This is a genomic window from Bacillus sp. SJS, assembly GCF_000732485.2.
Taxonomy (GTDB): Bacteria; Bacillota; Bacilli; order Bacillales; family Bacillaceae; genus Metabacillus_B; species Metabacillus_B sediminis.
Genome location: NZ_JAQV02000012.1, coordinates 1 through 115,343 on the forward strand (window position 1 = coordinate 1; position 115,343 = coordinate 115,343).

General features: G+C 44.3%; 102 protein-coding genes, 2 tRNA genes, 4 pseudogenes and 1 other annotated feature (1 of these 109 running past the window's edge). Of the genes and pseudogenes, 66 read left to right on the forward strand and 42 right to left on the reverse strand.

Annotated elements, in window-relative coordinates:
* Position 1 precedes the first annotated feature (1 nt).
* Positions 2-78: transfer RNA gene (locus AS29_RS05870), tRNA-Asp, on the forward strand.
* 116 nt (positions 79-194) lie between these two features.
* A tRNA-Phe gene (locus AS29_RS05875) sits at positions 195-267 on the forward strand.
* 62 nt (positions 268-329) lie between these two features.
* Here AS29_RS05875 and AS29_RS05880 read toward each other — a convergent pair.
* Positions 330-647 carry a hypothetical protein gene (locus tag AS29_RS05880; protein WP_035410574.1) on the reverse strand — a complete coding sequence of 106 codons (318 nt, stop codon included), beginning with the start codon at positions 645-647 and terminating at the stop codon, positions 330-332.
* A 262-nt stretch (positions 648-909) separates the two neighbouring features.
* On the opposite strand from AS29_RS05880, the gene AS29_RS05885 reads away from it, so the two are divergent.
* The 9 genes from AS29_RS05885 (at position 910) to rlmH (ending at position 10,371) form a co-directional block, all read left to right on the forward strand.
* Positions 910-2,331: a M23 family metallopeptidase gene (locus AS29_RS05885; RefSeq protein ID WP_035410571.1), complete on the forward strand. Its 1,422-nt coding sequence runs from the start codon at positions 910-912 to the stop codon at positions 2,329-2,331.
* Positions 2,332-2,504: 173 nt separating this feature from the next.
* Positions 2,505-3,218: a response regulator YycF gene (gene yycF, locus AS29_RS05890; protein ID WP_035410568.1), complete on the forward strand. Its 714-nt coding sequence runs from the start codon at positions 2,505-2,507 to the stop codon at positions 3,216-3,218.
* Between the two features lie 5 nt (positions 3,219-3,223).
* On the forward strand, positions 3,224-5,053 hold the full coding sequence (walK, locus tag AS29_RS05895) for a cell wall metabolism sensor histidine kinase WalK (protein ID WP_035410565.1): 1,830 nt from the start codon (positions 3,224-3,226) through the stop codon (positions 5,051-5,053).
* Positions 5,050-6,402 carry a YycH family regulatory protein gene (locus tag AS29_RS05900; RefSeq protein ID WP_035410563.1) on the forward strand — a complete coding sequence of 451 codons (1,353 nt, stop codon included), beginning with the start codon at positions 5,050-5,052 and terminating at the stop codon, positions 6,400-6,402. Before walK ends, AS29_RS05900 begins: the two co-directional genes overlap by 4 nt.
* Positions 6,389-7,204 carry a two-component system regulatory protein YycI gene (locus AS29_RS05905; protein WP_035410560.1) on the forward strand — a complete coding sequence of 272 codons (816 nt, stop codon included), beginning with the start codon at positions 6,389-6,391 and terminating at the stop codon, positions 7,202-7,204. Before AS29_RS05900 ends, AS29_RS05905 begins: the two co-directional genes overlap by 14 nt.
* Positions 7,205-7,225: 21 nt before the next feature.
* The gene (locus AS29_RS05910; RefSeq protein ID WP_035410557.1) at positions 7,226-8,020 is read left to right on the forward strand and encodes an MBL fold metallo-hydrolase; all 795 of its coding nucleotides are present in this window, start codon (positions 7,226-7,228) and stop codon (positions 8,018-8,020) included.
* 69 nt (positions 8,021-8,089) lie between these two features.
* Positions 8,090-9,304, forward strand: coding sequence for a S1C family serine protease (locus tag AS29_RS05915; RefSeq protein ID WP_035410554.1), 1,215 nt, complete (start codon positions 8,090-8,092; stop codon positions 9,302-9,304).
* Positions 9,305-9,653: 349 nt separating this feature from the next.
* Entirely contained in the window at positions 9,654-9,809 is a 156-nt protein-coding gene (locus AS29_RS05920) for a CxxH/CxxC protein (protein WP_066098973.1), read from the forward strand.
* A gap of 82 nt (positions 9,810-9,891) precedes the next feature.
* Entirely contained in the window at positions 9,892-10,371 is a 480-nt protein-coding gene (rlmH, locus tag AS29_RS05925; RefSeq protein ID WP_035410552.1) for a 23S rRNA (pseudouridine(1915)-N(3))-methyltransferase RlmH, read from the forward strand.
* 102 nt (positions 10,372-10,473) lie between these two features.
* Here rlmH and AS29_RS05930 read toward each other — a convergent pair whose 3' ends face one another.
* Positions 10,474-11,823 (reverse strand): aminotransferase-like domain-containing protein, encoded by a 1,350-nt coding sequence (locus AS29_RS05930; RefSeq protein WP_035410548.1) that lies wholly within the window; start codon positions 11,821-11,823, stop codon positions 10,474-10,476.
* Positions 11,824-11,967: 144 nt separating this feature from the next.
* Here AS29_RS05930 and AS29_RS05935 point away from each other — a divergent pair, with 144 nt between their 5' ends.
* The 4 genes and pseudogenes from AS29_RS05935 (at position 11,968) to AS29_RS05950 (ending at position 16,095) form a co-directional block, all read left to right on the forward strand.
* The gene (locus AS29_RS05935; protein ID WP_035410545.1) at positions 11,968-12,858 is read left to right on the forward strand and encodes a DMT family transporter; all 891 of its coding nucleotides are present in this window, start codon (positions 11,968-11,970) and stop codon (positions 12,856-12,858) included.
* A gap of 158 nt (positions 12,859-13,016) precedes the next feature.
* Positions 13,017-13,200, forward strand: a pseudogene (locus AS29_RS22020) (IS4 family transposase); the annotation flags it as partial.
* A 266-nt stretch (positions 13,201-13,466) separates the two neighbouring features.
* Entirely contained in the window at positions 13,467-14,213 is a 747-nt protein-coding gene (locus AS29_RS05940) for a TcaA NTF2-like domain-containing protein (protein ID WP_035410541.1), read from the forward strand.
* A gap of 826 nt (positions 14,214-15,039) precedes the next feature.
* A complete protein-coding gene (locus AS29_RS05950; protein ID WP_051860787.1) occupies positions 15,040-16,095 on the forward strand; it encodes a DUF5105 domain-containing protein in 1,056 nt (351 codons plus the stop codon).
* A 183-nt stretch (positions 16,096-16,278) separates the two neighbouring features.
* Here AS29_RS05950 and AS29_RS05955 read toward each other — a convergent pair whose 3' ends face one another.
* On the reverse strand, positions 16,279-17,493 hold the full coding sequence (locus AS29_RS05955; RefSeq protein ID WP_035410539.1) for an MFS transporter: 1,215 nt from the start codon (positions 17,491-17,493) through the stop codon (positions 16,279-16,281).
* Positions 17,494-17,722: 229 nt separating this feature from the next.
* On the opposite strand from AS29_RS05955, the gene AS29_RS05960 reads away from it, so the two are divergent.
* The 6 genes from AS29_RS05960 (at position 17,723) to AS29_RS05990 (ending at position 24,980) form a co-directional block, all read left to right on the forward strand.
* A complete protein-coding gene (locus tag AS29_RS05960; protein WP_035410536.1) occupies positions 17,723-18,079 on the forward strand; it encodes a YciI family protein in 357 nt (118 codons plus the stop codon).
* Positions 18,080-18,221: 142 nt separating this feature from the next.
* Positions 18,222-18,692, forward strand: coding sequence for an inner membrane protein YiaA (gene yiaA, locus AS29_RS05965; RefSeq protein WP_035410533.1), 471 nt, complete (start codon positions 18,222-18,224; stop codon positions 18,690-18,692).
* A 79-nt stretch (positions 18,693-18,771) separates the two neighbouring features.
* Positions 18,772-19,965 (forward strand): TerD family protein, encoded by a 1,194-nt coding sequence (locus tag AS29_RS05970; RefSeq protein ID WP_035410531.1) that lies wholly within the window; start codon positions 18,772-18,774, stop codon positions 19,963-19,965.
* Positions 19,966-20,353: 388 nt separating this feature from the next.
* Entirely contained in the window at positions 20,354-22,210 is a 1,857-nt protein-coding gene (locus tag AS29_RS05980) for an alpha/beta hydrolase family protein (RefSeq protein WP_051860786.1), read from the forward strand.
* Positions 22,211-22,774: 564 nt separating this feature from the next.
* Positions 22,775-23,896, forward strand: coding sequence for a hypothetical protein (locus AS29_RS05985; protein ID WP_035410525.1), 1,122 nt, complete (start codon positions 22,775-22,777; stop codon positions 23,894-23,896).
* Positions 23,897-24,107: 211 nt separating this feature from the next.
* The gene (locus AS29_RS05990; protein WP_035410521.1) at positions 24,108-24,980 is read left to right on the forward strand and encodes a Cof-type HAD-IIB family hydrolase; all 873 of its coding nucleotides are present in this window, start codon (positions 24,108-24,110) and stop codon (positions 24,978-24,980) included.
* 59 nt (positions 24,981-25,039) lie between these two features.
* Here the strand turns inward: AS29_RS05990 and AS29_RS05995 are convergent, their stop codons facing one another.
* The 3 genes from AS29_RS05995 to katG form a co-directional block, all read right to left on the reverse strand.
* Entirely contained in the window at positions 25,040-26,080 is a 1,041-nt protein-coding gene (locus tag AS29_RS05995; protein WP_035410519.1) for a zinc-binding dehydrogenase, read from the reverse strand.
* Positions 26,081-26,237: 157 nt separating this feature from the next.
* Positions 26,238-26,867, reverse strand: coding sequence for a spore coat protein (locus tag AS29_RS06000; protein ID WP_035410516.1), 630 nt, complete (start codon positions 26,865-26,867; stop codon positions 26,238-26,240).
* Between the two features lie 152 nt (positions 26,868-27,019).
* On the reverse strand, positions 27,020-29,233 hold the full coding sequence (gene katG / locus AS29_RS06005; RefSeq protein WP_035410514.1) for a catalase/peroxidase HPI: 2,214 nt from the start codon (positions 29,231-29,233) through the stop codon (positions 27,020-27,022).
* Between the two features lie 221 nt (positions 29,234-29,454).
* Between katG and AS29_RS20955 the strand changes: the two genes are divergently transcribed.
* Together AS29_RS20955 and AS29_RS06015 are read left to right on the forward strand one after the other, a co-directional pair.
* On the forward strand, positions 29,455-29,622 hold the full coding sequence (locus AS29_RS20955) for a PAS domain-containing protein (protein ID WP_197491580.1): 168 nt from the start codon (positions 29,455-29,457) through the stop codon (positions 29,620-29,622).
* Between the two features lie 220 nt (positions 29,623-29,842).
* Positions 29,843-30,835 carry an ATP-binding protein gene (locus AS29_RS06015; RefSeq protein WP_082883747.1) on the forward strand — a complete coding sequence of 331 codons (993 nt, stop codon included), beginning with the start codon at positions 29,843-29,845 and terminating at the stop codon, positions 30,833-30,835.
* Positions 30,836-31,161: 326 nt separating this feature from the next.
* Here the strand turns inward: AS29_RS06015 and AS29_RS20960 are convergent.
* A pseudogene (locus AS29_RS20960) lies at positions 31,162-31,456 on the reverse strand (iron chelate uptake ABC transporter family permease subunit); the annotation flags it as partial.
* Positions 31,457-31,871: 415 nt separating this feature from the next.
* On the opposite strand from AS29_RS20960, the gene AS29_RS06020 reads away from it, so the two are divergent.
* Positions 31,872-33,371 (forward strand): malate:quinone oxidoreductase, encoded by a 1,500-nt coding sequence (locus AS29_RS06020; protein WP_035410507.1) that lies wholly within the window; start codon positions 31,872-31,874, stop codon positions 33,369-33,371.
* 89 nt (positions 33,372-33,460) lie between these two features.
* Here the strand turns inward: AS29_RS06020 and AS29_RS06025 are convergent, their stop codons facing one another.
* From AS29_RS06025 to AS29_RS06035, 3 genes are all read right to left on the reverse strand, one after another.
* A complete protein-coding gene (locus AS29_RS06025; protein WP_035410618.1) occupies positions 33,461-34,093 on the reverse strand; it encodes a 2OG-Fe(II) oxygenase in 633 nt (210 codons plus the stop codon).
* 223 nt (positions 34,094-34,316) lie between these two features.
* Positions 34,317-34,508: a hypothetical protein gene (locus tag AS29_RS06030; RefSeq protein WP_035410503.1), complete on the reverse strand. Its 192-nt coding sequence runs from the start codon at positions 34,506-34,508 to the stop codon at positions 34,317-34,319.
* A gap of 17 nt (positions 34,509-34,525) precedes the next feature.
* Positions 34,526-36,379 (reverse strand): arginine--tRNA ligase, encoded by a 1,854-nt coding sequence (locus tag AS29_RS06035; protein ID WP_035410500.1) that lies wholly within the window; start codon positions 36,377-36,379, stop codon positions 34,526-34,528.
* A 39-nt stretch (positions 36,380-36,418) separates the two neighbouring features.
* Positions 36,419-36,637 (reverse strand) — a binding site (T-box leader).
* A gap of 164 nt (positions 36,638-36,801) precedes the next feature.
* Between AS29_RS06035 and AS29_RS06040 the strand changes: the two genes are divergently transcribed.
* A complete protein-coding gene (locus tag AS29_RS06040) occupies positions 36,802-37,287 on the forward strand; it encodes a DUF1456 family protein (protein ID WP_035410497.1) in 486 nt (161 codons plus the stop codon).
* A 15-nt stretch (positions 37,288-37,302) separates the two neighbouring features.
* Entirely contained in the window at positions 37,303-38,010 is a 708-nt protein-coding gene (locus AS29_RS06045; protein WP_035410494.1) for a M48 family metallopeptidase, read from the forward strand.
* A gap of 49 nt (positions 38,011-38,059) precedes the next feature.
* Here the strand turns inward: AS29_RS06045 and rluF are convergent, their stop codons facing one another.
* Positions 38,060-38,767, reverse strand: coding sequence for a 23S rRNA pseudouridine(2604) synthase RluF (rluF, locus tag AS29_RS06050; RefSeq protein ID WP_035410490.1), 708 nt, complete (start codon positions 38,765-38,767; stop codon positions 38,060-38,062).
* Between the two features lie 143 nt (positions 38,768-38,910).
* On the opposite strand from rluF, the gene AS29_RS06055 reads away from it, so the two are divergent.
* Positions 38,911-39,834, forward strand: coding sequence for an NAD(P)-dependent oxidoreductase (locus tag AS29_RS06055; protein ID WP_269449387.1), 924 nt, complete (start codon positions 38,911-38,913; stop codon positions 39,832-39,834).
* A 317-nt stretch (positions 39,835-40,151) separates the two neighbouring features.
* Here AS29_RS06055 and AS29_RS06060 read toward each other — a convergent pair whose 3' ends face one another.
* The 4 genes from AS29_RS06060 to AS29_RS06075 form a co-directional block, all read right to left on the reverse strand.
* A complete protein-coding gene (locus AS29_RS06060; protein WP_035410484.1) occupies positions 40,152-40,541 on the reverse strand; it encodes an RDD family protein in 390 nt (129 codons plus the stop codon).
* A gap of 234 nt (positions 40,542-40,775) precedes the next feature.
* Positions 40,776-42,122, reverse strand: coding sequence for a GntP family permease (locus tag AS29_RS06065; protein ID WP_035410481.1), 1,347 nt, complete (start codon positions 42,120-42,122; stop codon positions 40,776-40,778).
* Between the two features lie 12 nt (positions 42,123-42,134).
* The gene (gene gntK, locus AS29_RS06070; RefSeq protein ID WP_035410479.1) at positions 42,135-43,673 is read right to left on the reverse strand and encodes a gluconokinase; all 1,539 of its coding nucleotides are present in this window, start codon (positions 43,671-43,673) and stop codon (positions 42,135-42,137) included.
* Positions 43,666-44,397 (reverse strand): GntR family transcriptional regulator, encoded by a 732-nt coding sequence (locus AS29_RS06075; protein ID WP_035410477.1) that lies wholly within the window; start codon positions 44,395-44,397, stop codon positions 43,666-43,668. The genes gntK and AS29_RS06075 overlap by 8 nt, the downstream gene beginning before the upstream one ends.
* Before the next feature lie 224 nt (positions 44,398-44,621).
* On the opposite strand from AS29_RS06075, the gene AS29_RS06080 reads away from it, so the two are divergent.
* Positions 44,622-45,089 (forward strand): DinB family protein, encoded by a 468-nt coding sequence (locus AS29_RS06080; RefSeq protein ID WP_082883748.1) that lies wholly within the window; start codon positions 44,622-44,624, stop codon positions 45,087-45,089.
* A gap of 52 nt (positions 45,090-45,141) precedes the next feature.
* Here the strand turns inward: AS29_RS06080 and AS29_RS06085 are convergent, their stop codons facing one another.
* Positions 45,142-46,050 (reverse strand): Gfo/Idh/MocA family protein, encoded by a 909-nt coding sequence (locus AS29_RS06085; RefSeq protein WP_035410472.1) that lies wholly within the window; start codon positions 46,048-46,050, stop codon positions 45,142-45,144.
* A gap of 78 nt (positions 46,051-46,128) precedes the next feature.
* Between AS29_RS06085 and AS29_RS06090 the strand changes: the two genes are divergently transcribed.
* Both AS29_RS06090 and AS29_RS06095 read left to right on the forward strand, forming a co-directional pair.
* Positions 46,129-49,314, forward strand: a complete 3,186-nt coding sequence (locus tag AS29_RS06090) for a DEAD/DEAH box helicase (protein ID WP_035410469.1) — start codon at positions 46,129-46,131, stop codon at positions 49,312-49,314.
* A gap of 77 nt (positions 49,315-49,391) precedes the next feature.
* Positions 49,392-49,952: a cysteine dioxygenase gene (locus tag AS29_RS06095; RefSeq protein WP_035410466.1), complete on the forward strand. Its 561-nt coding sequence runs from the start codon at positions 49,392-49,394 to the stop codon at positions 49,950-49,952.
* Positions 49,953-50,087: 135 nt separating this feature from the next.
* Here AS29_RS06095 and AS29_RS20965 read toward each other — a convergent pair.
* Positions 50,088-50,615, reverse strand: a pseudogene (locus tag AS29_RS20965) (DUF421 domain-containing protein); the annotation flags it as partial.
* Positions 50,616-50,766: 151 nt separating this feature from the next.
* Between AS29_RS20965 and AS29_RS06100 the strand changes: the two are divergent.
* Positions 50,767-52,002, forward strand: a complete 1,236-nt coding sequence (locus AS29_RS06100) for an RNA-guided endonuclease TnpB family protein (RefSeq protein WP_051860784.1) — start codon at positions 50,767-50,769, stop codon at positions 52,000-52,002.
* 371 nt (positions 52,003-52,373) lie between these two features.
* Positions 52,374-53,252, forward strand: a complete 879-nt coding sequence (locus AS29_RS06105; RefSeq protein WP_035410463.1) for a hypothetical protein — start codon at positions 52,374-52,376, stop codon at positions 53,250-53,252.
* On the opposite strand, the gene AS29_RS06110 is transcribed toward AS29_RS06105, so the two are convergent.
* The 4 genes from AS29_RS06110 to AS29_RS06125 all read right to left on the reverse strand — a co-directional run bounded on the left by AS29_RS06110 (position 53,239) and on the right by AS29_RS06125 (position 56,136).
* Positions 53,239-53,646 carry a DUF4275 family protein gene (locus AS29_RS06110; RefSeq protein ID WP_035410460.1) on the reverse strand — a complete coding sequence of 136 codons (408 nt, stop codon included), beginning with the start codon at positions 53,644-53,646 and terminating at the stop codon, positions 53,239-53,241. The genes AS29_RS06105 and AS29_RS06110 overlap by 14 nt on opposite strands.
* Positions 53,647-53,716: 70 nt before the next feature.
* Positions 53,717-53,902, reverse strand: a complete 186-nt coding sequence (locus AS29_RS06115; RefSeq protein ID WP_035410457.1) for a FeoB-associated Cys-rich membrane protein — start codon at positions 53,900-53,902, stop codon at positions 53,717-53,719.
* Between the two features lie 15 nt (positions 53,903-53,917).
* Entirely contained in the window at positions 53,918-55,909 is a 1,992-nt protein-coding gene (gene feoB / locus AS29_RS06120; protein WP_035410454.1) for a ferrous iron transport protein B, read from the reverse strand.
* Entirely contained in the window at positions 55,906-56,136 is a 231-nt protein-coding gene (locus tag AS29_RS06125) for a FeoA family protein (RefSeq protein ID WP_035410451.1), read from the reverse strand. The genes feoB and AS29_RS06125 overlap by 4 nt, the downstream gene beginning before the upstream one ends.
* A 165-nt stretch (positions 56,137-56,301) precedes the next feature.
* Here AS29_RS06125 and AS29_RS21875 point away from each other — a divergent pair, with 165 nt between their 5' ends.
* Positions 56,302-56,433 (forward strand): hypothetical protein, encoded by a 132-nt coding sequence (locus AS29_RS21875; protein ID WP_269449386.1) that lies wholly within the window; start codon positions 56,302-56,304, stop codon positions 56,431-56,433.
* Positions 56,434-56,445: 12 nt separating this feature from the next.
* Positions 56,446-56,628 (forward strand): annotated as a pseudogene (locus tag AS29_RS21290) (helix-turn-helix domain-containing protein); the annotation flags it as partial.
* 137 nt (positions 56,629-56,765) lie between these two features.
* Here the strand turns inward: AS29_RS21290 and AS29_RS06130 are convergent.
* Complete coding sequence (locus AS29_RS06130; protein WP_035410448.1) at positions 56,766-57,602, reverse strand: alpha/beta fold hydrolase; 837 nt, start codon at positions 57,600-57,602, stop codon at positions 56,766-56,768.
* Positions 57,603-57,837: 235 nt separating this feature from the next.
* Between AS29_RS06130 and AS29_RS06135 the strand changes: the two genes are divergently transcribed.
* From AS29_RS06135 to AS29_RS06150, 4 genes are all read left to right on the forward strand, one after another.
* The gene (locus tag AS29_RS06135; protein WP_082883749.1) at positions 57,838-58,200 is read left to right on the forward strand and encodes an aldo/keto reductase; all 363 of its coding nucleotides are present in this window, start codon (positions 57,838-57,840) and stop codon (positions 58,198-58,200) included.
* A gap of 83 nt (positions 58,201-58,283) precedes the next feature.
* Positions 58,284-58,625, forward strand: a complete 342-nt coding sequence (locus AS29_RS06140) for a TetR family transcriptional regulator (protein WP_051860783.1) — start codon at positions 58,284-58,286, stop codon at positions 58,623-58,625.
* Between the two features lie 226 nt (positions 58,626-58,851).
* Positions 58,852-59,196, forward strand: coding sequence for a MerR family transcriptional regulator (locus AS29_RS06145; protein WP_035410443.1), 345 nt, complete (start codon positions 58,852-58,854; stop codon positions 59,194-59,196).
* The gene (locus AS29_RS06150) at positions 59,193-59,648 is read left to right on the forward strand and encodes an SRPBCC family protein (protein WP_035410440.1); all 456 of its coding nucleotides are present in this window, start codon (positions 59,193-59,195) and stop codon (positions 59,646-59,648) included. Before AS29_RS06145 ends, AS29_RS06150 begins: the two co-directional genes overlap by 4 nt.
* Positions 59,649-59,815: 167 nt before the next feature.
* On the opposite strand, the gene AS29_RS06155 is transcribed toward AS29_RS06150, so the two are convergent.
* Positions 59,816-60,706 carry a LysR family transcriptional regulator gene (locus tag AS29_RS06155; protein WP_035410439.1) on the reverse strand — a complete coding sequence of 297 codons (891 nt, stop codon included), beginning with the start codon at positions 60,704-60,706 and terminating at the stop codon, positions 59,816-59,818.
* Between the two features lie 138 nt (positions 60,707-60,844).
* Positions 60,845-62,608, reverse strand: coding sequence for a metallophosphoesterase family protein (locus AS29_RS06160; RefSeq protein WP_035410436.1), 1,764 nt, complete (start codon positions 62,606-62,608; stop codon positions 60,845-60,847).
* A gap of 196 nt (positions 62,609-62,804) precedes the next feature.
* Here AS29_RS06160 and AS29_RS06165 point away from each other — a divergent pair, with 196 nt between their 5' ends.
* Positions 62,805-63,827, forward strand: coding sequence for a YeiH family protein (locus tag AS29_RS06165; RefSeq protein WP_035410433.1), 1,023 nt, complete (start codon positions 62,805-62,807; stop codon positions 63,825-63,827).
* 137 nt (positions 63,828-63,964) lie between these two features.
* A complete protein-coding gene (htpG, locus tag AS29_RS06170; protein ID WP_035410430.1) occupies positions 63,965-65,845 on the forward strand; it encodes a molecular chaperone HtpG in 1,881 nt (626 codons plus the stop codon).
* A 65-nt stretch (positions 65,846-65,910) separates the two neighbouring features.
* Here the strand turns inward: htpG and AS29_RS06175 are convergent, their stop codons facing one another.
* The gene (locus tag AS29_RS06175; RefSeq protein WP_035410427.1) at positions 65,911-67,029 is read right to left on the reverse strand and encodes a GGDEF domain-containing protein; all 1,119 of its coding nucleotides are present in this window, start codon (positions 67,027-67,029) and stop codon (positions 65,911-65,913) included.
* Between the two features lie 184 nt (positions 67,030-67,213).
* Between AS29_RS06175 and AS29_RS06180 the strand changes: the two genes are divergently transcribed.
* The 3 genes from AS29_RS06180 (at position 67,214) to AS29_RS06190 (ending at position 72,556) form a co-directional block, all read left to right on the forward strand.
* A complete protein-coding gene (locus tag AS29_RS06180; protein WP_035410424.1) occupies positions 67,214-69,745 on the forward strand; it encodes a DUF2339 domain-containing protein in 2,532 nt (843 codons plus the stop codon).
* Positions 69,729-70,991: a DUF3999 family protein gene (locus AS29_RS06185; protein WP_035410422.1), complete on the forward strand. Its 1,263-nt coding sequence runs from the start codon at positions 69,729-69,731 to the stop codon at positions 70,989-70,991. The genes AS29_RS06180 and AS29_RS06185 overlap by 17 nt, the downstream gene beginning before the upstream one ends.
* A 110-nt stretch (positions 70,992-71,101) precedes the next feature.
* Entirely contained in the window at positions 71,102-72,556 is a 1,455-nt protein-coding gene (locus tag AS29_RS06190) for an RQC-minor-2 family DNA-binding protein (protein WP_035410419.1), read from the forward strand.
* A 97-nt stretch (positions 72,557-72,653) separates the two neighbouring features.
* On the opposite strand, the gene AS29_RS06195 is transcribed toward AS29_RS06190, so the two are convergent.
* Positions 72,654-73,706 carry a DUF3900 domain-containing protein gene (locus tag AS29_RS06195; RefSeq protein ID WP_035410415.1) on the reverse strand — a complete coding sequence of 351 codons (1,053 nt, stop codon included), beginning with the start codon at positions 73,704-73,706 and terminating at the stop codon, positions 72,654-72,656.
* Between the two features lie 133 nt (positions 73,707-73,839).
* Here AS29_RS06195 and AS29_RS06200 point away from each other — a divergent pair, with 133 nt between their 5' ends.
* From AS29_RS06200 to AS29_RS06215, 4 genes are all read left to right on the forward strand, one after another.
* The gene (locus AS29_RS06200) at positions 73,840-75,285 is read left to right on the forward strand and encodes a DEAD/DEAH box helicase (RefSeq protein ID WP_035410607.1); all 1,446 of its coding nucleotides are present in this window, start codon (positions 73,840-73,842) and stop codon (positions 75,283-75,285) included.
* Between the two features lie 352 nt (positions 75,286-75,637).
* Positions 75,638-76,120: a hypothetical protein gene (locus AS29_RS06205; RefSeq protein ID WP_035410413.1), complete on the forward strand. Its 483-nt coding sequence runs from the start codon at positions 75,638-75,640 to the stop codon at positions 76,118-76,120.
* A 69-nt stretch (positions 76,121-76,189) separates the two neighbouring features.
* Positions 76,190-76,933: an alpha/beta fold hydrolase gene (locus AS29_RS06210; RefSeq protein ID WP_035410410.1), complete on the forward strand. Its 744-nt coding sequence runs from the start codon at positions 76,190-76,192 to the stop codon at positions 76,931-76,933.
* Between the two features lie 49 nt (positions 76,934-76,982).
* A complete protein-coding gene (locus AS29_RS06215) occupies positions 76,983-77,696 on the forward strand; it encodes a DNA alkylation repair protein (RefSeq protein ID WP_035410603.1) in 714 nt (237 codons plus the stop codon).
* 74 nt (positions 77,697-77,770) lie between these two features.
* Here AS29_RS06215 and pepT read toward each other — a convergent pair whose 3' ends face one another.
* Positions 77,771-79,003 (reverse strand): peptidase T, encoded by a 1,233-nt coding sequence (gene pepT / locus AS29_RS06220; protein ID WP_035410406.1) that lies wholly within the window; start codon positions 79,001-79,003, stop codon positions 77,771-77,773.
* Positions 79,004-79,160: 157 nt separating this feature from the next.
* Between pepT and AS29_RS06225 the strand changes: the two genes are divergently transcribed.
* The gene (locus AS29_RS06225) at positions 79,161-80,150 is read left to right on the forward strand and encodes a bile acid:sodium symporter family protein (protein WP_035410405.1); all 990 of its coding nucleotides are present in this window, start codon (positions 79,161-79,163) and stop codon (positions 80,148-80,150) included.
* A gap of 130 nt (positions 80,151-80,280) precedes the next feature.
* On the opposite strand, the gene AS29_RS06230 is transcribed toward AS29_RS06225, so the two are convergent.
* The 3 genes from AS29_RS06230 to AS29_RS06240 form a co-directional block, all read right to left on the reverse strand.
* Positions 80,281-81,693 carry an alkaline phosphatase gene (locus AS29_RS06230; protein ID WP_442854519.1) on the reverse strand — a complete coding sequence of 471 codons (1,413 nt, stop codon included), beginning with the start codon at positions 81,691-81,693 and terminating at the stop codon, positions 80,281-80,283.
* A 180-nt stretch (positions 81,694-81,873) separates the two neighbouring features.
* The gene (locus AS29_RS06235) at positions 81,874-82,809 is read right to left on the reverse strand and encodes an aldo/keto reductase (protein WP_035410398.1); all 936 of its coding nucleotides are present in this window, start codon (positions 82,807-82,809) and stop codon (positions 81,874-81,876) included.
* Positions 82,810-82,991: 182 nt separating this feature from the next.
* Positions 82,992-83,672 (reverse strand): helix-turn-helix transcriptional regulator, encoded by a 681-nt coding sequence (locus AS29_RS06240; protein WP_035410600.1) that lies wholly within the window; start codon positions 83,670-83,672, stop codon positions 82,992-82,994.
* A gap of 96 nt (positions 83,673-83,768) precedes the next feature.
* Between AS29_RS06240 and AS29_RS06245 the strand changes: the two genes are divergently transcribed.
* On the forward strand, positions 83,769-85,490 hold the full coding sequence (locus AS29_RS06245; protein WP_035410395.1) for an alpha-glycosidase: 1,722 nt from the start codon (positions 83,769-83,771) through the stop codon (positions 85,488-85,490).
* 131 nt (positions 85,491-85,621) lie between these two features.
* Here the strand turns inward: AS29_RS06245 and AS29_RS06250 are convergent, their stop codons facing one another.
* Entirely contained in the window at positions 85,622-87,085 is a 1,464-nt protein-coding gene (locus AS29_RS06250; RefSeq protein WP_035410393.1) for an alpha-amylase, read from the reverse strand.
* A gap of 393 nt (positions 87,086-87,478) precedes the next feature.
* Here AS29_RS06250 and AS29_RS06255 point away from each other — a divergent pair, with 393 nt between their 5' ends.
* A complete protein-coding gene (locus AS29_RS06255) occupies positions 87,479-88,876 on the forward strand; it encodes an amino acid permease (protein WP_035410390.1) in 1,398 nt (465 codons plus the stop codon).
* A 32-nt stretch (positions 88,877-88,908) separates the two neighbouring features.
* Here the strand turns inward: AS29_RS06255 and AS29_RS06260 are convergent, their stop codons facing one another.
* The 5 genes from AS29_RS06260 to cidR form a co-directional block, all read right to left on the reverse strand.
* Positions 88,909-89,364: a DinB family protein gene (locus AS29_RS06260; RefSeq protein ID WP_082883751.1), complete on the reverse strand. Its 456-nt coding sequence runs from the start codon at positions 89,362-89,364 to the stop codon at positions 88,909-88,911.
* A gap of 22 nt (positions 89,365-89,386) precedes the next feature.
* Complete coding sequence (locus AS29_RS21555; RefSeq protein ID WP_197491582.1) at positions 89,387-89,530, reverse strand: hypothetical protein; 144 nt, start codon at positions 89,528-89,530, stop codon at positions 89,387-89,389.
* Positions 89,531-89,647: 117 nt separating this feature from the next.
* A complete protein-coding gene (locus tag AS29_RS06265; RefSeq protein ID WP_035410387.1) occupies positions 89,648-90,016 on the reverse strand; it encodes a hypothetical protein in 369 nt (122 codons plus the stop codon).
* Positions 90,017-90,038: 22 nt separating this feature from the next.
* Positions 90,039-90,557: an acyl-CoA thioesterase gene (locus AS29_RS06270; RefSeq protein ID WP_035410383.1), complete on the reverse strand. Its 519-nt coding sequence runs from the start codon at positions 90,555-90,557 to the stop codon at positions 90,039-90,041.
* A 174-nt stretch (positions 90,558-90,731) separates the two neighbouring features.
* Positions 90,732-91,616 carry a cidABC operon transcriptional activator CidR gene (gene cidR / locus AS29_RS06275; protein WP_035410381.1) on the reverse strand — a complete coding sequence of 295 codons (885 nt, stop codon included), beginning with the start codon at positions 91,614-91,616 and terminating at the stop codon, positions 90,732-90,734.
* Positions 91,617-91,821: 205 nt separating this feature from the next.
* Here cidR and AS29_RS06280 point away from each other — a divergent pair, with 205 nt between their 5' ends.
* The 9 genes from AS29_RS06280 (at position 91,822) to AS29_RS06320 (ending at position 102,991) form a co-directional block, all read left to right on the forward strand.
* Positions 91,822-93,156 carry a DUF2252 domain-containing protein gene (locus tag AS29_RS06280; RefSeq protein WP_035410378.1) on the forward strand — a complete coding sequence of 445 codons (1,335 nt, stop codon included), beginning with the start codon at positions 91,822-91,824 and terminating at the stop codon, positions 93,154-93,156.
* 706 nt (positions 93,157-93,862) lie between these two features.
* A complete protein-coding gene (locus tag AS29_RS06285; RefSeq protein ID WP_035410375.1) occupies positions 93,863-95,047 on the forward strand; it encodes a ParM/StbA family protein in 1,185 nt (394 codons plus the stop codon).
* A gap of 12 nt (positions 95,048-95,059) precedes the next feature.
* Complete coding sequence (locus AS29_RS06290; protein ID WP_035410372.1) at positions 95,060-95,650, forward strand: hypothetical protein; 591 nt, start codon at positions 95,060-95,062, stop codon at positions 95,648-95,650.
* Between the two features lie 201 nt (positions 95,651-95,851).
* Positions 95,852-97,051, forward strand: coding sequence for a class I SAM-dependent rRNA methyltransferase (locus tag AS29_RS06295; protein WP_231889911.1), 1,200 nt, complete (start codon positions 95,852-95,854; stop codon positions 97,049-97,051).
* A 361-nt stretch (positions 97,052-97,412) separates the two neighbouring features.
* On the forward strand, positions 97,413-99,101 hold the full coding sequence (locus tag AS29_RS06300) for a DUF6583 family protein (RefSeq protein ID WP_035410367.1): 1,689 nt from the start codon (positions 97,413-97,415) through the stop codon (positions 99,099-99,101).
* Positions 99,102-99,109: 8 nt separating this feature from the next.
* Positions 99,110-100,324, forward strand: a complete 1,215-nt coding sequence (locus tag AS29_RS06305; protein WP_082883752.1) for an ABC transporter permease — start codon at positions 99,110-99,112, stop codon at positions 100,322-100,324.
* Complete coding sequence (locus AS29_RS06310) at positions 100,321-101,487, forward strand: ABC transporter permease (RefSeq protein ID WP_035410365.1); 1,167 nt, start codon at positions 100,321-100,323, stop codon at positions 101,485-101,487. The genes AS29_RS06305 and AS29_RS06310 overlap by 4 nt, the downstream gene beginning before the upstream one ends.
* Complete coding sequence (locus AS29_RS06315; protein ID WP_035410362.1) at positions 101,484-102,197, forward strand: ABC transporter ATP-binding protein; 714 nt, start codon at positions 101,484-101,486, stop codon at positions 102,195-102,197. Before AS29_RS06310 ends, AS29_RS06315 begins: the two co-directional genes overlap by 4 nt.
* Before the next feature lie 74 nt (positions 102,198-102,271).
* A complete protein-coding gene (locus AS29_RS06320) occupies positions 102,272-102,991 on the forward strand; it encodes a pseudouridine synthase (protein WP_051860780.1) in 720 nt (239 codons plus the stop codon).
* Positions 102,992-103,245: 254 nt separating this feature from the next.
* Here AS29_RS06320 and AS29_RS06325 read toward each other — a convergent pair whose 3' ends face one another.
* Positions 103,246-103,596, reverse strand: coding sequence for a PqqD family peptide modification chaperone (locus AS29_RS06325; protein ID WP_051860779.1), 351 nt, complete (start codon positions 103,594-103,596; stop codon positions 103,246-103,248).
* Entirely contained in the window at positions 103,589-105,481 is a 1,893-nt protein-coding gene (locus AS29_RS06330) for an OPT family oligopeptide transporter (RefSeq protein ID WP_035410359.1), read from the reverse strand. Before AS29_RS06330 ends, AS29_RS06325 begins: the two co-directional genes overlap by 8 nt.
* 196 nt (positions 105,482-105,677) lie before the next feature.
* On the opposite strand from AS29_RS06330, the gene AS29_RS06335 reads away from it, so the two are divergent.
* The 3 genes from AS29_RS06335 to AS29_RS06345 are packed head-to-tail and all read left to right on the forward strand — an operon-like array spanning position 105,678 to position 107,984.
* Positions 105,678-106,718 (forward strand): class I SAM-dependent methyltransferase, encoded by a 1,041-nt coding sequence (locus tag AS29_RS06335; protein ID WP_051860778.1) that lies wholly within the window; start codon positions 105,678-105,680, stop codon positions 106,716-106,718.
* Between the two features lie 51 nt (positions 106,719-106,769).
* Positions 106,770-107,318 (forward strand): DUF4825 domain-containing protein, encoded by a 549-nt coding sequence (locus tag AS29_RS06340; protein WP_051860777.1) that lies wholly within the window; start codon positions 106,770-106,772, stop codon positions 107,316-107,318.
* Positions 107,319-107,369: 51 nt separating this feature from the next.
* Positions 107,370-107,984: a PH domain-containing protein gene (locus AS29_RS06345; RefSeq protein WP_035410355.1), complete on the forward strand. Its 615-nt coding sequence runs from the start codon at positions 107,370-107,372 to the stop codon at positions 107,982-107,984.
* A 418-nt stretch (positions 107,985-108,402) separates the two neighbouring features.
* Here AS29_RS06345 and AS29_RS06350 read toward each other — a convergent pair whose 3' ends face one another.
* The 3 genes from AS29_RS06350 to AS29_RS06360 form a co-directional block, all read right to left on the reverse strand.
* Entirely contained in the window at positions 108,403-108,780 is a 378-nt protein-coding gene (locus tag AS29_RS06350; protein WP_035410352.1) for a DUF779 domain-containing protein, read from the reverse strand.
* Between the two features lie 20 nt (positions 108,781-108,800).
* Complete coding sequence (exaC, locus tag AS29_RS06355; protein WP_035410347.1) at positions 108,801-110,318, reverse strand: acetaldehyde dehydrogenase ExaC; 1,518 nt, start codon at positions 110,316-110,318, stop codon at positions 108,801-108,803.
* Between the two features lie 149 nt (positions 110,319-110,467).
* Positions 110,468-111,931: an aldehyde dehydrogenase family protein gene (locus tag AS29_RS06360; protein WP_035410344.1), complete on the reverse strand. Its 1,464-nt coding sequence runs from the start codon at positions 111,929-111,931 to the stop codon at positions 110,468-110,470.
* A 163-nt stretch (positions 111,932-112,094) separates the two neighbouring features.
* Here AS29_RS06360 and AS29_RS06365 point away from each other — a divergent pair, with 163 nt between their 5' ends.
* Together AS29_RS06365 and AS29_RS06370 are read left to right on the forward strand one after the other, a co-directional pair.
* Positions 112,095-112,754: a TetR/AcrR family transcriptional regulator gene (locus tag AS29_RS06365; RefSeq protein WP_035410342.1), complete on the forward strand. Its 660-nt coding sequence runs from the start codon at positions 112,095-112,097 to the stop codon at positions 112,752-112,754.
* A gap of 462 nt (positions 112,755-113,216) precedes the next feature.
* Positions 113,217-113,468, forward strand: coding sequence for a hypothetical protein (locus tag AS29_RS06370; RefSeq protein WP_035410340.1), 252 nt, complete (start codon positions 113,217-113,219; stop codon positions 113,466-113,468).
* A 188-nt stretch (positions 113,469-113,656) separates the two neighbouring features.
* Here the strand turns inward: AS29_RS06370 and AS29_RS21560 are convergent, their stop codons facing one another.
* Positions 113,657-113,833 (reverse strand): hypothetical protein, encoded by a 177-nt coding sequence (locus tag AS29_RS21560; RefSeq protein ID WP_197491583.1) that lies wholly within the window; start codon positions 113,831-113,833, stop codon positions 113,657-113,659.
* Between the two features lie 356 nt (positions 113,834-114,189).
* On the opposite strand from AS29_RS21560, the gene AS29_RS06375 reads away from it, so the two are divergent.
* Both AS29_RS06375 and AS29_RS06380 read left to right on the forward strand, forming a co-directional pair.
* Positions 114,190-115,035: a YitT family protein gene (locus tag AS29_RS06375; RefSeq protein WP_035410337.1), complete on the forward strand. Its 846-nt coding sequence runs from the start codon at positions 114,190-114,192 to the stop codon at positions 115,033-115,035.
* Between the two features lie 96 nt (positions 115,036-115,131).
* On the forward strand, positions 115,132-115,343 hold the 5' portion of the coding sequence (locus AS29_RS06380) for a GntR family transcriptional regulator (protein ID WP_035410334.1). It continues 478 nt past the right edge of the window; only the first 212 of its 690 coding nucleotides appear in the window; it begins with the start codon at positions 115,132-115,134; its stop codon lies off the right edge, out of view.

The following is a 115,343-nucleotide window of genomic DNA, read 5'->3' on the forward strand; positions in this document are numbered from 1 at the left end:
TGGTCCGGTAGTTCAGTTGGTTAGAATGCCTGCCTGTCACGCAGGAGGTCGCGGGTTCGAGTCCCGTCCGGACCGCCATTTATTTTTTCATGATACATATGATAACTTAATTAAAAGTAAGAGGGTTTCAATAAGCGAGAAGGTCGAGGGAGCTGACGAAGAGATTCGAAGCTTAGTGGAAGCCGAAACTATGTGGCTTGGTAGCTCAGTCGGTAGAGCAATGGACTGAAAATCCATGTGTCGGCGGTTCGATTCCGTCCCAAGCCATCCAAAGACATGTTCCCGGTGGAATGTGTCTTTTTTATTGTTTCGGAAGAATGGCTGGCAATCTAATCGCCTTTCTTAGGTTTTTCCGTTGTAATTCTCCTTACAAGGATAATCAGACTGGTTACAAATATTTGTACGTAAGGAACCAGTCCGTATGAAAACACTCCGGTTAGATCTGCGCAAAAAATAATCAGAAATCCTAATCCCATGTTTAAAGGAATGGAGATCCAGTCATTCTTTATGATCCATGATAGGAGAACTGCCATTAAGAAAAAAGGAATGAAAATCAGTTCAAAAATAATCGCCTGTTCAAGAGGCATGAGAAAGAAAAATAATAAACTTAAAAGCAATCCTATCCAAATAGTTGACCCTGTTTTCAATACTCCTCCCTCCCTTCCCCCCAAATGCTATTTGACCCACTGGTAAACCTGTTAAATAATACCCTGATTATTACAAAAACCCACCCATTTATAACAAATTGACCACAATCCCTTAACAATTGGAAGCAAATTGGGCGAGTTTTAGGAAGTTTGTGCTATCTTAAACGGGTGCCTTTTTGAGGCGCGTTTTTTTCCCTGCTTGATGGGGTGTAAATCATAACCTATTGAGCAGCAATGAATTGTTTTCAGGGGGACAACGACTATGAACCAGCCACATAAATCGAAATTTAAGTATGCGCTTGCATGCGGTATTATTACTTCGTCAGTCATGCTCGGAAGCCAAACGGCGTCTGCGGAGGATCAGGTAGCAACGGTTTATCATATATACATAGATGGGAAGAAGCTTGGCACCATCGATAATCAGGAAGTATTGAAGGATGCGGAAGCGGAGATTGTGAAGCGTGCCGGCGGTCAATATGATCAGAAGGGTCTGAATCTGACGGTGGAGGATATGGAAATTGTCCCTGAGCAGATGTTTCAGCCATTAGCGGATAATGAAGGCGCTAAGCAGAACCTCTTGAATGAGCTTGACGTAGCTGCTAAGGCCTATTCTATTGTAATTGGCGGTAAAACGGCGGTTTCCTTTAATTCTAAAGAAGAGGCGGAAAAAACGCTGAGAGATTATCTTCATCAGTTTATGCCGGCAGACCAGCTTGCTGCGTTTGAGGAGCATAAAAGAAGCGGCAAGCCTTTTGAGCCGATAAAAGAGGGAGAATCGCGAATTACGGATATTACGTATTCGGCTGCCCCGGAAATTAAGGAGCAAAAGGTCAAGCCTGAAGATATCCGCAACACCGGACAAGGGCTTGAAGCTTTGCAAAAAGGAACAAAGGGAGAGTCCCTGTACAGCGTGAAAAATGGCGATACCCTGGAGACGATTGCACAGGATTTCAGTCTTTCTGTTGACGAACTGCTGAGGCTGAACGGGAATATGGATCCCCGGACTTCAATCAAGCCAGAAGATACATTGATGGTTGTCGTTCCTAAGCCTTTTATGGAAGTAAAAGTGACAGAGGAATCTTCAAAGGTGGAGGACATTCCTTTTGAAGAGGAGAAACAGGAAAACGGCGATCTTCCAAAGGGTGAAGAGAGCATTTCTCAAAAAGGGGAAACGGGACAGGCCCTTCGTGAGTACATCTATACGAAGGTAAATGGTGATACGGTAACAAGAACGACTGCTAAAGAGGAAAAGCGTAAAGACCCGGTTAAGCAGGTTGTTCAAGTAGGGACGAAGGAAACGTCGAAAGGCGACGGTTCGCTGAGCTGGCCTGCTGTCGGCGGCCAGATTACGAGCAAGCAGGGGCAGCGCTGGGGCCGTGCCCATAAAGGGATCGACATTTCCGGCGTGCAGGATAAGACGATTAAAGCCGCCGATAATGGAAAGGTTGTTTTTGCAGGGAACAGCGGGGCATACGGCAACAAAATTGAAATTGATCATCAGAACGGCATGAAGACGGTCTATGCCCACCTAAACTCCATTACAGTTTCTGAAGGCGATACGGTCCAAAAGGGATCGCAAATCGGGGTAATGGGTTCAACAGGACGCTCCACTGGCATGCATCTTCATTTTGAAGTGTATAAAAACGGAAATTTAGAAAATCCGCTTGATTATGTAAAGCAATAAGAGGAAAGCTGACCTTAAGATGCATCAATAAGGTCAGCTTCTTTTGTTTTCTGACAGAATTCATGCAGAAGGTGGAAATAAGGACATACTATCGGTATAATTAGTCTGTTTAGAACTATAAAAAAGTGACTTTATATAAAATGCGAAACCTTGGCCAAAAGGGGCGATCAATTATGGATAACCGAAGAATATTAGTCGTGGACGATGAAAAGCCGATTGCAGATATACTTGAATTTAACTTGAAAAAAGAAGGATACGATGTCCATTGCTCCTATGATGGAAACGATGCTCTGCAGCAGGTTGAGGAATTCCAGCCGGATCTCATTCTTCTCGATATCATGCTTCCGAGCAGGGACGGAATGGAAGTGTGCCGTGAAGTGCGGAAGAAATACGATATGCCGATTATTATGCTGACAGCGAAGGATTCGGAGATTGATAAGGTCCTCGGCCTTGAATTAGGCGCAGATGACTATGTTACGAAGCCTTTCAGCACGCGTGAGCTTTTGGCAAGGGTAAAAGCCAATCTTCGCAGACAGCAAACCGTCGGAACAGCAGAAGACACGGCGGGTGAAACGAATGAAATCGGCGTCGGTTCGCTCGTTATTCATCCCGATGCGTATGTGGTAACGAAGCGCGGCGAAACGATTGAATTGACCCATCGTGAATTTGAGCTGCTGCATTATCTGGCTAAGCACATTGGACAGGTTATGACGCGTGAGCATTTGCTTCAAACCGTATGGGGCTATGATTATTTTGGAGATGTCCGTACCGTGGATGTGACCGTTCGCCGTTTGCGCGAAAAGATTGAAGACAACCCAAGCCACCCGAACTGGATTGTGACCAGAAGAGGCGTGGGGTATTATTTGCGAAATCCTGAACAGGAGTAGTCTGAATGAATAAAATAGGCTTTTTTCGCTCCATCCATTTTAAATTTGCCCTGATATTTGTACTGCTGATTATTTTGGCGATGCAAATTATCGGGGTGTACTTTGTTAAGCAAATGGAAGAATCACTGAAGTCCAACTTCAATATTTCCATTAATAAACAAATCAACTTGCTTAACTACAGTCTTGGAGTTGAATTCGATAAAGACCGTACAAAAGAAGAGACCGATTCACTCGAGGACGACTTAGCAGATGTATTAAGCGATTATACGACGGGTGATATTGAAGAGGTCCGCGTCATTGACCGCAACTTAAGAGTTCTAGCCACCTCTACCTCCGACACTGATATGGTCGGGAAGAAAATTACCGACATCATGATTAGCCGAGCCCTTTCAACTGAGCTGCAAACTTCTAAAGATGTATTTGACCCTAAAACCCAGAAACGAATCCGAATCTATGCTACGCCCATAAAGAAGAGTGATGGAGAAATCATCGGGGTTGTTTACATAGAAGCCTCTATGGAAGAGATTTTCACGCAAATGAGGAATATTAACAGCATTTTGGCTGTTGGTACTTTACTTTCTCTCCTTATTACAGCTCTTGTAGGGATTTTTCTCGCAAGGACGATTACAAGACCTCTTTCTGATATGAGAAAACAGGCACTCGAGCTTGCAAAAGGAAACTTTGGCCGCAAGGTGCGGATTTATGGAAATGATGAGATCGGCCAGCTTGCCTTAAGCTTTAACCATCTGACGGAGGAGCTTGAAGAAGCTCATTCCCAGACAGAAGGGGAACGGAAAAAGCTTGCATCAGTCATCGCCAATATGACGGACGGCGTCGTTGCCACCAACCGCAAAGGCGAAGTCATTCTAGTCAATGAACCGGCTGCACAGCTGCTGAATGTTTCACATGAAACGGCCCTTTCGATGAAAATCACTTCGCTGCTGGAAATCGAGGAAGAAGTCCAGTTCGATCAGCTGATTGAATCGCAGGAGCCACTCCTTCTTGACTTTAGCTCTGACGATAAACCTCTTATTCTCCGAGTCAATTTTTCTGTCATTGTAAAAGAGCATGGCGGATTTATTGAAGGCTTGATTGCGATTATTTACGATGTAACCGAGCAGGAGAAAATCGATGAGGAGCGGAGAGAATTTGTAGCCAATGTCTCACACGAACTCCGCACGCCGCTTACGACCATGCGCAGCTATCTGGATGCTTTGGCAGAAGGAGCCTGGGAGGATAAAGAGATTGCTCCCCAGTTTCTGAATGTGACCCAGACGGAAACAGAGCGGATGATCCGGCTAGTCAATGATCTGCTGAATTTGTCGAAGATGGACAGCCGCGATTACCGGATTAAACCGGACTGGATCAACTTTACGGTGTTTTTTAATAAAATCATAGACCGGTTTGAAATGACGAAATCGCAAAAAGTGACATTTAAACGCGATATACCGAATGAAGAGCTTTATGTGGACATTGATACAGATAAGATTACCCAAGTCCTTGATAACATCATCTCCAATGCGATGAAATATTCTCCCGAGGGCGGAAAAATCACCTTTAGAATCAAGGTCCTAGAGGAAGAGCTTCTCATCAGCGTAAAGGATGAGGGTGTAGGAATTCCGAAAGACAGTGTGAAAAAGATTTTCGAGCGTTTTTACCGCGTGGATAAAGCGAGGACCCGGAAACTTGGCGGAACGGGGCTTGGCCTTGCGATTGCAAAAGAAATGGTCCAGGCGCACTCTGGTGAAATTTGGGCAGAAAGTAAGGAAGGACGGGGGACAACTGTGTTTTTTACACTCCCGTACGATCCGAATCAAGAGGATGATTGGGAATGAAACGGGAAACAGTGAAAACCCTGGTCTTAAGCTTTTTAATTATCGTCAGTCTGTTTTTTACATGGAGCATATGGACGTTCCAGCCGACCTATGACCCGCTTGAAAGCATGACCTATCTTGAAACGCTAAAATTATCGGATGACAAACGCGAATTCAGCGAAGTGGTGAAGCCGCAGCAAGTCTTTTACCATGAGAATAAAACGACCCATTACGGGGCGGATAAGCAGCTTGATAAAATCTGGAGAGCCATGGCGGACTGGAAGCTAGAGGAAGCAAACGATCTTTCCAGCCGCTACAGCGAAGCCGAGTTTCTGCAGTTTATCCATGGCCTGGACGGCCGCAAAAAACTCGAGCTGGTTTTCAGCCAGACAATCCCTTCTAAAACCTTTCAAAGCATTTTAGACTGGGAAACAAAAGAAGCGGTGAACAAAGCCTTTGACCGGATCATCATTCCTTTTGACGGAGTGAAAACGCCAACGGTTTATTTTGTCTCCACTCAAGGCAAGCTCGTTTATGAAGTGAAAATGAAGCATGACGTGGTAACCCAGCTTCAGGGGCAATATTTCAGCAATGCTGAAGAAGAAGGATATCCGCGTTATTTCGCAAATTCATTCAACAAGGACGCCGTGTTAATGCTCCCTGAAAAAAAACGCGTGTTTAACCGGTTCTCCTATACCTTCAGCAATATTGATGATGAAGACTTTAAACAGGCCCTGTATAATAACCCTTCCTACGTTTCACGCGGCTACAATAAATCGGACAGTGTCTATACCGATGGTTCGAGAAGGATGGTCATTGAAAAGGACAGCGGCTTCTCTCAAATCACCTACACAGCTGGCGGAAAAAAGGATAAAACCATTGAACCGGCTTTATCAAAGGTCATGGAACAAAGCCTGGATTATTTGAACTCTCATGGCGGCTGGACCGATGATTATGTATTTTTCGGACATTCACCGGACTTGGAAATTACTCTAAGGATGCTGATCAATAATCTGCCTGTGTTTCCCAGTAAAGAAACCCCATCCATCAGGACGGATATTTTTCAGGAATGGGGCAGTACCGAAATCATCCGCTATGAGCGTCCCGGATACCGCACGAAAAGGCACTCCAGTCAGGAGCCTATTTTGCTTCCGGACGGCAAAGAAATCCTTGCGATGCTGACTGAAAGCAAAGGAGAAATGAACATCAACAATGTAGTCAGGGTCTTCCCTGCTTATGAGCTTCAATCCTCTGAAGATCTGAACGTGATTGTGAATCCCGTTTGGTATGCAGAGACGAAATCAGGGAATTACCGTGTGATTGAAGATCCAAAAACACTGGGAGGAGGCAGACAGGATGGATTGGAGTAAAACGAAAACCATCTTTATTTTCGCTTTTCTTATTCTCGACCTGTTCCTTGCCTGGCAATACTCTCAAAAGCTCACGACGAGCAAATATGATCCGATTCAGAAGGAGACGATTCAAGACCAGCTGGCGGCGGAAGAAATTAAATATCCGCCTCTTTCCCCGGACAACGCTGAGCTGAAGCTATTGGCCGTTAAACGGCATGAGTTTACGGAGGAAGAGCTCTCCGCTCTTAAGGATCAGGAGCCGGCGATCGATATCCAGGATCAGATTGGCGAAACCGAATCGGTCTTGCTGCAAATGAAGCTGAAAAAACCGATCAAGATTGAAAAAGATGATTTGTCCAAAGCGGATAGCTTTGTTTCCTCCTCATTAAAATTCGGGAGTGAGTATGTGTTCTGGTCCTACAATCAGGAAAAAGCGGCCATTACCTATTTCCAGCGAATCAATGGGATGACGATTTATCAAGGATCTGATCAGCCGATTGGGGCCGTCACCCTTCATTTGAATGACAAAAGGGAAATTATCAGCTATGAACAAACGTACGTAATGGAATCCGACCAAGTCCAGGAACAGCAGGAAGATACCATTACAGCCATTGAAGCCATTGAACAGATGTATAATGAAAACGACCTGAAGTATAAAAGCGAGATTACCAAAATGGAGCTGGGCTACTATACGGAGCAGGCGGAATCAAATAAACAAACCCTGCAGCCATACTGGTATGTAGAGGTGAACGGCAAAGAACATTATTTTGTGAGCGCGTTTGAAGGGCAGATAGTCAGACCTGAGAAAGCGACTAAATAGATAAAAATTGGAGTGACAGACATGAGCTTGCAATTTAGCGTACTTGCGAGCGGGAGTACGGGGAACGCCATTTACGTAGAAGCGGACGGACAATCTTTTTTGGTGGATGCCGGCTTAAGCAATAAACAGCTTGGCCTGCTCATGAGCCAGATTGGCAAAAGCATGGACGATTTGAGCGGAATTTTTATTACCCATGAACACAGCGACCACATTAAAGGCCTTGGGGTTGCTGCAAGAAAGCACAAGGTGCCGGTCTATGCGAACGGCAAAACGTGGAATGCGATGGAAAAGCTGATTGGAGAAGTTCCGTCTGAGCAAAAATTCCATTTTGAAACCGATACAGTCAAAACATTCGGAGGCTTGGATATCCAGTCCTTCGGCGTCTCGCATGACGCGGCCGAACCGATGTTTTACGTCTTTCATCATAATGGGCGCAAGCTTGCCCTCATTACGGACACAGGCTACGTCAGCGACCGGATGAAAGGCATGATCAAGGACGCCAACTCCTTTGTGTTTGAAAGCAACCATGACGTCAGCATGCTCCGGATGGGGCATTACCCATGGAGCATTAAGCGCCGCATTCTCTCAGACGTCGGCCACGTCTCAAACGAGGATGCCGCCCTAGCAATGTCGGACGTCATTGGCGATCATACTTCCCGAATCTATCTTGCCCATCTCAGCAAGGATAACAACATGAAGGATCTCGCGAGAATGTCGGTTCAGCAGACATTGGAAAGCAAAGGCTTCGTTTTAGGCGACGGAATCGGCCTTTATGATACCGATCCGATAAAGCCAACTCCGTTAACAGCCGTTTAATCATTATTTTTTTGCACAAGCTTGAGTATAATAAACAATAGCAGCATGCGAAAAAAAGGAGCTGGAAACATGGGGTATTATGATCAGGATTATCAAGAGCCGCCTCGCAGGCAAAAAGGCAACCGCGGCGGCTGGTTTTTGGCTGGAATTACAGGAGCCATACTCGGAGGGCTCATCGTCCTCTTTGCCGGCCCGACCGTTAATGATTTCGTCAACGGGAATTTTCAGCAGGAAGAAAACAATACCGGTACGAATGAGCCCGCTGGCCCCGAGAAGCAGGTTTCGGTTAACGTCAGCTCCGACATTACCAATATCGTAAGCAAGGTATCAAGCTCGGTTGTCGGCGTCATCAATATCCAGCAGTCCGGATTTTGGGAAGAGGAAGAAGGCAGCGGAGAAGCAGGAACCGGCTCCGGTGTTATCTATAAAAAAGACGGCGGCAATGCCTTCATCGTAACGAATCACCATGTGATTGAAGGCGCCACCCAGGTTGAAATCAGTCTCTCCGACGGCACAAGAATCAAGGCCAGGATTCTCGGAAGCGACAAGCTGACCGATCTTGCCGTCCTTCAGGTAAGCAGTGACAAAATCAAAAACGTCGCTCCTTTCGGAGACTCCGACAAGGTCAAACCAGGTGAGCCGTCCATCGCGATCGGAAATCCCCTCGGCCTTCAATTTGCCGGGTCTGTCACGCAGGGAATCATCTCCGGAACGGAACGTGCCATTCCGATTGATGAGAACGGCGACGGACAGCCAGACTGGAACTCCGAGGTCATTCAAACCGACGCCGCCATCAATCCGGGTAACAGCGGCGGCGCCCTCATTAACATCGACGGAAAAGTCATCGGCATCAACTCCATGAAAATTGCCGAATCGTCCGTTGAAGGAATCGGCCTCGCCATTCCGGTCAATATCGCCAAGCCGGTCATCGAGGATCTGGAAAAGTACGGCGAAGTCAGAAGACCGTTCCTTGGTCTAAGCATGCGTTCTCTTGATGAAGTGTCGAGCTACCACCAGCAGGAAACACTCAAGCTTCCGAAGAGTGTGACAAGAGGCGTCGTAGTGTTCGAATCCGACCCGATCTCACCTGCAGGAAAAGCTGGCATTAAACAGATGGATGTCATTACGCAAATGGATGGCAAGGATATTAAGGATATTATTGAACTGCGCAAGGTGCTTTACGAACTAAAGCCGGGTGATACGATTTCGATTACGTATTATCGTTCAGGGAAGAAACAGACGGCGGATGTTCGTTTAGGGGAATCTCAGGCGCAGGGAAGCTAAAGGAAAAGCTCAAATTAGATTGGTGCTGGCTGATTTCCGCTGCAGGTTGCTCGCTTTCCGCGGGGCGGGCGGTGAGCCTCCTCCGCGCTATGCGCCTGCGGGGTCTCACCTGTCCCGCTGCTCCCGCTGGAGTCTTGCACCTTCCGCTCCAATCAGCCTAACCTATAATTGTTCAAAACACCTTTTTTAAAACGAAACCTATGGAATGCTAATAAAGCGTCCAGCGTGTTTCGTTTTTTATTTTGATGCAAGAGTTTTGTTAACAGCCTTTTTCATTTAGGGTGTGGATAAACCGGGTGTTTGGTGTAAAATAAGTAGAGAATCCACCTGTGGATAAGGAGGGAACAGCATGAAAGCATGTGCAGATCATGTCGAAACAGCGATAGATATGTATGTTGACGAGCACGAATTGGCTCCGGAAATAATGAAAATTGAAGAAACCAACAGGTTATCCACAACCTGTGAATTGTGCGAAAACCCAGCCATATATATAGTGGGGGAATAAACTTTCGCCCCCGGATGTGGATGGGAAATACACAATTGTGGATAACTATTGTGAATATCGTAATTTAAAGTGGGGATAACCTGTGAATATAACAATCGTAACCGTAGGTAAACTAAAAGAAAAATACTTAAAGCAAGGAATCGACGAATATTTGAAGAGGCTCGGCCCGTACGCCAAAATGGAAATCATCGAGCTTGCAGACGAAAAAGCGCCAGAAAATTTGAGTGAGCAGGATATGAGAATTGTTAAGGATAAAGAAGGCGAACGGATTTTAGCGAAAATTTCGGATGATACCCATGTCATTGCCCTGGCGATTCAAGGGAAAATGAAATCATCGGAGCAGCTTGCTGCGGATCTGGACAGGCTTGCGACTTATGGGAAAAGTAAAGTTGCCTTTGTAATTGGCGGATCACTGGGATTGAGTGATGCGGTGATGAAGCGGGCGAATGATACGCTGTCTTTTTCAAAGATGACGTTTCCGCATCAGCTCATGAGGCTGGTTTTAGTAGAGCAGGTTTATCGGGCTTTTCGGATTAATCGGGGGGAACCGTATCACAAATAAATGCAAATTCTCCTTAAAATAATAAGGCACCAGTCCTGTATAGGCTTGGTGCTATTTTTAGTTAGGTGAAGCTGTGTTTAAATGAGTGAGATTTTAAATAAATTAGCCTCTTCTTTTATTGTCCAATACAGAGATAGCTCCAGCGATCTTTTCTAGCCCGTACGTTATCTGATGGTCATGCACTTGAGAGGTGCATAACCGGAGGAGTTGGTCTTTATTGAAATCGGGTAAGAACATTCTGCTTGTATCATCTATTAGTATTTGCTGTTCGGATAATTGCAGGGCCAGTTTTTTGGCTGATACGTGATGGGGCATGTAGATAGAAAGGTAAAATCCTGAATCTGGCTTCGTATAGGATGTGCCTTCGGGCAAGTATTGTTCACAGGCACTTTTCAGCAGGTTCATTTTATTAAAGTATACGTCCTTTATTTTTTTCAGATGGCTGTGATACATTCCGCTTTTTAAATAAATATCCAGCGCACCTTGAGAAAGGACTGGGCTGTTGAAGTCAGAGCTGAATTTATAGCGTAAAAAGGTTTTCATCATTTGATCTGGCATTACAGCACTGGCGATCCGGAGCCCGGGGAGAAATACTTTTGAAAAGCTTTGAATATAAATGACTCTTCCGGACGGATCAAAAGCGAAAAACGGGTCGGCTTTTTTATCGCGCTCTAATTCACCTAGAAAATCATCTTCCACGATATACACATCATATTTACTAGCCAATTCCACAATTTTCTTCTTCTCCCTATTTGTATAAGAGTGTCCAAGAGGATTGTGAAATCTCGGAATGACGTAGAAAAACTTAATATCGTTGTTTTTGAACATCCATTCAAGAAGTTCCAAATCCACTCCATTCATTGAAACCTCAATCCCGTAGGCTGTAACTTGATGGATGTTAAGGGATTCAATCATCCCAAAATAGGTTGGCTGCTCAATCACAATATTTTTTTTGTTGTTTGGAAAGGGAAAGGCTGTTAGCAAATGAAGCGCTTGCTGAGAGCCCGAAACGATGACTACACGGTCCGTTTCGGTAAACACTTGGGAATGTTGAAGGTTTTTCACGATTTCTGTACGCAGGGAATAAAGGCCTTGCTGATCGGTGTATGTAAAAATTTCCTCCTTATAAACTTCAATGGCCTGATTTAAGCAATGCTGAAATTCGATATAGGGCAAGAGATGCTTATCCGGCCCGGCTGATAAGAAGTCTACTGTGCCAGGCGGGTTTAGGGGGTGTTTAAAATCACGGACGATATAATAGCCGCTTTGAGGGATGGAGAAAATTAAGTGCTCTTTTTCTAATTCACTGTACGCTTTGATCACCGTATTTTTACTGCAGCTGAATGTTTCAGCCAGCTGCCGGATCGAGGGAAGCTTTTGGCCGGCGTCTGCATCCCCGTTTATAATCTGCTGCTTAATCTTTTCTGCAAGCATCATGTATTTTGGACTCAAATTTGTTCAAGCCTCCTTAACTGTACCCTGACAGATGCAGAAAACAGCCATCGTATCCCATATCTGTTTCTAATATGATGTGATTATATCAAAAGGGTCCCTGATTTTTAGGACAAATTTAATATCGCTGCGGAGGAAATGGATATGGAAAAAGAAAAAAAGGGATTATTGTTGGGTTTTTTGGGGGTGGTCTGCTTTAGTTTGACGCTGCCTGCTACCGGTATGGCGGTTCAGTATTTCGGCACAACGGTAACGGGGTTGGGCAGAACCGTCATTGCAGCTATATTAGTCACGGGAATATTAATTGTCCGGAAGGAAAAAGCACCCAACCGGAACCAAATAAAGAGTCTTGGTATTGTTGCCGCAGGAGCGGTCCTGGGCTTTCCACTCCTGACCTCTTGGGTCATGAACACATTGCCGGTTTCACACGGGGCAGTGGAATTAGCACTATTGCCTTTAGCAACAGCGGGAATTGCAGCGTTAAGAGCAGGAGAAAGGCCTTCTTTACGGTTTTGGATTGCAGGCTTAATGGGAACAGGAGCGGTCCTTTTCTATGCCATAAGTTTAAATCTTGGAACGTTTCAAATAGAGGATGCAGGCCTCTTAGCGTCCGTCCTTTTGTTAGGACTTAGTTATGCGGAAGGTGGAAAGCTCTCAAAAGAAATGGGCAGCTGGCAGGTTATCGCATGGGCGATTGTCATAGGGGCTCCCTTCTTTCTAATTCCTGTAGCGATGAATCTTTCAGCGGAGATGTTACATGCTCCCATACAAGCCTGGGCGAGCTTGCTTTATTTAGCGTTGGTCAGCCAGTTTTTAGCGTATGTCGCCTGGTATGGCGGAATGGCATTAGGCGGCATTTCCCGCATAAGCCAGCTGCAATACCTGCAGCCGTTTCTGATGATTTTGTTTGCTGCAGTTTTTTTAGGGGAATCCGTCAGCCTCATAACAATCGTTACGGCCATGATCGTCGTTCTATCTGTTTTCATCGGGAAAAATGCCACGGTATCCAAAAAGAAATTACCAGGATCCATGTGACCCTGGATTTGAAAAAAGAAGCACTGAAGAACCAACAAATAGTCCCTGGTACTTCTTTATAAATTCATCAAGACACCCGCAGCTTCTCCCTGCTCCCGAGAAAACCGGGACGATTCTAATGCTTCCTAACATATAAGGAAGCGCAATAACCGTCCCGTTGCTGTTTAATCAGAGATTTTGATTGGACAGAAGCTCTTCAACATTTGATTGGGCTTACTGAAGAGGCACTGAAATTGAGTTCAGAAAGTCATAAACATAATTAACAGTCTATTAGCTCAATGGATTGCAGGTTTGCCCAACTATATCAAAGCCTACCTGCCTGTTTCAATCTGCGAAAGTTGAGCTAAGTTGAGCTAGATTATTTATGCAGAAATGCTTAAATGTATTTTAAGATTGTCGATATTATTAGTAAGAAATGGATAATTAGTAAGAAAATTGTTTCAATATATTACTTAACTGAAAAACAAGAAAAATGTTGCTGATAAGCTACTTTTCTTTAAATGTAATTGAATGTTAAATCGGTATCTAGTAACGAAAAAAATGCAGTCTAGTTAATAAAAGTTTTACATAGAAATTAATAAAAAATTCTTATTATTAAGGGGAACAAGATGTCATTTTTACTTGTATTGATAGGTGCTTTACTTTGGATAATAGGTGGTATAGGTGTTATTGTTTTTGCATTCTTAGCTTTCATTAATAGAAAACGAAATAGTGCCTCAATGTATGCAAGAGCAGGTACGATTTCTTTTTTCTTTTTAGTAATTGGTATAGCTGTAATGACTTTTAGTGAAGAAGGCTATTGGGAACGTGCTGAATTGTCAGATAATGAATTAAAAGAAAATAAGGAAATAGAGCAGAATATACAGAGGAACTATCAATTAGAAGAGGAAGCTTATCAAAACTATATCCAAGAACAAGAGAAGAATATAGAAAATTATCAAGAATCGGTAGAATCAGAGGTAGCCGAAACGTCTCAACAGAATAATTCTGAGATTGGGCCACTTGAAGAACAAGAGGTATACAATTTGGTTGTAAATTATGGAAATGGAATGATTCAAGCAATTAATAATGGAGATTTCTTAATTGTAGAATCATTTTTACTACCAGAAAGTAATTTATATATTTCACAGCGTAAGTTAGTAGAGGATTTATATAACCAGAATATAGTTGAGAATTTATACACTTTTAACATTGAATCTATTAGTAAAGTAGGTATAAATATGTTTGAAGTTGAAACTTTTGAAGAAATAGGTATTGAGAAACAAGGAAAAGAAGATATTAAAGAATTTCAATGGTTATATACAGTCCAAAATGTTAATGGAGAGTATCTGTTGAGTGATATAAGGGGTAAATGACTCAACTTTCGCACTTGAATATATCTAATTGAAACTATAGCCTTTAAGCCTTGTACCGTTGATTCATTTGTAAAATCCCTGCTAGCAATTCTATCATAAAGTCCTTAATTGGTGTTTTCCCAGTATTAATTCATATTTTATAAATACGTATTTTAATAAAAGGGGTAACATTCAGACTTTTAATAGAGAACCCCCTTGTTGATACATAAAAAAGAAGTATCTAAAAATTATTCAACGTTCCTTGATACTTCTTTATTCTATCAAGACATCAGCAGCTTCTCTGTGCTGCTGATGTCTTTTTCCTTTTGTTCCAACCGGGTAACTCACAAAAGTTAACAAACTCGCGGCAATTGCCATCAAACCCCCAGACCATGTCACAATCATCAAATCTCCTTGATGGTAGACAACCACACCTAATGCAGAAACAAAAGCAATCCCGACATTTCTAGCAACTGGCATCAAGGAAGCAGCGAGGATGTTACTGAAGATTGAGATGTATACGTAGCCGAAAACGATGAGGCTGATGAAATGGCTTGGCGCTGCCATTTCATTCAGGAAGGGAACAAGGTACGTGTGAACACGACATATATGGCTCCGAATCCGAGAGACGGGATGAAGAAGGGCATCAGGTTTCTAGGGTGTGTCACCATAGAGAATTGATCACGGATCGAGCTGCATCCCGGTGCTTTCCAAAGGCTAGAAAGACGCACTAGTATCTGTAAAAAAGTTCAATAGTCATGCATTTATGGTTTATGTTTCCATATTAGGGGGAAATTGAATGTCGAAACGGAACTAATACAATTGAACTAACTGGGAGGATTATTGAATGATTAGAAAAGGGAGTTTACTAGTTTTAACGGGTATGCTGATGGTAGCGGCAGCAGGCTGCGGCGGCTCTGGGGAAAAGGCAAATGCCGGAAGCGGTAAGAGCAAGGAGCTGGATGTTTCAGTGGCGGATGCTTCATACATATTGACAGGTGAGGATGACGGCGTATCGGAGAAGGATACGGGTGTCCTGATGGTCAACTTAAAGGTAAAGAACAATTCAGACTCAGCTTTTACCATTTCTTCAATGGATGGAATCAAGCTATACCAAGGGGAAAAGGAGCTGAGCCCGAAAAGAGATGTCTATTCTTCTGATTTGGGACTGGAGCCAGATATGCCAGGGAGCATCGGAGCCGACAAAGAAAAGACCATCCCTGCTTTTTTTGAAGTAGAAAAGGGAGAGACATATGAAATTGGGATCAAACCGCGTTCCGAGAATTATGAAGATAAGCTAAAGGAAGTTACACTGAAACTGGATACAGAAAAATATGCAGACAGTCTGGATCTGATGGAGGATCCTGCGAAAGCTTTGACAGCCTATATCGAGACCATTTATCTGGATAAGGAAAATCCGGATTTTGAAAAGCATGTCTCCGCTGATAAGCGGGCACTTCAGGAAGAAGCAAAATCAAGCTTCAACGACGGCCTGAAAAGTATCGTATATAATTCCATTCCTGCTCAAGAAGTGGATAAGCACTATACCAGCTACAAATCCGTACTTGCTGAAAAGGCAAAACTTAAAGCTGAGCCTAAGGCATATGCCAATGACAGGGCGGTCGTTACGCTTGAATATTCCACAGTGCCTTTAGATGATTCATATGAAACCATGTCTGATTTACAAAGCGAATATAAGGAAAAAACCAATGACTATGACTCCAAGAAAGCTCAGAGCTATGCCTTGGAGAAGTTCGATGCTGTGCTGAATTCATTGGAAGTCCAGCAAGGAAGAGATCCATTGGAAATTAAAATGATTAAGAAGGATGACAAGTGGTCGGTTGATACAGAAGATTACAATAGTGAAAGGATTGTGGAAGTATTTGCATCAGGGTCCCGCTGATAAAAGGAGCAGGGTATCTTCTGCAAATCTCCTTTACAACAAGTAACCATTCATAAATAAGTCGCATATGCGGCTTATTTTTTTGCCTTCTCTAGATAGGAATATATTAAGGTGAAAAAAATCATTTTAAAAAAGAAGCACAAAAAACCAATCAATGGTCCTCGGTACTTCCTTAAAAATTCCTCAAGACATCCGTGGCTTCTCTCTCCTGCTGATGTCTTTTTCTTTTTGATCCAACCGATAACTCACAAAAGTCAGCACACTTGCAGCAATTGCGACCAGTCCCCCAACCCAGGTCACATTCATTAAGTCCCCTTGATGGTAAACGAGTCCGCCTAATGCGGAACCAAAAGCAATCCCGACATTGCTGGCAACAGGCATTAATGAGGCGGCGAGTCCTGTTGCTTTTGGCTGGTAGATCCCGGCAAGGTCGATTAGATAGAGCTGGGTGGATGTGGTTAACAGGATGGCCATTAGGGACATCAGGCCGATGTTGATCAATCCGATAATAAGATCGTTTGTCGTCCAGTATAGAGCGATGAGGACAATGGCTTGGACGAGAAAAACGAACCGGAGTCTTCCAATCGCGTTGTTGCTGGCGATTTTGCCGGCTAGGATGTTGCTGAAGATTGAGATGAATCCGTAGCCGAACAGGATGAGACTGATCGAGCTGCTCGGTGCTGCCATTTCATTTAGGAGCGGCACGAGGTATGTGAATACAACATACGTTGCTCCGAATCCAAGAGATGGGATGAAAAAGGCCATTAGGATTCTCGGGTGTGTTAATAAAGAGAATTGATCCCTTATTGAGCTGCGGGCTTGATTTTGCAGCTCGGGCAGGATGAAAAAGGATGCTATAAAGGCAAGTCCTCCGAGAAAAGTGGTTAGCAGGAAGGTTGCATTCCAGTTATACCAATCCGCAATGACCGTTCCAATTGGAACGCCCACTACGTTTGCGAGCGTAAACCCGCCGAAAACAAATGAGATAGCCAGGCTGCGTTTTGCAGCCGGCATGGTTTCACTGGCCACCATCATGGCAAGGGAAATCAAAACGCCTGTTACAATCGCCGTCAGCATTCGAAGTACGAGGAGCAGAATATAGCTTGACGATATAACGCACAAGGCATTCAGAATGATGAACGCTCCGATCAAAAACAGCATCCATTTGCGTTTTGGAAAATGGCTTGTTGCGGACATGACGAGTGGTGTTGCAATGGCAAATGTCATCGCAAAAGCAGAAACAAGTGTGCCTGCTGCTGAATTGGTTATATGAAGGCTCGAGGAAATATCGGTCAGGATCCCGACGATTACAAATTCGCTCGTGCCGAGTACAAATGTTAACAAAGCGAGCGTGAAGATGAGCAGCCAATGCCGCCTGGTTAATTCTACGGTGTGCATAAGTACCTCTTTTCTTGGATGAATAAAAACGTATTCCATAAACAATTTAATCATCATACCATAAACCGTTTTTATAGTTCAAAAAAATGGAGCCTGTCCCTCCTCGACATACTGCAGTGAGACAGGTCATTATTGAAATTTCTTTACGCTTAAAGCCACCAGCAGGGATGGGCTTTGTTCTTATGGAATAATGATAGAAACTGTCTCAAATAGAAAAGGAGGAATGATTATGCTGTTTATGCTGATTGTCAAAGCCTCGAAGAACTCGGAAGCCGGAAATCTCCCGAGCTCAGAGCTTATGGAAGCTATGACGAGATACAATGAGGAATTAGTTAATGCAGGCGTGCGGGTAATGGCTAAAGGACTTCATCCAAGTTCAAATGGAATCCGCCTTTCTTTTTCTAAACAAGGGGAAGAACCTCTGATGACAGAGGGTCCATTTACGGAAACGCAAGATTTGATTGCCGGTTTCATCCTAATTGATGTGAAGTCAAGGGAAGAAGCCATTAAGTGGGCTCTTCGGATGCCGGACCCGCAGGGATTTGGTGAAGGCCAGATTGAATTGCGTCAAGTATCTGAGGCATAGGGGCAATCATTCATGCAATGCACGGCGATTTAAAAATAAACCCTTCCAATAGTAACAACATATGTAAAAAATTGCTATAATGGTTTTTGTAATAGCACTATAGGCATATACATACTCAATGACTGTGAAGGGGAGCGAAATAATGGCTGATATGAATGAAAACCCGTTAATGATGGGCGATGAAAAGAGTCCAAAGATCAAGGTAGAAAGAAAAGAAGGCGAACCGACAGCTGCTTTTAAAGGGGCGAGCTGGGCGGCTTTGGTTGTGGGAGTTGCTGCTTATCTTATTGGTTTGTTTAATGCCGGCATGCAGCTGAATGAGAAGGGGTATTACTTTGCTGTGCTGGTATTCGGATTGTATGCAGCTGTGTCTCTGCAGAAAGCGGTAAGGGATAAGGACGAGGATATTCCGGTTTCAGGGATCTATTATGGGCTTAGCTGGTTTGCGGTGATTGTAGCGATCGCCTTGATGGCAATCGGGCTTTATAATGCCGGCAGTATTGTTTTGAGTGAAAAAGGATTTTATGGGATGGCGTTTGTTCTTAGCTTGTTTGCTGCCATTACGATTCAGAAAAACATTCGCGATACGCAGGTTGCTAGAGGAAGAGATTAATAATACGGGGGTGTTGCTGCTTGCAGTAATGCCCTTATTTGTTTAGGTAGTTGAATAGAAAAAGAGGGAGTGGAATTTTATGAACGCAATGCTGCAAATGGGAGGCAATACGGTTTTAAGTTCTCCAAAGGGGTATGTGAGGGTTAGCTACGAGATGTCTAGTATGATTGACCTTTCCTTAACGGCCTTTCTGCTTACAGATTCAGACAAGGTACAAGGGGATAGCGGGATTATCTTTTATAATCAGCCGGAGGGTCCTTCTGGCGTGGCCACTCTTCTGCCATCTGAGAATGCAGGTCACACGAAAGTACATACCCTTCATTTTGATCTGAGTAAAGCCCCAGCAGGCATTAGTAAAATAGCGATTACTCTTACGGAAGATAACCACACAGGGTTTTCTAATGTAAAGAATTTAAAGGCTGAGATACGGACGGATGATGCCACGGTCGAGTTAACTCCCTCCAGCTTCTCAAAGGAAAATGGGATTGTCGCAGCAGAATTGTATGTAAGAAACGGCCAGACAAAGGCTAAATCCATTTGGCGCGGCTTCGACTCCGGTCTTGACGGTCTGTGCAGAAATTACGGGGTGGAGGTGGAAGCGGAGGAGCAAACGATGGTTCAGCCAGAACTTGTGAAAAAACCGCCTGTTCCTGAAAGCAAAATTCAACTTGAAAAGGTAAAGGGTAAAATCAATCTCGACAAAGGTCAAAAGCCGGTCATTATTGAAAAAACACCAGAGATTACAGCGACGGTATCCTGGCAGACTGGAACGGATTATGATATCTATGCTTTAGTTTATACAAAGGATGGCAGACAAACCGATGTAGCGATGTTTGGTGCAGAAGGAACGCCTCCGCTCAGAAGGTTCGCAGGCGGAGCAGTAGAGCATATGGGTGATGTCGGGAGAGATAATCGGTCAACCAAGACAGAAGTGATTAAATTACGGCTAAATAACGATATTCTTGCAGTTGTACCTGTCGTTTATTCTGCCCAGTCAAATGGGACAGGCTCATTCTATAGATACAAGGTGTCTATGAGCATCGACAATCACAACGGTACGTCCGTTACCATATCTGCCAAGAATGCGAATAACAATGACCGGATTTACACCTGTGTACCCGGGATTCTCCATAATACTCCTGATGGCGTGATGATCAGTCCTTTGGAGCTGTATAGTTATCCGAACTCAGAATTCAGGCCAAAGCTTAGGATGGGGGCTTCGAATATGGTAGAGGTTGTAATGGATGAAGGGCCGAAAAACAACTATAAATAGGCTGAAAGGTAAAGAGATAAGTTGAAATGGAAGAGGACTATTCCTTTAGAGGCATGTCCTCTTTTCCTCGCTCTTCGATAATGGATTTTTGCTTTTAAAAAATTCATTAACTCCTCCCGCATCACCTTCGTGATAATAGTACCTAATGTATGCAGAGACTAATGCTTAGAAAATATTTCGGAACACGAAATAAAATAATTGACACCGCTTTCAAGTGCGGTTATCCTAAATTTAACAAGTTAACTATGGCGAGAGATTGGAGACCCATGCTTTTTGGACCCTTTTTACAGGGTCTGTTAAAGTGCGGGTCTTTTTGTCTGTTATTGGCTTGGGAAAGGGGACATGATGGGGGTAAAAGTTTCTATAATAAAAATAAGGGGGAGAGTTTATGAATAAAAAGAAATCACTTCGGTTACTGGCCATTTCACTGGTTCTTTGTTTAATTAGTGCGATTGGTGCATCTTTGGTTCAAACATCCGGCGGTCAGGTTAAAATTAAGGATTTGCGGTGGGAAACTTCTTCGGGCCACTTAATGAGCGGATTATTATTTGTGCCTGAGAATGCGTCCAAAGATAAACCTGCTCCGGCCATTGTAACGAGTCATGGCTGGTACAACACCCGGGAGATGCAGGATTTGAATTACGTGGAGCTGTCCCGGCGGGGCTATGTAGTAATTTCCATAGATATGTATGGCCACGGGAACTCGGATGCGGTGAAACCTGAGGAATGGCCTGTGAATGGTACGGGAATGTATGACGCGGTCAAATTGCTCGCTGACCTTCCTTATGTGGATAAAGAAAAAATCGGCATTACAGGCCACTCCAATGGGGCAAGGGCTGCTAACTGGTCCATCAATGAAGACAATAAGCAGGAGAACCCTCTTGTGTCTTCCGTTCTGCTGATTGCGAATGATGCGATGTATACAGATGATCCTGGCGAGCCTTTATACTGGGCTTTAAAACCAAAGGATGCTAAGTATACAAATGTGTATGGTTCGCGGGATGTTGGAGTGATTGCTGCACAATATGATGAATTTTTCTTTAGATCGTTTGGAAAGGACGGAAAGCCTACGGTTCCGAGAGACTACATTAATACGGATCCGGCCCAGTCCTTTTTGAATTTTGGTGCGAATCCTGCAGAGGGAGAAAAGCGGGAGAGCTCCAAATTGTATAAACAGACGATTGATGGCGAAGAAGCCACACGTGTCATCTACAATCCTGCACAGATTCATCCGTGGAATCACTTTTCAAAGGATGTAGTGGAAAATACAATTGAATACTTTGACTATACGTTAGGAACTCCTGACCAAATCAATAGCTCCAATCAAATCTGGCAATGGAAAGTGTTCTTTAATTTTGTTGGTCTCATTGGTTTTGTCCTGTTTATCGTAGCTGTGACGAAAGTGCTTCTTTTCACTTCTCCATTCGCTTCACTCCGTGCAGATCAGGAAGTAAAGCCTCAGGCGGCGCCTGCGGGTATCGGGAAGCTATGGTTTTGGGGAGGCATTGCGGCAAGTGCACTGGTTTCGTATTTTAGTTATCTGGCTCTTTATAACTGGTCCGTTGAAAATATCCCGCCATTCTTTCCACAGTTCCCGCCTTTCTATATCGGAATCTGGTGTGTAGTCACAGGGTTATTTACTTTGATCATAATGGCTGCTTCCCACTTCTTCTATTCTAAAAAGAATGGCTTGGACCTTAAGGAAACTGGAGTGCTAATCAGCTTCAGAGCGTTGGTGAAAACGATTGGCCTGGCGCTTACTGTAGCTGTTCTATCCTATAGCGTTGTATTTGCAGCCGATTACTTCTTCAAAGCAGATTTTCGTATTTGGGTATTGACTGTTAAGGCCTTTACGCCTGATAAATTGCTGATTGCGCTGAAATATCTGCCGTTCTTTTTATTGTTCTATGTGGCGAACTCGATTGCCATCAACTGCTTTAATTTTGTGAAGATCGGCAAAAAGGAGTGGATCAACACTGCAATAATGGCTTTAGCCAATTCCATCGGCATCCTCATTCTAGTAGTCGTTCAATATATGAACTTCTGGATTACCGGTGAAGTGTTTTATAATGATCTATCTCATATTATCGGAATCTGGCTTTTCCCGATCATCATTATTCTGATTGTGGCAGCCGTCGTTTCACGCAAAATTTATAAGGTTACTAGAAATCCTTATCTGGCTGGTTTTATCAATGCGTTCATTATTACAGTGATGACTGTAACGAATACGCTTACACAGCTTTAATGAAAATAGTGCCTGAAATCCCCAGAAGCTTTAACGTCATAAATCGACAACATTTAGAATGTGGTAGGATTTTTATATAATGTGCACAGGTTTGAGACAGCGCATATTTTATCATCAGCGGATATTTTTTACACCCGATTGATATAAAAGTGGCTAAAAAGAACCAAATACCTTGTGGTAAACAGTATTATGGGAACCCTCCTCAAATGGGCGGGTTCTTTTGATTCTTTTTCGCGATCATATCCTTTATCGACATTTTTTCACCTCTTAGCAATTCTCAAGCTCCGAGGAACAATCCAACAAACAAGTCCAAATCATACTTGATTGATAGAACAGATTAATCATCGGGGCGTTACTGATTGCAGTAATGCCCTTTGTCGTTTGAAGGGTGCTTAAAGGATGCTGGTTTATGGAGCACTGAAAAATCCGGTTTTCGGAGATCAAGCTGCCAAGTAAGAAGAAGGACTCCTGAATCTTATCTTATTTTCAGTTATCATAGACTTGTAGAATGTTGTCTAAAAGTCGCTTTCATCAGGTGAAATATGAAACAGTAGGTGGGATAACTTGAAAAAAAGAACAAGGGCAGGATTTTGGTTAGGTGCGATCCCGTTTTTAATGGTAGCGGGCTGTTCTGAGGCAGCTACTTCACAAGAAACGATGCCGGAGATGAACGAGGAGTCGAAATTAACCTCAAAGGATCCGTACTATGACACAGAAAGCATAGCAAGTTCTCCGAGGTTTGCCTTGAGCGCGAATTATAAGGAGATCGAGCCTTCCAAAAAGGCGAAGCCGCTGGAAACGAATTATACCAAGGAACAGCTGGCTAAGATTACAGTAGCAGAAGCCCATGGAGGCAGCAGGGAGAGAAGCGTGCCTTTAGGTCAGACCCTGCATAAGGATGTAGCGGATCAGACAGAGGGACCGCTTAAGGACTCGCGGATCGTTGCCTTTTATGGAAATCCAAATTCCATTAATATGGGGATACTGGGAGAACATAGCCCTGAGGATTTAATGGATAAGCTGATGAAGCAAACTCGCGCTTATTCAGAGCTGGATCCTGAACGACCTGCGATTCCTGCGATTGAACTGATTACGACCATCGCTCAGCGCACCCCTGGGGATAAGGGGCTTTATGTCCACTCTACGCCGGAGGCCGATATTGAGAAGTATGCGAAGCTCGCAGAAGAAAATAATGCGCTTCTTTTTTTAGATGTGCAGCTTGGCCGTGATTCTATTATGAATCAGGTGAAGGCCCTTGAAAAATATTTAAAGAAACCAAACATTCATTTAGCCATCGATACGGAGTTTCACGTGAAACAAGGGCAGGTCCCCGGAGAAAATCTGGGTCATGTAGATGGGAAAAATGTTCAGGAAGCAATCAAATATGTATCAAAACTTGCTGCTGAGAACGGACTTCCAGACAAAGTTGTCGTGGTCCATCAATTTGCGGATAAAATCATCAGCAACAAGAGCGCCATTCAACCGGCCGAAAATGTGGAGGTTGTGTTAAATAGTGACGGATTTGGAGCGCCATCGCTGAAAACATCAGGCTATCATCTGCTTGTGCAAAGCCAGCCCATTCAATACGGCGGATTCAAGCTGTTCTTTAAAAATGACAAACCGGTCATGACGCCAAAAGAGGTACTGGCGCTGGACCCGGCTCCGTCATTTATTAATTATCAATAAGTTCATGTACATAAAAAATGCAGCGGTATTTTGCCGCTGTGTTTATTTTGGTTTCTAACAGCAAAAAAGCTTGTTCCCTGAAATCACTATAGCTCACTCTTCCCAAATTTTATTTTTCTAATAAAATATAATGCTAAGCAATTCCATTTTGTTACCCGTTCAAAAGAGTTATAATTTAGTAGATGTATTTGCTCTGAAAGGAGAAACAGTGATGAAATTATTTGCACTTGATATGGATGGAACGACGTTGTCATCCAGGAATGAGATCAGTCCGGAAAATATTGAAGCGATTAAGAAAGCCCAGAGCCTCGGGCATAAGGTGATGGTGTTGTCCGGCAGGGCGCCGGAGTCCATCCTTGAGGTTTTAAATCGATACGACTTACAGCTTCCGATTGGCGGAAGCAACGGTACGGCCGTTTTTGCCGATGGAAAGCTTTTAGAGCTTACCTCGTTAACGGATATGCAGAATCAGGTCATTGCAGAAGAAGCGGAGAAAGAAGGAATTCCTTTTAAAATCTATACCGATAAAGGAATTTATTTTCACCGGGAATGGCCGGAACGCTTGAAGAATGTTCTTTCTTCAGGGGCTGTACCGGAAGAATATTATGTTGATGAGAACTTCGGCAAGATGACCAATATTCCGGATGAATCACAAGTTTTTGATCGTATTCAGAGTCTGCTAAAGGAAGAAGAAGTAACGATCCAGAAATTTTTCATGCTCGTCTTGGATCCTGTTCAAAAGAACCGGTTGTTGACTGTGATGAAATCCATTGAGGGCGTCTATGTCACGTCGTCTTCTTCTTTTAATATTGAAGTGATGAACATCAATGGGAATAAGGGAAATGGCCTGAAGGTAATGGCAAAATACTTGGATATTCCTTTGGAGGACACGATTGCGATTGGCGATCAGTACAATGATCTGCCAATGTTCGAAGCAGCTGGATTCTCTGTTGCGATGGGCAACGCGGTTGATGAAATCAAAAGTAAGAGTGACTTTGTTACGTTAACGAACGATGAACATGGAGTGGCGCATGCTATTGAGCATGTTTTAAACGCACGTAAGGTGCCGGAGGGTTTGGTATAAGGGACCGGATAAAGACAAAAAAACTCGTCAATGGATGACGAGTTTTTTTGTTGGAAAAATCAATTCTCTGGAAGCAGCACAATCTTTCCCGCTTTTCCGGAATTTTTAAAATAAACCTGCGCTTCCTTTGCCTCCTCAAGAGGGAACGTACGGTCAATGACCGGCTTGATTTTTCCTTCGGATATCGCGCGGAGCATCCGTCTGAACTCCTCTCTGGTCCCCAAGACGGAGCCGTAGAGGGTGATGTGTTTTAAGTAGAGCGTTCTGAGATCAAGTTCTGACTTTTGGCCGCCGGCGGATCCTGAGGTACAGAACTTCCCGCCATTCTTCAGAACTTCCAGGGAGGTGGAGAACAGGGGATCTCCGACAACGTCCAGGACAGCATCAATCGGACCGCCGTTCACTTCCTGGATTTCTTCAGCAAGGTTTCCAGATTTATAGGACAGGACATGTGAGGCACCTAATTCTTTCATTCTTTCTTCCAGTGCCAAATCGCCGACAATGGCGATGACCTTGGCTCCGAATACGCGGGAGGCGATTTGGACATTTAAGGAGCCTACTCCGCCGTTTGCCCCTGTGACCAATATGGTATCCCCTTGCTGAATCTGGATTTGCTCATTCATATGCCATGCCGTCAAGCCGCTGACGGAAAAAACCGCACTTTCCGTATAATCAGGAAGTGGCATTTCATAGCAAAGGTCTGCCGGCCACACCACATATTCCGCATAGCCGCCATCGTATTCAGAACCGACGAAGGACATGTCTTCTGAAATATGCTCGAGACCTGGTTCTCCACTGGAGGTAAAAGGAAAGAGGACAACGTCTTTTCCAATCATCGCATCATCCACCGCATGCCCCGCCTTCACGATTCTGCCTGCTATATCGGAACCCGGTATCCTGGGAAAGTTCACGCCTTCCGGCTTCCATCCTGATTTAGCTCCGGTTCCGTAAGCCCCTTCTCTCATCCAGATTTCCGTATTGTTAATGGCGCAGGCTTTCACCTGAACCAATACTTCATGGTCTTTCGCCTCCGGAATAGGCAGTTCGGCCAGCTCGAGCTTCTCTATACCGCCGTAACCGGTTACTTGGATTGCTTTCATTGAACGCTCTCCTTTCATCTATTGAGTTCGTATGTAAGGGAATAAGTCGTGATTCAAGTCCATTATATATGGGAAGACCGTTTTTCTTATACGAAACTGCTTCAAGAGGGGTTAATAATAAAAAGGCTGGACCATAAGATGTCCCAGCCCTTACCCGTTAATGCATCATATTCCCCGGAGCTTTCGCATAGCTGTTCAGCATTGCGTTCATGTCCTGCTGCATCAGCTGCGGAACCTGGTAGTAGCCATGCTTGTTTTGATAAAGGAAAATTTCGTAACTTAGCTCGATAAAGTTAGGAACACTGTCGGCGATGACGCGGCGCAGCACAGGATTGGTCATCTCCAGTGCTGTCATGGCCAAGAGGGTGGCCAATGATTTGGTGTTGCCGAGCATGTAAGCTGATAGCCCCTGATCGGAAAGCTCGGATACGGATTGGTTGGGCTTCTTCGGCTGGCCCGGCTTTATTCCGTAAACGGCATCGTTACTTTGCGTCATTTTATAGACCTGGGTTGAAACAGCCGGTTTTTGTCCCGTGGAAAAGGCTTCTACAATGGTATTGTACATCTGGGTAACAAATACAGACTGGCGTTGGGCAATGTCCTTCAGCTCTGGATCCTTCATATGCTGCTCGTACATTTGGTATTGATCTAGCATGCTAATGATTCCGGCGATGACTTCATGGGCATCAAACAGTTCATGCCCTCCATGGTCACTGGAATATGAAGAATTCGGCTGCATGTTGGGCATCTGCTGCTGGCCGTTTTGATCCATGTTTTGGTTTTGCATGAGTTTCCCTCCTGTTTTTAAACATTCGGTTACTATCATGTCCCTGATGAAGGGATATATCCCGAATGTCCGCAGAGGTATGGGCAATTTTATTCAAAAAAACCCCCGCAATGTTTTACGGGAGTCTCCTTATCAAATAAATTAGCCGTTACTTACTTAACATCAAACCGATCCCCATCCATCACTTTCACCCATGCTGCCACAAAATCACGAACAAATTTTTCTTTGTTGTCATCCTGTGCATACACTTCCGCGAGAGCGCGGAGCTCTGAGTTGGAGCCGAAGAGAAGGTCAAAGCGTGAAGCTGTACGGATGACTTCTCCCGTTTTGCGGTCGCGGCCTTCGTATTGGTTGAAGCCTATCGATTTCCACTCTGTGCGCATGTCGAGCAGGTTGATAAAGAAATCGTTCGTTAAGATGCCTGGACGGTCGGTGAACAGGCCGTGTTTGGTGCCGCCGTGATTGGTTCCGAGAACACGCATGCCGCCTAGCAGGACCGTCATTTCTGGAGCGGTTAAGCCGAGCAGCTGGGCTTTGTCGACGAGCATTTCCTCCGGACTGGTTGAGTATTCTTTCTTCTGGTAGTTGCGGAATCCGTCTGATACGGGCTCTAATACATCGAAGGTTTCAGCATCGGTTTGCTCCTCTGTCGCATCGCCGCGTCCTGGCGTAAATGGCACGGTAACGTCGAAGCCTGCGTCTTTTGCGGCTTTTTCGATGGCTGCGCTGCCGCCGAGTACAATGAGATCCGCCAGGCTGACTCTCACAGTCAGCTTGCTTTGGATGTCTTCGTACACCCCAAGAACCTTTGCCAGCTGTTCCGGTTCATTGGCTTCCCAGTCCTTTTGGGGAGCCAGTCGGATCCGGGCGCCGTTTGCTCCGCCGCGCATATCGGTATGGCGGTAGGTGCTTGCTGAAGCCCAGGCGGTTTTCACAAGCTCGCTAACAGTCAGTCCTGAGCTGAGAATTCTATTTTTAAGTTCAGCCACTTCATCGTGAAACAGTTCATAATCCACTGCCGGAACGGGATCCTGCCAGATCAGCTCTTCAGCTGGAACCTCCGGGCCTAAGTACCTGACTTTAGGTCCCATGTCGCGGTGGAGAAGCTTGAACCATGCCCGTGCGAATGTATCGGCAAACTCTTCCGGATTTTCATAATAGCGTCGGGAGATCTTTTCGTATTCCGGGTCCATACGGAGGGCCATATCGGCCGTGGACATCATCGTTTTCACACGAATGGATGGATCCTCTGCATCCGGCGCCATATGCTCTTCCGCCATATCAACAGGCGTCCATTGATAGGCACCTGCCGCACTCTTCGTCAGCTCCCACTCATAGCTGAAAAGCAGGTCGAAGTAGCCGTTGTCCCACGTAGTCGGGTTCGTCGTCCAGGCGCCATCTACTCCGCTTGAAATCGTATCGCGCCCTTTTCCGCTTCCGTATGAGCTAAGCCAGCCTAAGCCTTGTGTTTCGAGATCCGCTGCTTCCGGATCGTCACCGACATGAGACGGATCGCCTGCACCGTGGGCCTTCCCGAATGTGTGGCCTCCGGCTATAAGGGCCACGGTCTCCTCGTCATTCATCGCCATCCGTCCGAAGGTATCGCGAATATCACGGGCACTTGCGAGCGGATCAGGCTTTCCATTTGGTCCCTCAGGATTCACATAGATGAGCCCCATTTGCACAGCAGCAAGCGGATCCTCAAGCTCGCGGTCGCCGGAATAACGGTTGTCCGCCAGCCATTCTTTTTCCGTACCCCAATACACGTCTTCCTCCGCATGCCAGATGTCTTTGCGGCCGCCTGCAAAACCAAACGTCTTTAACCCCATGGATTCAAGAGCCACGTTGCCGGTTAAGACAAGCAGGTCCGCCCAGGAAATTTTGTTTCCGTACTTTTGCTTAATAGGCCACAGCAAACGGCGGGCCTTATCAAGATTCACGTTATCCGGCCAGCTGTTCAGAGGGGCAAAGCGCTGGGATCCTGAACCGCCGCCTCCGCGTCCGTCCGCCGTACGATATGTACCTGCTGCATGCCAGGACATGCGGATAAAGAATGGACCGTAATGGCCATAATCAGCCGGCCACCAATCCTGGCTGTCTGTCATCAGCACATGAAGGTCCTTTTTCAGCGCATCGTAATCAAGCTTTAAGAACTCTTCACGGTAATCAAAGTCCTCTCCCATTGGATTGGATTTTTTGTCATGCTGGCGAAGAACGTTTAAATTCAGCTGATTTGGCCACCATTCCTTATTCGTCGTTCCCCGCGGAGCCTTTGACGTCGTAATCGCACTATCCTTGTGGTGAGTGACAGGACACTGTCCGGCAGACGTATGTTCCTTTTGATCAGGCTTATTGTTATTTTCCATTTACAACTCTCCTCCCAGTTTTGGACCATAAATTGCGAGATTAATAGTTGGACAATTAAGATAATTCTTACTTTATATTATAGTGGACAAAATCGGTAATTCAAAGCTAGAAGCGTTTGAGTGAAGTCTTTTAATAGAATGCCAGCCTGGAATTCTTTTGTATAGCATCTTAGGATTTGGTAAAATATTCTTGATGTAATAGGCAAGATTAGGAGGCTATGATGGTACGGTCTGAAATATTTAGGGAAGTATTTGAGCAGTCTCACGTTCCGCAAATTCTAACATCCTTAGATTTTGCAACTACGTTCGAGAACCAGGCTTTTTTCGATTTTTTAGGGTATACAAGAGAAGAATGGGCAACGAAGACTCTTAAAGATATTTCCCCTTAAGAGGATTATGAACGGGATCTGCACATGATGCGGGAGTTAATAGCCGGAAAAAGATCCAATTACCAGATAGAGAAATGCTATATTCATAAATCTGGCAAGCAATTACACGGGACACTGAACGTTTCTCTACTATCTGACCCGGAAGATAATAAGCAATTTTTATATGTACAGGTAATCGATTCAACGGAAAAATATCTCATAAGCGACTCTCTAATAAAAAGTGAGAAAAAATACAGATTATTGGCGGAGCCGTTACCAATACATCTCGCCTTCGTTCAAAACCTTATTGGGCTATGAGCCTTCTGAGCTTATTGGATGCGATCCTTATGACTTCATTCATCCGGAGGATATACAAACAGTCAAAAACCATCATCTTCAAATCGTAACAAATAAACAAGCTATGCCCGTCGTTTCCTATAGAGTAAGAAGATCAGATGACTCCTATATTTGGGTTGATACAGAAATAAAGGCAGTTCTTGATGAAAATACGGGAGAACTCACCGAACTCATTTCGATATCTAGAGACGTACAGCAAAGAATTGAAACATATGAGCTGTTGAGAAAATCGGAAAGACTTGCGATTGTGGGGCAAATGGCCGCAGCGGTAGCCCATGAGATCCGCAACCCGCTTACACCAATTAAAGGGTTTATAACCTTATTGTCCAAGACTAAAGAATATAATCCAGCGTTTATTGAAGTCATCCTAACCGAAATAAAGAGGATTGAAACGATTATTACAGAGTTCTTATCTATGGCAAAGCCAAATAATCGAAAAATGGATACCATTCACATGGATCAGCTCGTTGAACAAGTCGTAAATCTCATGCAAACGGAAGCATCCATGGAAAATAAGCAGCTTACCCTGAAGCTTAAAACCGTTCCGATGATCGTTGGGGATGAGAACTCTTTAAAACAAGTCCTCTTAAATGTAATAAGGAACGCTTTGGAGTCATTAGAAGAACAGGGAACCGTCTCTGTATTGGTATTAATAGAGGAGAAGTTTATCTGTATCAGAGTTCAGGATAATGGCTGCGGAATCTCGCAGGAAAGGCTGGCTAAAATAGGCGAACCCTTCTATTCAACGAAAGAAAAAGGCACCGGCCTCGGACTTATGACCAGCCTGAACATCATCGAAAACCATCATGGAAAATTGGATATTCAAAGTGAAGAAGGCGAAGGAACGACTGTGAAGATTTATCTTCCGCTGTCCTAAAGCAGCGAAACTAGTGAAATAGAGTTTGCTAAAAATAAATAAATAAAAGAGCCATTCTCATTGCAGAATGGCTCTTGCTGTATAAAGAATGTCAATTGAATTAATGAGCGGGACAGATAAGACCCCCGCATGAGCAAACCATTAGCAAAACCAGCCCCTTACTCATATCGTCGTAGGTTAATGCGGTCAGGTTTTTGTGAAACACAACCATATCAGAGCTACACTATGGAAGGGGCTAGTTATTAAAAGGATACCTTATAATACGTGAATTTAGACGTATCAGTAGAAAAATTTTTGTATCAACTGTTTGTTTCCTATTTTTTCGTTCCTGATAGGGCTATGGAAAATCCAACCCCGATGAGCACGAGGCGCACCGGCTGCAGCCCGGTTTTTTTGTCATAGGCCAGCGAATAAATAAGGAAAGCCGTTACGATGGCTCCTATAAAGGCGACAAGTGCAAGTAGATACACAAACGATCCCGGTTCATCGGGAAAAACAAAAAGAAAACGGCGATCGCCACACCTGCTCCTTAATTGATTCCGATAATGCCTGGATCAACTAGAGGATTCCTTGTAAGATGGCTCCTTATAGTGCGAGTGCCATGCCAGCTAGCAGAAAAATTCGGGCAGCGCAGAAGTTTGCCATGGTCTCTTCACGCAATGAAGTTTTCCAAAAACGAAACCGCGAATTAGTGAGGGAAATGATGAGGGAAAAAGAAATGGATGGAACGATTGCTTCCCGGTGATTGAATCCGAAGATGTATACATAGAATTTCCCTCCATATTTAAAAAGATTAAGAGAGTCAAACGGCCGTTTTAAGGGATGTAACGTATGTTTTTGCTCAACCCAGCCCATTATTCCGAAATTCCAACTTTTTAATTACTTCAAAATAGTTTATAATTATCAGATAATAGTTATTATAAATGAGGCAGAAAATGTTTGTTCCTGGGTGGGGTCCGGGGATGCGCGCTTTTTGGTGCATCCAGGCAGGAGTGCCTGCTCTTTTATACAACTTTAGGGGATGAGGAAGGTCATAATGAGCAGCATACGCAAAAAAACAGATGTTATTTTAATTGGTGCTGGAGTCATGAGTGCAACGCTTGGAGCGATGTTGAAAGAGTTAGCACCTGAATGGGAAATTAAAGTGTTTGAGAAGCTTGCAAAAGCAGGAGAGGAAAGCTCGAACGAATGGAACAACGCGGGTACGGGCCATTCTGCGCTTTGTGAGCTCAACTATACAACCGAAAAGCCGGACGGCTCAATCGATATTGGTAAAGCGATTAACATCAATGAACAGTTCCAGGTTTCAAGACAATTCTGGTCGTATCTTGTAGACCGCAATCTGATTCGTCAGCCGCAGGATTTTATCATGCCCATTCCTCATATGAGTTTGGTGCAGGGTGAGAAGGATATTGCTTTTCTGAAAAAACGTTTTAAAGCGCTGTCACAAAATCCTCTGTTCCAGGGAATGGAATATTCCGAGGATCGTGAACAGTTGAAGGAATGGATGCCGCTGATCATGGAAGGCCGTCCAGCGAATGAACGCTTGGCTGCAACCAAGATTGATTACGGTACAGATGTAAACTTTGGTGCGCTGACCCGCATTCTGTTTGATCACCTGCAAAGTAAAAACGTGGAGCTTCACTATAAGCATAGTGTTAAGGATCTTAAACGCACGAGTGACGGACTTTGGGAAGTGAAAGTGCACAATATGGCAAGTGGGATAACGGAATACCACACATCGAAATTCGTCTTTATCGGCGGCGGGGGCGGAAGCTTGCCATTGCTTCAAAAAACCGGTATTCCTGAGTCGAAGCAAATTGGAGGATTCCCGGTAAGCGGACTGTTTTTAGTCTGCAGCAATCAGGAAGTAGTCGAGCAGCATCATGCAAAGGTTTATGGGAAGGCAAAGCTCGGAGCTCCTCCAATGTCTGTGCCGCACCTTGATACCCGTTATATAAATAACAAAAAATCCTTGCTGTTCGGACCGTTTGCCGGCTTCTCGCCGAAGTTCTTAAAAACGGGCTCTAATCTTGATTTAATCGGCTCCGTCAAACCGAATAATCTTTTCACCATGCTTGCAGCAGGAGTGAAAGAGATGGGATTGACGAAATATTTGATCCAGCAGGTGCTGCTGTCGAATGAAAAACGAATGGAAGAGCTGCGCGAGTTTATTCCAAATGCGAAAAGCGGGGATTGGCATGTCGTTGTAGCCGGACAGCGCGTTCAGGTAATCAAAGACACAGACGCCGGTAAAGGAACGCTGCAATTTGGTACGGAAGTGGTCAGTGCCGCAGATGGCTCGATTGCTGCATTGCTCGGTGCCTCTCCAGGTGCTTCTACCGCTGTTCAAGTCATGCTTGAAGTATTGGATCAATGCTTCCCAGAGCATATGGGTGAGTGGGAACCGAAAATTAAAGAAATGATTCCTTCATACGGCATGTCCCTGACCGACAATCCGGCCCTGTTTCAAGAAGTTTTTGCTTCAACCGCAGAGTCTCTTGGTTTAAGTAAAAAAAAACTGGTCCTCATTTAAAAGTAAGGATTGAAAGACAGAGAGATTACTAAATAATAAAGCCAGGTAAGCCCCGTTTGCTAAGGGAGGCTTATCTGGCTTTTTTCGTATTACCGATACTGTTTTCTCCGTACCCATATGGTCGCGGCCCATTTGTCTCCTGTAATGACGGGAGCGCCTCCGTGCAGCGTTAATTCATTGATCGCAGGATCCTGATAGAAGTATTCAAAGTATACAGCCATCCCTTTTTGCGGTGTGATGGAAAGCTTCAGATGAGGGAAGTATGTTTCGCCGCCTTCTTCGACATCGTTCAAGTACATAACGAGTGTGCTGATTCTTGGGTTATGGTTGGCTTTGGAAGACTTAAAATAGTCGAGGTGGGCTTTGTATTCCTCACCAGGCTTATAGTTTAGGATATGAAGCCCTTCTCCGTGATTCGCCGGGACATTCATAATCTGGGCCACCCGCTTTTCAATCCGGGCATCTACCCCGTTTTCTGTTTCCGGCAGGAACGCCCCGCTGCTTGTCCGAATGCCGCTTACTTCCCTCTCGGTTCCAATCTTGGAGCGGTTCATGTGCTCCTTTGAAAGCTGAATGAGTTCATCGCACTCTTCATGACTCAATACATTTCCCAATATCGCAATCATGGGCTCCTCAAACTTCGCAATGATGGAAATGTCACGGTCTTCGGTCACGATTTTATTCCCGCTATGATTAAATATGGATTGTTCCTTTAATTGCATTGCCAATTTTCATCAACCTCTTTATTTTAATTGGTAGAAAGCGTTTTCAAAAAAGGGGTGTAACTTTTTAACTATGAAAAAATAACGACTCATTGTTATGAGTTTATCATCAAGACGGACTTATATCTCTATAAATTTTTGAAGATTCGTTATTTTTTGATGAAAAAAGAAGTTAAAAAGTGGGCTATTGAATTCCGCTGCAGCCGTGGGATGTGATCAGCCCCTAAAGCAGATTTGTGCCTGCGGGATTCTCACCTTCAATTACGGGGGGTTTCGTGTCGATTACGGGCAATTCCATGTCGATAGCGGGCGGTTTCGTGTCGATTACGGGCAAAACGACAGTTCCTGTCTCCAAACAGAATAAAGAGACGCCCGGAACACCGTGCGTCACTCCTTTATGCATATTCTTTACCAATAGACTCCTCCATCACCCTACATCCGCTCAGGCGCCGGCAGCCCAAGTATCTCCAGCGCATCTCCAATCGTTTCTTTAAATTGAGCGGTAAGCCATAGTCTTAAGGCTTTTTTCTCGTCGGTCGCTTTCATGATCGGGCAGGCGGCGTAGAAGTTGTTGAAGAGAGTGGCAAGTTCATGAGTATAGGTGCAGATGATGCTTGGTGCAAGCTCGCTGAAGGCTGATTTCAGCGTATCCGGCCATCCCGCAATGTGGCGGATTAAGGCATATTCTGCTTTTTCCAGATGGCTGATTTCGCTTGGTTTTATGTTGATCTCTGCTTCGGCTTTCGCTAAAACGCTCGCTGCCCGGGCGTGGGAGTACATCAAGTAGACACCTGTATTTCCGGTTACCTCGGTGGCTTGCTGGATGTCAAAGACGACCTCAGTCAGCAGGCTGAACCGAAGCAGGTAGTAGCGGATGGATGCCGCGGCCATCGTTCTGCTTGAGAGCCCGTTTTTCTCTGAACGGGTCTGGTCGATGATGCTTTCCATCCGGTCCAGCAATTCAGCAATTTTGATGCCGATTCCCTTTCTGCCTGACATCGCATACGATGCTTTGCCGTCGGAGGTGTCGATGCCGAGCTCCTTGGCAGCACGAGGACTTAGGGACACCACGCCGTAGCTTACATGACGGAGCTTTTTGGCTTGTTCTGCATACCCAAGAATTTCGAGCGCCTGCTTGACCATCGCCTGCGGATATTCCTGGCGATAATCGATGACATTGATGACAAGGTCGGCCTTCCCGTAGGATGAACGGGTTCCATTGGAGCTCGTCGTCCAAAGCTCTTCTGTAAAGCGCTTATACAAAAAATCGTTCTCAAGCAAACCGAATTTCCATAGATGGTAGGCAATATCCTTAGCGGTGTACGTCAAAATCCCGTTCGAACGAACCAAAACTTTGTCCAGGCTATGTTCGGACTCAGGCGTTTCACTTTCAGGGGAAGGCTGCTTTAAAACCCAGCACCCCTCAAGCTTACCGGACGTTTCACGGTGAAATTGCTCTGTTTGTTTCAGCAATTGGAATGCGGAAGCCCAAAATCCCTCCCTCACAATATTGCTCTCCCACACGAGCAGGTCATAGCCTATGCCGAATTCATTCATTTCTTCAAGATGCTCACGTACAATCCTTTCAGCAACAAGAGAACCGACCCACGATAGATTATCCTTTCCTTCTTCAATGGCATGGAGAACGTTCGTCCGCTGTTCCAGCAGCGGCGGATTCTTTTCGTACTCTTTATTGACCTTCGAGTAGATCTCCCAGCAAAAGTCTCCAAAACGGGAGTGCTCCTTTTTCTCAGCGATGTTCAAAATGCCTACAACCGTATCTGCCAGCTGATTTCCTAAGTCATCAATATAGTTGTGCACCTCGACATCGTATCCGGTTCTTTTCAAAAGGCGGACGAGGACATCGCCAATGCATGAATTTCTCAGATGGCCGATATGTGCGGACTTGTTCGGATTGATGGATGTATGTTCAATCACGGCCTTTTCACCTGTATTCATAGGCAGGGCGAATTCTTCTTTAGCCCATTGGTTCCAATCTATATACAGATTGATAAATCCCGGGGGTGCAATGTCAATTTTGCTCACCAGGTGATTTGAGCTACCGCCCTCCTCCAGCTTACCTTTCAGCATCCCGGCAATGACAATCGGCGCTTTGCGCAGGGATTTAGCGAGCTGCATCGCAATATTGGTGGAATAATCTCCATGCTCCAGATGGGCAGGCTGCTCAATGTGAATCTTTAGATCCTCGGTATAGACGAGACCGAGTTCTGTAAAAAGGCTTTTAACCGCATTTTCCATGCTGCCTGCAATTACTTGGCTAATCATTTGATCCCTCCTCCAAAATAGAAAAGCCTCCGTCTCTGTAAAAGAGACGAAGGCTTAAGCATTCGCGGTACCACTCTTGTTGTTAAACATCTGTTTAACCACTTTAGCAAAATAACGGTTTTTAGCCGTGGCCTCCTACTATAAGCGTTCAGAAGCCATTCTCGTGGGTCCGTTTCCCTGTTAACGCAGTACCGGCTTTCACCGCCCCGGCTCGCTTTGACGTCAGTTAACAGATACTCTCCCAGTCCTTGAATTTCGATATGTTTTGTAACAGTATATCCAAATTGAAGAAAATGTCAATCCTGTTTCGTGAGGACCTCTATATAAAACTGACTTTCATCGTGTTAGACTAATGTTTTAAGAATGAAAATACGCGATTGACTGTTCCGAAAGCAGTCAATTAACAGGAGATAACGAACAATATGGATAATAATGATCGCTTAATACGTTTACGATATGCACTTGATTTGAGAAATTCTGAGGTGGAAGAGATCTTTGGATACGGCGGCATTGAAGTTGCGAGAGAAGATATTGGCAAAATCCTTACTAAATCGAATGATGAAGAGGATGATGACAATCACATCCCGTGCAGTCCGTTCATGTTCGAGTCATTTTTAAACGGCCTTATTGTGTTTAAAAGAGGAAAGCAGGAAAATCAGCAAGGACAGCCTCAAAAACCTGAAATGACACTCATACATCCCAATAATGTCCTGTTAAAAAAAGTGAAAATCGCCTTATCCTTAACAGCGGAGGATATGCTTGAGGTTTTAGAACTTGCCGGAGTCACGGTAACAAAGGGTGAACTTGGCGCCTTGTTAAGGAAAGAAGGCCACAAAAATTATAAAGAATGCGGAGATAAATATGCCCGTAATTTCTTAAAAGGATTAGCGGTTAAATATCGAGGATAGGAACGGCGGAATGACATGATCCATACGTATTCAGGTGAAACGATAAGCTTTGACGTCCAATACAAAAAGCGTTCGACCATAGGCATTTATGTAGATGGTTATGGAAATGTGGAAATCCAGGCCCCAAAAGGCACTCCGGACGAATCCGTGCTGAGAGTAGTGGAGGAAAACTGGAATCCGATTCAGCAAAAAGTAAAAGAAAACAAGGAACGTCTGCTGGGTCCTCAGGTGAAGATGTATGAGCAGGGAGAGAGCTTTCTTTATTTAGGAAAAGCCTACTCCTTAAAGATTCATCATGATCTGCAGGCGGAGCAGGATCATGTTCTTTTTAAAGGGGAAGAGCTGCATGTAGTTGTGAGCCGGCTCGAGGATGAAAGAATAAAACAGGCGTTAAAACGGTTTTATTATCAGCAGTGCAAGGCTTTGGTGGAAAAGCGGATCACCGCTCATCAAAAGCACTTCAAAACAAAGCCCCGTTCCATCCGCATTACGGATAGTAAAACGACTTGGGGAACGTGTGATTCGGAGCTGCGGTTAACCTTTAACTGGCGGCTCGCAATGGCGCCGCCGAGAGTGATTGACTACGTGGTCGTCCACGAAATGTGCCACATGGTCCATCTCAATCATGACCGTTCCTTTTGGCGTCTTGTTGGGAAAATGATTCCTGACTATAAGGAAGATGAAGGCTGGCTGGCACGGTCCAGCTGGAAAATGACGGTCTAGAAAAAAAGGATGAGTCCAAGCTGTTTCTAGCTTGGCTCATCCTTTTTGGTTACCATTCTTTCGGGTAGTAATTTAATTCACTGAATAACTGATTTTTTTCTTTTTTCGATAGATCTCTCCATTGTCCAGGGGGAAGGTTTCCTAAATGGATATTCATGATCCGGACCCTCTGCAGCCTGAAAACCTCGTAGCCGAGCTCTTCGCACATCCGGCGGATTTGGCGGTTCAATCCCTGCTTCAGGATGATTTTAAAGTCAAATTTTGAAAGCTGCTCCACTTCACACGGAAGTGTTTTCGTTCCTAAAATTTTCACACCGCTTGCCATCTTTTCTGTAAACTCCGGAGTAATGGGCTTGTCCACGGAAACGATGTATTCTTTTTCATGCTCGTTTTCAGCACGCAGAATTTCGTTTACGATATCCCCGTCATTTGTTAAAAGAATCAAGCCCTCGGACTCCTTATCCAGACGTCCAATATTATAAATTCTTAAAGGGTGATTGACCAAATCCACAATGTTGCCCTTTACATTTTTTTCAGTGGTGCTGGTGATGCCAATCGGCTTATTTAAAGCGATATACACATTGTTTCTGGACACCTGGATCTGGTCTCCGCTTACCCGGACATCGTCCCCGGGCTCAACCCTGTCCCCAATTTTCGCTTTCTTGCCATTGATCATGACCCGGCCTTCTTCAATCAGCCTGTCTGCACCCCGTCTGGACGCCTTGCCAGATTCGCTGATGAATTTATTAATACGCATGTTTATCACAGCCTTAAGTTGGAATTGTATGTCTAAGGATAACTCAACTTTCAAGATGTTTTCAAGGGCTCCCAGTAAAGTTATCCAACTGACGGATTGCTTCCATCTTCCCTATTGTAAAAATCAATTTAGGGTATAAGAAAATAAGAGCAACACTTAAAAAGGGAGGCCGTTCACACATGACAAAAGAAATTGGATTTATCGGTCTTGGAAATATGGGAGAACCGATGGTAATGAATCTATTAAAAGCGGGTTTCAAAGTGAAGGTTTACAATCGCACACCAGAGAAGGCGAAGGCCGTTGTTGCCGCTGGAGCGGAGCAGGTGGAGAAAGCAGCGGATGCGGCAAGCTCTGATGGTATTGTCATTACAATGGTCTCAAACGACAAGGCCCTGGAGGACATTGTACTGGGTGAGGATGGAATTGGCCGGAAGCTTGGAGAAGGAGGGATCCATCTTTCTATGAGCACGGTTTCCCCTGAAACTTCGCGGAAGCTTTCAGAGGTTCATGCAAAGCAAAACAGCACGTATGTCGCATCTCCCGTGTTTGGTCGTCCGGATGCGGCTGCCGCTCAAAAATTGTTTGTGCTGTCGTCAGGATCAAGTGAAGCCAGAGAGCGGGTTAAGCCCACACAGGAAGCAGTTGGACAGCGTATTTTTGATCTTGGCGATGAGCCGGGGAATGCCAATGTCATTAAACTTGGCGGGAATTTCATGATTATGGCCGCGATGGAAGCGATGGCCGAATCATTTAACCTTGCTGAAAAGAATGGGATTGACCGGGAATTGGCTGCTGAAGTTTATAGCTCCACATTATTTGATTGTACCGTTTATAACGGATATGGTTCGATGATTGCCAAAAGGCAGTTCGAACCTGCAGGCTTTCAGCTCGCCCTTGGGCTCAAGGACTGCAATTTAGTTCTGCAGGAAGCAAATGCCGCTAAGGCCCCGATGCCGCTTGCCAGCCTGCTGCATAATTCCTTGCTCGCATCCGCAGCAAAGGGAAGGGAAAACCAGGATTGGACGGCACTAACGCGGATTGCTTCGGAGAATGCGGGGCTGGAATAAGCTAAATGGCTGGATTTGGGCCGTGGGGCTGAGTGAGGTGCCAGTCCCGCAGGATTTTACCGTGTGAAAGCTCTGGAACAAACCGCGTAAACCGTTGGTAGATAAGGGCTCAAAGCTTTGAGTCTCTGTCCCCCGGTGCGGTGAAGAATAAGGGGACTGACACGGTGCCAGTCCCCTGAAATTTTACCGTGCGAAAGCTCTGGCACCAACCGTGTGAACCGTTGGTAGATAAGGGATCAGAACATCAAGCCTATGTCCCCTAATACGGTGAAGCATGACGGGACTGGCACCTTCACTAATAGAAATATTTACCCATTTTAACGTTCTTTTACTACTGTACCTGAAAAGCGGTCATGCGGAAGGATTGCTCCTTCCTTGTCTTCGAACGTATTACGGCTTTTTAAGTAATCAAAAGTACTCACTGTATCCCTGTATCCCATTCGCTTAATGATTTGACGGGATGTCAGTTCTGAACCATCCTCATTCTCAAGGGCCAGTCCCATTTTTTTATAACCAATGGTTTGGCCTCTTTGGCGCATCTGTGCGTACTCAAGTGTCCACATTACAATGGTCGGTGTTATTAAAGCATGTACGGCTTCACTTTTCACTTTTTTCCGCAGTAAATACTCAACACCAGCAGTTACAGCGCTTGAAATGGCCAAGTCGATTAGAAACGCTTTTGTTCGTTTTTTCGTTATAGATTCCACCAAAGTACCTCCTCTAATTCTTTTGTCTGTCCAGTAAGTATACGAATTTCCAGTAATTAAGTTTCATTTTGTAACATTTGATAGAAGGGCGAGCCGCCTGGATCCGCCATCAACCACCTCTAGCTATTTGTTATAAGATCAAAGTTCGTGACACCGTCCAGAACGAATGATTGAGGAACTGAAAAAGAGCACCCATAAAAGTATGGATGCTCTTTTTTCCTATTGAACACAAGGTCAAACCACCAAACTCAGCAGCAGGATAAACACCAGCCCCGAAACAGAGATAATGGTCTCAAGCAATGTCCACGTTGCGAATGTTTCTTTCATCGTTAATCCAAAGTACTCTTTGAACATCCAGAAGCCGGCGTCATTTACGTGGGACGCAATCAAGCTTCCCGCTCCGGTTGCAAGAACAACCAATGCAAGGTTCACGTCCGTTTGGCCAAGCAGAGGGATAACTAATCCTGCCGTTGTAAGGGCTGCAACGGTTGCGGATCCCAGTGAGATGCGAAGGATAGCTGCGATGATCCAGGCGAGAAGGATCGGTGACAGGGAGGATCCTTTGAATAGCTCGGCTACGTAATCCCCTACACCGCCGTCAATTAATACCTGTTTGAAGGCTCCGCCGCCTCCAATGATCAAGAGCATCATTCCGATTTGCGTGATAGCAGTTGTACAAGATGCCATCACCGTATTAATCGGAATTTTTCTAGCAAGGCCCATCGTATAGATGGCGACTAACAGAGAGATCAGCATCGCTGTTGATGCATCTCCGATAAAGCGGATGGAAGCAAGCAGGGCGTTGTCCTCAAAGCCCATCGTTTTTTGAAGCAGGGTAATAATCGTGGCAATGGACATTAGGATGACAGGAAGCATCGCGGTGAATACACTGATGCCAAATCCCGGTGTGTCTTCAAGCTTGAACTCTTTTTGTTCGCCGAGTGAAGCGATGTTTCCGGTTTTCTTAAAGGATGCAGGTACTAATCTTTTCGCAAGCTTTGTGAAGAGGGGTCCAGCGATAATCACAGTTGGAATGGCAATGATAAATCCATAAAGAAGAACCTCTCCAAGGTTTGCACCATATTCACCGGCGATCACTGTCGGGCCGGGATGCGGCGGCAGGAAACCGTGTGTAACGGATAGGGCTGCTGCCATCGGAATCCCAAGGAACAGGATGGAAATCTTCAATTCTCTTGAAATCGCAAATACGATTGGAATTAATAGAACCAATCCTACTTCGAAGAATAGCGCGACGCCGATAATGAAGGAAGCAACGACTACGGCCCACTGAATATTCTTTTCTCCGAATTTATTCACGAGAGTCATAGCGATGCGCTGGGCGCCGCCGGAATCAGCGATTAGTTTACCCAGCATAGCTCCAAGTCCAAAGATCAGCGCTAAATGGCCGAGTGTTCCGCCGAGTCCTGTTTCAATCGTTTTGACGATGTTTTCAAGCGGCATACCGAGGGCTAAAGCGACAAGGAACGATACAATGAGCAAGGAAACGAATGTGTTCAGTTTAAGACCCATAATAAGCAGCAGCAATACGAGAATTCCGGCTGCGACAATAACTAATGGCATGTTTATCTCTCCTTATAATCTAGTTAAATTTCTTTGATAACTGGCAATCCGGCCATAATCCTCTTCCAATACCCGCGATAAATGAATGAAGATGGGCATGAGCTGCCTGTATTCTTTTGCAGCATGTTCATTCGGTGTATGCCGGCAGGTGCTGCCAATCATATCCGTAACGGAATCAAACGATTCAATTTTCCCTATTGCATAAAGGCCTAAAATACAGGCTCCAAGGCAGGAGCTTTCATAGCTCTCAGGGACAACGACTTCCGATTCAAAGATATCGGCCATCATTTGCCGCCAAACCTTGGACCGGGCAAATCCTCCGGTCGCCTGAATCTTGGTCACAGGGCTGTCCATGCATTCGGTAAGGGCTAAAAAGACCGTATATAAATTGTAGATTACGCCTTCCAGCGCAGCCCGAATCATATGTTCTTTTTTATGGGACATCGTTAGGCCGAAGAAGGAGCCGCGAACATCCGGGTTCCATAATGGAGCACGTTCCCCGGAAAGATAGGGATGGAAGAGCAGCCCATCGGCACCCGGCCTTACCCGCTCAGCAATCTTCGTCAGCACTTCGTATGGGTCAATTCCGAGCCGTTTCGCCGTTTCAATTTCCGATGAAGCAAATTCATCGCGGATCCAGCGAAGCACCATTCCGCCGCTGTTTACGGGGCCGCCAATTACCCAATGATCCTGGGTGAGAGCATAACAGAAGATCCTGCCTTTTTCATCCGTCTGCGGCTTGTCGATAATGGTTCGAATGGCCCCGCTTGTCCCAATGGTGACGGCAATCTCTCCTTTTTTGATGGCATTTACGCCAAGGTTTGACAGCACGCCGTCACTTGCCCCGATGATAAACGGGGTTGCCGGATCAATTCCCATTTGTTTTGCCGGCTCAGGCTGGCAGTTTTGAAAGATACGGGTTGTAGGCACGAGTTCAGATAGCTGATCCCGTGTGATCCCTGCAATGGCTAATGCCTCTTCGTCCCAGTCCAGCGATTCCAGATGCATCATGCCCGTGGCAGAGGCTAATGAATGATCAATGACGTAGTGGTCAAAGAATTTCTTGAAAACATATTCCTTAATTCCAATGTACTTTTTAGCTCGACGGGCAATGTCAGGAAACTCATGAACCATCCAGGAAATCTTGCTTAAAGGGGACATCGGATGAATCGGTGTTCCGGTCCGCTTATAAATGTCATGTCCGCCAAATTCGGTTTTAATCTTATGCGCCCAGCCTTCACTGCGATTGTCTGCCCAGGTGATGCAGGGCGTCAGCGGTTCATCGTTTTCACCGATGGCAATGACGCTGTGCATCGCACTGCTGAAAGAGATAAATGAAAGCTGTTTTTGCGGATGTTGCTTCATAATGCGTGAAGCAGCATGCAGCACGGCTTGATAAATTTCTTCAGGATCTTGCTCCGCTGTTGAGATATCCGGTGTGTGAAGCGGATAGCCGATATTTTCCTGCTGGATGACTTCTCCGGTCTCGCTGAATAATACGGCCTTTGTACTTGTTGTTCCGATGTCTATCCCCAGCATATAGCTATTCATTTCCTTGCTCAGCTCCTTTAGCCAGCAGCTGCTGCGACATCCAGAGATCCTCTACCTTCCCTTGGACATCGTCAAAATTTTGATGCAGCGACTTGATCATTAAGTTTCGGTCTTTGGTGTTAATCGCTTGAATATAAAGCTCGTGATTGTCGAGAATTCTTTGGAAATCCTCGTATTTTTCCCTGAAACGGACGCGCATGGATAACAGAATTAAACTCTCCATGACGGGCTTTAAATTATTCCAGATCATGAGCATGTAGGAATGGTCAATCGCCCGGATGATTGTTTCATGGAATAAAACATCCTGAAAAGAGAACTCATCTGCATCGCCATATTTGATAGCGATTTTCATCATTTCGAATATCTTATTCAGTTCTTTTACCAAATCCGCTGTGTCCGTTTTAACAATCCGTTCAAATACAAATGATTCGATCATAAGCCGGACATCGTAAATTTCTTCGATATGTTTATCTGTTAAACCAGTGACTACGGCACCCATTCTCTCAGCTTGGATCATATTTTCAGAGGCCAATATTTTTAATGCTTCGCGAACGGGTGACCGGCTGACGGAAAAATCTGCTGCGATTTTGTTCTCGGACAAAATGGTACCGCTTTCAATTTTCCCTGAAACAATGGAAATTCTCAGCTCGCAAGCAATTCTTTCACCAGCTGAAGCTCTTGAAAGCCACTTTGCAGGGTATAAATGTTCCTTATTATTCGTCATAACCTAACCTTCTTTATCATTCAAGTATACTTGTATACAAGTATACCCGGAACTTTTATTTTTGCAAGCGCTTTATTCTGGATGGGAAGATGTATGAAGAGTAAATGGTATGGGAATATGGTAAATTTAGCGGGTAAACGATTGTGTGAAGAATTAGGAAAAGAAGTAAGCGATATAACAAATTAATGCCTGTATGGCAGGATCGATCAATAGGAGGAATAATCATGTCAAATGTACAAACATCATCCCAGAAAGCAATGAAACGCTGGAAAATGCATCGAAATGCTTTGATAGAACTGGCCGCTGTATTCCCTGAATCAAGCGGTTCGTGGCGTCCTTGGAAGGAAGGGATGACGGTGATCGAACTCGTCCATCACCTTGCCTGGACTCCGGAGTTCTTCCTGGCTCCGATCGAGGGGCGCGAAATGAATATCCCTCCTGTTCCGGAAACACTAGCGGAAGCCCGCAAGCTTTTAGAAGAGCTCACAAACGTACATGAAGAGATCCTCGCGTCGCTTACAGATGAAGATTTAAAGAGCGAAACAACCATTGATCTCTTTAAATTGACGGAACCGACTGAAGAAATGCTCTACCGCCTGATTGGCCACGAGGCGCACCATAAAGGACAATTGATTCTGTATGCCCGCATTCTCGGTGCGGAACCGCCATTTTATGTTGATTTGAGTTTGTAAGCAAAAGAAGCAGGCCGGTCTTAATTGGCCTGCTTCTTTTAAATGCTTTGAATTAGGCATGCGGATCAATCTGCCTCACAATTCTCTCGCAAATCTCATGGGTAATGAGTGAATCCTTAATGGAAGGATCCGGAACACGATTTTCCCGCACACATTCAATAAAATGATCGATAATCTGATAAAATCCCCGCTTGAACAGAGTCGGCTCCCAGTCACCAAACTTCGTCACGCTGATGTTTTTATTATGGAAATGGGTCGTTTCGACAAGACTGTTTACCTTATATTTATGCTGGCCGGCCGAGTATTCGATGATTTCTTCGGTTACTCCGCCGTTTCGGTTCATGATTCCGATCGCCGTGCAGCCGTCTCCAATCAGCTGAACGATGATGTGATCCAGCAGCTCTTCATTTTTCATGAACTCTGTTTTTACATCCTTTACCTCTGTCCCCATCAGGAACCGGAGGGTATCGACCACATGGATAAAGTCCTCTACGACAAATCTTCGGACATGATCAGGGGAGGCAAATCGATTTTTCTGCATCAAAACCAGGCTTGCCTTGCCGTGTTCTTTCAGCTCTTTAACACGGGGGATGAATCTTCTGTTGAAGCCGGTCATCGCAATTTTGCCGCTTTTTTCAGCGAGCTCTGCGATTCTTTTTGTTTCGCTGAAATCCAAAGAGACGGGCTTGTCTATGTAGACGCTGATTCCGTTTTCGAGCAGTTTTTCCGCAATTTGAGCGTGTGCCTCTGTCGCAGTACTGACAATAGCGGCATCGAGGTTCTTAGTCAGCAGTTCGTCTAATGTCTGAGCCGTTTCCGCATGTCTGTAGACCTGGGCAAGATGCTGCAGCGTGTCCTGATTCCTCGTACAAAGCACAAGCTCTAGATCTTTTCTTTCCGATAGCACAGGCAGGTACGCTTTTTTGGCGATGTCGCCAAGTCCGATGATTCCCATCCTCATCTTTCTTTCCTCCTCTGTTAAAATGGTAGGTAAAGTATAGCACGCACGATTGAAATCTTTCTTTAAGGAGCCTTTGCTTTGAATATAGAGCTGAACAAAAAAATCATCGAAAAACTGTGCGGACGGGTCTCTTTAAAGAGCGGAGATTCCTTGCGCCGTTCCAATAAAGTGAAGTTCCAGGAGTACCGCGAGAATGACTGTCACGCGATTGTTCAGAGTACGGAGGATTTCCGCGTTTCGGTCACGGTGGAACCTGATGGTACGTTCCATGCAGCATGCAGCTGTCCGAAGCTTATTTCCTTTAAGCAGGAATGCCAGCATATAGCGGCGGTCTTGCTGACGATTGAAGAACATCAGACAAACGGGACGGTTCCTGAGATCCAAGCGGAGGGAGATGCACCCGCCGTTCATGACTATGCCCTGACAGAGAAATTGCTCACGGCCTTTAAGGACAGGCAAAACCGTAAAACAGGGGAGCAGAACTATTTTGAAAATCGCACCGTCCTCCAGGCGGTGTTTACGTGCAAGCCGGTTCAAAGGGAAGACGGCGAACTTCTGCTCGCACTGGGAATCACTGTTGAATCGGTAAAAGTCCGCAAGATGAAGGCATTTCTGGAAAACATCATAAGCGGACAGCCCTTCCAGCTTACATCCCACTTTGAGTTTGATCCATTGTCTCATTGTTTCACGAAAGAATCAGATGCTGTGATTCAGCAGCTTTTTAAGGTTGTACAAAATGAGACGGCTGAAAAGGAAAGCCATCAGCTCCTCCTTTCGCCGTTTTCATGGAATCTGCTTCTCCCATCCCTTATGAGAGCGCCTTTTGCAGAGCTTGAGGTCAACGGGGAAATCTATTCGGGTATTCATCGATCGGAAGGCGTCCTGCCGCTTCAATTTGATTTCTACGAAGAAGGCAGAGGGTATGAGCTGAAAGCAGGTGGATTGCAAGACCTGATTTTCTTGAAGCCCTACCAATCGGTTTTGTCTTCAGGAGTATTGTTTCAGCTGGGGACGGAAAATTTTGAACGCTTGGCTGAATTGAAACGGGTCATTGATGCTTCAGGAAAAAACACGATTCCTATTCCTCCGCAGCAGGTCAATCTTTATCTGGAAAAAGTGGTTCCAGGGCTCCGAAAACTCGGGGAGGTTGCTATTTCAGAGACGATTTCCAAACGGATGGCTGAAGCCTCGCTAACAGCCAAGCTTTATTTGGACAGAGTGAAAAACCGGCTGCTTGCAGGTCTTGAATTTCATTACGGAAATATTGTTTTTAATCCGCTCGACGAACAGGAAGTGCGCGCTCTGTCCAGGGTTATCCGCGATTCAGAGAAGGAGGATCTGATCCTCAAGCTGATGGAGGAAAGCTCGTTTGCCCGGACGGACAGCGGCTATTATCTGCAAAATGAGCTTTTGGAGTATGAGTTCCTGTATCATGTACTGCCGAAGCTTGAAAAGTTTGTCCAGGTGCATGCTACGACTGCCGTTCGAAGCCGGATTATTAAAGAGACGGCAGGACCGAAAATTAAGGTGGAGGCTAAACGGGAACGCACGAACTGGCTGGAGTTCAAGTTTGAAATGGACGGTATTCCTGAAAAGGAAATCCGCGATGTTCTGGCGGCGCTGGATGAAAAACGGAAATATTACCGGCTGAGAAGCGGGGCTCTGCTTTCCCTTGAAACACGGGAATATGAGGAGATTTACCGATTCTTAACAGCGATGCCGGTACAGGCGGAGGACTGGGAAAAAGAGCTTGAAGTCCCACTGATCAAAGGGCTTCAGCTTCTGGATTCCATTAAAGTTTCCGATACACTGACGCTCGAGGACTCGGTTCAGCAGCTGCTGAACGGTCTTCTCCACCCGGATGAGCTGGAATTTGCTGTTCCTGAGAAGCTGGAATCCGTGCTGAGGGATTATCAAAAGAACGGATACCGATGGATGAAATCACTCGCCAGGAACGGATTTGGAGGGATTCTTGCGGATGATATGGGGCTTGGGAAAACGCTGCAGAGCATCGCGTATATCGTGTCCGTTCTTCCTGAAATCCGCCGGTTAAAAAGGCCGGTCCTGATTGTTTGCCCTTCTTCCCTGCTGTATAACTGGAAAAAGGAAATTGAAACCTTTGCACCGGAAATCGAGGCCATCATCATGGACGGCAGCCGGACGGAGAGAGCTGACCGTTTCCGGGATGATGCAGCTGCAGATGTCCTTATCACGTCCTATCCGCTTGTGAGACGGGATATACACGAATACGAAAAACGGGTTTTCCATACGGTCTTTTTCGATGAAGCGCAGGCCTTTAAAAATCCAATCACCCAGACGGCAAGAGCTGTCAAAAGGATTCAGGCCGATCATCGGTTCGGGCTGACAGGAACACCTGTGGAGAATACGCGCGAAGAACTTTGGTCGATCTTCCATGTTGTCTTTCCTGAACTGTTCATGGGGTTGAAGGAATACAGTACGCTCACAAGGAAAAAGGTCGCAAGGCGAATCCGTCCTTTTATGCTCCGCAGAATGAAGGAGGACGTGCTTTCCGAGCTTCCGGAAAAAATTGAGTCGATGGAAATCGTCGAGCTGCTTCCCGAGCAGAAAAAGCTGTACGCGGCCTACCTGGCAAAGCTTCGCCATGATACCCTGAAGCACTTGGATAAGGAGACCATTCAAAAAAACAAGATTAAGATATTAGCCGGAATTACACGGCTGCGGCAAATCTGCTGTCATCCCTCCCTGTTCGTCGAAGGATATAGCGGAGGGTCGGCAAAATTTGATCAGCTCATGAACATCCTGGAGGAGGCCCGCCTCTCAGGTAGAAGAGTGCTGATCTTCTCCCAGTTCACCTCCATGCTTGACCTGATCGGACGAGCATTAGCGGTTCAGGGCATGCCGTATTTCTATTTGGATGGCCAAACCGCACTCGCGGAAAGGGTTGAATTGTGTACCCGGTTTAATGCAGGCGAACGGAATCTTTTTCTCATTTCACTGAAAGCGGGCGGTACGGGCTTGAATTTAACAGGCGCCGATACCGTCATTCACTTTGATACATGGTGGAATCCGGCTGTGGAGGAACAGGCCGCTGACCGTGCGCATCGGATGGGCCAGACGAACACAGTAAACGTTATCAAGCTCGTCACCCGCGGCACAATTGAGGAGAAAATGAACGAGCTGCAGGACAAAAAGCGGCAGCTTATTAAAGAAATCGTGGATCTGGATGAAAAAATGCCGTTTACGCTGACGGAAGAGGATATACGGGATTTACTGAGGGTGTAGAGGGAAGTTTGATCATAAGCATTCTATCAGGAATCATAAGTATGAAGGAATGAGCTCTGCTTAAGGAGGAGAAATTCATGAAGCTTAAGGATAAGACCATGAACGTATTCCATTCTTTAAAGAAGCCTTCCAAGAAAGAATTGAAGGAAGTCCTGCAAAAATTGGATGTCAAGTTTGAAGAGGTGGCCCCAATGCTGAAATCAGCGGATGGAAAGCCCTACTACCGCAAGCTTATCTTTCAAAATGATGAAGTCGAATTACTCGTTATGAATTGGTCGCAGGTGGAGTGTGCTCCCCATGATCATGGAAACTCACAAGGATGGATTCAAGTGCTGAATGGAACGTCTCTTAATACTGTATATGAAGTGAACGAAAAGGGATGGCCGTCTGAGCTGTTTGAGGAATTCCATCAAGAGGGGAGGTTATTTTATGCACCGAGGAAAGGGGTGCATAAGATGAAGTCTGCAGGAGGAACTGATTTAGTTACACTGCATCTTTATTCCCCTCCGATCACTGGGATGATGGTCTACGACCTGAATGCATGTGCGGCTTGCGTTGTATCGGATGATTGCGGAGCATGGTGGCCTGAAGAAATGCGCCAGAAAGTAAAGGAGATTGAGCTGTCCAAAACTCAATGATATAAAAATACCTTCAGCTGATCCTTGCCATCCAAGGTTGCAAGCAGTACATGCTGAACTTCCCGTTTGATAAAGGCTTTCTAAACGGCTGATCACCCAGCTTTCCTCCTTGTGCAGCTGGCGTAATACCTCGGATAGCACCCTTCCCTCCATAATTATGGTTCTGGGAAAGTCAAATGGCTCCGTTTTTAGCTTAAGGGAAGCGGGTGTAAGGGGTTCGTATTCCGGATACAAAAATACGGATAGTTTCCCATCTGCTTCCCAAATGGCTAATGCTACTTTTTTTACGTCGTCTACTTTGTCTTCTCTTAATTCTTCTAAAAGCACATCAATAGAAATTCTTGCTTTTTTTAATCCCCCATTCAGAATTTCACCATTCTCTACGACGGTAATGGATTTATGATTAATGAATCTTCTAAAACCAGGCCACTTAAGGTTCAGCTGAATACCCAGACTATACAAGGCGACTAATACAATCGTTGAAACGATCGAGCCCTGCAGTCCCAAATGCTGATCTGACAAGGGATGGGCCACAATATTTCCAATGACTAAGGCAATGACGAAATCGAGCAGCCGCAGCTGGGAAATGGTGCGCTGGCCTAATACTTTCGCGACAATCACCAAAAAGACAAAACCGATAACCGACCGCAGAACCCATTCCATGATGGTGAGCGTTTCCTGGCTTTGATGACATACGCCTGCACACTTATGACTTTAGCCGTGAGTTAGGGCGTTATTATTTGCACTTTTTAACCAATTAAAATAAAATAATAAATATAATTAGAACGTTTGTTCTGTGGTGGGAGGGTTCGTAATGGTTAGAAAAGCTACCAAGAAAAAAGATGAAGAATTAGCCGAACAAGGCTTAAAATTACGCCATTACGGTCTTCGTCTTCGTGTGCGTCCTAACAAAGAACAGGAAGAGAAAATTCTACGTTACTTTGGGTGTGCCCGGTTTACTCGAAACTTCTACTTATCCGAAAGAATGGAAGTGTACAAACAGACCGGTGAAAACCTTACAGGTGCAGAATTCAAGAAATCGTTCATCATTCTTAAAAGTCATTCGGAGTTTGGCTGGTTAAAAGAACCGGATAAATTTGTTTTGGAATGTGCCATTGAACAAGTGGAAGATGCCTTTACTCGCTTTTTTAAAGGTCAAAATAAATTTCCGAAATTTAAGTCCAAAAGACAGGCTCAACAATCGTATACAACAAAAGAAACGAACGGAAATATTAAATTAAACGTTGAAGATCACACCATTCAATTGCCGAAAGTCGGTAAAGTGAACGTGCTATTATCTAAGAAACATCGAAAAATGTTCGAGAACGAAGGGTTCAGCGGGAAAATAAAACAGGCCACTGTTTCTTATCATAGCAGCGGACAATATCACGTATCTTTAAAAATAGAAGAAGTGGTTAAACGCGAGGAACCGATCGAACTGTCTTATCTTCGAGAAGAAGATGTAATGGGGGTGGATCTTGGTTTAACCCATTTTCTTATTGATTCCAACGGAGTCAAAATCGACAACCCAAAACACTTACGACAACATTTGGTGAAGTTAGCTAAACTACAACGGAAGCTAAAAAAAAAGAAATTACATAGCTGTAACTACAAAAAAATGCAAAATAGAATTAGCAAGCTTCATCTTCACATAGCCAATAAACGAAAAGACTTTTTACACAAACAGTCCAGAAAACTCGTAAACGAAAACCAAGTGATCGTGTTAGAGGACTTATATGTAAAAGGAATGATTAAAAATAAAAAGTTATCCCAAAGTATTGCGGATGTAAGCTGGTCGCAATTCAAAACCTTTGTATCCTATAAAGCAGATTGGGCCAATAAGCGAGTCGTATTAGTGGACCGGTTTTTCGCATCTTCCAAGCTGTGCAATGGGTGTAAGAAAAAGCAAACTTTATTATCCCTCTCGACCCGCGTCTGGGTCTGTCCTGAATGCGGACAACAGCACGATCGGGATATGAATGCAGCCCAAAATATAAAAGAGGAAGGTCTGCGTATATTACGGAGCCAGCCTCTATTAAATCCCGTTTAATCTTTTTCTTTTTACCGCTGGAATGGCGGGGTGTGCCTGTCAGCCGCCTTTTAGGAGCTGTTTATCTAAACGTAAGGTTAGATAAAGGAGAGAGTGTAAGACGTTTGTCAAAGAACGCGGTTCTCGATGAAGCAGGAAACTTACGACTGGTTTTAAGTTCTAAGGATTTTATCGTCAATATGGGCGTCAGAATCTAGCGACTTCAGTCGTGAGTAGTTCAAAAAAATCCATTCCTGACACGTCCTTTGCTTCAATAAGTGCCTTTAGTGTGTCACTAGTCATCCACTTTTATAGGGAGAGTTCATAGAGTTTAAAAAGCATCCCTTTAGGAGATGGTTTATATACCTTTCCAGAAAAGGAGGCGAGAATAAGTGAGCTTAACCTCTCTCACCGAAGATCGATTAACAAAGGCGAAATCACTCCTAGCCGGAGCTTCCATGTACCAGGAAGAACTGCTCAAGACCCCGATTTCTCATGAGTTCATCGAAAGAGCGACACCTGTTGTCTGGCTTGGGGAGGCGGTTCCTGGAAGCTGGGTCACCATGGCCACGAATCCGTCTCCAAAGGAATTTCTCGATCAGAACAATCAGCTGCTGCTTGGGGACCTGGCGAGATTTCATATTCGGGAAGATGGACGATCATTAGCGGAGTATGCGAAGGATGGGGCTCAGCTAGAGTCTGCGATCGAGTTCTATCAATCGTATTTTAAGGAGGGAAAAGCGTACCGGACATGGTTTGGCAAACCCGGGGGAGCGAAACTGGAAGGTTTCTTAAATGGAATGGGCGGTTCTTTTTACGGATCTCCCCATCTTCAAAACGTCGTTCATTCGGACTTTTTCCCTTTTGCAACACGTACGCATATGGGGAGGATTAAAAAAAAGCTTAGTTTGCTCGGTTCTGATTTTTCACGGGAGTTTTTGCAGGAAAAGCTCGAGTTTTTAAGACCCGGCATGGTCATTCTTTTAGGGAGAGAGCACTGCGCTCTGTTTGAAAGGGTCGAACCTGGGATTGAATTTGATCCGCCGAAAGCGATCGAACCTTACCCAAGCGCAGCCTATCAGCTTGGCTTTCATTCGAGGCTTGGAATTCCGCTGCTCGGCCTTCATTTTAAGCCGTCCGAGCAATTCCTTGGGTTAGGCGGGGGACAGGATAAAAATGGCCAAAGCCATGGAAAGTATGGAACAAAAGCGGCCTTGAACGAGATTGGAAGTGAAATTGCACGAAATTTGAAATCCTTTAAAATTGGATGAAATAAGGTCCGCAGCTTGACTCATGCGTCATCACAAACGACCACTTCTGTTCCCAGTCCATTACATACAAATCCCCAAAATCCATATGGAGCCGATCATAAGGCAAATCCCCTATGCTTAATGGTGCTGCATGATTGATTAGATAGGCATCATCAATAAACTGATAGAAGAAGGTGCACTTCTCCTTTTTCTGATCCTGAAACGACTGGATGGCTTCTTGCTTCTCCAGACAGGCTGTCTTTTTGTAGCTGCACAGATGCCATAAAAAGGAGTCTAAATGGATTTCTTTTTTTTCCTCAGCTGAGAGATGGCCGGCAAACCGGGCCTCCCACTGTCCTCGCAGATAGGTTCCCCAGCCCGGTATTTCCTGGACTTGCACTCGTTTTGTTCCCATAGAGCTTCCTCCGTTTTTATTTAAGCATACTAAAAAAGGCCAGGCTCTAAAAGCCTGGCCTTGCCATTTATTACCCGTTGGAATGCTTCAGCAAATCTCCGCGTTCCTCTGCCGTCACAATCGAGCAGCCGGATTTGCAGGATTTATTTAAAGCGCATGTGCCGCATTTTCCCTGTCGGCTTTTTTTGAAAAAGGAGACAACCATCCAGGTGGCGTATCCAAAAATGAGCAGTCCTAAGATGATGCTTGCGATCATATCGGAAACCTCCTCTTATACGATAAATTGCCCTGCTTTATAAACCGCAAGGGCTACGATATAGGCGATGGCAAACGAATAGGCAATCGAGAACAGTGTGATCTTTGTGCTGCCTGTTTCTTTCTTCATGATGGCGACTGTTGCCAGGCATGGTGTGTAGAGCAGAATAAACACAAGGAATGTATAGGCTGAGAGCGGTGTGAAATAGTTTGGCAAAAGCCCTGCCATCGTTTGTCCATCCGGTACGTGATACAGGATATTCATGGTTGCCACCACCACTTCCTTCGCGAGGAAGCCGGTAATGAGCGCAGAAACCGCCTGCCAGGTTGCAAATCCAAGCGGAGCGAAAATAGGAGCTACAGCGCCGCTCGCAATTGCCATAAAGCTTTCGTCGATTGGAACGTCTGCGCCTCCGGGACCAAGGTAAGAAAACAGCCAAATAAAGACGGTTCCTCCTAAAATGAACGTTCCTGCTTTTCGCACAAACCCTTTTCCTTTGTCCCACGTACTTTTCAGCAGCTGCCGCATTTGCGGTGCATTATACGGAGGGAGCTCCATAACAAAATAGGATTTTTCATTTTTTAGGAAAAGCGAAAGAATTTTTGCGACAATCATCGCGACTACGATCCCGAGAACGTAGAGGGAAAGGACGATCAGCGCCTGGTTTTTCTCAAAAAAGGCTGCCGCAAACAGAGCGTATACAGAAAGCCTTGCCGAACAGGACATGAACGGCGACACGAGAATAGTCAGCAAACGTTCCCTGGGCTGTTCAATCGTTCTCGCTGCCATAATGGACGGCACGTTGCATCCGAAACCGATGACCAGAGGGATGAACGCTTTTCCATTCAGTCCGATGTATTCCATCAGGCGGTCCATCACAACAGCCACGCGGGCCATATATCCGGAATCCTCCAATAAGGAAATAAAGAAAAACAGAATAAAGATTTGCGGGACGAACACGAGAACGCCTCCTACACCCGCAATAATTCCATCAAGGACAACAGCCTGGATGAACGGTGTGGCACCGATGCTGTTCAATAGCAGCTGAGCTCCACTGGTTAAAGGACCTGTGAAAAAGGAATCCAGCATATCGGAGATGGGGGTTCCAAGCCAATCAAACGTCAGCTGGAAAACCGCAAACAGGATGAGAAGGAAAAAGGGAATGCCCAAAACCGGATGGATCGCAATTTTGTCTATCCAGGCGGTCAAAGGAAGGCTCTCGCGCTGACCCTGCTGTTCTGTCACCTGATCAACCAGATTCGTAATAAAGGCATTTCTTGTTTGGTACATATCATCTTCCGCAGAATGGCCGGCTGCCGTGAAAAGCTGTTCCTCAGCTTCTTCCTTTATTCGGCTGAGTCCCGGAAACTTCTTGTTCATTTCCAGCTGAATGAGTTCATTGTTCATCAAATACTGAACTGCCACCCAGCGCTTTTTCATGTTTCCTTCTTCGCCAATTTCAGTAAGCATGCGGGCAATAGCCGCTTCAAGGATTGGATGATAGGAAATCATAAAGGGAGCAGACGAATGAAGCGGCTCGTTTTTAAACAGCTGGGTAATTTCTTCACAGCCATGTCCTTTGCGGGCAACTGCTGAATGGCTCTTCACACCAAGCAGTTCACCGAGACGCTCTAAATGAATGGATATGCCGCGCTTTTCAGCGAGGTCCATCATATTCAGCACAACGACTTGAGGAAGATTCGTTTCTAAAAGCTCAATCGTTAAATAAAGGCTTCTTTCGAGCTGATTGGCGTTGACGATATTCAGAATTTGCTGCGCTTCCTCCTGAAGAAGCGCAATCGATGCGACGCGCTCATCGTTGGAAAGAGGATTAAGGGAATAGACACCGGGCAAGTCAATCAAAGACTGCATGGAGTCTTTAATCCTGCCGACCTTTTTATCAACCGTTACCCCGCTCCAGTTTCCCACATATTCGTAAGAACCGGTAATTTGGTTGAATAGTGAGGTTTTTCCTGTATTCGGATTGCCAAACAGTGCCGTATTCATGAAAGACGAGCCCCTTTAATGCAGAACGTGTCTTTTCTGCGAATGCCGACCCTTTGTCCGGAGCACTCCAATAGGCATGGCCCTCCAAGCGGACAATAGCGAATCACTTTGACCTCTTTTCCTTCGTAAACGCCGAGATCCTTCAAACGGCGTTTAACAAATGGATGGAGATCGGTTAAATCCTGTATTTTAAACGTTTCATTTTGTTGAATTTGGTTTAGGTTCATCGTGGTTCACCTCATAATAATGATACTCATTATCAATTAACATCTGAACCTAGTGTACTCTAATTATCTCAATTCGTAAATAACCTGGAGATTTTTTTGAAAGGGCTGTCACGAAGGAAGGGGGAATTTTTATGCGTGTTGAATTTAATTAAAAGGGGGGAAGGTATGAAAAATTATGCAGTAGCATTATCTATAGTTTTCTTAGGCTTATGTATTGTAATGGGAAGCTGGGTCCTTAAAGACGGATTTAGCGTTGAACAAAAGGCTTTGCCAAAAAAAGAGATTCCGCAGTCTTAACTATTCACACAGCAGGAATTAGTAGACTATTTAGGATTAAGCATGGAAGAAATTCAAAAATTAACGGAGTTACCTGATGGTGACAATGGTTATACGAGCGAGCTTCCTCATATAAAAATTGGTTTGAAAAACTATTATCCTAAATCAGCGATAGATAGATGGCTGTTAAATATTGAGGTAACTAATATCCCATAATCGAAACCCCTTTTTAGCTATAAGATCACAAAGGGCTGTCAAAATTGACAGCCCTTTGTGTATATTCAAACGTTCAGAAATCCCCATGACACCCGTATAGCGTTCCGTAAGAAAAGGGAATTTCAATCAGCCCTTCATCAAGAATGAAGGAAGCTAATTAAACCGCGGTTAAATTCCTCAGCATGCGTAGCGTTGAAGCCATGAGGGGCACCTTCAATGACAACAAGCTCACTTCCTGGAATCATTTCATGGGTACGCTTGCCGCTCACTTCGAACGGTACAGTCCCATCTGAATCCCCATGAATGATGAGTGTTGGAACGGTTATTTTCTCAATGTCGCCCCGGAAATCGGTTTTGGCGAACGCTGCGATACAGTCAAGTGTGCCTTTAGGAGACGCCATTGCTGCAATATCCCTGTTATAGAGACGGAATGGCTCGCTGACAAGGTCTGTCTTTTCCCCGGCTGCAAAGAAATGGTGAGTAAACGTATCAAGAAACGCGATACGGTCTCCCTTTACTCCGTTTTGGAACTCTTCAATCGCCCCATCATCCAGCCCCCCATCTGGGTTATCCGATGCTTTGTACAGATAAGGAGGGACGGCTGCAGCGAAAACCGCTTTGCTCACCCGTTCTATTCCGTATGTGCTGATATAGCGTGCTACTTCTCCGCCGCCCATTGAAAAACCGACAAGTGCTGCTTCACGAAGGTCTAAGTGTTCAAGCAATTTGTTTAGATCGGCTGCGAATGTATCATATTCATAGCCGTTATAAGGCTGCGAAGATTTTCCAAATCCTCTGCGGTCATATGTAATGACTCGATAGCCTGCATCAATTAAAGCAGGAACCTGCTTTTCCCAAGAACGCCCGCTAAGCGGCCATCCGTGAATGAGTACGACAGGTTTCCCCGATCCTTGATCTTCATAATAAATTTCAATTGGTGCATCGTTTTCATTACCAACAGTTAGCATTGCCATGATTATCCCTCCAAGCAAATATTCGGATGATCCCGAAATTTCTGAACACGCTAATTTTTTCATCCTGTAAATGCAACTTACCCCGATTTGTTTTTAGATAATCTTTTAAATGTTCTTTATGGAAAGATTTGATTTGTTGTAGTGCTTAGAACATTGTCGCAAAAAACGAATGACACTATATACAAATAAATGGGAAGTCTCAAAATGGTAAAGATAAAAAAACGGTTTAGGATTAATGGGAATGTCGGACCTTTACGGTGCAGCGGACAGAAACGAAAGCATCGCTACGATTCATGAAGCATTAGAAAAAGGAATAACGGTTTTAGATACAGGGGACTTCTATGAAACCGGCCATAACGAGCTTTTGCTCCGGGTGGCATTACAGGGGAAGAAGCTGGAGAATGCATTCATCGCAGTGAAAACGGGAGTATTGATGATTGGTGCCCGAAAACGTTCCCAGCTTCAAGATGCATTTGGTGCTTTGAATCTGAAGCTCACTGAAGCGGATCTTGCCAGAATTGAAGAGGCGGTTCCTGCTGAATCGGTGATCGGGACACGCTATGCAGCTGAACAAATGGGTATGCTGGGAGTCGAATAGAGAATGGCAGAGCAATTAACCAAAGAAGAAATCCTGGATGCGGCAGAACAAGTGCCGAGCCGTTTGGACCGGAGAAAACAAGCATGGTGGATGTAGCGCGGGCCTTGAATATTAGCTACGGAACCATCTACCGCCATTATCCAAGCAAAGCTTCGCTGAGAGAAGCGGTGGCTGAGACGTGGCTCCGTAGCATCATTCAGCCCCTGAAGAAAGTTTTCGAGAGAGATTGCTCATCAACCCAACGGCTCCTTTTATGGGTGGAAACGTTGATCGGCATTAAGCACTCACTCGTAAAGGAAGATCCTGAGCTGTTTAGCATGTACACTTCTCTAGCGGAAGAGTCAGTAGATGTGATAACCGCTCTTATTAGTGAATTGGTTGGCCAGTTTTTGTCCTTCTTCATGCGGCCATTGTCCATTACGTAAAGCTTCGGGCTGAATGTCATATAAATAATCCTCCTTGTAACGCTGATATTGATATGTCTGCCCTTTTTAAAACCGCTTTCTTTTGTTGCTGGCAAACCACACCTATTTCCTGTTTTTCCCTGACGGTTAACAGAAATAAACGTGTTTAAGAAATTTCCCATTTTCACAAAGTGTTTGACTAAGGGGTGCACCCTACAGTTTACAATAGGGATAAGGAGGGAGAAACATGTATAAAATCAGTGAATTCTCCTCAATGACAGGATTAAGCAAGGAAACACTTCGATATTATGCAGAAGTGAAGCTGCTTGAACCTGTATTCATAGATCCACAGAACAACTATCGGTATTATGATAACGGCTCCTATCTGCTTGCCATGCTGTTAGTCAAGCTGCGGGGATTCGGATGCACCATTCAGGAAATGCTCACCATTATGGAAGACGAGTCGTTTGCCAATTTAGAAAACCTGCTGGTTGAGAAAAAGAAAAGGATGGAGGATCAGGCTGAAGCTCTGCATCAAAAAATAAATGAAATCGAGTTGTTTCTTCTGACAGGAAAGGATGAGAAAAGATGATTCAATGGAAAACGGAACGGGAAATCAGCGCAAATATTGAAACAGTATGGAAACTATTGAGGGAAGAAAATATGTATAAAATTATGCCCAATGTAGTGGAGAATCGTCTGGTGCATAAAGAACTGGGTGAAATAGGTTCAAAGCATGAGCAAAAATATAAAGAGGGAAAACGGATAGAGACCTATATTGTTGAAACGCTTGGCTATGAAGATCTTGAAGAAAGAAAGTACAAAAGAATAGGGTTTGTCTTAGCTAAAGCTTTTGAAATCAAACTCTCCTTTACATTGGAAAAGGTAGATGAAAACAAGACCAGATTTATTTACGAAGGGGAAAATAAGGGCATAAATTTTGTAGGCCGAGCCATGCTGAAGCTCGGAGGGGAGAAAAATAACAGAAAAGTTGTGGAGGATTTTCTGGATTTGGTTGAAAAAGAATCCGTGCGTAAATATTAATCCAAGGATTTGGCGAATCGGAGGATAGATGCACGAGACTCTTTTCTAAAACGGAGTTGTCTTTAATTACGATGTTTAAGCGGAAGATGCAAGGTTACCGGAGATTTTCGAAAACACATATTTTATTATCGATTCCACAAGTTTCGACACCAATCTACCTGCTGTTCCTATTTTTTCTGCCACTTTCTCAGTGCCACCGTAAATGCCTCAACGTTCATCTTGCTCTCCATAGCGGGGGAATACACCATTGAAAGCTTCCGTTTGAAGGTATGATCCTTTAATGAAATAATCGAGAGCACCTTGTTTCGAATATCTCTTTCAATCACATGATAGGAAAGCAGAGACAATGCCTCCATACCGCTTATGATCGTCTCTTTTATTCCCTGATTGCTGCTGATTGTCAGGAACGATTGAACCTTTAATCCGTTGGAACGGATGACGTGCTCCAAGTACTCCCGAGTCCCTGAGCCAATTTCTCTTGTCACCCAAACTTGACTGTGAAGGTCTGCGATGACGGCTTCACTTTTTTCAGCAAGCGTATGCTTGTTGGACGCTACAATAAATAGTTCATCCTCGAGGAAGGGCTCAACGGTCAGTTCTTTTTCATTGGTCTGGCCCTCGATTAGACCGATGTCCACCTTAAATAGGCGGACGGATTGAACAATCTCCTCTGTATTGCCTATGATGATTTCAAGATCCAGATTCGGATATTTGGCTTGAAAATCAACAAGGAAGGCTGGAAGAATGTATTCTCCAATCGTAAAGCTTGCGCCAATGGTCAGCTTTCCTTTTATATCATGGTGGTGCTCCAGAATATCCTGTTTCGTTTGATCATACATATGAATCATTTGTTTGGCGCGGCTGTAAAGAATTTCGCCGGTTGGGGTGATTTTTAGGGATTTCGGAGAGCGGACAAAGAGCTTCGTCTGAAACTCCTTTTCCAGGTTTTTTATATGGAGGCTCACACTTGGCTGAGAAATGTGAAGCCTTTCAGCTGTTTTCGTGAAGTTCTTTACTTCCGCAAGAGTGACAAATGTTTTGAGTGCATCATAATACATGTTTTTATTCCCGCCTTTTTATTAATAAAGTAAATATGCATATTGTTTTATATTTATTTTACTAATATTGAAACGGAAAAGAAAAGGATTATGAACAAAAATAAGGCAGGTTCCGAATCAATCAGAACCTGCCATGCATCATTTTTGAACGGTTAGTTTTTCTGTATGGTTTGCTGGGAGAGTCAGCTTAACCTCCAGGTACTGCTTGCCGCCGGAGCTGTAATTCTGCACGATTTCCCCGGCAGATGTCTGATAAGAGCCCTCGGTCATATAAAGAGGCACCGAAATGGTCATCGGCTTTTTCAATCGGTTGGTTAACGTTACTTCCTGGTAAGACGCCTGTCCATCATTGGCATCCTTGTAGCTTGCTTCATAAGACATGACTCCGGCTCTCGTATCTCCATTTTGGTAAACGGGGATCGAGTGTCCCGGTTCCTCGTAATTATAATTGGAGAGGACGCCGTCCTTCACATTGAAATTCCTAAAGCCTACCCATGGCTTACCGGTTAATTCGATGGCTGTTGTTGTTGTGTAAAGAATGCCGTCTTTTTCTGTTACGTTGTCTTCGTGCGTGTGTCCGTGCAGGCTTATGTTCACATGATGCTGTTTCATCACGTCAATGAGCTCATTGGCGTTTTCCCCGTGCCATTGCTGATCATACTTAATCCCGAGTTTTTCACCCAAAATCAGGGTGCTTAACCGCTGCGGATCATGCTGCTGATCATATTGTTTCCAGTACTCCTGTACTTCCCTGTCATCCTGCGGCCAGATGTCACGGTCGCGCCATAAAGGATTATGGTGGGAGAACAGACCTCTAACCTGGCCGGCCTGAGCCGTTTTTCCATTCTCTTCCAGGTCTTTTTTAATCCAGTCGAGCTGCTGTGAACGGATTTGGCCGCCCCATGTCGGCACGGAAACCGTTCCAGTTCCGCTTCTGTCAATTTTGTTCCAGTCAAACGAATTGTACCCGATAAAGTGAGCGTACGGGCCATAGTTAAAGGAGAAATATTGCGGACCGAAGTATTTTTCCCAGTACTTTGCGCCATCAGTAAGAGTGGCATCCTGAGCGTAATAATCGTGATTTCCAGGAACAATATAGACCGGAACATTCAGCTGTTGAAGAACTTTGTACGTTTCTTCGTATTCATAGATGTATTCCAGAGGATTCAGCTGGCCGAACATTAAATCACCTGTCACGACGACGAAATCAGGGTTTGCCAGGTTGACTTCCTTGATCGCTTTTTGAAGGTAGAGCCAGCGCTTTGATTTATCAGGATTCCACATTCCCGTTTCCCGAGCCAAAGCAGGATCGAGCGAGGATGGGTCTTCCGGGTCTCCGAGGTTTCTTGGGGATCCAACGTGCGTATCCGTCATATGCAAAAAGGTAAAATCTTTTTTAAACTCATCGACTACTTTTACAGAATGAGGCTGTTTATCGGTCATCCGCTGTCCGTTTCCTGTATAGGAAACTTCAAGATCGTAAAGCTTTTCTGGAACTTCAGCCGGAATTTGGACGGTAACATCCTGTATGTCCGGACTGCTTTTCCAATGAGAGGTTCCAGAAGACACGCTTTGGACAGGAAGTTCATAGTCCGAGGATAAAGAAGAATGGTTTGTCTGCTTCAGTTTAACCGACCATTCACCGGCTTTCTTTCCTTGCGTATCTACTTTAATCGTCATGGTTTGGCCCTTCTTTGAAATAGAAGGAGTCGAGAAAAGAGGATAAATGATTTGATTGACCTTTTGATCGAGTGAAATGTTCGGAAGCTCGTTTTTATAATTCGTGCTGCTGCCGATGCCTCCGTCTTTTGTGCCCAATGGAAGATCAAATGCCTGACCGCTGATCGGGATGAAGAAAAGGGCCAATAAAAGAATAAAAGCTTTTTTCCATGCTGTTCTCAAGGTATGTACCTCCTTTTTTTTGACATGGTCATCATACCAATGGATTATTAATAGAATGTGTATTTTATTTTACAATTTTTAATTGGATCAAACTTCCACATATTATAAATGCTGATAAATACGATCATTTATATGTATTTTACTAATAGTTAAGCTTCCAGTAAAGTGTAAGGAACAACATAAGGAAGTGGCAATCATGGAGGAAACAACGATAAGACCAATCAAACAAAATATAAATTGGGGGTGGATAAAAGGAATCGGAGTGACGCTGCTCTTGGCAGCCGCAGCCAAATGTTTAGCAGGCTTTCCCTTTCTCTCCATTTTAGGACAGCTTGTTATTGCCTTAATGCTCGGTATGGCATGGAAAGCGGCATTCGGTGTAAAGGAAGCAGTGATACCAGGTGTATCTTTTTCAAGCAAAAAGCTGCTGAGGGCCGGCATTATTCTGCTTGGCATGAGGCTGAATTTAGCGGATCTGTACAGTGCTGGCTTGGGAGTGCTTGCCATCTCGGTCATCCATGTCGTCTTCGCTCTCTTTACTGTCTACTGGCTGGCACGATGGCTCGGAGTAGAAAAGAATCTTGGCCTGCTTACTGCCTGCGGAACGGCAATTTGCGGTGCTGCAGCGATAGCGGCTATTTCCCCGCAGCTGAAAGCAAACGATGATGAAACAGCCATCAGTGCATCCGTAATCGCGGTGCTCGGGACTCTTTTCACGCTGACTTACACCCTGCTTTACTCCCTGCTCAATCTCAGTCCGGCTGAGTATGGGGTTTTTAGCGGTTCTACACTTCACGAGGTCGCACATGCAGTCGCGGCTGCCGCTGCCGGAGGCGGGCAGGCTGTCGACAGTGCGGTCCTTGCAAAGCTTACAAGGGTCGCGTTATTGGTACCGGCTGCCATTGTCATTGGGCTGATTATGCAAAAAGGCAAGCCGCGTTCGGGTAGTCATAAAGGATCCTTATCCATCGTTCCCTGGTTCATTTTCGGATTTCTTGCGATGAGCGGACTGAATACGCTTGGGGTGGTTCCTGAAGCAGCAGCCAAAAACATGGTGGACCTTTCTTACCTTTTGATTGCGATGGCGATGGCGGGTCTTGGACTGAATGTGGACGTGAAGACGTTCCGCACTTTAGGATTGAAGACTTTTATAGCGGCCCTGCTTGGATCCATCCTTTTATCGGTACTCGGATATACGCTTGTGAAACTTTTCAGCTGAAAACAGTTCCAGTTTTAAGAAAGGTTTTTAAGGGAAATGAAAAAATATTGATTAGCACTCTTGATGATAGAGTGCTAATTTTATAAACTGATAGAGCAGGTGTTTACAATATTAGGTGAAAGAAGGGAGATTTTTTTATGGAAAAGAAGCAATTCCAGGCAGAGTCCAAAAGACTGTTAGAAATGATGATTAACTCCATTTACTCTCAAAAAGAGATTTTCCTCCGCGAGCTGATTTCCAATTCCAGTGATGCGATTGACAAAATCTATTACAGAGCCCTTACAGATGATACATTAACGTTTAATAAAGAAGGCTACTACATAAAAGTAACGGCAGATAAGGAAAGCCGCACATTAAAGATCTCAGACACGGGAATCGGAATGACGAAGGAAGAGCTTGAGAACAACCTTGGGATTATCGCAAAGAGCGGTTCTCTTGCGTTTAAAACGGAAAATGAATCAAAAGACGGCCATGATATCATCGGACAGTTCGGTGTCGGCTTCTACTCAGCCTTCATGGTGGCAGACACGGTAACCGTTCTGACAAAGCCGATAGGCAGCGAGGAAGCCTATCTATGGAAGTCTGATGGGGCCGATGGGTATACAATTGAAACCGCGGAAAAGGATTCAGTAGGTACAGAGATTGTTCTGACCATCAAAGAAAACACAGAAGACGAGAGCTATGATGAGTATTTGGACGAGTTCCGCCTTAAGTCCATTATCAAAAAATACTCCGACTTTATCCGCTACCCGATCAAAATGGATTCTACGGAAAGCAAGCTGAAAGAGGGCAGTGAGGACGAGTATGAAGAGATTTTTGGAGAGCAGATTGTCAACAGCATGGTTCCCATCTGGAGAAAGAACAAAGCAGAGCTGACAAATGAAGACTACGAGAATTTCTATGCGGAGAAACGCTACGGATTCGATAAGCCCCTCAAACATGTGCACATCAGTGTAGACGGAGCTGTAAGATACAATGCCATTCTCTTCATTCCGGAGCAAACGCCTTATGACTACTATTCAAAGGAATTTGAAAAGGGTCTTGAGCTTTACTCCAACGGCGTCCTGATTATGGAAAAATGCTCGGATCTTCTGCCCGACTACTTCAGTTTCGTTAAGGGTATGGTCGATTCAGAGGACCTGTCTCTTAATATTTCGCGTGAAATGCTCCAGCATGACCGTCAGCTTAAGCTGATTGCGAAAAACATTAAAAATAAAATTAAGAGCCAGCTTCAAAGCATGCTGAAGGAAGACCGCGAGAAGTACGAGAAATTTTATGCTTCATTCGGCAGACAGCTGAAATATGGCGTATACAGTGACTTTGGAGCGAACAAGGAAGATCTTCAAGACCTGCTTATGTTCCATTCCTCCAAGGAGAAGAAGCTTGTAATGCTTGCTGACTATGTATCCAGAATGCCTGAGGATCAAAAGTACATCTACTACGCTTCCGGTGAAAGCCACGAGCGCATTGAAAAGCTTCCTCAAGCGGAATTGGTGGCGGATAAAGGCTATGAAATTCTTTACTTCACAGACGAAGTGGACGAATTCGCGATCCGCATGCTGATGTCCTATAAAGAGAAGGAATTCAAATCCATCTCAAGCGGCGATCTTGGAATTGAAGATGCAGAATCAGAAAAAGAAGCCCAAACAGAAGACGAGGAAAACAAAGAATTGTTCGGCCGCATGAAAGAGCTTCTTGCAGGCAAGGTAAAGGATGTACGTGTGTCCAAGCGTCTGAAGTCCCACCCGGTATGCTTGACAGCTGATGGTGAGATCTCCATCGAAATGGAAAAAATCCTAAAAGCGATGCCGGATAACCAGAATATCCAGGCGGACAAAATCCTTGAAATCAACCCGAATCACGAAGTCTTCCGTTCACTGAAAGACTCTTTCGAAAAGGATGAAGCAAAGCTTGCTTTATACACTGGCTTGCTTTACAACCAGGCCCTTCTCATTGAAGGCCTGCCGATTCAGGATCCGGTTGAGTTTACGAACGACATTTGCAAAATTATGGTGTGATAATAGAGCAGGCTGCCGGTGAAAACTCGGCAGCCTGCTTTTTTCTTCGGTATCTCTCTACTGTTCTAGATGCACTGCCCTGTCTCCGTTTTTCGCTCCGCCGCTTCTTCAGCAGCATAGCCCACTCGGTTTCTTCCAGACCTCTTTGCTGCATATAGTCCGCGGTCGGCCGTTTCAAAGAGAAGCTCCGGACGACTGACGTTTTCCGGATAACAAGCCACCCCAATTGATGAGGTCAGCATAATGCCGGTACTGTCTGGCAGAATAAAATCTTCTGATTCAATTGCTTGCCGGATGGCCTCTGCCATTTTTCCTGCTTTTTCTAAAGAACAATCATATAAGAGAACACTGAATTCTTCTCCGCCATTCCGTGAAACCTCTTCTTTATTTCGTGCGTTTCGTTCGAGAATCCTCGCCAGTTGCTTTAGCACCGCATCTCCTGCCGGATGGCCGTAAGTGTCATTCACCATTTTGAAATGGTCTATATCGATAATCAGGATGGAAAGGTGTTTTCCGGTTTTTCGTGCTTTTTTTACATTGGCATTCATCAATTCATCAAATCGCCGTACGTTATTGATTCCTGTTAAAAAGTCTTTTGATGAAATGCTCTTAAGATTATGGAATTGAATGTTGGATTTTTTAATATAGTCAGCTACGAATGATAGGAAAAATCCGGATGGGAGCCCTGCTGCTAAAATGGCGATATAAATTTGCATTAATACATCCCGGTCTTCCATTTGAAGGTAAAAGGAAAACATAACAACCACAATCGCTGTTACATTCATTGCTATAGACTTCTTAAGAGAGGAAAGTCCAGTCCGTGATAAGAAGATACAGAATAAAGATATGAGAATCATTGTGAGACAGGACGTGATTGAAAAAGCGCTCCACTCGAAGAAAAAAATTCCGGAGCTGCCAATAATGATAGCAGTAAGAAGCGAAGCCATTGCCCCGCCATACCAGGTAGCTAATACGATGGCGAAAAACCGCAAATCGATCTGGGCGTAATCTCCAACAGGAATGGAATAGACAATCATCAGGATCGAACCAAGAACTCCTGCAACAATCCCCGTCAAAGCCTTTGTGTACATATTTAAGTCGGTGGGATATCTTCTGAAAATCTGTCCTGCAATAAATAAAAAGGAAGTTAAAATCGCTGTATGGGTGGTTAAGTCTCGGATCATGGCAGCAGCCCTCCTTCGGGGATTATTAACTAGTTCAATTATCCTATTTATTCTTTTGTATGTCTACATATAGTGAGAGTTTAAAATATTATTTTGTATTTATATAGTATTGATGTAAAAATAAGGGTATATAGTGCAATGGTGCTAATAAATTGTAAAACAAATGTCATTCAGGGGGCATAATATGGACGAATTAAAAGGCAGGCTGAGGCAGGCAAAAGAAGCCCAGGCTCAGCTGGCAAATGAATTTAACCAGATTGTGAGAGAGTATGAGGCTCAGGACTTTATACAGGAAAATGAGCGTCTCCATCACGATAACAAAGCATATGAAAAGCAGGTCCATGAATTAAAAAAGAAAAATCGGGAAGTAACAGATGAAAACAGCAAGCTCCGGGTTGCTCTTCAGGAGCAAATGCTGGATGAAAAACTCAGTATTCTTAAAATCTCCCGTGAAAAGCTCCATACATATTTCGGGAAAGGAACCAACTCCCGTGAAAACCGGCTGCAGGAGCTTGAGCAGCAGGTAAAACGAAATATTGACCAATTAAAGCTGCAGGCTTCCAAAAACCTGGGGGAGGATCAACACGAAATCCTGTCCGAACTTCAGCAGTTTTCAATGAAGGTAGAGGAGCGGATCAGGCAGCATAAAGAGCTCTTGAACGAAAAGGAAAAAGAGGCCGCACAAGGAATAGCGGCTCAGTATGAAAAACTGGCAGCCGAAGAACTGACAGAAGACATGATGCAAAAACGAATGAAGCAAAATCAAGTGGAAATGAAAATCGGTTTGAGCTGGATTAACCGGATCGGGATTTTATTGATTATCCTTGGAGTTGCTGCAGCATTCAGGTATACATATGCCACATGGTTTAACGACTACTTCAAGGGAGCAACCTTTTTCCTTCTTGGCGGGCTTATGCTGGCAGGCGGGGAATGGCTTTACCGAAAACAGCAAAAAACGTTTGCCCTCGGTTTGATTGGCGGGGGAATTGCTGTTCTTTACGGATCGATCTTTTTCAGTTACTTCCTGCTGGACATTATTGGCATGACCGTCGCCCTTCTTTTATCCGTTCTCGTTACGGTATCAGCGGTTCTGCTTTCGCTCCGCTATCATTCGAGAACCGTATGTACCTTTGGTCTAATCGGGGGATACATTCCGCTGTATTCCTTTATTATTGCGTTTGGGATGGAAGGAAATGCTGTTTATGCAGCAATGGGCTATGTGCTTTTACTGAATCTTCTTATCCTCTGGATTTCGTTTCAGAGGCAGTGGAATATTGTCCATTACATTAGCTTTTTACTGAATATGCCGACCATGATTCTGCTCATCATCCTTTCCGGAAATCCGCTTGCGGATCTGGGCTATTCGGTTTTCACGTTCCTTCTTTATCTTGGTGTCACACTCAGCTTTCCGTTTAAGCACAAGCTCTCGCTCAAAATACTGGATGTCATCCTGCTTGGATTTAACACCTTTATTAGCTGTGTTGTGATTTACGACCTGTTTAGTGAGCTGGACTGGAATCAGTTCCGGGGTCTTTTAGCGGTTATCTTCTGTCTCGTGTATTTCGGTCTCGGCCGTTTTGCCGAAAAGAAATTGGTCAAGGAAACGCAAACGATGCTGCTCTTCTACGGCACATCTCTTACGTTTGCTATTCTGGTTATTCCCTTCCAGTTCGGCTTGGAATGGGTATCCATCGGCTGGCTCGCTGAAGCGCTGATTCTCATGATTTACGGCTATTCATCCAAGCACAAAACCCTGCAGCAGGCAGGCTGGGTCATCTACGCATTGTGCCTGTTTGGATTCTTCATTGAAGTCGCAGGTAAAAGAGTGGGCTTTGAGTATTTCTTCGATATGAAGTACACCGCTATTACAGTGGGCCTGCTGTTCGTTCCGGTCTATTACTTGCTGCAGCAAAAGAAGCACCCTGGTTTTGCTGCCCCATTCCGTTCATTTAGACAGATCGTGGAGGGGCTGAAGTACACAGCATTGGTGAATGCATGGATTTACCTTCTTTATGAATCAATTAGTTTGTACCAGGAACAAGTTCCGGCTAATTTTGAGCAATACAGGTTCTACTTACTTATGATGGTGGCGTTTATCACGGTGGGGCTTGCCTATGCGCTTCCGAAAATCACTCTGCTGTATGACAGGTATGTCGGCTATTACGGACTGGTTCTGCATGCAATCGGCTGTCTAATCGGGCTTGCTCTAACAGTAAGCACTCCGGTCCTGAAGGCGGAATTGGCGCAGAATACGTTCATTGAATATCTAGCTCTCGTGCTTTTAATCGGATTCAACTTTTTAATTTTCTTCACTGGAAGAGATATGCTGCTGGCCTATATCCGGAAGCAATACAAAAATGTAGAGCTTTATCCGACCATTCTATCTGTTTATTTGCTTGGGATTTTGGCGTCCTTTCTTTATGTGCAATTCCGTCTGGGAGACGTGGGAGTCCTGATTAGCACGATTTTCCTTGCCGTCGCAATCGGCTATATTTTCTACGGATTCAAAAAGCAGTACGTCTACATTCGCCGGATTGGCCTTGGCATTACACTGCTCTCTACGGGGAAACTGATTCTTTACGACCTTGCGTTTTTAACGGAGGGAAGCAAAATCATAGCGTATTTCTGCTTTGGAATAGCCCTGCTTGCCATCTCTTACATGTATCAAAAAGTATCAAGCCGGCAGGAGGCACAGCAGCATGTTTCGGCTGAATAAACCAATGATTCTTTTGGCTGCTGCTCTTTTTATAAGCAGCAGCCCTCCATCCGCAAAAGCAGATTCGAATTTATCAAATTGGAAGTTTGCGAAAAACATAGAAATTCAGAAGGAAGGCACATACCAATCCTTGTTTTTGGATGAGGAGGTGTATTCCGGAGCACGTGAAGACTTAGGGGATGTGCGCATCATAAATGAGAAGGGACAGACCGTTCCGTACTATTTGAAGAACGGCTACGGAAATTCATCCGAACAGGAAACCGTCTATTCGTCGGAGGCCCTTCCCGGAAGAGAGGAAAACGGAAATACACTCTATGATTTCAAAATCATTCAAGAAGAAAAAAACACAGATATTCTAGGGGAGACCTTGAAGGCAGATCTCCCTGACCAGCCTTTTCTAAAGAAAGTAGAAGTGCTGGGAAGCTACGATGGTCTTAAGTGGGAGCCCGTAAAGGAGGACACCCTCTACAATACAGGAGAAGTGAAGAACGATACGATAGACCTTGGAATGGCAATGAAGTTCAGCTATTATCGGATCAAAGTAATCGGCAACACCGAAAAAATCGTTTTGCCGGGCTTATCGCTTATTCACAGCGAAACAACAGAAAGCTTCAAGGAATTTTCCAAAAAGAAAACACCGGAATTTACGGCTGTTGAAAAGGGAAAGCAAACGATCGTCACCATTGAAAACAAGCAAAGACTCAAAACCGCCAAGGTGTCGCTGAAAGCAGAGGGGAACTTCCGCCGGACAGTGGAAATAGAGGATGGCTCTGGCAGTCCGATCTCTTTAAGCGGAGAAGCAGAACTCTATAGTGCGAACTTTAAAAATACCCGCATTCAAAATACGGATCTGACCTTTCAAATACCTTCCGCTGCTGAGAAAATCGTCATAAAAATCAGCAACGAAGATAACGCACCCCTTGGCATTCAGGAAATCACCCAGGAATATACTATTGACCAAATCGTATTCGAAAAAAGCAGCGGGGGTACATACCAGCTTCTATATGGCAACAAGGAGGCAGAAATACCCCAATACGATATTGAAGATTTTCAAAGCTTTATTGAAAAAGAAACCGTCAGCGAAGCGGTGCTCGGGTCTGCACTCCAACGTCCTAAAGCAGCAGAGCCAAAGGAAAAAGAGGTTCACTGGTTTCAAACAGAATGGGTATTCAACATCATCATCGGTCTCATTTCAATCCTGCTGATCGTCTTTATTTTGCAGAAGATGACGAAAGTGAAAAAATAGAAGCCGGTCCGGGTGCGGGCTGGCTTTTTTGTATGGCACCTTAAAATTTTAAATCACCACCGTTCCCCGATATAATGGTCATTAAACAACAACGGAAAGCAGGAATGGCCATGAGTCTTCAATTGCACGCCCAATATTTTGATCCGTACCCATCCCTTGCTGTGCTTCCGCTCGGCAAGAAAAATAAAGAAGTCCGGTCTGCCGGTCATAAGACGGAGCGGGCTTTGCTCAATCGTATTCAGGAATGCCTGGATGAGCTTCGCCTTTCAATAGATGAAAGGGAAAGGATCCAGAGCTTTCTCCAGCTTGAAAAGGGAGCATTCTTTCCGGTTTTTTCAAACAGGCAGGAGCAAATTCATCCGCATCTCATGAAACCGGAATCTTTTTTATGGAATGATTTTTCAGCGGGACACGGCATTCCTCAGCTTGAGGAATCTTTTTATATAAAGGATTTTACAGAAATGACTAAAACCGACCTCAATACTCACATTCAAAAGGTGGTTAGAGACTATTTATTCTGTGCCAAGCTCTCTTTAAAGAGCAAACGTGAGTGGGAGGAAATCATTGAACAAAGCTATGAACAGCATCCGTTCGTCCAGCTTGCGAGAGCAAAACGGGAGGTGGTTCAAGCGGTGGAAAAGATGAACCGTTCCTCCCTGCTTTCTCTCCTGACACCACCCGAAGATGTGGTATTTTGGAGACACCGTGTAGAAATTGTTATGAGACCTTACCGGGAACTTCCAGAGCAATGTGGCCACGAAAAGCAGCTGTCATTTGATTCGCTGAACGAAGTTATCACTCAAACATGTGATCAGTGCAAAACAAAGCGGATGTTTCATGTGAAACATTCCAAAGTGGAGCTTGAAGAAGAGCCGGATATGGAAAAAGCGGTAAAGCGAATTGCAACAATTGAGATGCAGTTTAACGAAATTGCTTTAAAGAATGAAACCATTCTAAATGACTTAGGAAATGTAGCTCAATGGAAAAAGGAGCTTGCCAGTTTGCCTGAAATCCTGCAAATGAAAAAGGAGCTGACCCGCTATCCCGTTCAGCCGGACATTGTGAAGGAACCGTTTCTGGGCTTTGCGGAGGAGCTTTCTCAAGCAGACATTCCAGCTGAAAGAGCATCTTCCGAGTTGATCTGGCTAGCGGGCTTTAGGCTTCCAGCCATATCCATGCTTAAAGAGATTCGCAAGCAAACAGTGGATGAGGCAAAAGTAAAACTTGAAGCTCTGCACCAGGGATTAAAAGAAGCAATGGAAACCGAGCCTTTTCAGCCTGAAGATGTATGTATACAAGTTAAAAAACAGTCCCTATCCTTTGAACAGGTTTTTGCCATTCTGAATGAATTAAACGGTACACTGAAGGATAAACCGCTCCACTTAATCGCCCAGCTTCTCAAAGGCAGGACCTCCTATCAAATCAGAGAACAGGAGCTCGATCAAACACCGTTATACGGCAGTCTTGGAAGCTGGGAAGAGAAAGATATCCAGAAGGGCTTTAAGAAGCTTGAGAAGGAAGGCTGGATTGAGAAACGCATGAAGGGGTATGAGGCTGTGAAATAAGCGTATTATCTCATAGTTGAATAGAAAAATAAAAAGAGGAATTGGACTCATCCAATTCCTCTAAGTGTAGTTTGAAGATATTCACCGCTTGCTTATTTTATTCTTTCCCCGCAATTCGCTCAATCACCTCATGCAGCCCCTCAGGCTTATGAAACTCGATCGGGGAAAATCCCTTTTCAAACGAGATCGTCTCTGCTTCAACTAACAAAACGTACCGCCCATTTATTTTCGCTAGATGAATCGAGTCCCCAAATTCAGCAAGCATTCCTTTCACCTCGGTTTCCCCGAGCTTCATCTTCAGCTGTGCTTCCGGTGTATGCTCGACAATTTGCGCGGCCGCTTCGATGACCTGATGGGTATCGAGCCGTTCCTGGATTTCCCGTTTTTCACTGGCTTCCCAGATCTCCATATCATGTTCAAACTGCTGCCGTTCCTGGCTGTTTTCTTCGTATGTCTCCAGGACGTGCTCCTGCACCATCGTCATGACTTGGGTTTTCATAATTTCCGGCATGGATTCGCCGTACTCAACATACTTCAAAAAGTCTTCAAAGTACCGTGCGTGCGACGCCTGATGGATTTTCAGCTCAGATTCCTCTGTCATTCCTTCTTCGGGCATATATGGGTATTGGATGGACTTCATGTTTTTTGTTGTGATAGCCATCTCGACCTTTTGAATTAATGCTTTTTCATCTGCAATGGAGGCGACTTTTGGTTCGAAATCGCATTTCATAATGAAAACAAAGGAGTCATGAAAGTATTTTCTCGGTACGGCTGAGGCAACTAAAAACGCCCCTCCGCGGACCGCGCTCGTATCCAAATAGGTGCGGACGAGCTGCTCGCTTCCCTCATCAAAAGCCTCTTTTGTTTCAGCGAAACGAATCCGGTGAAGCATGTTGTAGTTCGGATTAGAATCGAGATCGTAGCCCGGCTCCACAGTAAAATAGCCAATCTTAGTCGGCACCTGCTCGGAGGGAGGATGCTTTTCTGCCTTCCTCTTTACGATTCTTTTCAGCTCGCCATCAAGAAAATCCTTCAAAGCACTCGCTTCAAACTCCTCCTGATCAAGTGTCTGATAGTGCTTAAACCGCTTTGAATCCTGATCCTCTGCCTGTATCACGTAAAAGGATAAAAACCTCATGGTAAAATCCATTTTATCAGCCCCCGCTTTCAATTCTTTCAGTATAAAAAACACGAGCCGGTCCGTCAATTTAGCGAAGCTGTTAAAATGGGCCGCTGCACCGTATAATAGACAGAGGACAAATAACGAAAAGGGGCTTACGCTTTTGAGTACAAACAGCTTCAAAGATTTTGCATTAAACGAGGATATTTTACGAGCTTTGGACAGCCTTGGATATAAATTGCCGACAAACGTTCAGGCGGGCGTCATTCCGCCAGCGCTTGAAGGGAAAGATATAGCCGTTAAATCCCGGACAGGAAGCGGAAAGACAGCAGCCTTTGCAATTCCGCTTTGTGAATTAGTCGATTGGGAAGAAAATAAACCGCAGGCACTCATATTGACTCCAACACGGGAACTTGCGGCACAGGTTAAAGAAGACATCACAAACATCGGCCGCTTTAAACGGATTAAAGCAACAGCGGTTTACGGCAAATCGCCATTTGACCGCCAAAAATCCGAACTGAAGCAAAAAAGCCATATGGTTGTAGGCACGCCGGGAAGGGTGCTTGACCATATTCAAAAAGGTACGCTTCAGCTGGATCAGCTCAAGTATTTTGTCATTGATGAGGCGGATGAAATGCTGAATATGGGCTTCATTGAACAGGTCGAAGCCATCATTCAGGAATTGCCGGAAGACCGCACAACGATGCTCTTTTCCGCCACTCTTCCAAAGGATGTGGAAAGTCTTTGCCACCGCTATATGAAAAATCCGCTCGATATCGAAATTGCGTCGCCAGAACAGGCAGCAAGCCAAATTCAGCATTCTCTTTATATCGTGAGCGAAGAGAATAAATTCCGTCTTCTAAGAGACGTAACGGTAACGGAAAATCCGGACAGCTGTATGATCTTCTGCCGGACGAAGGATCAGGTGGATGAGCTTTTCGAACTTCTCGACAGACTTGGCTACACAGTGGATAAAATCCATGGCGGAATGGTTCAGGAGGATCGATTTGCGGTGATGAATGAGTTTAAGAGAGGCGAATTCCGATATCTCGTTGCGACCGATGTAGCAGCACGGGGAATTGATATTGAAAACATCACACATGTTATCAACTATGATGTTCCGCTTGAAAAGGAAAGCTACGTTCACCGGGCAGGCCGGACAGGCCGCGCCGGACGTTCCGGAAAAGCGATCACATTTGCAACACCATTTGAAGACCGGTTCCTTGCAGACATCCAGGAATACATCGGATTTGAAATTCAGCAGCTGGATCCCCCTGAAAGAGAGCAGGTCAAAGAAGCACAGCATGCATTTGACGAGAAAATGGAAGAAGAACCAGAGCTGAAAAAAGATAAAAGCGAGGCTCTGAATAAGGGCATCATGAAGCTCTACTTTAACGGCGGGAAGAAAAAGAAAATCCGAGCCGTCGACTTCGTCGGAACGATCGCCAAGCTTGAAGGCGTAACAGCAGCCGACATTGGCATCATTACGATTCAGGAAAATGTTTCTTACGTGGAAATTCTAAACGGAAAAGGACCACACGTCCTGAAGTTGATGAAAAATACAACGATTAAAGGAAAGCAGCTTAAGGTTCATGTAGCAAATAAATAATAAGACATAGAGACTTGCCTTCGGGTGAGTCTTTTTCTATGGGCTCAGTTCCTTATCCTATTTTTTTTTGACTATGTTAAGACACCATAAAAATTTTTTCACACTTGTTGATTGGAGCGGAAGTCGTGAGATTCCTGCGGGACTAGCGGGACAGGTGAGACCCCACAGGCGCTTGCGCCGCGGAGGCTCACCGCCCGCCCAAGGATAAGCGAACGACTGCAGCGGAAATCAACAGTAAAGTTTAGTAGTTTTTTAAATTTTTTACCAATTATGTAAAAATAAAGTTTTAGGACCTTGTGTCTGTGGTAAAAGAACTAATGAATAAAAAATGATCGTTTAAGGAGACGTCTAAATGAAGAAAACGTTTGGTATTTTATCTTTGATTTTCATGATTTTTCTGGCTGCCTGTTCGAGCCCTCTTCAAGAGGAGCTTCTCACATATGCCAATGAACAGCTTCCAAATCTTGGAAAAATGGAAGAGAGCGCAATGAAGAAATATGAAGAAGCTGCGAATACGAATGATGAGCAAAAGATTGCAGATGCCATTAATAACAGCGTCATCCCGGCATACACGAAAATTGCTGAAGAAGCAGACAGTATAACGATTACGGATGATGAGCTGCAAAAATTGCATAAACGCTACACGAATGTGATTAACCAGCAAATCGAAGGATACAAAATGGCCGCAGACTCCATTGATCAGCAGAGTGATGAAATGTTTAACATGGCAAGTGATTTAATCAATAAAAACTTCAGTGAAATGGAATCCTTTCGTAAAGATTTAGAAGCTTACGGGAAAGAGAATGATCTAAAAGTGGAAGAGCCTAAGAACTGAAACCTCATCTCGAAGATGAGGTTTTTTATGCTATTCTAAACGTACCAACTATCTTCAACTGGAGGGCCTATGAAGGAAAACATCGTTTTTATCCATGGTTTGACGGGTTCTAGAAGAGCGTTCAAAAAACAAATGGACTATTTTAGCCACACCTACAATACATACGCCTACGATTTGCTTGGCCACGGCGAGGACCGCGGCAAGAAAACGGATTTTTCTCTCGATGGGCTGGTTGCACAGCTGGAGGAGCTGTATGAAAGGGAGGGAATTGAAAAAGCACACCTCTGTTCCATCAGCTACGGCTGTTATCCAAGCACAATCTTTGCAAGCTGGTATAAAGAGAAGGTGTCAAGCCTTTGCTATATCGGCGGCCATTATAACTCAGACTCCCCGCTCACCTATGTCCTTCAGCATTTTCGTGACAAACGCTACAGTGATTACCCTGATTGGCTCAGGCGCTATTCCAAAGACTTGTTTCCAAAAAGCGGAGTCGTGGATCCTTACGCCCTGATCTCCACCAGACTTTATTATAAATACGGATTGGAATTACACGAGGATGTGCTGAAAAAAGCCATTGAACACAGACTCGATTACGATTTAAAAGCAGACCTGAAACAGTTGGATGTTCCGGTTTTATGGATTATGGGGGACCATGATAACCTGTTTAAATCCAGTATTACAGACTTGGATGAGGTCATTCCGCATGCTTTCTATAAAGAAATTCCCCATACCGGGCATGCGGCCAATATGTTCCGTCCTTTTGCCTTTAGAAGGATGTATGCCGAATTTTTGCAGGGAAAACAGGAGATTTAAACCATAGAGCAGAATGGAAAAAGAAAGAACCCATAAGGAAGGTGATGGAATGGCAACGTATCAGGAAGTCATGGAAAAACTGGAAGAGCTCGGATCAGAGCAGACAAAGAAGACCTTTTTCAACCATGGAGCACAGGAGCCCTTTTATGGAGTAAAAGTAGGCGACATGAAAAAGCATTTAGTGAAAACGGTTAAAAAGGATCAGGAGCTGGCTCTAAAACTGTATGATTCAGGGAACAGCGATGCGATGTACTTAGCAGGCCTTTCCGTCAATCCAAAGCTCATGACAAAGGACCAGCTGCATAAATGGGCGCAGGGAGCGTACTGGTATATGCTCAGTGAGTATACGGTAGCTCAGGTTGCAGCGGAGTCTCCGTATGCCCTTGAGCTTGCCCGCGAATGGATCCGATCGGAGCAGGAAATGACTGCTTGCGCTGGGTGGAGTACGTATTCCAATTTTCTTTCGATCGCTCCGGATGAATCCATTGATTACGAAGAGGTCAAAGAGCTGCTCCATCAAGTCGAAACAGGGATTCATCAAGAACGGAACCGCGTCCGTTATGTCATGAACGGCTTTGTTATTTCGGTCGGCGGCTACTGCCTGCCCCTTCATGAAGAAGCAAAACGAGTGGCTGCGGCAATTGGAAAGGTCCATGTGAATGTTGGAAACACGGCTTGCAAAGTCCCGCTGGCAGAAGCTTATATTGAAAAAATGGAACAGCGTGATTCGATTGGGAAGAAGCGGAAGACGTGTATATGCTGAAAAACGGCATCATAGCCTGAATTAATGATAATGAAAAAAGAGACCAATCCATGAAAGCGGATTGGTCATTTTTACTATGCCCGTTCTTCAAACAGCTCAGCAATCTTAGCAATAACTTGAACCGATTTCAGCATATGATCAACAGATGCAAATTCATATCTTCCGTGGAAGTTCTCGCCCCCGGTGAAGATATTTGGTGTAGGCAGCCCCATGTAGGAAAGCTGGGAGCCGTCTGTTCCGCCGCGGATCGGGGATACGAGTGGCTCAATTTCAAGGCTTTTCATGGCGTCATAGGCAATGTCGACGATTTCTTTAACCGGCTCAATTTTCTCGCGCATGTTGTAGTACTGGTCGTTCATTTCAAGATGGATACGGTCTTCCCCGTATTTTTTCTGGAAATCGGCAACAATCTGTTCCATGAAGACCTTTCGGTTAGCAAACTTGTTTTTATCATGATCACGGATGATGTAGCTCAGTTTCGATTCCTCCACATCTCCCGTCATAGAGGTAAGGTGGAAGAAGCCTTCATACCCTTCGGTTGATTCAGGCGCTTCTTCTGACGGAAGCATGCTGTTGAATTCCATGGCTATTTTAGCAGAGTGAATCATTTTGTTTTTCGCTGTACCAGGATGAACGTTTTTCCCTTTGATGGTAATCTTTGCGCCTGCCGCATTAAAGCTTTCATACTCTAATTCTCCAAGAGGACCTCCATCCACCGTATAAGCAAAAGAAGCGCCAAAGGCTTCCACATCAAAACGGTGAGGTCCGCGGCCGATTTCTTCATCAGGAGTAAAGGCAACGCGAATTTTTCCATGCTTGATTTCCGGGTGCTGAATTAAATAATCCATTGCCGTCATGATTTCTGCAACACCTGCTTTATTGTCAGCACCAAGAAGTGTTGTGCCGTCCGTGGTAATTAAGGTATGGCCTATGTAATTCTTCAGGTTCGGAAAATCAGATGGGGAAAGAACAATGCTTAAATCCTTGTTTAAAAGAAGATCTTCTCCATCATAGTTTTCGCGGATTTGGGGTTTTACATCTGTTCCGGTGAAATCCGTAGCTGTGTCGACGTGCGCAAGGAAGCCGATGACCGGAACATCCTTTTGTGTATTAGAAGGCAGTGTAGCCATTACGTACCCGTTTTCATCCATCGTAACGTCTTCCATGCCGATTTTTCTTAGTTCCTCCGTCAGCATCCTGGCAAGGACGAGCTGGCCTGGTGTGGATGGGCACGTCTCGCTTTCTTCATTGGATTGTGTTTCTACTTTTACATACGATACAAACCGGTTAATTAATTCCTGCTTCATAGCTGGAAGCCCCCTCTATCATTCATATACCTATTTTACCACCATTCATGGGCAGATTCCTATAACGGGACGGAATACTCTTAATTGTCAGAATCTATTGAAAGTTTAATGCGGCAGCGTTATAATCGGAACATTATCTGACAAGGGAGAGGATCAAATGAATGGATTAAACAAAATTAGTGACATTGCAGGGAAGACATTCATTATTTGGATTCTCTTATTCGGCGTGATTAGCTTTACCGCTCCGCAGGGATTTTTATGGATCAAGCCTTACGTATCGATTTTGCTGGGAGTTGTTATGTTCGGAATGGGAATGACATTATCGATGAATGATTTCAAGGAAGTTGGGAGAAAGCCGAAAAGTGTATTAGCAGGGGTCGCTGCACACTACGTCATTATGCCGGGACTCGCATACGTGCTTGTTTTACTTTTTGAACTGCCGCCTGAGCTTGCGGTAGGAGTCATTTTGGTAGGATGCTGTCCGAGCGGGAGCGCATCCAACGTGATGACCTTTTTAGCAAAGGGAGACACGGCCCTAGCGGTGGCGGTAGCCTCCGTTTCAACCTTGCTTGCCCCTCTTTTGACACCGGCTATTATCTATCTCCTTGCCAGTTCCTGGATTAAGGTCGATGCAGGCAAAATGTTCGCTGATGTCATGCTCGTCATCCTGATACCGGTTATCCTGGGTGTGCTCGTCCAGTTCTTCTTTAAAAAGCAGGCTGAAGGCGCAACTAAAGCGATGCCGCTCATTTCCGTTGTGGCCATCACCGCGATTTTATCTACGGTCATTGCAGGAAGCCGGGATTTAATTGTAGAATCCGGCTGGATCGTGCTCCTTGTAGTGGTGCTGCACAACCTCGCAGGCTTTGGGCTCGGTTTTCTGGCAGCGCGGCTGCTGGGACTAAGCTACGAGGCGCAAAAAGCGATTACATTTGAAGTCGGTATGCAAAATTCGGGACTTGGGGCATCACTCGCCATCAGCCATTTTAGCCCGGTTGCTGCCGTTCCGAGTGCGATTTTTAGCTTCTGGCACAACGTATCAGGTCCGCTGCTTGCAAGCTATTGGGCGGGAAAAGCAGGCGAAGGACCTGCTGGCAGAACAGTACATCAGCAGAAAAAAGAAATCAAAACAGAAGAAATCGGATAAAATCAGACGCTGCTCGATCCCGGTGAGTGAAACGGAGGGGTTATGTCTGTAACCAGGCAGGATTGAAGAAGCCTGTACCAGTCGTAAAGCAATTAAAAAAGGGCCAAATTTCTGGCCCTTTTTCTTATGATTATTTATTTTCCTTCAAAATCTTAAACATTTTCTTCGCTTGATCTGTGTTGTCAATCAATCCTGAAAAATCTTCTTTACCTGGTCCGAAGGCATAAACCTGTACTTCTTCTCCAGTGTGGCCAGAGGTTGTCCAGCCAGTAAAGGACCGCTTGTTAAAAATTTGTTCAATGGCATTATCGATTTCAGTTAGATTCTTTTTAGCTGCCGCTGCTTTGACACTATTAATCTCTGCTGGAGTCAGTTCAAGCTTGATGTTATCTTTTAATACTTTTTCAGCGTCCATACCTTCCATAATTCTTGCAGCCATGTAGTCAGGAGTTTTCTTTGCAGCAAGGATCGGTTCTACATTGAAGTTATACTCTCCTCCAGCGCCCATTGAGAACCCGCCAGTGGAGTGGTCAGCTGTAGCGACAACCAATGTGTGCTTATCCTTTTTAGCAAAATCAATAGCTGCTTTGAACGCCATTTCGAAATCTTCCATTTCGCTCATGGCTGCAACGATGTCGTTATCGTGGCCTGCCCAATCAATTTGGCTTCCTTCAACCATAAGGAAGAAACCATTCTTGTTGCTGTTCAATTTGTTCAAAGCAACCTTTGTCATCTCTTCCAATGAAGGTGTTTCCTTCTTGCGGTCAATCATTTTATCCATTCCGCCGTCCGCAAACAGTCCAAGTACTTTCGAATTTTTGTTTTTCATAAGATCTTCGCGGTTCGTTACATAGCTATATCCGTCCTTAGCAAAAAGCTTTGTTAAATCGCGGTCGCTCCTTACAAAGTTCGATTTTCCTCCACCCAGCATGACGTCAATTTTATGACTGCCTTTAACCATTTCATCGTAATAGTCATCAGCAATTTGGTTCATGTTCTTGCGGGATTCATCATGTGCACCGAATGATGCAGGAGTTGCATGTGTGATTTCAGAAGTAGCAACAAGACCAGTCGATTTGCCTTGTGATTTTGCTTGCTCAAGGACGGTTTTTACTTCTGTAAGGTCATTGTCTATAGCGATTGCGTTATTGTATGTCTTAACACCGCCCGACATGGCTGTTGCTGCGGAAGCAGAATCTGTAATATTCTGTGCAGGATCATCGGGGTGTGTGGTTTGCATGCCCGTAAGATGCTTATCAAACTCGGTTAGTTCAATATCTTTCGTGCGGGGATTGTCTTTCATATAACGATGGGCGGATGTGTAAGGAACACCCATACCATCACCAATCAGGAAAATAACATTTTTTATTTCAGGATTCTTTTCTTTAATCATTTTTGCCAGTTCTTCTTTAGATGGAGTTTTCTCAGCTTGCACACCTTGAGGAATGGCAGATGCACCAATTAGCGTACCAAGAGCAAGTGCGGAGATTGCAGCAACGGGGACAAATTTGGATTTAATCATTTTTGAGAATGTCATGATCATTCCTCCTACGTATAATGTGTAACTATTTTCATGATAGTAGAAGAATGTATATTCTTTATTACGAACTCATTAAGGTGTTGTATATTGTTTGTAAATGTTGAACCTTGGTACTAGGCCTAAGGTGGTGGTTCGTAATAATAAACCCCGACTAGAACAAAGCCGGGGTTCATAAACATATATCTATCCTCGAAAAATCGAGTCAATCCGCTCAATTTCTTCTCTCGTCAGCTGTACATCCAGTGTTTTAAGGTTGTCCAGTACCTGATCCGGTCTTTTTGCTCCTGGTATGAGAGCGTCAATCGAGTCACGGGTTAAATACCACGCAAGCACGACATGAGCCACGTCTGCGTGATTGGATTCTGAGATTTCACGAAGTTTTTCCACCTTTTCCAAATTCCGCTCGAATGCTTCTCCCTTGAATAAAGGATTTTCCGCTCGGATGTCGTCGAACTTCGAATCCTTCGAGTATTTCCCTGCGAGCAATCCGGATGCGAGCGGGAAGTAAGGGATGAATGAAATTTGATTTTCAGCTGTGTAGGGAAGGAGATCCTTTTCTGCCTCTCGCTGAAATAGATTGTATTCGGACTGAAGGACATCTACATAGCCGTCTTTGTTGGCTTCCTTCAGCTGATCAATTGAAAAATTGGAAACACCGATTGCTTTGATTTTCCCTTCATCTCTCAGCCTTTTTAATTCCCCAACGGCCTCATCCTTCGGCGTTTGTTCATCAGGAAAATGTATATAGTACAGGTCGATATAGTCCGTTTGCAGCCTTTTTAGACTGCCTTCAACGGCTTCTCTTAAAAAAGCGGGGGAGTTGTCGAGTTTTACTTCGCCATTGACAAATTTATGTGCGCCTTTTGTTGCAATCACGATATCATCACGGCTTCCGCGTTCCTTTAGTACTTCGCCGATCAGTTCCTCTGAGCGCTCCGGTCCGTAGATAAAAGCCGTGTCGAGAAAATTCATTCCGGAATCAAGTGCAGTGCGTACCAATTCCTTTCCTGTTTCCTCATTCAAATTCGGATACAGGTTATGCCCGCCTACTGCATTAGTGCCGAGTCCTATTGGATGAATAAGTAAGTCAGATTTTCCAAGCGCTATTCTATCAGTCAATTCTTTTCAACTCCTCATGTAAGTCTGCTTTCATCATAACAAGCCTTGGAGTCTTATGAAAACAATCTGATTCTATTAAAAAAAAGCCCCGGTTTTAGGGCCTTAACTAAATTAACAGTTTTTATATACATAGAATCAAATAAATGTACAAATCAGGATATCCATTTTTCTTATAATAAAAATTATGATTGCGATGCTGGCAGCTTTCTCCGGTATTGAGTTGGAGACATGCCGGTTAATGATTTAAACGTTTTGCTGAAATGTCCCTGATCATGGAAGCAGAGGATCATGCTGATTTCGAAAATACTTTTGTTCGTAGTGGAAAGAAGGATTTTTGCCCGTTCAATTTTGATCTTTTTCGCATATTTCATAATGCTGACGCCCATCTCCTTTTTAAAGCAGGAGGAGGCATAGCCCGCTGAAATCTCAAGTTCTTCAGAGAGTTTTTTTATGGAAAGATGGTTTTCAATGTTCATATGCAGGTAAGGCAGGATTTTGTTGGTTACAAAGCTTTCTGTCACTTCCATGTCGTAGATCACCAGGTCAAAGTACGCGGAGGTCATTTCTGCTTCAAGCGATTGAAGGGCTAATAGACTTGGCTGCCTTGGAATAGAAGTGTAAAACCGGTTGTACAGGCTGTGAAGATAGTGCTTTGTGACGCCAAGCTTCATGATTTCCCTTGTGTAGACGGCATTCCAGATATAGAGGTCGATTTTCTTTGCAGAGGCCGGATAAAATTGTTCGTTTTCTTCTTTGTGCTTGGCTGTGATAATCTCCAGCATCTTCGGCTTGTCCCTTGATTCAATGAGGTACGCGGCGTCAAAGGTAAACAGGTAGGAATCGGATTGATACGTTTCATGCATTAGCACATACACCTCGGAAATCATGATCGATCTACTTCTATTATAGTCCATTCTATGGAAGTGCAAGAAAAAAATGTTTAATAAGGAGAGAGTTCATTGAACAAACATGCAATCTATCATATACCGGATGTGCCATATGCCTATCCAAGAAATAATGAGACCTTAACTGTAAGGCTTAGAGCAGCAAATCAAGACTTGAAAACATGCAAAATTTATTACAAAGACCGGTATGATTGGACTTCTTCGTTTCTCGTAAAAGAGATGGAAAGGAGCGAGGAAACGGACCTGTTTTCTTTTTATGAAACAAGCCTTTCATTGAAACGTAACCGCTATCGTTATTATTTTGAGCTGATTGATCAAAATGGGGATTCGGTCTTTTACGATGAAAGGGGATTTAGAGAGGGCGATTTGACACAAAATGAAGCCACAGCCTTTCAGTATGCGTACATAGCAGAGGCAGATGTGTATGAGGCGGCAGAGTGGCACAAGGAAGCGATTGTCTATCAGATTTTCCCCGATCGTTTCTGCAATGGAAATGCAGCTATTAATCCGCCTGGAACTAAAGAATGGGGAACGGAAATCAGCGCTTCCTCCAAGTTCGGCGGAGATCTGCAAGGAATCATGGATAAACTCGGCTATATTGAAGAACTAGGGGTGAATGTGATTTATATGACACCTGTTTTCCCGTCATCCTCCAATCACAAATACAACACAGCCGACTATTTTTCAATTGATCCGCAGTTCGGCACGCTGGATACAGCGAAGGAACTGATCCGGAAGTGTCATGAAAAAGGAATCAAAGTTATTTTTGATGCGGTTTTCAATCATACGGGAAATGACTTTTTTGCTTTTCAGGACCTGCTGAAAAATCAGGAGCAATCAAAATATAAAGATTGGTATTTTGCAGATAGCTATCCTGTAAGCGAAGAAAAGGTTAATTATTATACATTCGCAGACAACATTATGGAAATGCCCAAGCTGAATACGTCAAATCCGGAAGTGCGGGAATACTTGCTGAAGGTAGCTGAATTCTGGATAAAGGAAGCAGGTATTGACGGATGGAGACTGGATGTCAGCGATGAGGTCGATCATGAATTTTGGCGGGCATTTAGGAAAACGGTCAAAGCCGCCAATCCCGATGCGGTTATTATCGGAGAAATCATGCACGAATCCAGTGCCTTTCTAAAGGGAGATCAAATGGACAGCATTATGAATTATCCTTTTAAAGGCGCAGTAGCGGACTTTTTTGCCAAACAGGAAATGACGGCTGAACAATTTGACGACATTTTAACCTTTAACCGCACGATTTATATGGAGCCTGTAACGAGACAAATGTGGAACCTGGTCGGCAGTCACGATACAAAGCGTTTCCTGACGGAGTGCGGGGAGAGGGAAGAAGCGGTAAGGCTTGCGGCTGCTTTTCAATTCGCGTACATTGGTGTTCCTTATATTTATTACGGAGACGAAATCGGCTTAAGCGGCGGTGAGGAACCGCAATCAAGGAATTGCATGGTTTGGGATGAAAAAGAACGCAATAATGAGCTGCTCGAATTTTTTAAAAAGCTGATTTCCATCCGTAAATCAAGCAAAGCTCTAACTCAGGGAAGCTATAGAACGCTTTATGCAAAAGAAAATGTCTTCATGCTGATCCGGAAGTGGGAGAATGAACGTGTTGCAGCCGTTTTTAATAATGGAGATTCGGCAGTAAAATTAACATGCCCTCTTTCAGGTACAGAGCTGATGACTGGTGAAAAAATCGCCTTCGGTCATGCTCTGACAATGGAGCCTATGTCATTTAAATGGATTAGAGCTGAATAGAAAAAAAGCTGATTGCAGCGGAAATCAGCCCAGCCATAATTAAAATAACCCCCGGAATGCTGACTGCATTCCGGGGGTTTCATAAAGTATTTCTTTTCAGCAGGACTTTTTAGACCGCCCATTCCATTTTATTACTTATCTTCATCCGGCAAAGCCCAAACGGAAACACTTTCCCCGTTTACAGGAAATACCGCGAAACCGTCTTCTTCAATTTCGACCGTGTCTTCTCTTGTATTGGTTAAATCCACCCAAACCTCACCGGCCCGGTGTTCGCCGACGAACATTCTTTTCTCTCCTTCATCTCCATTGGAGATCACAACGGCCAAGCCGGAGCCTTCCATTTCATCCACGCCCCTGCGGACCCAGCCAATGGTATTCGGATGGTCAAAATAGTCATCCTGCTCACCGTAAGCTTTGTTGCAGCGCGCTTTAAGCAATGGATCAATGGCGATTTGCTTGCCATCAACCGGTTCGTCTCCGCCAATGCCGAAGTAATCTCCATAAAATACACAAGGATATCCGTCTTTTCTAAGCAGAATTAATGCATAGGCGCTCTGTTTAAACCAATCACCAACCCATGATTCAAGGGCTTCATTCGGCTGTGAATCATGGTTATCGACAAAAGTCACAGCATTCATCGGATGGGACTGGACAAGTGTATCGTCAAAAATCGTGGTAAGGTCAAAATCTCGGCCCGCCAATGATGCTTCATGAAGCTTGTAATGGAGGGAAACGTCGAAAAGGTCCATCTGATAATCAATCTGATCCAAAAATTCCTGGCAGGCGGCAAGCTCTGAATTCCAGAACTCTCCAACCATGTAGAAGTTATCTCCGCGATGGCTGGAAGCTTCCTTCGCAAAGTTTTTGATAAATTCATGGTTGATATGCTTGATTGCATCCAATCTATATCCATCACAGTTCAGCGTATCGGCAAGCCACTTGCCCCAGTCGATCATCTCCTGCTGAACATCCGGGTGGTCGTAATCAATGTTGGCAAACATGAGGTAATCATAGTTTCCAAATTCGTCGTCCACATTTTCATTCCAGTCTTTGTTTTTGCCAAGTATGCGGAAAATTCCTGACTTTCCGGTTTTTGCGTCGTAGTCGGTTCCGTTAAAATGCCCAAAATTCCATTTAAATGAAGAATATTTGTCTCCGCGTCCCGGGAAGGTAAATTTCGTCCATCCTTCAATATCGAAAGGCTCGGAAATGACGTTTTCGCGGTTTTCCGGATCGACCTCCACTACTTTAAATGTTTCCGTTTCATCCGCTGCGGCTTTATGATTCATGACAATATCGGCATAAACCTGAATGCCATTGTCGTGGCAGGCCTCGATAGCAGCAAGAAGCTCATCCTTCGTGCCATATTTCGTGCGGACGGTTCCCTTTTGATCAAACTCTCCTAGATCATACAGATCGTATATTCCATAGCCGGTATCTTCAGCTGACTGTCCTTTCGTAACAGGGGGAATCCAAACTGAATCAATGCACATTTCTTTTAATTTGGGAGCCATTTTGCTTAGGTTCTTCCAGTGCTCCCCATCTGCTTTCAGATGCCATTCGAAAAATTGCATCATTGTGTGATTCTGCGACATATCCATTCCTCCTGTATTTAGCTCATCTAAAGATAAATAGCCATAAAGGGGGGGGCGGTAAACCTTTCACTGGGAAGTATTTCATGCATAGGTGTCCTATTTCGATCAAAAGGACCAAAAACTGACACTGGCATTCACTAATAAATCATGGTAGGATTTCATAGTGAGATAATATCTGACTATTAGTAAAAAAGAAATATTTTAGCTAATTTCTATTGTAAGCGGTATCAGTTTTATCAGCTATTGTATATACACCCTACTATTGACACAATTTACGTCAGATTGTGAGATTTTATTCCGATTGGATATCTCTCACTTAAATATTCTGTCAGTATAGGGATATACAGGAGTAATTGTCCAGGAAATGTCTGTCTCAGGAAGGGAGAAATTTTTATGCAAAATCAGCAGAACAATGAATTGAAACGCGGACTTGAGCAGCGCCATATTACGCTTATGTCACTGGGTGCTGCCATCGGGGTAGGCCTATTCCTTGGCTCGGCTGCGGCGATTGACCTAGCTGGACCCGGAATCCTGCTTGCTTACGCATTTGCAGGAATGATTATGTTCTTCATTATGAGAGCACTCGGCGAAATGGCCATTCAAAAACCGGTAGCCGGCTCCTTCAGCCGCTATGCAAGAGATTATCTTGGTCCTCTGCCTGGCTTTTTAACAGGCTGGAATTACTGGTTTTTGTGGGTTGTAACCTGTATGGCTGAAATTACAGCCGTCGCGAAATATATGACGATGTGGGTGCCTGCAGATCAGGTCGCACCATGGATTTGGGCACTTCTTGCTCTCATCATTATGACACTCGTGAACTTTCTTGCAGTAAAAGCATACGGAGAATTGGAGTTTTGGTTCGCCCTCATTAAAATCGTAACCATTATCGGAATGATCATTATCGGAGCGGGAATTATTTTCTTCGGAATCGGCAATGGGGGAATCGCAACAGGAATCTCGAACCTATGGAGCAATGGCGGCTTCTTCCCGAACGGAATCCAAGGAGTGCTTCTTTCCCTATCCATGGTTATGTTCGCTTTCCTTGGAATTGAATTAATTGGGGTAACAGCAGGAGAGGTAAAAAATCCTGAAAAAACACTCGCGAAAGCGATTGATACCGTATTCTGGCGGATCTTGATTTTTTACGTCGGCGCCCTGTTTGTTATCATGTCCATCTATCCTTGGGATCAAATCGGAACGCAGGGAAGTCCATTCGTTCTTACCTTTGAGAAGCTTGGAATACCTGGTGCCGCAGGAATTATCAACTTTGTTGTTCTGACGGCAGCCTTATCATCATGCAACAGCGGAATTTTCAGTACCGGCCGCATGCTTTTCAACCTTGCCCAGCAGGATGAAGCACCAAAATCCTATGGAAAAGTAACGAAAAACGGAGTGCCGGGGGTTGCTATCCTAACTTCTGCAGCCGCTTTGCTGATTGGTGTTGTGCTTAATTATTTTGTTCCTGAAAAAGCCTTTGTTTATGTGACGAGCATTTCAACATTCGGAGCAATCTGGACATGGTCCATCATCCTGCTCTCGCAAATGCGCTACCGCAGGAGCTTAAATCCGGAGCAAATTAAAAATTTGAAGTACAAAATGCCGCTTTTCCCATATGCAAACTATCTGGCATTGGCGTTCCTTGGGCTTGTAATTGTCCTGATGGCATTTAGTGCCGATACAAGAATTGCATTGATTGTCGGACCAATCTGGTTTGGAATCCTTCTAGCTGTCTATTACGCAAAAGGGTTTCACAAGCGAAATCATCCGAATTCCCATAATCAAGTCAGCTAAAAAAAGAGCTCCTTCCGAATTCGGAAGGAGCTCTATTGCTTTTTAAGGAGCATGATTTGACCAGCATGGTAGATTACATGCTGGATATTGCCATGAACCGTAATATAAACAGGTGAAAATTCTTCAATAATGGGATCATCCAAGCGATCCTCACTTACTGTCTTAAGTGCTTCAATAAGCTTCTCGTGGGACTGGCTTAACCGGTCAAGAGCGGCTTGCCAGCTGCCGGCATCGGCGGTTTCAATAGACGGCCAGTCCTCCTCAGGTGTCATAGTGGCAGGGGCTCCATGCAATCTCTTCGTGACGGTTTCATTTGTTGACGCCACATGAAGAACAATTTCCCAAATCGAGTGTGCGCCAGGCAAAGGGTGTTTATAAGCTTTAGCAAAATCAACATCCTCCAGCGCTTCCAATAATGAAGGCCCGTGCCAGGCGCTTCCTTTGTACGCCCTCTCAAGCTGATCTGCGATACGCTCAAGCTCAAAAATTTTCTATCACTCTCCATCCAATTTAGAAAAGCAGAATTCCCGCCAAGCATCCAAGGCCATATCCGCTCATTAAGATGGCTGCTCCAAGGATGACAAATAGGCTATATCGAATAAATTCAGGCTGTTTGTATACTAAATCTGCAGCTGTTCGAAACGTTCTTTCCACTGTAATTCCTCCATCAATTTATTACCATATAGGTGAAGAATATCTGGATTTACAATGAAAATCAATAGGAAATCAAAAGAAAAAATCCTGTGCCTTAAAAACACAGGATTCACTGACTTATGCGATTGAAACGCCTACAAGTGATTCGGGGGGATGTCCTATGGATAAGCGGCTTATTTTTGAAAAGCCGGTATCATGATAATGAGAGAGGATTCTTTTTAATTCTGGAAAATCAGGATCATCCTTTAGCTTCTCGGCCTCTTTTTGATAAAGGAGAATGACTGATTTTTTGGCACTGCTCGGAAAATATCTGCCTGGCTCTTCATCCAGCAAAAGGCTCCCCATAAAATGATGCTTAAATTGAAGCTGCCTTGTTAAGTTCACAAGATGGATCCACTGCGTGAAAAGTCCTGGGTGCACTTCTTTCAATTTTTCAAGATCTGCCTGCAGCGTCTTTAATTGCTCTATGCTCGAAATGGCTACCATTCGAATCCCTGCCTTTCTGAAATTAATGATCCCATGGCTTGCTAAGGGTAATATTTTTCGCAAGCTCCTTGCTCTTCGTTCTTCTATGCTTTCTCATTTCAGCCCGTTCATTCGCGGTTTCATACAGGAAAGTCTCTTCTTCTGTTTCAGGAATTACAGCAGGTACTTCAAGGGGGCGCTTATTTTCATCCAATGCAACGAAGGTTAGAAACGCAGTTGCTGCGATCCGGCGTTCGCCTTTAATCATATCCTCGGCAATGACCTTGCAGAAGATTTCCATTGATGTTTTTCCCGTATAAGAAACAAAGGACTCAATACAGACCGAATCGGTTTGATGAATCGGGCATAGAAAATCGATCGAGTCGGTTGAGGCTGTCACACACTCTTTTGCCCGCGCATGACGTCTTGCTGATAAGGTGGCACAGCTATCCAGCTTTTTCATCAGGACACCGCCGAATAACGTGTTGTAATTATTTAAATCGCACGTTAATACTTGATCTGTATTTACAATGCGGCTTTCTTTCGCTCGTTTTGCTTCCATGTCGTCAGATCCTTTCCGTCTTAAGTAATCTGTTGTTTATACGGCTAGTGTAGTATGAGAAAAATTGTAAGTAAAATGGTTATTTTTTATTCTGACTATTCAGTTTGTCTATGTAAACGCTTTGATTTTGCTGTAAGAAAAAGCGGCCCTCTTTTTAGTCGAGGAACCGCAAACTTAATGCTGATTCAGTTGCTTCTGGGCGTATTGCAGCCATTCTCTTGCTGCATAGGGGAGATAGTGGTCTTTTCTCCAAATAACTGCAAGGTGCCAGCCCATTGATGGGATTACGATCCTTACAGAACGTACTTTGTCTGAGAGGTGACAGCAAATACTCTCGGGAAATAAGGCAACTCCAAGCTTGCAGGCAGCCATCTCCTCAATAAACTCCCACTGGGAGCTCTCAGATACAACTTTTGGATGGAAGCCCGCGCGATTGCATGCAGAAAGGATGCGGTCATGAAGAACAAAGTCCTTATTAAAAAGGATAAAGGGTTCAAATGCAAGCTCTGAAAGCTCAATTTCATCCCGGGCAGCGAGAGGGTGATCCGGGTGCAGAACGACCCGGAAATCCTCTTTCATATAGGATAGACACTCAAATTCATCTTCATTTGCCGGCAGGACAACGACCCCCGCATGAAGACCTCCGCCTGCTACCTCTTCTTCGATTTTTTTAGAGCCATCCTCCACAAGATGGAAGGTGATATTCGGGTATTTTTCATGAAAAGATCCGATCATTTTTGGAAAAAAGCCGGTGTCAATAATAGGTGGGAGGCCGAGCCGGATGACTCCTTTTTTCAGGTTAAGCAAATCATCAAGCTCCAGCTGAAGATTGCGGAAAGCTTGATCAATCGACTTCGCCTGCTCATAAATGACCTGACCGGCATCCGTCAAAACGAGTTTTTTGCGGGAACGCTCAAATAGCGTGACCCCCAAATCCTCCTCAAGATTTTTGATCATCTTGCTGATGGTTGGCTGGGTGATGAACAAGTGATTGGCCGCTCGAGTAAAGCTTTTAAATTTAACAACTTCAATAAAATATTGCAGATGCTTGATATCCATGTTCTTCACCCTCTTTTCCATTATTCTTTCATCTTAGCAAAGATCGCTCCCTTCTTCACAACGGTTTTTGCAGAATTGAAAAAATAGGAATATACTAATTTTGTCCTGCATTTACCGCAATGGAAATCTCGATTCTTTCAGCTGCTCAATGAAAATCTGCTTTTAAACGTTTCGCTTCATAATGATTGGAAAGCGGTGAGGAAAAATGAACATAGAAAATATCGCAGACCGTGCAAATGCTACGAGAAGAAAGCTGCGCTATCAAACAATCGACACGATTTTAAATGAATTTGATGGGGAAATAATGGGACTGACCCATGAAATGAGAGTAGAAAAATATCGAAAAATGGCAGAGAGCCCATTTCGTTTTTACAGAGGCAGCGCTTATTTATTTTATTTTGATGTAACGAAAATCCCTTTTTCTTTTCACACCCCGGAAGACAAACCGATTTGGATCCAGGGAGATCTCCATATTGAGAATTTCGGTGCCTTTCAAAATGAGAAGGGTGACTTTGTTTTCGATGTAAACGATTTTGATGAGGGGACAATGGGTTCTTATTTATATGACGTGCTTCGGATGTCGGTCAGCATAGCCTTGTTTTGTGAAGCCGAGGGGTACGATGATCAGGAGCAGGAAGAGCGGATACGAACTTACTTACACGCATACTGCCAGCAGATGAAACGCTTCGCAAAAGGCAAAGATGATCCTGTGACCCTCTACTTTACGGCAAATAACACGAAAAATCCGGTTCGTAAATTGCTGAAGAAGCTGAAGAAAAGACGAATGAATAAATTACTGGATGATTTTACTGAAATGAATGGGGATGGCATTAGACAGTTTAAGTGGTCTGAGGAGATTGTGTCAGCAAATGAAGCGGAAAGGGTAATGATTCAAAATGTGTGGGAGGATTACATCCGGACGCTCGATGAAGCAGACCAGAAAGATTTAGCATTCTATCACATTAAAGATATAGCACGAAAACATGGGTCAGGTACAGCTTCAATCGGACTTGACCGCTTCTATGTGCTGATAGAAGGGGAAAAAGGTGAGCAGGACTTAGATGACCTCGTTTTAGAAGTGAAAGAGGTTCGTGCTCCGATTCCCGGGTTCTTCCTTCCGGCAGGAAACGAATTTTGGCAGGAACATTTCCATCAGGGTGAGAGAGTCATTGCTACACAAAAGGCGATGCATCATCACGAGGATCCGTTTTTAGGGTATGTTACGATGGATGGCCGCCATTTCTATATTCGTGAACGCTCTCCTGTTAAAAAGAAGTTGAAAGCTAAACACATCGAGGGCCCTCAGGCTATGGATGAAGCCCTGGATACAATGGGAAGAATTACAGCAAAAATCCATGCCAGAGCGGATGCAGATCTGGATGATTCCTTCATTCGCCATCACAGTGAGATCGAGATTGCCAGAGCGATTGGCTCTGATACCGGCAGGTTTACGGAACAGCTTTCGTTTACTGCCATGACCTATAAAAGACGGGTGAATGCGGACTATGCCCTCTTTTGCGAATGGGTAAATACATTTTAATTAGGCTCTGTTAAACTTGACTGTTGATTGCAGTTAGCAGGCGCTGCTCGCCTTCCACTCCAATCAACAGGTGTTAAGAATTAACATCACGCTTTAAAGGAGCCTTTAATTAAAGAACGAGGGCTGCTAAGGCCTTCGTTTTTTTAGGTTTTACTGCTGCTGCCAAATCTTCTCCCTCATTTTCGACAGTTTTCTTTCATATCTTTCAAGTTTTGCCCATTATGAGATTTTCCTCTTTTCTTCCTACCTCTTTATCTTCTATTTAATCTTCTTATCTAGAAACGTTTTCGATCATTCAGTATTTTCCAGATTTTGATGCATCGCGCTCTCTGTAAAATTTACAAATATAGACACCTCTATCTTTTTGGCATAAATATATAGGGCATAAAAAGATTTTTTAATTCACTTTTTTTGGGAAAAAACATGATGTTTACACTATTGTTTACTTGTATACAAATTGTTTTCGTATGTACACTTTAATGTATACAAGTAAACAAACAAGTACACATGTTGATTTAACGGTATGTGTACAATAAAGTATACTTGTTTACAAATTAAGTAGTTTTGTGTACGGAAATGTCTGCATGTATACAAAAATGAAAACGTTAAAACCTGTATTGAAAGAAAGCCTTTTATGTATTACCTTTAAAGTAGACCATGTAAGCGAATGGTATATGGAACTTTAATGAAGAAGGGAAAGTTGACTATGAATCTTTCAAGAATTGCAGCAGTCGATGTCGGGAACGACGCAGTTAAAGCATTGTTCGGAAAACTAGACTCAGAACTATACATACCAAATGTAATTGCAAGAGATTTAGAAGATCGTCCGGTTATTGGAATTGAAGAATTAAATGAAAAAGACCCGCTGGAGAACATTCACATCCGTGTGCACTCCCCTGCCCTGAAAGAAAACAATGTGATTTATCGAGTAGGAAGCCTTGCAGCAAAGAGCAATAATTCCACGGAGCTGGATCCTGGAAGCAGCAAATCCGAAGAGGATCAGACGCTTGTTATGCTGTTTGCTTCATTAGCTCTTGATGCAGTTAACGGAACATCAGAAAAAGGCTTTAAGAAAAACAACCAGGTAATCGATGCGAATTATACGCTTGGAACGGGTCTTCCTTTAAGAGAAGTAAAAGAAGGCAAGGATGTTGGGTACCGCTCCCAGCTGCTTGGCTCTGTCCACCAGGTAGAATTCCTGGTAACACCGAAATATCAAGGGCTGAAGGTTAATATCAAGTTTGATGAAGTGAAAGTATATCCGGAGGGATTTGCAGCGTACGTCAATCTTGTTATGGATAATGACTTAAACATTATTAATAAAGATTTGATTGATAAGCGGATCCTCATCCAGGACATCGGCGGCCTTTCGACAGATATCGCTGTCATCCGCAACCGTAATGTGGATGATGATAAAGCGCAAGGTTTTAACTTGGGAGTTTCTGAATCTCTTGAGGCAATCAGAGAAGAAATTCTTACGAAGCATGGTGTGGAGCTTGATAGCCGCAGAGATGTGGTTGAAATCATCACCCGCAAAAATGACCGCAACCACATCATGGTAAAAGGAAGCCGTACAAGCGTACATGATATTACAGACCGTATTCTTTTAGAATTAGCGAAGAAACAATATCGCTTCCTGCGCAATGTTTGGCAGCGCAACTCTCAAACGGAGATCTGCTACTTTGTCGGCGGCGGGGCATCTGTGTTGAAGGATTACCTTAAGGCGCTTAATAATAATCTTGATGGCTATAATATTGAGTTCTTTGAAGATGAAAAAGAAAGCATCTGGATGATGTCCAATGCTTACTATAAGCTGATTTCGGATTTTGTCCGCAAAACAGCTAAACAAGAAAAAAGGGATGAAAAGCAGCCGGCTTCCTCATCCAAATAAGGTGATGACTAGATGAAACCGTCGGATAAACGTATTGAGCGGGGCCAGGCGATCACGTTCAGGGTCCCCTCTGATACTCCCGATCACCTGTTGAAACAGCTATCAAAGCTGAAGGAAATGGAAAAGCGCAATTTTTCCAGCAGAATTGGAGAGTTTGTCATGAAGGGAGTGAGCGAATCCCTCTCTAAAGAAAGGCAAACTCTCACAATCCCCCTTCCCCGCCAGCTTACGAAGGAACAAAGAAACTGGCTGAAACATGAGCATTCAGAAGCGCTTCTCGGAAGTATGATTCACCAGCTGCTTGCCAACCCGGTGAGAGCGACTGCGCTTCTTGCCTCCATGAACAGCCATACCCTGGATCCCGATGAACTGATTATGTTTGAGGATCAGACAGGGGCAGCGCTGGAACAAGAGCAGCGTTCATTTACTCCCGTTCCTGCTGAGGAATTTCCCTTGGATGATGCAGAGTCTGGGGATGATGATCTGGAGAGCTTCAGCTTCGATCAAATGCAAGACCAGATTCGAAATCATGAACCTGAAGAAGAAAAGGAAGAGAGTGCAGAGGATCTTCTTGGAGATTTTCTGTCAAGTATGAACAAATAAGGCTCCCGTGGCGGGAGCCTTATTTGTGTTCTCAAACACATTATTGCCTAGGAAATTCTCGCTTAGCTTTCATAATGGAAGTTCAGAACCTTAGAATTTTTACCATTTACACCAATTGCTTAGCAGTAAGAGCGGGCCCGGAATAATATGTTATACTTTGCAATTAGGGAAGCTGAAAAAGCTATTACATGACACGGAGTGATTATATTGCAAAAAAAACTTCAATCAAAACCTGCTTCAGCCAAGCTCTTTCAAAAAGGGTATCCCCTAGTTGAAATGGAAGCAGTGGCGAATCCGGGTGTCCTAAAAGAAGAAGGGGAGATTTTCACTCTGACCGACTCAAAAGGGGCATTTTTAGGGACAGGTTATTATGGCAAACAAAATAAAGGGATTGGCTGGATTTTGACCTTCAAAAAAGGTGAATCAATTGACCAGCCTTTCTTTGACAAAAAAATGGTGGCAGCTGCAGACTATAGGTCCTCGATGCTGAAGAGTGAAGATACTACAGCTTTTCGCCTGTTTAACGGCGAAGGTGACGGGATTGGCGGCCTAACTATAGATTACTTCGAAGGCTACTGCCTCATCAATTGGTACAGCAAAGGAATTTACGCATTTAAAGACCAGGTGATGGCCGCCCTTCAGAAAGCAATTCGTCCAAAGGGGATTTATCAAAAGAAACGATTTGATGATAAAGGCCAATACATTGAAGAAGATGATTTTGTTGCTGGTGAGGAGGCTCCATATCCTCTTCTGGTGAAAGAAAACGGGGCAAAATTTGCGGTTTATTTGAATAAAGGTGCAATGGTCGGGGTGTTTTTGGACCAGCGCGACGTCCGCAAGGCAATTAGAGATGCCTATTCGAAGGATAAGACGGTTTTAAATATGTTTTCCTACACAGGAGCGTTCTCGGTGTTTGCTGCGCTGGGAGGGGCTTCTAAGACGGTGAGTGTCGATGTGGCGAACCGCAGCCTACCGAAAACGATTGAGCAATTCAGCATCAATGGAATTGACCACGAAGCGCAGGAGATAATCGTGGAGGATGTATTTAAATATTTTAAATATGCAGCTAAGAAAGAAAAAATCTATGATTTGGTGATCCTAGACCCTCCAAGCTTCGCAAAATCCAAAAAGCATACGTTCAGTGCTGCCAAGGATTATAAAAACCTGCTGAAGGATACAATCAGTCTGACTGCCCGGAATGGTGTGATTGTTGCCTCAACAAATGCGAGCAACGTGAGTGACGAGAAATTTAAAGGGTTTATCGATCAAGCCTTTAAAGAATCGAACGCAAAGTACAGCATTCTGGAAAACTACAAGCTGCCAAAAGACTTTCGGACTAGTCCGCAATACAAGCAGGGAAATTACCTGAAAGTATATTTTATAAAAGTAACGGCGAAGTAAGATTGGACAGGCTTAATGCCTGTCTTTTTTGATGGCTTTTTTCCCGCTGAGTGCTGTGAATATTCGATCCAAACTGACCGTTTATCCATTGTATGTAGTTTAAATGAATCAAACGCAATCCTTAAACTTCGGAAAAAAATATGTAAAAAGAAGGTTGTTTTAGTTTTATTTTCCTTTTCTTGGGTATAGGTAGATTAGACCTCATCTACCCTCATAATCAGAACTAAAGTTGCGGATCTAATTGCTTATTGTTTGCAAAGATTGTCGAATGTATAGTATTCACCTTTGTGTTTTTTTATGATGGTTTAGGTGATTTCCACGATTTAGTAAAATCTTACATAATCCAGGGGGTATTGAGTTCATGAATAACAATGAAAATCGAACAGGAAGATCTGAAGCCGCTGCAGCAACGGAGACGGTTCCAAGCAGACAAATGGGGAAATTTCCGCTGAAATGGGTCATTGCAGGAATCGTTGCTTTTTTAGTAATCGGGGGCACGGCAGCTTACGCTTTAATTTTCAATAAATCGGCTAAACAGGTTTACTTGTTCTCCGAATTTAAAACGTTTCAAAAAGCAGCTGAGGATTTTGAAGATCAAAACGGCGAGCTTGCTGATTTTCAGGAAAAGTTCGCGGAAATGGCTTCCAGCACAAAAACAGAAGTTACAGGCGGTGTTGAAGCCGATGGAGTACTGCCTCCCGAGTTTGAAATGATCCAGGAGTTAATAAATGAGGCTGCCATTACAACGGATGTTGAACAGGATCCAAAATCAGATAAGAGCTTTACGAAGGCAGGCATTGCTATTCAGGGAGAAAATCTTCTGGATATGGAAATTTACCAATCACCTGAACAGGTTGCTGCAAAAATACCTTCAATTTATGAAAAGTACCTCTACCTGAATTCAGATGAATACGGCAAGTTCATGAGACAGGTAGATCCAGCCTATTCCGGACCTGAAAAGCTGAGCTTTCAGCCGCTTACGATTAAAGACTTTGAACTGAATGAAAAGGAACAGAAGCACCTTCAGGATACGTATGTGTCCTTCTTAAATGAACAGCTGAAGGATGAATTCTTCACGAAAAAGGATAATGTTTCTTATGAGCATAACGGCGAAAAGCAGAGTGTAACCCAGGTTACAATGAAATTAACAGAAAAAGAAACAAAAACGCTGATCAGCCGTTTACTTGATCAAATGATTAAAGATAAAGAGCTTCATACTATTATAGCGAACAGGGTAGTGAAAATCGGGAATACCGGAGCAAGCCAAATGGATATGATGGACCCTGAAACAGTAAAATCTGATTTCGTGGATGGTCTGAAAGACGCGAAAGAAGGTTTGAAGGATGCAAAGATCCCTAAAGGATTTACTTCCGTGCTGATGGTGAACGGTGATGAACTGGTCATTGACCGCAAAATGGATCTGGCCGTAACGGACACGGAAAACGGATCGAAAAATGAGGTTTCCATTCATACAATGGACGTTCCTTATGACGGGGATAAGAAAAGAGACCAGGAATTTAAAATGGATTTAGTCTCTGATAATCAGGATGAGGGTGCATCCATCCTATTAACAAACAAGATCGCAAAAACAGATGATGCCAACCGGACAGAGAACCTGAAAGGCAAAATCTCAAGCAAGGATCCAGCAGCTGAGGGAGCATTTAATTTCTCAATGAAATCAGAGTTTTCCGGAAAAGATCCTGCGAAGCAAACGATTAAACGCGACTTTTCATTAGGTACAGAAGACGGAATGGATTCTCCGTTTAAAATTGAGGGTAATGTTACACAAAAGCAGGATGTAAGCGTGAAGGACAATTACAGCAACCAGCTTTTTGAAATTAAACTCAATGGTGGTGCAGATATGGCAGAAGGATCTATTTCTTTAAAAATCGACACGAAGACAAAACTAAAGAAAAATGCCGATATTCCTAAAGTTAATCTGGACAATGAAGTTAATATCAATAACATTACACCTGCCCAAATGACAGACATCCAAATAAAAGCCGGCACTAAACTGCAGGATCTAATGATGCAGCTTGGAGTCATTTAAGTTAGGCAATGATATCTTTCCTTTATATGACGCTGTTCTTTCTGAAAGGCGTTGTCCGAAAATGGAAAACTCTTATTCTCTTATTCTCTGTCCCGCTCATCTTAATGGGCGGTTCAGCTTATATTGCGGCAAAGGCGTTCACGAATAAGGAACGCCTTGAACCGTTTAAGGCCGCAATTGTAGACCAGGATGAAACCTTTCAGACAGGATATGTCATCAAACAGCTGACGGACAATAAGGAACTGACACGTGTTGTAAAGCCTGTGGTAACTACTGAAGAGAACGCGAGAAAGCTGCTTGAAGAAAACAAAATTGCCGGCATGGCAATCCTGCCTGAAAACTTCAGCAAAACCATTATGAACGGGGAAAATGTCCCGCTCACGGTGATTGGAAATGAAAATAAGCCTCTTCAGGCCTATTTGTTCCGCCAGGTCATGGAAAGTGCAGCTGATTATACATCGGCTGCTCAAAGCGGAATTAACACCATCTATGATTTTATGCTTCAAGGGGACCTTTCAAGTGAAGTCAGAAAGACAGAATATAAAAAGGATGTCCTCTCCTTTTCCTTGCATGCCCTCGGAAGAAATGAAATATTTGACGAAACGGAAGAAGGCAGTTTATTTCTGAAGAATATCCTTTCCTACTACGGGATATCGATCTTCACGCTGCTTCTTATGGTTTGGGCCTATCAAATCTTACTTTTTATGCGGGGGCAGATTACGTCTGGAATACGGACGCGTTTGCTGCTTTACAAAATGAGTGCTTGGAGATTGAGCCTTTCCGAATGGCTGGCTGCAAGTGTTTTCCTGCTCCCCTTGCTTGCAGCAGGGGTGTATGCCTTAAAGGCGATTGATATCTGGAATGGAGAACGCATGCTGGAAATAGGGGCAGGGTCTATTTTGATCTTACTGATTTTTACGGCTCTATTTGGTTTTGTATCATCCATTTTCACGAGTGACCGGCTTTTCCAGCTTGTATCTGCTGTATTTATTTCCACAGGCTGTGTACTGGGCGGGCATTTTATTCCTTCCTTTTACTTGCCGGCATGGCTTGAACCATACTCATTGTACTCAATCAATACGTACGCGCTGGATTTGACATACGCTCTTTTCGGAGGCGGGACTGCTAATTTCGGACCTCTCTTTATTCTGTTATGTGCCTTAATTATTCTTATATCACTTGGTGCGTTCCTGAGAGAAAAGAGAATGGAGGCGAAAGGATGAGAATAGCGCATCATACATTCATGCAAATACTGAAAAAGCCATTTCTCCTTCTTCTCCTTCTCTTTTTGCCGGCTGCCGCCATATACGGGGTAAGTGAATTCACAGGAAATGTCGAAGAGGATTTGAGTGTACCGGTAGCCATCGTAGATCAGGACCGGACTGATTTTTCAAAAACCTTCATAAACAGACTGGAAAAACAGGAACGGATTAAGCTTTCTCAAACGACCGAAGCGGATGCAAAAGATTTGCTGCTAAGAGAAGAAACGGATACGGTTTTCATTATTAAAGAAGGCTTTAAACAATCAATCAGGGATGGTGAGAGAGAAGGCATTATTGAAATGCGGACCTCTCCGTTATCTGTAGCCTCAGGTGTGGTTCGGGAGATAGCTGCGAGTGAAGTGATCCGGTTTACATCCAGTGCTAAAGCGGCAAACCGGGTGGAAAAAATTGCCCGGAAATATGAGGGGAATTTTTCAGCTATAGAAGGAATCTGGCAGGAAGCCTATCAATACGCAGATCAGCAATGGGAGCCAAAGCCGCTCATGACTATCCGGTATGTCGCTGCAGAGAAGGAAAAAAACGCGGAAATGGAGTCCGATTCCGGATCGGGAATGCTTGAGTCTCCAGCTAGAATATGGACGATAGCTGCCTTGCTCTTGTGCATGTTCACATGTGACTGGATTCCAAAGGAAAAAGACGTTCTTTATAAACGCATCCAGACGACACCGGCAGGGCTCAATGCTTATATTTTGCAATCCTTCATTGCGTACCTAGCCCTGAATGTAATACAGGCTGCAGTCAGCTGGTGGATGATTGGCAGGCTTGAAAGCGGAACGCCGATTACGCTGCTCATTCCAATGGTGATTTTCATGATGCTTGGGCTATCTGTCAGTTTTTTTCTCGCCAGCATTTCACCGCATACAGGTAATTATTACACGGCAAGTACCGTGTGGATTTTTACAGTAAGCCTGCTTGGAGGAAGCGTTGTCCCTGCTGGTGAAATTCTGCCGCAGCTGAAAAACCTGCAGGAATGGCTGCCTCAGGCACCTGTTCTAAACTGGGATCTTTATAGCGGCTCCATCTGGCTGAAGCTGATTCTTACAGCAGCACTGAGCAGTATCCTTATCTTTATTTCAATGTCTCGCTTAAGGAGTACCCGATGATTAATATAGATAAAGTCACCAAAACCTATGGAAAAAAGCAGCCCCTTAAAGAGGTGTCTCTCACGATCTCCAAAGGTGAGGTATTTGGGCTCCTTGGCAGGAACGGGGCCGGCAAGTCTACCCTTCTTTCCATTCTCGCGGCGATTTCTCAACCGGATTTTGGAACGGCTCATATTAACGGTATGGACAGCAGGAAGCAGAAAAGAAAGGTCAGGGAATGCATCGGCTATGTACCGCAGGATATTGCTCTTTGGGAGCAAAATACCGTGAAGGAAAACATGATCGTGTTCAGCAAGCTGGCCAAAATCAAGGCATCTGAAGAAAGCTTAAAGAAGCTTTGTTCTGACGTTCAGCTCGAGGATCAGTGGGAGGAGAAGGTAAGCAGACTCTCAGGGGGCATGAAAAGGAAGCTCAATATTGCCGCAGCGCTCATTCATCAGCCGGATATTTTGCTGATGGATGAGCCGACTGTCGGAATCGACCTTCAATCGAAGCTTGAGATTAACCGTCTCGTAAGAAAGCTTGCGAATGAAGGAAAAACAATCGTTTATACGACCCATGATTTAAACGAAATTATGACCTTGTTTAACAGAATCGGTGTTTTAAAGGATGGGAATTTTTCTTTTATTGGCACAGCGAATGAGGCGGAAGAGAAATATGGCGGGAACACCTCCCGGGATGAGTGGATCTATAACCTTCTGAACCGGTAAAAAACCAGCATTGCCCTTCCCTTGAAAAAAGCGTTTAATATAGAGAATGGAAAAAAACGAAAGCAGGCGGAAGTTTGAGAATCAATAAATATATGAGTCTCTCAGGGCACTGGTCCAGAAGAGAAATAGACCGTTTCATTGAAGAAGGCTGTATTACCGTAAATGGCAGCGTTTGTGTCCGCGGTCAGGACGTTTCAGAGGAAGATGCCATTCTTGTGATGGGGATGCCCATACCTGATAAGCCAAAACCTGTCTATATCGCTTTAAATAAGCCTCCCGGCATTGTGTGCACCGCTGTCAGGGACGTGCGTAATAACCTTTTCGAGTATATGGACTATCCGGTGAGGATTTTCCCTGTTGGCCGTTTGGACAAGGATTCCCAGGGGCTTTTAATCATGACAAACGATGGCGATATATCAAATCGAATTCTTCGCTCTGAGAAAAGCCACGAGAAGGAATATGTGGTGACCGTCACCAAGCCGTTCGGAGGTGAATTTCTGGAAAAGATGGGAGCGGGTGTTGCCATTCTTGGGACAGTCACCAATCCGTGCAAAGTAAGCCGAATATCCTCTGACACGTTCCGAATCATATTGACTCAAGGGCTGAACAGACAGATCAGAAGAATGTGCAAGGAGCTCGGCTTCTATGTAACGAGACTTGAAAGAATCCGGATTATGAACATCAATCTGGAAGGGACGGAGCTTGGGGAATGGAGGCATCTTACGGATGGTGAGATGCTGACTTTATTTGAAAAGCTATATGGTAAAACCAGGGAAACTACGTCTGGAAAGTAACATTAACAAAAACAGGGAGACGCATTTTATAGCGTTTCCCTGTTTTATTTTAAAATTTGAGTCAGGCTGAATGAAGCGGAAGGACGACACTCCGGCGGGAGCAGCGGGACAGGTGAGACCCCGCAGTCGCGAAGCGAGGAGGAGGCTCACCGCCCGCCCCGCGGAAAGGGAGTCCTGCAGCGGAAATAAGCCCAAACAAATCTAAGTTAAATAGTAAGTGGTTTATCTACGATGCTTTTTGGACAGCCTCTTGTTCATTCATCTTTCCATACTAGCCATTCCTGCGATTCCAGGATTTGAATAAATTTTGTCAGCCTTGGGAGAACGGGCTCGGCATCTTCCCCAAAATGGGCGCTCATAGCATTGGCCAGATCCGCCACGGTGGCATCATTCTTCATTTGTGAGAGGGCATACGTCCCGTACTCATCCATCTGAATGGTTCTAAAGGAAGGCTGTTTCAAGAAACGGATGGAAAATCGTTCAGCCCAGTTTGCCCGCTGTACGATTAAAACCCCTTTGCCGCCGTCCTTCATCTGCAGTTCAACATGATTAGCAAGAAGAGGAACCAGTTCAAGCAGGTTCCTCTCTTTTTTCTTATTAAACACGCTTTTTGCTGCCTTTAAACGATACATACCCAAGCAGTACCGCTAAAAGAAGGAATAGGATAAACGGAAGCAATGCACTAGGGAACAGGGCATTTTCCGGAATGTTTACTTCAAAATACAGGAGAATCGCAATGACAACTCCGATAAGAGCCTCTCCTGCAATCAGACCGGATGCAAACAGGGTTCCTCGGTCTGTACGTTCTGCAAGAGCTTCTTTGGTCTTTGAGAATTTCTCAATGAAGAAGCGTACAAATCCGCCAATCATAATGGGTGTGCTTACGTGAACAGGCAGGTAAATACCAACCGCTACGACAAGAGAATTCATACCGAAGAATTCAAGCGTTACGGCAATTGCCGCTCCAATAAAGATTAGATCCCATGGAAGATCTCCGCCAAGAACACCCTCAGCCAAAATTTTCATTAACGCGGCTTTCGGTGCAGGAAGATCAGCTGAACCCATGGTGTACGCATTGTCCATCAAGATTAGAATGAATCCGATCAGGGAACCGGATGCAACGACACCAATCATCATTGCAACCTGCTGCTTCCAAGGCGTTCCTCCGACAATGTAGCCGGTTTTTAAATCCTGGGAAATATCTCCTGCAACAGCAAGGGCTGTACAGATGATTGCAGCTACGAGAAGGGCAGCAACCATTCCATCCATGCCGGAGAATCCGGTTGCTTTATACACAACCGTAACAATCAGCAGTGTTGCAATCGTCATTCCTGAAACAGGAGAGGAAGAGCTTCCGACGACTCCGACAATACGGGATGCCACGGAAACAAATAAAAATCCGAAAATCGCAATGGCAATTGCGCCAATGATTCCGATTTGCGTAACAGGAACGAACGCGATAATCAAAACAAGTGCAAGGATTCCGATCAATACATATTTCATCGGAATGTCCTGCTCTGTCCGGATTGGTGCTGCCTGCAGATTCCCTCTATTATCACGAACCCCTTTGAATGTAGCAAACGCCGAACTGAAAAGGGTCGGAAGAGATTTAACCAAGGTAATCAAACCGGCTACTGCAACCGCTCCGGCACCGATATAGCGGATATACCCTTCCCAAATACCCCATGCATCCAATTCGCTGATTGGGGCAACAGCAGGGAAGATTGCAGCGTCAGAACCGCCTCCGAAGAAGCCGATTGCAGGAATCAGAACGATCCAGGCAAGAAGTCCGCCGCCAAGCATTTGACCGGCAACTCTAGGTCCGATAATATAGCCGACACCGAGAAGGGCAGGCAGTGTATCAATTCCGACTACGGCATTTTTAAAGTTTGTTATGCCGGTTTCCACTTCCGTCTTGAACAATTTAAATCCATCGCCAAGTGCTTTAAAACCTCCGCCGATTAACAGGCCGATTCCAATCAGCTTCGCACTGTTTCCGCCTTCTTCACCGGATTTAAGCACTTCAGCACAAGCTGTGCCTTCCGGATAAGGCAGGATCTCATGCTCTCTGACAATTAAAAGCTGACGAAGAGGCACCATCATAAATACACCAAGGAATCCCCCGGTAAGGACAACGAAGATAATCAGCCCCTGGCTGACATCCACATCCCAAAGAAATAAGGCAGGAAGGGTGAATACCGCTCCGGCTCCAACCGCCTCTCCTGCTGTCGTCATCGTCTGAACGATATTGTTTTCCAAAATCGAGTTCCTTCTAAATAATCCTCTTAAAATCGCCATTGAAATAACCGCAGCAGGAATAGATGCTGATACCGTTAAACCAATCCGAAGTCCTAAGTAGGCATTCGCTGCACCAAACACGACCGCTAAAATAATACCAAGAACAATAGCGGTTACAGTCAGTTCAGGCAAAGATTTAGATGAAGGAACGTAAGGGACAAATTTATCACGTTGTTTTGAATCATCTGACAATTTACTCGCCACCTATAGTTATAGTAAAAAAACATTTATTATCTTACCACTGTTTCGCGTATATCAAAAGTGTTTTTTTTCAGAAGGGTATGAAAAAAAATTGTGGAACTATTATATAGAAAACACATCTGCTAACTATTCCCCCTCTTGTCAGCAATAATTCTGCTACGCGTAAATTGGAAGGGAGCGTATTCATATGGAATTAATAAATGCGGTTCAACATTCATTGCGGTATACGGAAGATGATGCAGGTATTACGGAGCTGCTGCCGAGCTACAGGGTGGACATGAGACATGCGAAGGAAAATGAAAAGTTTTTTAATGCAGGTCTAGTCAGTGATTGGTCTAATTTGACCTGGAAAGAGGCCGGGAAGCCGTATGAAGTGAAAACCGCCGCTAAATCCAAACGTGAGTATGAACGCGAGAACGGGGAAATGTCCGTAAAAGCTTCATGGGAATACTTTAACCGGTCCTTTCACGAATGGTTTGTGAAGGACGTACCGGATGAACTAACCCAAAGCAAGCGCGAACTGAAGCAGCACCTCTCCAGATTCCGGTTTTCGGAAGTTAAAGAAGCATTAGGGGAAACCGTCCGCTTATCATTATGGAACTATGCCCACCGAATTGAGGATGGTGTCTGGGATCCAAGGGGCAAACGCGCCCTGTTTGAAGGATTGGACGTCCATAAACCGAGAATCCTCTTCCTTGGCGCTGCAGAAGGGTATGAAGCCATGCAGCTTTATGCCATGTACCCCGGCGGTGAGATTGTGATGGCTGATTATGATGAATTCTGCAAAACCGACCGTTTTGGCCACTTTCCTGATACGTATCCCTTCCTTGGAACGAACCCGCAGACGGGCCATATGAAGGTGTGGTATAAGGATCAGATGAACATCACCTATTTGGTTGAAGATATAAGGAATTTACAATTCGGAAAAGAGTTCGACATTGTCTTAAGCGTCGGTTTGTTAGAGCATTTTCCGGATGAGCTGAAGCATGAGGCGCTGGATTGGCACCGCAAATTTTTAAAGCCGGGGGGCTATGTCATTATGACAACACCGAGGCTGCAATTGAAATCCAAGCTTTTCTACACCATCATGGCCGATGTAATGAACCATACGTACCGGGAGCTCATGGATATCCGGCAGATGGGGCTTTATGTGTATGAAGGCGGCTTTGAAATTCTCCGCCACGGCTTCATTAAAGTTCATAATGGAATTGTGGCAAAACCGCGCTGAAAATGGGAACTTATTTCCTTATGGATCGTATAGCATATGGGAGGCGGTTTTTTGAAAAAATGGCTGGCGTTTTTATTTTTAACAGGTGCAGTAACTCTTTCTGCAGGCTGCCAATCTGGAGAGTCTGGGGAAGCCGCAGCCCAGAGAGTTCTTGCAGATGAGAAACACACATTCGTTGGAGACAATAGCGCTGTAGGCGGGATCTTAAGCCAGCTTCCAGGCAGTCAGTATGTAAAAACACTGCAGCTTCATACGAAGGAAAAGCCTTATGGCCTGACGGTCACGTACGGGCTGAAGAATGGTCAGAATGATGCTTCTTTTGAAAACAGCTGGGATGCGAAAAACAGTCAAAAGGTGCTGCTGAATAACGCAGCCTCCCTGCTCATCCTGATTGAAAATGCAGAGTGGGCTGAATTGAAAATCGAAACGGAGAAGCCGATGTCTTTAAAAGTGACAAAAGACGAGCTTCAGTCTCTTTTTGGTGAAGATTTATCCATGTATGCAGACGATCCGGAAAAATGGAAGAAGGACGTTGCCGATCGGATGGCAAAAGGAGATCCGGAAATTACAAATTTTTTGGAAACTCATCTAGCAGAATAGCAGACTCTCTATGTTAGACTAGAACCATAAACAGTTGAAAGGAAGATGGATATGTTTGGAAAAGTAGCATCAGATATGCTGGGACTTAGTGATATTGGGAGCGTCATCAAGCCTGCCGATTATGACAAGGTGGACGCAGATGATTACATCCTGCATGAAGAGAACGAACGGATCTTTTTCCTGATCAAATCAAAAGCTGATGAGTATTGCTTCACAAACCGCGCCCTTGTTCATTTGGACGGAGCAAGTGCTGCAAGCAAAAAACGTACACTGAAGAGATATGAATACCGCGCAAATAAAATCTCAGAGGTCTTTCTCGAAACGGCAGGAACGGTAGATTTGGATGTAGAGATTAAATTTAAGCTAGGAAATACCGCGTTCTCAATCGATGTACATAAAAAGCATCTGGAAGAGCTGAAGGATCTCTACAAAGCTCTCATTAAGATTGCTGAAATCAACCGCGAAAGCCACCAGGCGCTGGAGTATGCAAAGCAAAGCCTTCAAATGGCATCCTCTACGCTCGGCAATATGAGAAGCACAGAAGGAAGCCTGTCCGAAGAGTTCAAAAAAGTAAACCAAACCGCCTTCAACTGGCTCATGGATACGAAAAAGCAATACAGCATCAGAGATTTTGGCTACGTATTTGAGAAATACATTAATAATTGATGAAAAACCCAGCTCCTGGTGGTGAGGAGCTGGGTTTTTTGGCGGTTTAGCGGTTTTGTGTGGCAGACATCAGGTTGGTTCTGCTGGCACAGAGATTAAATCGCCGGCTAATTGGGATATATCGACCGAAATAAGGATTTATCGGCTATTGATTGGATATATCGACCGAAATAACAATATATCGGCTATTAATTGAGATATCGACCAAAATAAGGATTTATCGGCTATTAATTGAGTATATCGACCGAAATAAGATATATCGGCTATTGATTGGATATATCGACGAAAAACCGAATATATCGACGAAAATAGAATTATATCGACGAAAATACGAATATATCGGCGAAAATAACAATATATCGATTTTTCGACTGAATTCGACCCCCACCCGAAGCGAACGAGCGTACTGCATATGCACTTACCGCCGCCCAGCTTCCTCTTCCGCATTCAGCTCCCGAATCTCCTCCGCTGTAAACGGGCGGGATCGGCTCAGGAATCGAACTCCTTCCACCCCTTCAAGCGAGAACATGCCGCCTCTGCCATCGACCACGTCAATGATGACCTGAGTATGCTTCCAGTAGTCGTATTGTTTTTTATGAATATAGAAGGGGCTGCCGCCAATTTCTCCAAGCAGAATGTCCTGGCTTCCGATGAGAAGATCCCCCTCGGGGTAGCACATCGGCGAACTGCCGTCACAGCAGCCACCTGATTGGTGAAACATGATGGGACCGTGCTTCTCTTTCAGCTTTTCGATTAATGTGATCGCCGTTTCAGTCGCAGTAACGCGGTCGGCCATTTTGTTATACACCTCCGTTTTTAAAAGAAACCAAGTTTGTTTGTGCTGTAGCTGACGAGCAGATTTTTAACCTGCTGGTAGTGGCTGAGCATCATTTTGTGATTTTCCCGTCCGATTCCGGACATCTTGTACCCTCCGAAGGCAGCATGTGCCGGATACTGATGGTAGCAGTTTGTCCAAACGCGGCCGGCTTCAATGGAACGGCCAAAATGGAAGGCAGTGTTCATATCGCGGGTCCAGACACCAGCCCCAAGGCCATATAATGTGTCATTCGCCATGGACAGGGCATCATCTGCGTCCTTAAACGTAGTGACGGATAGGACCGGTCCGAAGATCTCTTCCTGAAAAATTCTCATTTTATTATTTCCTTCAAAAATTGTCGGCTGAATATAGTACCCCTCAGAAAGGTCGCCATCCAGCTGATTCCGTTCGCCCCCGACCAGGCACTTGGCTCCCTCCGACTTCCCGATTTCCAAATAAGAAAGGATTTTTTCCATTTGCTCTGAGGAGGCCTGGGCTCCCATCATAACGCTTGGATCGAGAGGGTTGCCCGTTTTAATCGCTTTTACCCGCTCAATAGCGCGTTCAATGAATTGGTCATAGATGGACTCCTGTACGAGAGCACGGGAAGGGCAAGTACACACTTCGCCCTGATTCAGGGCAAACATGACGAAGCCCTCTACGGCTTTATCGAGAAAAGCATCATCTTCCCTCATGACGTCTTCAAAGAAGATGTTTGGAGACTTTCCTCCAAGTTCGAGTGTAACAGGTATAATATTTTGGGATGCGTACTGCATGATTAAGCGGCCTGTAGTAGTTTCGCCGGTAAAGGCAATTTTGCTGATTCTCGGGTTAGACGCAAGCGGTTTTCCGGCTTCCAGTCCATAGCCATTCACAACGTTCAATACTCCATCAGGCAGAAGATCGCCGATCAGGTCCAGCATAAACATAAGGGAGGCAGGAGTTTGTTCTGCAGGTTTTAAGACAATGGTGTTTCCGGCAGCAAGTGCAGGAGCGATTTTCCAAGTGGCCATCAGAATAGGGAAGTTCCAGGGGATAATTTGTCCGACCACGCCGAGCGGCTCGTAAAAATGATAGGCAACCGTATCCTGATCGATCTGGCCGATGCTGCCTTCCTGGGCGCGGATGACGGAAGCGAAATAACGGAAGTGATCAACGGCTAACGGAATGTCTGCGTTCAGTGTTTCTCTAACCGCTTTCCCGTTTTCCCACGTTTCGGCAAGGGCAAGCTTTTCAAGATTTTCTTCCATTCGGTCTGCGATCCGGTTAAGAATGAGAGAGCGCTCCGTTACGGACGTTCTGCCCCATGAATCCTTGGCTTTGTGCGCAGCATCGAGAGCAAGCTCAATATCCTCTTCAGTCGAACGGGCCACCTGGCAAAAAACCTTGCCGGTTACAGGCGTGATATTTTCAAAGTACTCTCCCTTTACAGGAGGTGTCCATTTTCCTCCGATAAAGTTGTCATAACGGTCTTTGAACTGAATAATGGAGCCTTCCGAATTTGGAAATTTGTACATGCTTCATTTCTCCTCCCGTGTATGTAGTTCAATAGACTGTAATCGCTTACAATCTAACTTTAGAGAAACATGTATTTGGAAAATTGTCAATTATTAGACTTATAGAAAATACCGGCTCCACTAAGGAGCCGGTATCCGGTTCATTTCTATTAGGATTTAAAGAATGGACCATAGTTTCTGCGGTTATGCTGCACGGATACCCATTTAACCGTTGTGAATTCTTCCAAAGCCCATTCGCCATTGAATCGGCCAATACCGGAATCCTTCTCTCCTCCGAACGGCATGTGCGGTTCTTCATTAACAGGCTGGTCATTGACGTGAATCATGCCAGTGTGAATTTCATGGGCAACAAGTGTTGCATGCTCGATGGAAGAAGAGTGCACAGCACCGCTTAATCCATATGGCATTGCATTTGCCATTTCGATTACTTCCTCTTCTGAATCAAAGGAAATTAAAGCGGCTGCCGGTCCAAAAATTTCATTCACGGCAATCGGCATATCATTTGTAACGCCGGTCAAAACGGTAGGCTCAAGAACATTTCCTTCCGCTTTACCGCCAAGACGCAATTCTGCCCCCTGTTTCACGCTCTCGTTTACATCCTTTAAAATGCGGTCAACCTGGCCGCGGTTAATCAGCGGACCTACTTTTGTATCGGCTTCAGCAGGGTTTCCATATTTCAGCTCTTTTGCTTTTTCAATGAATCGCTCAGCAAATTGATCATAAATGCTGCTGTGAACAAAAATGCGGTTGATGGCCATGCAAATCTGGCCTTGGTGATAAAATTTTCCGAAGACAGCCGACTCTGCTGCCTGTTCAATGTCCGCATCTTCAAGCACGATAAATACGTTGTTTCCGCCAAGCTCAAGAGCGGTTTTTTTCAATTCTCCGCCAGCAAGCTTGCCGATCCGGCGCCCTACTTCTGTGGAACCGGTAAATGAAATGAGGCGGGGTGTTTTATGTGTCACCATATCATCCCCGATTTCTGAACCGCGTCCAACAACCGTGTTAACCAATCCTTTAGGCGCACCAGCCGCTTCAAAGAGACTTGCGAATATAAGCCCTCCTGTAACGGGAGTTTCAGTAGCCGGTTTAATGACTACACTATTGCCAGTAGCAATGGCAGAAGCGATGGATCTCATCGCTAAGTGAAGCGGGAAATTCCAAGGGCTGATCACTCCGACTACACCAAGCGGTTCGCGGTACACCCGGTTCTCCTTGCCAGGCGTTTGTGAAGGGAGAATTTTGCCTTCCATTCTGTAAGGGAAGGTCGCGGCTTCCTTCAGTACGTTCATGGCTGCACGGTATTCTGCTTCTGCTTTAAAAACAGTGCTGCCGGATTCTTTAACAAGCCAATCTGTGAAGATCTCCTTTTGTTCATCCATAATTTGGACAGCCTTTTCAAGCAAAGCCCGTTTCACTTGCGGCAATTCTTTAGCCCATTTTACTTGAGCCAGCTCTGCCGCTTTATACGCATCGTCCAAATCCTGTTTTAAAGCTGGCTTAATCTCTAGTATGTCCTCTTGATTGAAAGGATTTATATTTTTAATCGACCGGTCGCCGGAACCTGATTTCCATGCTCCATTGATATAAATTTTGCTGAAATCTGTATTCATCTAAAACCGCTCCTTTATTTTGTACTATTTTTTTGAAACTAGTCTAAAATGTTGATGCCCTCACTCTACCATTGATGAGGAAACATTGTAAACTAACTAGACTTATATGGTCTAAAATGTTGTAATAGGAACAGCTCACTTTTACAGAAAGGCGTGAGGAAGAATGCGAAAAATAGATGACGAACAGCGCGATGTAATGAGAACGTCTTATGCAAAGAAGCTGATGAACGTGATGCGGACACAAGGCTTCAGCAAGATGACCATCCAGGATATGGCTCAGCTCATGAATGTCAGCAAAGCCACTTTGTACAATTATTTCTCATCAAAGGAAGAAATTATTCAAAAGGTAGGGGAAGTGTTCACCGATTATATGCAAGAGGTGGATGAAACCCTTCTAAATATAGAGTTCAGCTACACATACCGGTTTCAGAAAGTATTTCAGCAGGGAGCACTTTCTGCTATTTATACTTCCGGAATCTTCATGAGGGATTTAAGACAAAGCTGTCCGGATATTTATCAGGAGATTATAGCGGGAAGAAAACAGAGACAGGAGCACATAAAGGAATTTTACGAGGATGGAATTAAGGAAGGTGTTTTCCATTCCATCAATCCTGCGCTTCTCATTATGCAGGATGAAACAGCCTTTAAACGCCTGCTCAATCCAGTTTTTCTAATGGAAGAAGGATTATCCGTCAAGAAAGCCTTGTATGATTATTACGAAATGAAAAAAATCCAGCTAATTAAGCCGGAAATCATTCAGACAATGGATGATGGACCGATGGAGGAATTGATTGGGTACATTTTGAAAAAGATGCAAGCGTAAGAAGCTGCCTGTGATGGGTAACGGGTTCGGTTTTCGAATAAAAACTAAAAATTACACATCAAAAGGAGTGCCAAATCGTATTGATTTTGTAACTCCTTCTTTCTTGATTTACCGGCGTTTTTGCCGATAAATCTTCATAATTTGTAATACAAAATGCACCCTAAAATGTAGATGACAGAACTTTCTGTTTCTCAAATTATGTGATGCGATTTCTTATACACTTTAAGGCACACAAAAAAGAACTGAGGGCAGTATGAATGATAAAATAGAAATATCTGTTATTCCATTAATGGGCAGGTTAGTGGAAGAACTTATAAATTGAAAAATGACTCTTAGGTGTGATTAAAACTGAAAAGAAGATTAAAAAAGAAATTAGAAAATAAATATAATATTTTAAAAGAGGCAAAACGTCAGCATCATAAACGAAAGGGAATAAGGTGCCTAGAGTATAACCTTTTACCAATGGGAAAAGGTGATAAAATTGCTTTGTCAAACGATGAAATAACTCTTAACTATCCAAATGCTTCACATTGGTTTTTAGATGTGTATTATTGGAAAAATGATAACGTTTTTCAAGTGCGAGTTTTTCCTTGTTCTAAATTTGGTGGAAGTCGAACTGAATCACCTGTTCGAATGATTTTTTGTTTTGAGAATGTGTTTGAAAAGGTAGTTGGAGATATAAAAAAGGATAAATTTTGGGAAACCGATTATTAACTGCTTTATTCAATTATTGGGGGCTTTAATTGAAGAATCGCTATAATAAATGGTCAGAGGCATATCAGCCACTGACCATTTTTAATGCAAATATAATTGTTTTTCTGCTACAAATACCTCTACTATTTTGTTTGTTTATTAGAAGTTTGTACTTCAAAACAGAACCCGTTATGTGATGGGCGGCTTTTTTAATTAAATAAAAGTCCAATAAAAGATACAGCCAGCGGGCCAATGATCATAAAACCGAGAATGAGAGCGAGTATTTTCATAGGAGCGGATAATCCTTTTTCTCTTTCCAGCTTTTCAATCCTCTCATTCATACTCTTTAATCCCCTTAAAACTTCTTGATTGATGTCATCCGGCAAATTAATCCCCCCATATTGGCCTGTTATGTTAGCGCAGCCGGCAATCCATAAGGTCTGTTCTGCGCTGATTTAAATACCAGCTGGAATTCTGGGATAAATCAACCTGAACTTTGATTATGGCTACATATACTCATTGCATTGCATGCTGCATTTATTTTCAACAGAACATAGCTTCCATTTTCTACTAATACCATTCGTCAGGGGGTTAACGATTCCTTTTTTCTTTTTCAAAAAATAAATTTCCCAATGTAAGGGCTTAACCGGGAAATTATCATTTACATCCTGGTTTCAGGCCGATATAATCTGGATTGTTGAACAATTTTGAACGACAATAATCCTGAAAAGGAGGTCTCCGAATGAGTCCAAAAATCTTATCATTTTTGAAAATAAATATCGGATTGATCTTTGTAGCCATTAATATTCATTTCTTTTTGTCTGCCAATAATATTGCTGCTGGAGGGACAGGCGGTTTATCGATTGTCATTCAGCACTTCCTGCCGCTTCCTGTAGGCCAAATAATGCTGATGCTGGATGGCATTCTGTTTGTGATCGGATTTCTCATTATTGGGTCTGCATTCGGAGCCGTATCCCTTTATTCAAGTATTACCCTGAGCCTGCTCGTTTGGGGTTTCAGTATATTTTTCCCGATGGACAAGCCGATGAGCGATGATGCTTTGATCGAGCTGATTATAGGCATGATTATCGGTTCATTCGGAAGCGCTCTTGTTTTCAGCCAAAACGCATCCACCGGGGGAACAGACATTGTTGCCAGGATCATTAATAAATTTACTCATATGGAGATGGGCAGGGCCGTTCTGCTTGCAGATATTTCGATTGTTGCCTCATCTGCGGCCGTTTTTGGCATTCAAACCGGGATGTATGCCTTGCTGGGCCTTTTAATAAAAGGCTTTTTAATCGACTATGCCATGCAGATGATGAACGAAAATAAAGAAGTGGTGATTATCAGTGCGGAAAGTGAAAAAATTAAGCAGTTTATTCTCCTGAACCTGAACAAAGGAGCGACTGTGCATACAGCAAAAGGGGCTTTCTCAAACGATGAAAAGGAAGTCATCACGACGATTCTGGCCAGAAGAGAGTTCCATCGTTTGAAAGTGTATATTCAATCAGTTGATGAGGATGCTTTCGTGACCATCCACAACATGAATGAAATCATGGGCCGGAATTTCAAATCGTTTGCTTAATATGCCAGGACCTCTTTTGCCCCATCGGTTTTTCGTTTATGATGAAAGAAGGAAAATTATTCTATGTGCGGTAATAAAGGCTGAAGGGTGAGGGATTTGAAAGAAAAACAAACAACAGAGCAGCGGGTGTACAGCAATCTCAAAGAAGCGCTATTGGCCAGAAAAATTGCCCCCGGAACCCAGCTTGTGGAACAGACAATTTCGGAAACTTTGAAAGTAAGCAGAACGCCAATCAGACAGGCATTCCAAAAGCTGGAGGCAGAAGGGTTAATCGAAATCATCCCCAATAAAGGATCCTATGTTGTCCA

Coding starts and splice junctions, on each gene's coding strand:
- AS29_RS06065 (WP_035410481.1), bottom strand. CDS start 42,122: ATGCCATTAGTTATTGTCGCAGCCGGAATTCTCGTATTGCTGCTGCTT.
- AS29_RS06145 (WP_035410443.1), top strand. CDS start 58,852: ATGTATAAAATCAGTGAATTCTCCTCAATGACAGGATTAAGCAAGGAA.
- AS29_RS21875 (WP_269449386.1), top strand. CDS start 56,302: ATGAAAAATTATGCAGTAGCATTATCTATAGTTTTCTTAGGCTTATGT.
- AS29_RS06110 (WP_035410460.1), bottom strand. CDS start 53,646: ATGGGAACAAAACGAGTGCAAGTCCAGGAAATACCGGGCTGGGGAACC.
- cidR (WP_035410381.1), bottom strand. CDS start 91,616: ATGGATATCAAGCATCTGCAATATTTTATTGAAGTTGTTAAATTTAAA.
- AS29_RS05935 (WP_035410545.1), top strand. CDS start 11,968: ATGGAAAAAGAAAAAAAGGGATTATTGTTGGGTTTTTTGGGGGTGGTC.
- AS29_RS06150 (WP_035410440.1), top strand. CDS start 59,193: ATGATTCAATGGAAAACGGAACGGGAAATCAGCGCAAATATTGAAACA.
- AS29_RS06155 (WP_035410439.1), bottom strand. CDS start 60,706: ATGTATTATGATGCACTCAAAACATTTGTCACTCTTGCGGAAGTAAAG.
- AS29_RS05900 (WP_035410563.1), top strand. CDS start 5,050: ATGAAACGGGAAACAGTGAAAACCCTGGTCTTAAGCTTTTTAATTATC.
- AS29_RS06350 (WP_035410352.1), bottom strand. CDS start 108,780: ATGGCCGACCGCGTTACTGCGACTGAAACGGCGATCACATTAATCGAA.
- AS29_RS06180 (WP_035410424.1), top strand. CDS start 67,214: ATGGACGAATTAAAAGGCAGGCTGAGGCAGGCAAAAGAAGCCCAGGCT.
- AS29_RS06195 (WP_035410415.1), bottom strand. CDS start 73,706: ATGGATTTTACCATGAGGTTTTTATCCTTTTACGTGATACAGGCAGAG.
- AS29_RS06290 (WP_035410372.1), top strand. CDS start 95,060: ATGAAACCGTCGGATAAACGTATTGAGCGGGGCCAGGCGATCACGTTC.
- htpG (WP_035410430.1), top strand. CDS start 63,965: ATGGAAAAGAAGCAATTCCAGGCAGAGTCCAAAAGACTGTTAGAAATG.
- AS29_RS06285 (WP_035410375.1), top strand. CDS start 93,863: ATGAATCTTTCAAGAATTGCAGCAGTCGATGTCGGGAACGACGCAGTT.
- AS29_RS06335 (WP_051860778.1), top strand. CDS start 105,678: ATGGAATTAATAAATGCGGTTCAACATTCATTGCGGTATACGGAAGAT.
- AS29_RS06345 (WP_035410355.1), top strand. CDS start 107,370: ATGTTTGGAAAAGTAGCATCAGATATGCTGGGACTTAGTGATATTGGG.
- AS29_RS06140 (WP_051860783.1), top strand. CDS start 58,284: ATGGTGGATGTAGCGCGGGCCTTGAATATTAGCTACGGAACCATCTAC.
- walK (WP_035410565.1), top strand. CDS start 3,224: ATGAATAAAATAGGCTTTTTTCGCTCCATCCATTTTAAATTTGCCCTG.
- AS29_RS06035 (WP_035410500.1), bottom strand. CDS start 36,379: ATGATTAGCCAAGTAATTGCAGGCAGCATGGAAAATGCGGTTAAAAGC.
- AS29_RS06240 (WP_035410600.1), bottom strand. CDS start 83,672: ATGCATGAAACGTATCAATCCGATTCCTACCTGTTTACCTTTGACGCC.
- AS29_RS05910 (WP_035410557.1), top strand. CDS start 7,226: ATGAGCTTGCAATTTAGCGTACTTGCGAGCGGGAGTACGGGGAACGCC.
- AS29_RS05990 (WP_035410521.1), top strand. CDS start 24,108: ATGAAATTATTTGCACTTGATATGGATGGAACGACGTTGTCATCCAGG.
- AS29_RS06040 (WP_035410497.1), top strand. CDS start 36,802: ATGGATAATAATGATCGCTTAATACGTTTACGATATGCACTTGATTTG.
- rluF (WP_035410490.1), bottom strand. CDS start 38,767: ATGCGTATTAATAAATTCATCAGCGAATCTGGCAAGGCGTCCAGACGG.
- AS29_RS05915 (WP_035410554.1), top strand. CDS start 8,090: ATGGGGTATTATGATCAGGATTATCAAGAGCCGCCTCGCAGGCAAAAA.
- AS29_RS06135 (WP_082883749.1), top strand. CDS start 57,838: ATGGGAATGTCGGACCTTTACGGTGCAGCGGACAGAAACGAAAGCATC.
- AS29_RS06250 (WP_035410393.1), bottom strand. CDS start 87,085: ATGTCGCAGAATCACACAATGATGCAATTTTTCGAATGGCATCTGAAA.
- AS29_RS06230 (WP_442854519.1), bottom strand. CDS start 81,693: ATGATCATGACATTCTCAAAAATGATTAAATCCAAATTTGTCCCCGTT.
- AS29_RS06185 (WP_035410422.1), top strand. CDS start 69,729: ATGTTTCGGCTGAATAAACCAATGATTCTTTTGGCTGCTGCTCTTTTT.
- AS29_RS06305 (WP_082883752.1), top strand. CDS start 99,110: ATGATATCTTTCCTTTATATGACGCTGTTCTTTCTGAAAGGCGTTGTC.
- AS29_RS06100 (WP_051860784.1), top strand. CDS start 50,767: ATGGTTAGAAAAGCTACCAAGAAAAAAGATGAAGAATTAGCCGAACAA.
- AS29_RS20955 (WP_197491580.1), top strand. CDS start 29,455: ATGGTACGGTCTGAAATATTTAGGGAAGTATTTGAGCAGTCTCACGTT.
- AS29_RS05955 (WP_035410539.1), bottom strand. CDS start 17,493: ATGCACACCGTAGAATTAACCAGGCGGCATTGGCTGCTCATCTTCACG.
- AS29_RS05940 (WP_035410541.1), top strand. CDS start 13,467: ATGTCATTTTTACTTGTATTGATAGGTGCTTTACTTTGGATAATAGGT.
- AS29_RS06125 (WP_035410451.1), bottom strand. CDS start 56,136: ATGAACCTAAACCAAATTCAACAAAATGAAACGTTTAAAATACAGGAT.
- AS29_RS06375 (WP_035410337.1), top strand. CDS start 114,190: ATGAGTCCAAAAATCTTATCATTTTTGAAAATAAATATCGGATTGATC.
- AS29_RS05885 (WP_035410571.1), top strand. CDS start 910: ATGAACCAGCCACATAAATCGAAATTTAAGTATGCGCTTGCATGCGGT.
- AS29_RS06310 (WP_035410365.1), top strand. CDS start 100,321: ATGAGAATAGCGCATCATACATTCATGCAAATACTGAAAAAGCCATTT.
- AS29_RS05960 (WP_035410536.1), top strand. CDS start 17,723: ATGCTGTTTATGCTGATTGTCAAAGCCTCGAAGAACTCGGAAGCCGGA.
- AS29_RS05950 (WP_051860787.1), top strand. CDS start 15,040: ATGATTAGAAAAGGGAGTTTACTAGTTTTAACGGGTATGCTGATGGTA.
- AS29_RS06025 (WP_035410618.1), bottom strand. CDS start 34,093: ATGCAATTAAAGGAACAATCCATATTTAATCATAGCGGGAATAAAATC.
- pepT (WP_035410406.1), bottom strand. CDS start 79,003: ATGAAGCAGGAATTAATTAACCGGTTTGTATCGTATGTAAAAGTAGAA.
- AS29_RS06225 (WP_035410405.1), top strand. CDS start 79,161: ATGAATGGATTAAACAAAATTAGTGACATTGCAGGGAAGACATTCATT.
- AS29_RS06315 (WP_035410362.1), top strand. CDS start 101,484: ATGATTAATATAGATAAAGTCACCAAAACCTATGGAAAAAAGCAGCCC.
- AS29_RS06000 (WP_035410516.1), bottom strand. CDS start 26,867: ATGCAAAACCAAAACATGGATCAAAACGGCCAGCAGCAGATGCCCAAC.
- AS29_RS06265 (WP_035410387.1), bottom strand. CDS start 90,016: ATGGTAGCCATTTCGAGCATAGAGCAATTAAAGACGCTGCAGGCAGAT.
- AS29_RS05905 (WP_035410560.1), top strand. CDS start 6,389: ATGGATTGGAGTAAAACGAAAACCATCTTTATTTTCGCTTTTCTTATT.
- AS29_RS06075 (WP_035410477.1), bottom strand. CDS start 44,397: ATGACGAATAATAAGGAACATTTATACCCTGCAAAGTGGCTTTCAAGA.
- AS29_RS06080 (WP_082883748.1), top strand. CDS start 44,622: ATGTCAAATGTACAAACATCATCCCAGAAAGCAATGAAACGCTGGAAA.
- AS29_RS06115 (WP_035410457.1), bottom strand. CDS start 53,902: ATGATCGCAAGCATCATCTTAGGACTGCTCATTTTTGGATACGCCACC.
- yiaA (WP_035410533.1), top strand. CDS start 18,222: ATGGCTGATATGAATGAAAACCCGTTAATGATGGGCGATGAAAAGAGT.
- AS29_RS06360 (WP_035410344.1), bottom strand. CDS start 111,931: ATGAATACAGATTTCAGCAAAATTTATATCAATGGAGCATGGAAATCA.
- AS29_RS06365 (WP_035410342.1), top strand. CDS start 112,095: ATGCGAAAAATAGATGACGAACAGCGCGATGTAATGAGAACGTCTTAT.
- AS29_RS05920 (WP_066098973.1), top strand. CDS start 9,654: ATGAAAGCATGTGCAGATCATGTCGAAACAGCGATAGATATGTATGTT.
- exaC (WP_035410347.1), bottom strand. CDS start 110,318: ATGTACAAATTTCCAAATTCGGAAGGCTCCATTATTCAGTTCAAAGAC.
- AS29_RS06270 (WP_035410383.1), bottom strand. CDS start 90,557: ATGGAAGCAAAACGAGCGAAAGAAAGCCGCATTGTAAATACAGATCAA.
- AS29_RS05980 (WP_051860786.1), top strand. CDS start 20,354: ATGAATAAAAAGAAATCACTTCGGTTACTGGCCATTTCACTGGTTCTT.
- AS29_RS06175 (WP_035410427.1), bottom strand. CDS start 67,029: ATGATCCGAGACTTAACCACCCATACAGCGATTTTAACTTCCTTTTTA.
- AS29_RS06280 (WP_035410378.1), top strand. CDS start 91,822: ATGAACATAGAAAATATCGCAGACCGTGCAAATGCTACGAGAAGAAAG.
- yycF (WP_035410568.1), top strand. CDS start 2,505: ATGGATAACCGAAGAATATTAGTCGTGGACGATGAAAAGCCGATTGCA.
- AS29_RS06095 (WP_035410466.1), top strand. CDS start 49,392: ATGAAGCTTAAGGATAAGACCATGAACGTATTCCATTCTTTAAAGAAG.
- AS29_RS06085 (WP_035410472.1), bottom strand. CDS start 46,050: ATGAGGATGGGAATCATCGGACTTGGCGACATCGCCAAAAAAGCGTAC.
- AS29_RS06045 (WP_035410494.1), top strand. CDS start 37,303: ATGATCCATACGTATTCAGGTGAAACGATAAGCTTTGACGTCCAATAC.
- AS29_RS06210 (WP_035410410.1), top strand. CDS start 76,190: ATGAAGGAAAACATCGTTTTTATCCATGGTTTGACGGGTTCTAGAAGA.
- AS29_RS06300 (WP_035410367.1), top strand. CDS start 97,413: ATGAATAACAATGAAAATCGAACAGGAAGATCTGAAGCCGCTGCAGCA.
- AS29_RS06165 (WP_035410433.1), top strand. CDS start 62,805: ATGGAGGAAACAACGATAAGACCAATCAAACAAAATATAAATTGGGGG.
- AS29_RS06215 (WP_035410603.1), top strand. CDS start 76,983: ATGGCAACGTATCAGGAAGTCATGGAAAAACTGGAAGAGCTCGGATCA.
- AS29_RS06255 (WP_035410390.1), top strand. CDS start 87,479: ATGCAAAATCAGCAGAACAATGAATTGAAACGCGGACTTGAGCAGCGC.
- AS29_RS06370 (WP_035410340.1), top strand. CDS start 113,217: ATGGGAAAAGGTGATAAAATTGCTTTGTCAAACGATGAAATAACTCTT.
- AS29_RS05970 (WP_035410531.1), top strand. CDS start 18,772: ATGAACGCAATGCTGCAAATGGGAGGCAATACGGTTTTAAGTTCTCCA.
- katG (WP_035410514.1), bottom strand. CDS start 29,233: ATGGAAAATAACAATAAGCCTGATCAAAAGGAACATACGTCTGCCGGA.
- gntK (WP_035410479.1), bottom strand. CDS start 43,673: ATGAATAGCTATATGCTGGGGATAGACATCGGAACAACAAGTACAAAG.
- AS29_RS06020 (WP_035410507.1), top strand. CDS start 31,872: ATGAGCAGCATACGCAAAAAAACAGATGTTATTTTAATTGGTGCTGGA.
- AS29_RS05995 (WP_035410519.1), bottom strand. CDS start 26,080: ATGAAAGCAATCCAAGTAACCGGTTACGGCGGTATAGAGAAGCTCGAG.
- AS29_RS06190 (WP_035410419.1), top strand. CDS start 71,102: ATGAGTCTTCAATTGCACGCCCAATATTTTGATCCGTACCCATCCCTT.
- AS29_RS06205 (WP_035410413.1), top strand. CDS start 75,638: ATGAAGAAAACGTTTGGTATTTTATCTTTGATTTTCATGATTTTTCTG.
- feoB (WP_035410454.1), bottom strand. CDS start 55,909: ATGAATACGGCACTGTTTGGCAATCCGAATACAGGAAAAACCTCACTA.
- AS29_RS06130 (WP_035410448.1), bottom strand. CDS start 57,602: ATGGCAATGCTAACTGTTGGTAATGAAAACGATGCACCAATTGAAATT.